This window comes from Streptomyces sp. NBC_00448, assembly GCF_036014115.1.
Lineage (GTDB): Bacteria > Actinomycetota > Actinomycetes > Streptomycetales > Streptomycetaceae > Actinacidiphila.
In genome coordinates this window covers 3386311-3501653 of sequence record NZ_CP107913.1, presented here as the reverse complement: position 1 = coordinate 3501653, position 115343 = coordinate 3386311, and the positions used below count along the sequence as shown (strand labels likewise).

Below are 115343 nucleotides of genomic sequence, written 5' to 3'. Positions count from 1 at the left end.
CGCCTCGGCGTCGTCCTCGCCGACCAGCGTCCCGTCCGCGTCCACGGGTACCTGCCCCGAGACGACGACGGTCGTGCCGGTGAAGGCGACCGCGTGGCTGTATCCGTTGACGGGCGCGCTGCCCTCGGGCCGTTCGTATCGAGTGATCACGCGATCATCATGCCGCTTCCCGCCCACGCGCGGTGACGGTGCCCAGGTGGCCCGCCGGCCTGCTGACGTGGTGGTCCGGTGACTTGGCGGCCCGGGCAGACGAAAGCGGCCGCTGTTCTGCCGGAGCAGATCAGCGGCCGCCTCGCGTGAGGGTGAGTGACGGGACTCGAACCCGCGACATCCTGGACCACAACCAGGTGCTCTACCATCTGAGCTACACCCACCATGAGCGGCGCTTTTCCCTACCGGGGTGGCGCCGCCTGGAAAAGTGTACAGGGTGGGGAGGGGTGGTCGCGCCCGCTTATCCGGCGGGGTGCGGAGCCGGCGGAAGGACGTGCTTGGCGGCGATCGCGCGGGCGGTGTCCGTGTCCGGGCCGGGGGCGGGCACGAAGACGGCCTCGCGGTAGTAGCGCAGCTCGGCGATGGACTCGCGGATGTCGGCGAGCGCGCGGTGGTTGCCGTTCTTCTCGGGGCTGTTGAAGTACGCCCGCGGGTACCAGCGGCGGGCCAGCTCCTTCACCGAGGAGACGTCCACGATGCGGTAGTGCAGGTGCTGTTCCAGCGCCGGCATGTCCCGGGCGAGGAAGCCGCGGTCGGTGGAGACGGAGTTGCCGCACAGCGGGGCCTTGCGCGGCTCGGCGACGTGCTCGCGGATGTAGTCCAGGACGGCCTTCTCCGCCTCGGCCATGCCGACCCCGTCAGGCAGTTCCTCCAGCAGCCCGGAGGTGGTGTGCATCTGCCGGACGATCTCCGGCATGGTCTCCAACGCCTCGGCGGGCGGGCGGATCACGATGTCCACCCCCTCGCCGAGGACGTTGAGCTCGGAGTCGGTGACGAGCGCGGCCACCTCGATCAGCGCGTCATGCGCCAGCGAGAGGCCGGTCATCTCACAGTCGATCCACACCATCCGGTCGTTCATGTGTCTCACCCTACGGGCGATCACGCGGTCCCGGGAGGGCAGCTCCCAGCCCGCGCCCGGCACGCAGCCGCCCGCGGGCCGGACCGTCGGCCGGATCGGGCCGCCCGGACTGCTCCGGGACCCGTGCGGACGTGGTGTACGCGTCCGGGTCGCCCTTGGCCGGAGCGGCCAGCACCTGCGAGCCACCACCGGGCCCGCCACCAGGACCGGCGCCGGGACTGCCACCGGCCCCGGCCCCGGCCCCTGCTCCGGTCGCGGGGCCGTGCCCGCCGCCGTGCCCGCTCCCGCTCCCATGGGCGTTCCCGTGACCGTGTCCGGCCCCGGCCCCGGCCGCGGACCCGCCGCCCGGACCGCCCCTGCGCGCAGGTGGCACCTCGGGAGGAGCCGCGGCGCGGTCGCTGTCGTCCTGCGGCCTGCGGGCCCGGTACGCGGCGCGGTACGACGCGGGGGACGAGCCGAGCTGCCGCCGGAAGTGCCCGCGCAGCGCCACCGGCGAGCGGAATCCGCACCGCCCGGCCACCTCGTCGACCGAGTAGTCCGATGTCTCCAGCAGCCGCTGCGCCTGGAGCACCCGCTGCGTGATCAGCCACTGCAACGGCGCGCTGCCGGTCAGCGAGCGGAACCGGCGGTCGAAGGTGCGCCGGCTCATGTACGCGCGCGCGGCCAGCGCCTCGACGTCGAACTGCTCGTGAAGATGCTCCAGCGCCCACGCGACGACCTCGGCCAGCGGGTCCGCGCCGATCTCCTCTGGTAAAGACCGGTCCATGTGCCGCTGCCCGGTCTGCCAGTCCGCCCGGCGCGGAGGCACGACCAGCCGGCGGGCGAGCGCGGCGGCCGCGTCCGTGCCGTGGTCGGTGCGCACCACGTGCAGGCACAGGTCGATGCCGGCCGCGGTCCCGGCGGAGGTGAGCACGTCGCCGTCGTCCACGAACAGCTCGCGCGGGTCCACGTGCACCGACGGATAGCGCTTGGCCAGTGTCGGCGCGTACATCCAGTGCGTGGTGGCCGGGCGGCCGTCCAGCAGGCCGGCGGCGGCGAGCACGAAGGCGCCGGTGCACAGGCCGATGATCCGGGCACCCTCCTCGTGCGCGCGGCGGATCGCGTCCAGCGCCTCGGGCGGCGGGGCCTGGGATATCGAGCGCCAGGTCGGCACCACCACGGTGCCGGCCCGGGCGAGCGCCTCAAGGCCGTAGGGCGCGGTCAGTTCGAGCCCGCCGGTGGTGCGCAGCGCACCCTCCTCGCCGGCGCAGACCAGCAGCCGGTAGCGGGGCACGCCCGCGTCCTGCCGGTCGATGCCGAAGACGGACAGGGGTATGGAACTCTCGAAGATCGGACCACCGCTGAAGAGCAGCACCGCGACGACCTCGGGCCGGCGGCGCGCGGAGAGCTTGCGGATGGCGCGAGGCGATGCCGATGGTGCTTGCGACGGAGTGTCCGCCGCCGTACCGGAACTGGACTCCTGGCTCATGGAGCTCAAGCCCCCCTCGTATCGACGCGTCGTCCCCTCGGTCCTGCACGTAATCCCCCGCTGTCCTGCGCAGTCACCCATGATCAAATCTACTGTGTCAGGTGGGGCGTTAGTGACAAGTTCACCATCTGACGCTAAGTCGACAAGGCAACGTGGCGTAAAGCATTCGATCACGAAGCGTTTCACCCAGGCGGCCCGCTGGGAAGTACGCCTCATGTCGCCGGGACCCCGGACCGCACCGTCCGCGTCCTGCCGCATCGTAGAACCGCTGGTGGCACAGGTGTTAGTGCGCACGGCCGCCAACGAATGGGTAACGGCGCCAAGTTGGCCGAAAATCGCTGCTCCGGCGCGGAATGCGCGTACGGCTTTCGCGGGTATTCCCGGGTGAACTTGCACCTGTGTGAACGCCGCCGGCGCGGTGCACGCGGTGCTGGTCGGGCTGGGCGGAAGGTGGTGACGGGAGTTGTCGGGGAGGTGGCCGCAATGCGCCCCCGCGGTGCGCCCGTGCGCCGAACCATGCAGCCGGTTGGCGCGATGGCGTCGCACTCATTGGCGCGGTGCCGTTGCGCTCTTGGCTTCCCTCCGGCATTCTCCTGGGAACTCCGGGTACGGAAGACGTACGGAAGAGCCTGTGAAGGGCACGTCAGCTCTGTGCAGGCGCTTGCGCCGGCCGTACCCTGGAGGGAGTGGGACGGGAAGTGGTGAACTGGCCGAAACCGGCCGCTGCGGCGGCCCGCCCCGCGAGAAACGTCTTGTCCGCTGCTCGGCGCGTCAGCGCCGCCCTCGCCGAGAATCCGCATCATGGCCGCTCATGAGATTCCCGAGCCCGCCGACGGCAGGCCGCTTGCCGACTCCGCGGCGGTCCCCGAGCTGGCCACCGCGCGGCACCACTCCTGCGACCCGGCCTTCCGGCACGGCGTCGTCGTCGGCTTCGACGGGTCCCTCTCCAGCGAGCGGGCCCTGTCGTACGCGATCGGGATGGCCCGCAGAACGCACTCCGCACTGATCATCGTGCATGTCGCCAACCGGCTGCCCGCCACCGTCTGGGCCGGCTGCGAGCCACCCGTCTTCGTCGACGTGCCCGACCACCGCACCGAGGTGCTCGGCCTGGAGCTGGCCTGTGCCGACCACCTCGCCGAGATCTCCTGGGTGCTGGTGGAGCGCGGCGGCGACATCTGCCACGAGCTGGAGGAGGTCGGCAAGGAGTACGAAGCCGACGCGATCGTGGTCGGCGGCACGCACGGCATGGTCGGCCGGATCTTCGGTTCGGTGGCCGGGCGGCTGGCTCGCCGGGCGCAGCGGCCGGTGGTGGTCATTCCGTAGTGGCCCGCCCGGTGCGGGCACGCTCTGTTCGGCCCGTGCGGCCGGCCCGGCCGGGGTGCGGTCCGGGCCCACCGCGGGTGTTCCAGGGGCCGCGACTCACTCCACGGTGACCGACTTCGCCAGGTTGCGCGGCTTGTCGATGTCCCGGCCGAGCGCGAGAGCGGTGTGGTACGCGAAGAGCTGCAGCGGGATGCCCATCAGGATCGGGTCCAGCTCGTCCTCGTTCTTCGGCACGATGATCGTGTGGTCGGCCTTCTCCTGCTCCTGGTGGGCCACGGCCAGGATGCGGCCGCTGCGGGCCTTGATCTCCTCCAGCGCGGCCCGGTTCTTCTCCAGCAGGTCGTCGTCGGGCACGATCGCCACCGTCGGCATCGCCGGCTCCACGAGCGCCAGCGGGCCGTGCTTCAACTCGGAGGCCGGGTACGCCTCGGCGTGGATGTAGCTGACCTCCTTCAGCTTCAGCGACGCTTCCCGGGCCACCGGGTAGCCCCGCACCCGGCCGATGAACAGCATCGACTTCGCGTCCGCGAAGTGCAGCGCCAGCCGCTTGATCTCCGGCTCGGCCTTGAGGATCTCGTCGATCTGGCCGGGCAGCCGCCGCAGCCCCTCGATGATCCGCCGGCCGTCGGCGACCGACAGGTCCCTGATCCGGCCCAGGTGCAGCGCGAGCAGCGCGAAGGCCACCACCGTGTTGGTGAAGCACTTCGTGGACACCACGCACACCTCGGGCCCGGCGTGCACGTAGGTGCCGCCGTCCGCCTCCCGGGCGATCGCCGAACCCACCACGTTGACCACGCCGAGCACCCGCGCGCCCTTGCGCTTCAGCTCCTGCACGGCCGCCAGCACGTCGTACGTCTCGCCGGACTGCGACACCGCCACGTACAGCGTGTCCGGGTCGACCACCGGGTTGCGGTAGCGGAACTCCGAGGCGGGCTCGGCGTCCGCGGGGATACGGGCCAGCTCCTCGATGAGCTGCGCGCCGATCTGGCCCGCGTGGTAGCTGGTGCCGCAGCCGAGGATCTTGATCCGCCGCACCCCGCGCGCCTCGCGCGGGTCCAGGTTGAGGCCGCCCAGGTGCACCGTGGCGAACTTGTCGTCGATCCGCCCGCGCAGCACCCGGTCCACCGCCTCGGCCTGCTCGGCGATCTCCTTGTGCATGTAGGTGTCGTGGCCGCCCATGTCGTACGACTCGGCCTCCCACTCCACGGTGGTCGGCGTGGCGGTGGTCCGGGAGCCCTCGGTGGTGTACGTGCGGAAGTCGTCGGCCTTGAGGGTGGCCATCTCGCCGTCCGCGAGCGTGACGACCTGGCGGGTGTGGGCGACGAGCGCGGCCACGTCGGAGGCGACGAACATCTCCTTCTCGCCGATGCCGAGCACCACCGGGGAGCCGTTGCGGGCCACCACGATCCGGTCCGGGAAGTCGCGGTGCAGCACCGCGAGGCCGTAGGTGCCCTCGACCGCGCGGAGCGCCTCGCTGACGCGCTGCTCCAGCGTGTCGGCCTGCGAGCGGGCGATGAGGTGGACGAGCACCTCGGTGTCGGTCTCCGAGCTGAAGACGGTGCCCTCGGCGGTGAGCCGGGCGCGCAGCTCCGAGGCGTTGTCGATGATGCCGTTGTGCACGATGGCGACGGCGTTGTCCGCGTCCAGGTGCGGGTGCGCGTTGGCGTCGCTGGGCGCGCCGTGGGTGGCCCAGCGGGTGTGCGCGATGCCGGTGGTGCCGGCGAAGCGCTTGGGCACGCGCGCCTCCAGGTCGCGCACCCGGCCCTTGGCCTTGACGGTCCGCAGCTCGCCGGACCTGCCGGTGATCACGATGCCGGCCGAGTCGTAGCCTCGGTACTCCAGCCGCTGCAGGCCCTCCAGCAGCAGTGGTGCCACGTCACGCCTGCCGATGTAGCCGACAATTCCGCACATATGCCGTCCCTCTCGGTCGTACCTGTCGGGGGTGCCCGGTGCGCCCCTGAGCGCCCGGTCGGGTGGGGGTGCCCGGTCAGCCGTAGACGATCCGGCGCAGCTGGCGCTGGGAGAGCGCGGCCGGGGCGACCGCCCGGTGCGGCAGCTCCTCGCCGATCCGCTCGAAGATCTCCGTGTTGACCAGCCCCTTCGCCTGGAGCTCGCGGTGCCTGCGGCGGACGTACTCCTCGGTCGTCTCGTCGAAGTAGGCCAGGACGTCCAGCACCACCCGGGACGCCTCGCCGCGGTGCAGCGACGTGGTGCGGACCAGGTGGTCGATGAGGTCTTCGTAGGACGTCCGGTGTTCGGGCACCCGTTGATACTCATCAGATCATCCCTGCTTTGCAAGAATCCTGCCCGTTTTCGGGCACCCTTGCGCGATTAGTGGGGGCCGAACGGGTGAGCGGCGAGCGGATTGTCCAGGATTCCGACGAACTGGAGTGCCGCCGAGGGATCGGCGAGGTCGACCATGCTGCGGTTGTTCCGGAGCTGGAGCCGGTTCAGGCAGGACCGGACGAAGCTCGGCGCGAACAGGTCGTGGCGGCGGAAGCGCCCGGCCAACTCGGGGTGGGCCCGCTGGTAGTCCGCGACGCACTCGGCGACCGTCCGCCAGAAGGGGTCCTGGTCCAGTACCCGGCCGGTGTGCAGGATCGCGGACAGGAAGCGGAGGAAGCAGTCGAAGACGTCCGTGAACACGCACAGCGCCTGCTCGTCGTCCGGGATGTCGGCGCGGACCCGCCGCACCTCCGGCGGCAGATCCGCCTCCGGGTCCATCACCACGATCTCCTCGGCGATGTCCTTGAAGACCACCCGCTCCACCCGGCCGTCGGCGTCGAGCACGAGGATGACGTTCTCGCCGTGCGGCATGAAGGCCAGGCGGTGGGCGTACAGGCAGTGCACGACCGGCACCAGGTACGCGTCCAGGTAGCCGCGCAGCCAGCGCTCGGGCGGCTCGCCGGAGCGGGCGATCAGCGCGGCGGCGAAGGAGCCGCCGTCGGGATCGACGTGCAGCAGCGAGGCCATCGTCGCCGCCGACCGCCCCGGGCCCAGCCCGGGCACCGGGCTCTCCCGCCACAGCGCGGCCAGCATCTTGCGGTACGGCGAGCCCGGCTCGGTGGCGGCCTCGTACGGCAGCGGGTGGTAGCCGACGGCGGCGCGCTCGCGCAGGATCGAGAAGCGGGCGGCGGTCAGGGTCGGGTCGGCGGCGACCAGGTCGGCGACCCAGTCGTTGATCGCGGGGGTGCCGGCCATGTACGCGGCGGACAGGCCGCGCAGGAACCCCATGTTGAGGACGGATAGCGCGGTCTTCACGTAGTGGCGTTCGGGGTGGTCGGCGTTGAAGAAGGTGCGGACCGACTGCTGGGCGAGGTGCGTGTCGTCGCCCGGGCCGAGGTGGACGAGGTGCCGCTGGGCGACCTCGCCGGCGAAGGTGGTGGCGAGGCGGTGCTCCCACTGCCAGGGGTGGGCGGGGATCAGGAGGTAGTCGGCGGGGTCGAGGTCGAGGTCGCGGAGGGTCCGCGCGAAACGCTCCCGGGTGGAGGCGTCCAGCTCGCCCGCGATCAGGTCGTCGTAGCTGAGGCCGGCGCCCACGCTGAAGTGGGCGCGGTCGCGGTGGGCGGCGAGCCAGGTCAGCCGGACGGGGGTGGCGGCCTCCGGGGTGTACATGGCCAGGTCGTGGGCGCCGAAGCCGATGCGGCCGCTGTTGGCCACGAAGCAGGGGTGCCCTTCGAGCATGGCGGCTTCGACGGTCTGGAAGGGGGCGCGGCTGAGGGCGGCGGCGCTGGGAGTGGCGAGGGTGGCGGGGCTGCCGGGTGCGTCAGGGGTGCCGTCCGCGCCAGGGGTGCCAGGGCCGGCGGTCGTGCCGTCGCCGGTGTGCTTGCCGTACTTGTACGCGAGCGACGCGAGGGTGGAGGTGATCTCCTCCAGGTACAGCGGCAGGACGTCGTCGCCGAGTGCGAGGGAGGTGCGGAACTCCGCGAAGAAGGCGAGCGCGTCCAGCGGCAGGTCCCCGCCGATCGGGTCCGGGGCGGCCGGGCTCTCGGCGCTCTCGCGGGTCCGGGTGAGGGAGGCCGGGTCGAGGTGCCAGTGGTCGAGCGCCAGCCGGTCGGCGCGGAAACGGTACGCCGTGCCGCCGTCGTCGCTGCGGACCACGTACCACCCGCTGCCGCGCTCCTCGTCGCGGGCCGGCGTCAGCAGCTTCTCGTGGGCGAACTCCGCGAGCGCCTTGCGGACCAGGTGGCGGGTCGCGCGCGCCCACAGTTCCGGGTTCAGGTGGGCGGTGGCCGGGTCCAGGGCCGGGTCCAGGCCCGAGCGGACGGTGGTCGTCATCGCACCCGCCCCCCGTCGAGCGCCGCTTCGTACCCCGCGCGGGTGCAGATGCTCAGCAGCGCCTCCTTCTCCGGCTTGCGTATCCGGCGTATCACCTCGAAGCCGACCGTCTTGTTGAGCGCGTGGACCGCGGTGTTGCGGACGTCCGGCTCGACCACGACGCGGCGTACCGAGGGGTCGGCGAACAGTTCGCCCATCACCGCGGCGATGACCGCCCGGGTGAAGCCGTGCACGGGCCGGTCGGCCGGCGCGACCAGGAAGTGCATCCCGACGTCGCCGGGCTCGGCGTCGTACAGCCCGGGCAGTTCCACCCGCGCGGGGTCGTACCGCTCCAGCAGGCAGACGGGTTCGCCGTCGTACGACCCGATGAACGCGTCCTGGTACGGCGCCTGCGCGATGTCCGCGTAGGCGCGCTCGACGTCGTACCGGCTCGCGTCGGCCATCAGCCAGAACGACGCCTTGGGGTGGGTGACCCAGGTGTGCAGCAGGCCGGCGTCGGCGGGCGGGTCGACCGGGCGGAAGGTGAAGCGGGCGGGGGCGGTCATACGGTGAACTCCTGGAAGGCGATGGCCGTTTCCACCCGGTACGGCTCCTCGCCGTCGAGCAGGTGGCGGATGATGCGGGAGTTGCGGTAGGCGGCCATGCCGAGGTCGGGGGCGGCGAAACCGTGGGTGTGCAACTCGGCGTTCTGGACGTAGATGCCGCGGCCGGTGACGTCGATCGCGTAGTCCCGGTTGACGTCGTAACGGCCCTGGTCGTCCCAGCGGATGCGGTCGCGGACCGGGTCGAGGAACTCCGGCACCTGGTAGCGGTAGCCGGTGGCCAGCACCAGGCCCTCGGTGGTGAGGGTGTGCGTGCGGTCCTGCTCGTGCTGGCGCAGCCCGAGGGTGTACGTGCCGGTGGCCGGGTCGTGATCGGCGCTGTCCAGCGAGGTGTTGGTGAGCAGGCGGGTGGGGACCTTGCCGCGGCGGCTCTTGGCGTAGAGCAGGTCGAAGATCGCGTTGATCAGGTCGGAGTCGATGCCCTTGTACAGGCTCTTCTGCGTGCTGTTGAGCGAGTCGCGGACCGGGGCGGGCAGCGCGTGGAAGTAGTCGATGTACTCCGGTGAGGTCATCTCCAGGGTGAGCTTGGTGTATTCGAGCGGGAAGAAGCGGGGGGAGCGGGTCACCCAGGTGAGGTGGTAGCCGAGGGCGTCGATGTCCTGGAGCAGGTCGTGATAGATCTCGGCGGCGCTCTGCCCGCTGCCGACGATGGTGATGCTCCGCTTCTCCTGGAGCCCGGGCTTCGCCGCCAGGTAGCGGGAGTTGTGCAGGAGATCGCCGCCGAGGCTGTCCACCGCGGAGGGCAGGTGGGGCGGGGTGCCGGTGCCCAGCACCAGGCGGGGCGCGTGGTACGTCTCGCCGTTCGCCGTCCGCACCTCGTATTCCGCGTGGCGCTCGTCGTAGACCACCTCGGTCACGGTGCGTTCGAAGCGCACCGAGGACAGGCGGGCGGCGGCCCACCGGCAGTAGTCGTTGAACTCCTCGCGCAGCGGGTGGAAGTTCTCGCGGATGTAGAAGGGGTACAGCCGGCCGGACTGCTTGAGGTAGTTGAGGAAGCTGAACGGCGAGGTGGGGTCGGCGAGGGTCACCAGGTCGGACATGAACGGGGTCTGGAGGCTGCTGCCCTCCAGGAACATGCCGGAGTGCCAGTCGAAGTCGGGCTTGCTCTCCAGGAACACGCCGCGGGGGTGGGGGAGCGGGGCGGTGAGGCAGGCGAGGCCGAGGTTGAAGGGGCCGAGGCCGATGCCGATGAAGTCGAGCGCGTCGCCGGAGCCGGCCGATTCCGCAGCCGTGGCTGCGGCGTTGCGGGGGTCACGAGGCGTGGACAAGCGTCTCTCCCGTGGTCGTGGTGGCGAGGTAGCGGTCGGCGTGCCCGGCGAGCAGGTCGAGGACCGCGGTGATGTCGGCGAGCGTGGTGTTCGGGTTGAGCAGGGTGAACTTCAGGTAGTGGCTGCCGCGGACCTTCGTGGCGGCGACCACGGCCTGGCCGGCGGCGGACACCGCCTGGCGGGCGTGCAGGTTGGCGCGGTCGATGTCGGACGGGGTCGCGATGCCGGACGGCAGCCAGCGGAAGACCAGGGTGGACAGTGCGGGGCGGACGACGACCTCGAAACGGGGGTCGGCGTCCAGCGCCGTCCAGGCCCCGTCGGCCAGATCCAGCACCTCGTCGAAGAGCGCGCCCACCCCGTCGGTGCCCATCACCCGCAGCGTCATCCACAGCTTGAGCGCATCGAAACGGCGGGTGGTCTGGAGCGACTTGTCCACCTGGTTGGGGATGCGCTCGGCCGCCGCTCGGCGCGGGTTGAGGTAGTCGGAGTGGTAGGTGGCGTGCCGCAGCGTGCCCCGGTCGCGCACCAGCACGGCACTCGAACTGACTGGCTGGAAAAAGGACTTGTGATAGTCGACGGTCACGGAATCGGCGGCCTCGATGCCGTCGAGCAGGTGCCGGCGGGTGGTGGAGGCGAGCAGCCCGCAGCCGTAGGCGGCGTCCACATGCAGCCAGACGCCGTGCCGGGCGCAGAGCGCGGCGAGGGCGGGGAGCGGGTCGATGGAGCCGAAGTCGGTGGTGCCGGCGGTGGCCACCACGGCCATCGGGACGAGCCCGTCGCGGGCGCACTGCTCCAACTCCCGTGCGAGCGCCGCGGCTTGCATCCGCCGGTCGCGGTCGCAGGGCAGCGTGATGACCGCGTCCGCGGACAGGCCGAGGAGCTTCGCGGACTTGCGGACGCTGAAGTGGCCGCACTCGGAGGTCAGGATGCGCAGCCGGGCCGGATCGGCGCCGTGGGTGACTGCCTCCTCCCGGGCCAGCAGCAGTGCCTGGAGGTTGGACTGGGTGCCGCCGCTGGTGAACACCCCGTCGGCGGCCGGGCCGAGGCCGATCCGGGCCGCCGTCCAGTCGATCAGCCGGCGCTCGATCAGGGTGGCGCCGGCGCTCTGATCCCAGGTGTCCAGCGAGGAGTTGACCGCGCTGAGCACGGCCTCGGCGGCGATCGCGGGGATCGCCACCGGGCAGTTGAGATGGGCGAGATAGCGGGGATGGTGGAAGTAGACGGCGTCGCGCAGATAGACCGACTCCAGTTCCTCCAGGGCGGCGGCGGTGTCGCCGAGGGGCTGGTCGAGGTCGACGGCGTCGACCCGGGGAGCGAGGGCGTCGGGGCTGATGCCGGTGAACGGCCGGTCGGTCGCGGCCAGCGTGGCCGCCACCCGCTCGACTCCCTCGGCGACGGAGCGCCGGTACTGCTCCGTCGTGGTGTCACTGAGCAGGTGTGAGCGCATGGGTGGACCTCTCACTGGGGGGATGAGTTAGGTTAGCCTAACCTAACTCACCGGCCCCGGTGGGCCCACCCCAGCACTTCTGCCCCTTTCGCCGGCTACCTGTGCCGCGTTATTCGGACAATCCCAACTCCCGTGCGATCAGCATCCGCTGGACCTCGCTGGTGCCCTCGCCGATCTCCAGGATTTTGGCATCCCGCCACATCCGGGCCACCGGATACTCGTTCATGAAGCCGTACCCGCCGTGGATCTGGGTGGCCTCGCGGGCGTTGGTCACCGCGATCTCCGAGCTGTAGAGCTTCGCCAGCGCCGCCTCCTTCTTGAACTTCTCCCCGCTCACCAGCCGCGACGCCGCGTCCCGCCAGGCCAGCCGCGCGGTGTGGGCCCGCATCTCCATGTCCGCGAGCTTGAACTGGATCGCCTGGTTCGCGCCGATCGGCCGCCCGAACGCCTTCCGCTGCCGCGCATAGGCCAGTGACTCGTCCAGGCACCCCTGCGCCAACCCGGTGGCCAGCGCGGAGATCGCGATCCGCCCCTCGTCCAGAATCCGCAGGAACTGGGCGTACCCCCGGCCCTCCGCACCCAGCAGGTTCGCCGCCGGCACCCGGCAGTCCGCGAACGACAACTCCCGGGTGTCCGAGGCATTCCACCCGACCTTGCTGTACTTCTTCGACACCGTGAACCCCGGGGTGCCGGACGGCACGATGATCGAGGAGATCCGCGGCCGGCCGTCCTCCTTGCGACCGGTCACCGCGGTCACCGTGACCAGGCCGGTGATGTCGGTGCCGGAGTTGGTGATGAAGCACTTCGTGCCGTTGATCACCCACTCGCCGCTCGACTCGTCCAGCCGCGCGGTGGTCCTGGTGCCGCCCGCGTCCGAACCGCACTCCGGCTCGGTCAGCCCGAAAGCACCCAGCATCTCGCCCGAGCACAGCCGCGGCAGCCAGGTCCGCTTCTGCTCCTCCGTACCGAACCGGAACACCGGCATCGCGCCCAGCGACACCCCCGCCTCCAGGGTGATCGCCACCGATGAGTCGACCCGTGCCAACTCCTCCAGCACCAGCCCCAGCGCGAAGTAGTCCCCGCCCATCCCGCCGTACTCCTCTGGGAACGGCAGCCCGAACAGGCCCATCCGCCCCATCTCCCGCACGATCTCGTACGGGAACTCCTCCCGCTCGTAGAAGTCGCCGATCTTCGGTGCGATCACATCGCGGGCGAACTCCGCCACGGTCGCCCGCAGCGACTCGTGCTCCTCGGACAGACGGTGGTCGATCGACATGGCTACGGCTCCCGGTGGGTGAGGGCGCGGACGGTACGGGACGGGCTCGGCCGTCCCAACTGCTCCGCCATCCAGACGCTTGTGGCGCTGAGGCGGTCGAGGTCGACCCCGGTCCTGATGCCGAGTCCGTGCAGCATCCAGACGAGGTCTTCGGTGGCGAGGTTTCCGGTGGCGCTCTTGGCGTAGGGGCAGCCGCCCAGGCCGCCGGCCGACGCGTCGACGACGCCGACGCCCCGCTGGAGTGCGGCCAGCGTGTTCGACAGGGCCTGGCCGTAGGTGTCGTGGAAGTGCACCGCGAGGTGTCCGATCGGGACCCCGCCGGCGGTCAACTCGTCCAGCAGCGCCACCACATGGCCCGGCGTCGCCACCCCGATGGTGTCGCCGAGGCTCAACTCGGTGCAGCCCAGTTCGTACAGCCGCCTGGCCACCCCGGCCACCTGCCCGACCGGTACCGGGCCCTCCCAGGGGTCGCCGAAGCACATCGACAGATAGCCGCGCACCCTTACTCCCTCGGCCCGGGCCCGCGCCACCACCGGCTCGAACATCGCCAGCGACTCCGCCACCGTCCGGTTCAGGTTCGCCCGGGCGAAGGACTCGGTGGCGCTGCCGAACACCGCGATCTCCCGCACGCCCAGCTCCAGCGCCCGCTCGAGACCCCGTGCGTTCGGCACCAGCACCGGCAGCCGCAGCTCCGGGTCCCGGGCCAGGTCGGCCAGGAGCGGCATCAGCTCGGCCGCGTCCGCCAACTGCGGCACCCACTTGGGGTGGACGAAGCTGGTCGCCTCGATCGTGGTCAGCCCCGCTTCCGCCAGCCGGTGCACGAACCGCGCCTTCACCTCCGTCGGCACCGTCGACTTCTCGTTCTGCAGGCCGTCACGGGCGCCGACTTCATGGATGCGGACGTACTCCGGCAGTCCCGGCATCGGCACCGCCATCGGCAGGCCCGCGGGCAGCCCCTCCGTGCGGCTGCTCGTGCCGGCTTCGGGGCTGCTGCCGCTGCTTCCGTCAGTCCTGCCGGCACCGCCGGTCCCGGTGCCGCGCACCGCCGATCCGTCTCCGGCCGTCATGACGCCTCCCCGGAGCCGAGGGCCGAGCCGTCCGGGTCGTCGTCCGGCGCCACCACCGCCAGCACCTGGTCCATCGCCACCGTGGTGCCCGCGGTGACGTCGATCTCCGTCACCGTGCCGTCATGCGGCGCGGCGATCACGTGTTCCATCTTCATGGCCTCCACCACCAGCAGACTCTGCCCCGCCACAACCTGCTCGCCCTTGGCGACCTTCACCACCGTGACCGTGCCCGGCATCGGCGCGGTCAGCGCACCACCCCCGGCGCCCGCCGCCGCACCCCGCAGCGCCGCCGCCACCGGGTCGTACGACTGCACTCGCCAACTGTCGCCGTCCCGGCCGAGCCACTCGCCCGCCCGGTCGAAAGCCGACGCCCTGTCCTCCCGATACAGCACCACCCGCGAGCCGGTCACATCGATGCGTGCCCGCACCGGCGGACCGTCGCCGATCCGCACCCGGCCGTCGCGCACTCCCACCCGCACCGGCTCCCGGCCCGGCACCCGCAGATGGTGCACCGTCCAGGCCGGCTCCCCGCCCAGCCGCCAGCCGCTCGGCACCGAGAACGGGTCGACCCACCCGCCGTCCTCCGCCGGCGCTGCCAACTCGCGCTGCCGCAGCAGCGCCGCCGTCTCGTACACCTCGTCCGGCACCCCGTCCGGCAGCAGCCCGGCCGCGTCCCGGTCGATCAGCCCGGTGTCCAACTCGCCCGCCACCACGGCCGGATGCGCGAGCAGCCGCCGCAGGAACCCGGTGTTCGTCTCCAGGCCCAGCACCACCGTGCCGGCCAGCGCCGCCCGCAGCCTGCGCAGCGCAGTCGCCCGGTCCGGGCCGTGCGCGATCACCTTGGCGAGCATCGGGTCATAGGCGGTGCCGACCTCGGTGCCCGCCGCCAGCCCGGAGTCCACCCGCACCCCGGGCCCGGCCGGGTCACGCAACTCCAGCACGGTGCCCGCCGACGGCAGGAAGTCCACCGTGCCGTCGCCCGGCCGGGCCGTCTCCGCGCAGATCCGCGCCTCGATCGCGTGCCCCGTCAGCGTCACGTCCTCCTGGCCGAAGTCCAGCGGTTCCCCGCAGGCCACCCGCAGTTGCCACTCCACCAGGTCCAGCCCGGTCACCAACTCCGTCACCGGGTGCTCCACCTGGAGCCGGGTGTTCATCTCCATGAAGTAGTACGCGGCCGGGTCCGCGCCGGGCACGATGAACTCCACCGTGCCCGCGCCGGTGTACCCGCACGAACGCGCCGCCTGCACCGCCGCCTCGCCCATCGCCGCCCGGGTGGCCGGGTCCAGCAGCACCGACGGCGCCTCCTCGATCACCTTCTGGTGCCGGCGCTGCAACGAGCACTCCCGCTCGCCGAGGTGCACCACATTGCCGTGCGCGTCGGCCAGCACCTGGATCTCGATATGGCGCGGCCGGTCGATCCACCGCTCCACCAGCAGCGTGTCGTCCCCGAACGAACCGCGCGCCTCCCGGCGGGCCGCCGCGATCTCCTCGGGCAGCCGCGCCGCGTCCCGTACCAGCCGCATGCCCTTGCCACCGCCGCCCGCGGACGGCTTGAGCAGTACCGGCATGCCGATCTCCCGTGCCGCCCAGGCCAGTTCGCCGTCGGTCAACCCGCTGCCGCTGCTGCCGGGCACCACCGGCACCCCGGCGGCCTGCACGGTCTGCTTGGCCCGGATCTTGTCGCCCATCAGCTCGATCGCGTCGGCCGGCGGCCCGATGAAGACCAGCCCGGCCTGTGCGCAGGCCCGGGCGAAGCCCGCGTTCTCGGCGAGGAATCCGTATCCGGGGTGGACGGCCTGCGCGCCGGCCGCGCCCGCCGCCCGCACCAGCTCGGACGCCGACAGGTAACTGTCCACCCGCACCGCGGTGTCGGCCTCCCGCACATGCCGGGCGCCGGCGTCCGCCTCGGTGAACACGGCCGCCGACCGCACTCCTGACTCCCGCAGGGTGCGCATCACCCGCACCGCGATCTCTCCCCGGTTGGCCACCAGCACGGTGTCGAACATCGCCGGCCGGCTCAGGGTGGTGTTGCTGCTCATCTCGGCCCTCACATCCGGAAGACGCCGTAGCCCGGCGCGGTCGGATCGGCTTCGGGCAGTGGCGCGTTGGCACAGGCGGTGAGCGCCAGACCCAGTACGGTGCGGGTCTCCAGCGGATCGATCACTCCGTCGTCCCACAGCCGGGCCGTCGCGTAGTAGGCGTTGCCCTGGGTTTCGTACTGCTCGCGGATCGGAGCCTTGAACTCCTCCTCCGCCTGCTCGCTCCACTTCTCGCCGGCTGCCGCCAACTGGTCCCGCTTCACCGTAGCCAGCACCGAGGCGGCCTGCTCGCCGCCCATCACGGAGATCTTGGCGTTGGGCCACATCCACAGGAAGCGGGGGCTGTAGGCCCGGCCGCACATGGAGTAGTTCCCGGCGCCGTAGGAGCCGCCGATCACCACCGTCAGCTTCGGCACCCGCGCGCACGCCACCGCCGTCACCATCTTCGCGCCGTGTTTGGCGATGCCGCCCGCTTCGTACTGCCGGCCCACCATGAAGCCCGAGACGTTCTGGAGGAAGAGCAGCGGGATGCCGCGCTGGTCGCACAGTTCGATGAAGTGCGCGCCCTTGAGGGCGGATTCGGCGAACAGGATGCCGTTGTTCGCCACGATGCCGACCGGATGGCCCTGGAGGTGGGCGAATCCGGTGACCAGCGTGGTGCCGTACTCCGCCTTGAACTCCGCGAAGCGGCTGCCGTCGACCAGTCGTGCGATCACCTCCCGCACGTCGTACGGCGTACGGGAGTCCGCCGGCACTGCTCCGTACAGCCCCGCCGGGTCCACCGCGGGTGGTTCCGCAGGCCGCACCGTCCACGGCGGCGCGCCCCGGGCCGGCAGGGTGGCCACGATGTCGCGGACGATGCTCAACGCGTGCGCGTCGTCCTCGGCGAGATGGTCGGTGACACCGGACGTCCGGGAGTGCACCTCGCCGCCGCCGAGTTCCTCCGCGGTGACCACCTCTCCGGTGGCGGCCTTCACCAGGGGTGGGCCGCCGAGGAAGATCGTGCCCTGATTCCGCACGATGACGGCCTCGTCGCTCATCGCCGGGACGTAGGCACCGCCGGCGGTGCACGAACCCATCACCGCGGCGATCTGCGGGATGCCGCGGGCCGACATGGTGGCCTGGTTGTAGAAGATCCGGCCGAAGTGGTCGCGGTCGGGGAAGACCTCGTCCTGCCGGGGGAGGAAGGCGCCGCCGGAGTCCACCAGGTAGACGCAGGGCAAGCGGTTGTCGAGCGCGACCTCCTGGGCCCGCAGGTGCTTCTTGACCGTCATCGGGTAATAGGTGCCGCCCTTGACGGTGGCGTCGTTGGCCACCACCACGACCTCGCGGCCCGAGACCCGGCCGATGCCGGCGATCACCCCCGCCGCGGGGGCCTGGCCGTCGTACATACCGTCGGCGGCGAGCGGAGCCAGTTCGAGGAAGGGGGAGCCGGGGTCGAGCAGTCCGTCCACGCGGTCCCGCGGCAGCAGTTTTCCCCGGGAGGTGTGCCGTGCGCGCGCCTTCTCCCCGCCGCCGAGCCGCGCGGCGGCAAGCTTGTCACGCAGGGTCGCCGTGAGTGCGGTGTGCGCCTGCGCGTTGGCGCGAAATGCCTCCGATGCCGGATCTGCGGCACTGGACAGGGCGGGTGCTGCCATGGGTCGGCCCCCCGGGTGTTAGCGAGCGTTAACCTGATGACTCCACGTTAACGCTCGCTAACGGGATTGTCTAGACTCGATTTCATGAGTCCGACCAAGGCTGTGGAAAACCGGCGCGAGCAGATCCTCCGAGAGGCCGCGCGGCTCTTCGCCGAGCGCGGGTTCCACGGAGTCGGCGTGGACGAGATAGGGGCCGCGGTCGGCATCAGCGGCCCCGGGCTGTACCGGCACTTCGCCGGGAAGGACGCGATGCTCGCCGAGTTGCTGGTCGGGATCAGCGGGCGCTTGCTGGCCGCGGGCCGGATGCGGGTCGCGGAGACCACGGAGCCCGCCGAGACGCTGGATGCGCTGATCCGCGGCCACATCGACTTCGCCATCGACGACCGGCCGCTCATCACCCTGCACGACCGAGAGCTGGACCGGCTGCGCGAATCCGACCGCAAACTCGTCCGCCAGCTCCAGCGGCAGTATGTGGAGGAATGGGTGGCGGTGGTCCGCCGGGTGTACCCCGGCGCCACCGAACTGGAGGCCCGGGCCGCTGTCCACGCCGTGTTCGGCCTGCTCAACTCCACGCCCCACCTCGGCGCGCAGTCCGGCCTGCCCGACCGCGCCGGGATGGCCGCTCTTCTGCACCGCCTCGCGCTCAGCGCGCTGGACGCCCTCGGCGGCGGTCCTGCCCTGGACAGCGGTGACGACCGGCGGGTAACTTTCTGAGCGCTTGCTTAATTCTCGGATGGGAGGCGCGCTGTGCGTCGTACGGTGTTCAACGAGGACCACGAGGCGTTCCGCGAGACGATACGCGCCTTCATCGAGGCCGAGGTCGTCCCCGTCTACGACGAGTGGCTGGCGGCCGGGCAGGTACCGCGGGAGTTCTACTACAAGCTCGGCGAGCTCGGTGTGTTCGGCATCGAGGTGCCCGAGGAGTTCGGCGGCGCGGGCGAGCGCAGCTTCAAGTTCCAGGCCGTGATCGGCGAGGAGCTGGCCCGCGCCGGCGTCAGCTTCGGCGGCAGCAGCGTGCACGTCGGCCTCTGCCTGCCGTACGTGATGGCGTACGGCGCCCAGGAGCAGAAGAAGCGCTGGCTGCCCGGCTTCGTCAGCGGCGAGACGATGTTCGCCATCGCGATGACCGAGCCCGGCACCGGCTCCGACCTGGCCGGCATGAAGACCACCGCGAAACTCGCCGACGACCGCAGCCACTACGTCCTCAACGGCGCGAAGACCTTCATCACCGGCGGCGTCCACGCCGACCGCGTGATCGTCTGTGCCCGTACCGCCCCGCCCACTCCCGAGGACCGCCGCGCCGGCATCTCGCTCTTCGTCGTCGACACCAAGTCCGACGGCTACGCGGTCGGCCGCAAGCTGGACAAGCTCGGCCTGAAGACCTCCGACACCGCGGAGCTTTCCTTCACCGACGTCCGTGTGCCGGTGGAGGACCTGCTGGGCGAGGAGGGCAAGGGCTTCTCCTACCTCGGTCAGAACCTGCCGCAGGAGCGACTCGCCATCGCGGCCGGCGCCCACGCCCAAGCCGCGGCCGCGATCCGCTTCGCGCAGGCGTACGTCCAGGACCGCACCGTCTTCGGCAAGACCGTCGCGTCCTTCCAGAACACCAAGTTCGAACTCGCCGCCTGCAAGGCCGAGGTCGACGCTGCCGAAGCCGTCGTGGACCGCGCGCTCGAAGCCCACGACCGGCGCGAACTGTCCGCCGCCGACGCCGCCTCGGCCAAGCTCTTCTGCACCGAGGTCGCCGCCCGTGTCATCGACCGCTGCCTCCAGCTGCACGGCGGATACGGTTACATGAACGAGTACCCGATCGCCCGCCTCTACGCGGACAACCGGGTCAACCGGATCTATGGCGGGACCAGTGAGGTCATGAAGTCGATCATCGCCAAGTCGATGGGCCTGTGAACGAGAAACCGACACCCCTGCAGTCCCTGCTCGACCTCCTGGACCTGGAGCGGATCGAGCAGGACATCTTCCGCGGCTTCAGCCGCTCGGCCGTGGTGCCGCGCGTCTTCGGCGGGCAGGTCGCGGCGCAGGCCCTGGTCGCCGCGGGCCGCACCGTGCCCGAGGAGCGCGCCGCACACTCGCTGCACGCGTACTTCCTGCGGCCAGGCGACCCGGGCGCGCCGATCGTCTACCAGGTGGACCGGATTCGCGACGGCCGCTCCTTCACCACCCGGCGGGTCGTCGCGATCCAGCACGGCCAGCCGATCTTCCACCTGTCGGCGTCCTTCCAGATCCATGAGGACGGCCTGGAGCACCAGGAGGCGATGCCGTCGGCGCCCGACCCCGAGACGCTTCCCAGCGCCGACGAACTGCTGCCGGCCCACGCCGACAAGTTCCCCGATCCGACGGTCATCGACCGGCTGCTCGAAGCACGGGCCGCCGTCGACCTGCGCTATGTCGAGGACCCGCCCTTCCTCACCGCGGGCGTGCGCCGCGAACCGCGCTCCCAGGTGTGGTTCCGCACCCGTGGCAAGCTCGCCGACAACCCCTTGCTGCACGTCTGCCTGGCCACCTATGTGTCGGACATGACGCTGCTCGACTCGGTGCTCCTCGCGCACGGGCGCGGCGGCTGGGCGGTCGGCGACGTGGTGGGCGCCAGCCTCGACCACGCCATGTGGTTCCACCGCCCCTTCCGCGCGGACGAGTGGCTGCTGTACGACCAGCAGAGCCCGTCCGCCTCGGGCGGCCGCGGGCTGGGCACCGCGCGCATCTACACCCAGGACGGCGCGCTGGCCGTGTCGGTGATCCAGGAGGGCCTGGTCCGGGTGCCGCGGGACTGAGGTCGGCCCGCCCTGCAGAGGGTCCCGGTCGGCGATAGGGGGCGGGGTCGACGATCGGGGTCGGGGTCGGTGTTCGGGCTCCGACGATCCCTGGTCCCCGGTTCCTAGTCGCGGGTCTTGCGGGTTCTGGTCCTTCTGGTCCGGGGGTCCGGGCGGTGCCGGCCGCCACCACCCGGCCGGGGCGCCGCCGGGCGACGCCGCAGGTCGGCCGCGTCCAGCAGGTAGGAGGCCATCGGCGCGTAGAAATGCGGCTGCACGTTGTCGTCGAGCGGCACGCTCACCAGGACGCTGCCCTCTGACTCGCCGACGAACAGCGCCGGGTCGTTGGAGTCCGCGAAGCCGACCGTGTCGATACCGCGCGCCCCTGCGCAGCCCGCCCAGCCGTGGTCGGCCACCACCAGGTCGGGCAGCCCGCGCCCGTCGCGCTCCAGGGCGTTGAGCACCTCGGTCATCGGTTCCGGCGAGTGGGTGTGCACCAGGCCGCCACCCCGGTGCAGCATGAAGACACCGCCGAGGTAGCGGATCTCGCCGCCGTCCGCGTACAGGTTCTCCGCCGGTCCGACCACCTGGCAGCCGACCGCCCGCAAGGCCCCGGCAAGTACGTTGTGCACCGCGAACAATCCCGCGGGATGCCCGCTGGCCAGCAGGACCGTGGAGCGGTTCTCCGCCGCCTTCTTCAGCACCTCCGCCATACGGTCCAGGCCGTCGATGGTCAGCTCAGGGTCGATGGTGTCCTGCCCGTGCACGTGCTCGGGGTCGGCGACCACCCCGCAGCGCTCCGCCATCAACTCCAGCACCGCCGACTCCTCGGTCCACCGGTCACCGAGGTCCAACCCGAACCAGAAGTAGCGGTTGCCCTCGGCGAGCTCCCGGTAGTGGTCGAGGTTGTTCTCGCGCGTGGTCGCGACGTCTCCGGCTATCCGGGTGCGTATCAGGTGCGAGACGAGGGCCTGGCGGGTGGGGGTGGCAGGCAGCGGGTCCATGGGCATGGAGACATTCTCCCGCCCCCGCGTCCCGGTATGCGACGTGCCCCGGATCGACGCCGAGGCGTAATCACCGTCGCCGATTGGAGGAAACGTACATTTCGGGGGCCGACGGGGGACCGTAGGGTCGGCGGGCACCGGCCGTACCGAGAAGCGCCGTACCGAACCGCCACACCGAGAAGAGGCAGCCACATGAGCAGCGCCCAGCCGCGCGGCCCCGTCGACTCCTCGCGTGTCCCGCGCTACGCGGGCCCCGCGACCTTCGCCCGCCTGCCCCGGCTCGACGAGGTGGGCAGTGCGGACGTCGCGGTCGTCGGCGTGCCCTTCGACACCGGGGTGTCCTACCGCCCCGGCGCGCGGTTCGGCGGCAACGCCATCCGCGAGGCGTCCCGGCTGCTGCGCCCGTACAACCCGGCGCAGGACGCCGCCCCTTTCGCGCTTGCCCAGGTGGCCGACGCGGGCGACATCGCCGCCAACCCGTTCGACATCGGTGAGGCGGTCGAGACCATCCAGACCGCTGCCGACGACCTGCTGGCGACCGGCGCCCGCCTCATGACGCTCGGCGGCGACCACACCGTCGCTCTGCCGCTGCTGCGCGCGGTCGCCCGCCGGCACGGGCCGGTGGCCCTGCTCCACTTCGACGCGCACCTTGACACCTGGGACACGTACTTCGGCGCCGCGTACACCCACGGGACGCCGTTCCGCCGCGCGGTCGAGGAGGGCATCCTCGACACCTCGGCGCTCTCCCACGTCGGAACCCGCGGCCCGTTGTACGGCAGGAAGGACCTCGACGATGACGAGAAGATGGGCTTCGGCATCGTCACCTCCGCCGACGTGATGCGCCGCGGTGTCGACGAGGTCGCCCAGCAGCTGCGGGAGCGGATCGGCGACCGGCCGCTGTACATCTCGGTCGACATCGACGTCCTCGACCCCGCGCACGCCCCCGGCACAGGGACCCCGGAAGCCGGCGGCCTCACCTCACGCGAACTCCTGGAGATCCTGCGCGGCCTGTCCGGCTGCCATCTGGTGTCGGCCGACGTGGTGGAGGTCGCCCCGGCCTACGACCACGCGGAGATCACCTCGGTCGCCGCCTCCCACACCGCCTACGAGCTCACGACGATCATGGCCCGGCAGATCGCGGCGGCCCGCTGAGCCGTTCGAATCACTCGAAATGATTACGACCAAGGTCGCACTCATGTGCGACCTTGGTCGTTGGTTTTGTTGCGGGAGGATGAAACGCGCGGTGCGGCGCGTTGGGAGCGTCGGCAGGACAAGCGGCGGCGGGCCGCGGGACGAACGTGGTGGAGGACGGCGTGGCGAAGGCGAGACCGGGGGCAGCGGCTGAGGACGGCCCCGAGCAGGGCTGGCTCCGGAGGCTGAGCGGCTATGCCTGGCGGTACAAGCGCAGCGTGCTGCTGTCGCTCGGCGCGTCCCTCGCGGGCATGGGCGTCACCGCCCTGGTCCCGCTGGTCCCCAAGCTGATCATCGACGACGTCATCGTCAAGCACGACAGGCCGCTCGCGCCGTGGGCCATCGCCCTGGTGGTCGCCGCCGTCGTCGTCTACGTGCTGACGTACCTGCGGCGGTTCTACGGCGGGCGCCTCGCCCTCGACGTCCAGCACGACCTGCGGGACGAGATGTTCCGGTCGATCATGCGGCTCGACGGCCGCCGCCAGGACGAGCTGAGCACCGGGCAGGTCGTCGGCCGCGCCACCAGCGACCTCCAACTGATCCAGGGGCTGCTGTTCATGCTGCCCGTCATGATCGGCAACCTACTGCTCTTCCTGCTCTCCCTCGTGGTGATGCTCGTCCTCTCCCCGGTGCTGACCCTGGTCGCCCTGGCCGTCGCCCCCGCGCTGTGGTTCATCGCCGACCGCTCCCGCAAGCGGCTCTTCCCCGCCACCTGGTACGCCCAGGGCCAGGCGGCGGCAGTCGCCGGTGTCGTCGACGGGTCGGTCACCGGCGTGCGGGTGGTCAAGGGCTTCGGCCAGGAACAGCAGGAGATGGGCAAGCTGCAGAAGGTCAGCCGCCGCCTCTTCGCGGGCCGGCTGCGCACCGTCCGGCTCAGCGCCCGCTACACGCCGGCACTCCAGGCGGTCCCCTCGCTCGGCCAGATCGGCATGCTCGCGCTCGGCGGCTGGATGGCCACCCGCGGCCAGATCACCCTGGGCACCTTCGTCGCCTTCTCCACCTACCTCGCCCAGCTCACCGGCCCGGTCCGGATGCTCACCATGATGCTGACCGTCGGCCAGCAGGCCCGCGCCGGAGTCGAGCGCGTCCTCGAACTCATTGACACCCGCCCCACCCTCGACGAGGGCACCAAGACCCTCCCGCCGGGCGCCCCCGCCACCGTCGACTTCGACAACGTCTCCTTCGGCTACAGCGCCCAGCGCCCGGTCCTCGACGGCTTCGACCTGAGCATCGAGCCCGGGGAGACGGTCGCCGTCGTCGGTGCCTCCGGCTCCGGCAAGTCGACCGTCTCCCTGCTGCTGCCCCGGATGTACGACGTGACCGGCGGCGCCGTGCGGATCGGCGGTGTGGACGTCCGCGAGCTGACCTTCGAGTCGCTGCGCTCCGCGATCGGGCTGGTGCCCGAGGACAGCTTCCTGTTCTCCGACACCGTGCGGGCCAACATCGCCTACGGCAAGCCCGACGCCACAGATGAGGAGGTCCTTGCGGCCACCCGCGCCTCCCAGGCCCACGGCTTCATCACCGCTCTGCCAGATGGCTACGACACGGTCGTCGGCGAGCAGGGCCTGACCCTCTCCGGCGGCCAGCGGCAGCGCGTCGCCCTGGCCCGCGCGATCCTCACCGACCCGAGGCTGCTGCTCCTGGACGACGCCACGTCCGCGGTGGACGCCCGGGTCGAGGCGGAGATCTTCGACGCCCTGCGCCAGGTGATGCGCGGCCGTACGACGCTGCTGATCGCCCACCGCCGCTCCACCCTGGCCCTCGCCGACCGGATCGCCGTCCTGGACGCGGGGCGCCTGGCCGACCTGGGCACCCACGAGGAACTCCAGGCGCGCAGCCCCCTCTACCGCGCGCTGCTCACCGACCCCGAGGCGCTCGGCGCCGACGTGGTCGACCTCGACCCGGCCGGCGCCGCGGCGTCGCGGACCGTCGAGCGGTGTGGACACGAGATGGCCGCCGACGGCACCTGCGCCGACCCGGAGTGCCTGCTGCTGGCCGAGGAAGAGGCGGTGGCCGAGGCCGAATCGGTGCGGGACGCGGCCGCGGGCATCACTCCGGAGCTGTGGCCCGAGCACCTCCGGGTGGACGAGGACGACGATCCGTCCGGCGGCGGCACATCGGCGCCGGCGGCCGCGCGCAGGACCGCGGCGGGCCCGGGGGGAATGGCCGGCGCGCTCGCGGGGATGCCCGCCACCCCGGAACTCCTCGCCAAGGTCGCCGCCTTGGCGCCCGCCGTCGACACCCCCGACATCGACGAGGAGCGCGCTCGCTCCGCGGACCAGGCATTCGGGCTCGGCAGCATGCTCCGCGGGTTTCGCACCCCGCTGCTGCTCAGCCTGCTGCTCGTCGCGATCGACGCCATCGCCGGACTGCTGCTGCCGGTCCTGATCCGGCACGGCATCGACGCGGGCGTACGCCGACAGGCGCTGGACGCGGTCTGGGTGGCCTCCCTGCTCGGCCTGGCACTGGTCCTGCTGCAGTGGGTGGTGGAGTGGGGCTCGACCCTGCTCACCGGCCGCACCGGCGAACGCGTCCTGTACACCCTGCGCGTGAAGATCTTCGCCCACCTGCACCGGCTCGGACTGGACTTCTACGAGCGGGAGTTGTCCGGCCGCATCATGACCCGGATGACCACGGACGTGGACGCCCTCTCCACGTTCCTGCAGACCGGTCTGGTCACGGCGCTGGTCAGCGTGCTGACCTTCGTCGGCATCCTGGTGGCACTGCTCGCCATCGACGTGCAGCTCGCCCTGCTGGTCTTCGCCACCCTGCCCCTGCTGGTGATCGCCACCTGGGTCTTCCGCCGCAAGTCCGTGCGCGCGTACGAGTCCGCCCGCGAGCGGATCGCCGTCGTCAACGCCGACCTGCAGGAACACGTGGCCGGTCTGCGCGTGGTCCAGGCGTTCCGCGGTGAGCAGCACGGCGCCCGGCGCTTCCTCGGCCGCAGCGACGAATACCGCACGGCCCGGGTCCGCGGCCAGTTCCTGATCTCGGTGTACTTCCCGTTCGTGCAGCTGCTGTCCAGCGTGGCGGCGGCGCTGGTGCTGATCGTCGGCGCCCACCGGGTCAACGCGGGCACCCTGACCGCGGGCGCCCTGGTCGCCTACCTGCTCTACATCGACCTGTTCTTCTCCCCGGTGCAGCAGCTCTCCCAGGTCTTCGACGGCTTCCAGCAGGCCACGGTCTCGCTCGGCCGCATCCGTGAACTGCTGCGCCGGCCCACCACCACACCGCAGGCCCGGGACCCGCGGCCGGTGCACCGCCTGCGCGGCGAGATCACCTTCCAGGACGTCTTCTTCCGCTACGGCGGCGCCGACGCCGAAGGAACCGACGCCCTGGCCGGTATCGACCTGCGGGTGCCCGCCGGCCAGACCGTCGCCTTCGTCGGCGAGACCGGCGCGGGCAAGTCCACGCTGGTCAAACTCGCCGCTCGCTACTACGACCCGACCGGCGGTGCCGTCCTCGTCGATGGCACCGACATCCGCGAGTTCGATCTGACCGGCTATCGGCAGCAGTTGGGCGTCGTCCCCCAGGAGCCGTACCTGTTCGCGGGCACCATCCGCGACGCCATCGCCTACGGGCGGATGGACGCGACCGACGCCGAGGTGGAGGCCGCCGCCCGCGCGGTGGGCGCCGACGGGATGATCGCCTCTCTCGAAGGCGGTTACCTCCACCACGTCGCCGAACGCGGCCGGAACCTGTCCGCGGGCCAGCGCCAGCTCATCGCCCTGGCCCGCGCCGAACTCGTCGACCCCGCCGTCCTGCTGCTCGACGAGGCCACCGCGGCACTTGACCTCGCCACCGAGGCCCTGGTCAACCAGGCCGCCGACCGGTTGTCCGTCCGCCGCACCACCCTCGTGGTCGCGCACCGGCTCAGCACCGCGGCCCGGGCCGACCGGGTCGTGGTGCTCGACCACGGCCGTGTCGTCGAGGACGGTACCCACGAGGAACTCCTCGCCCGCGACGGTCGGTACGCCGGGCTCTGGCGCACTTTCACCGGGGAGGTCCGTTCGGCGGCCTGACCTCCGCCGCCGCGAATCCGTCACCCGGCCCGTCACCCGGCCCGGGTGACGGGCCGGGCTACGCGGCCTCCCGCCAGTGCGCCCGGAGTGTGTCGACGGCGGCCGTGATCGACGGCCGCCGCGCCGCGCCCTTCCGCCACAGCGCGTACAACCGCCGCACCGGCGCGGGCTCCAGCCGCAGCACCCGCACCCCCTCGGGCAGCGGCCCCCGGCCCAGCCGAGGCACCAGCGCGATGCCCAACCCGGCCGCAACCAGTGCGACCTGCGTGCCGTACTCACCGACCTGGTACGCCATGTCCGGTTCGGTACCGGACTCCCGCAGCGTCCGCACCAGCCAGTCGTGGCACACCGAGCCCGGCGGCTGGCAGATCCACCGCTCCCGCGCGATGTCCGTCCGCAGCACCGACCCCCTTGCCGCCAAAGGGTGTTCGGCGGGCACCAGCACATCGCACCGGTCGTCACCGATGACCGCTCGCCCCAGTCCGTCCGGTACGGGCAGCGGCGCGATGTCCCAGTCGTGCGCCACCGCCAGGTCCACCGCGCCCCGCAGCACCAGATCGACCGACAGGTGAGCGTCCACCTCCACCAGCCGCAGATCCAGCACCGGGTGCGCGGCGGCCAACTCGGCCAGCACCGGCGGCAGCAGCCCACAGGCCGCGGTCGGGAACGCCGCCACCGTCAGCCGCCCGCTCGGCCGGCCGCGCTGCTCCTCCAGCGCGACCTCGGCCGACTCCACCACCCGCATCAACTCCTGCGCCGCGGCCACCAGCAGCCGCGCCGCATCAGTCAGCGCCACCCCGCGGCCCTGCCGCTCCAGCAATACCGACCCGGCCTCGCGCTCCAGCTTCGCGATCTGCTGGGACACCGCCGACGGTGTGTACCCCAGCGCCGCGGCCGCAGCACCGATCGAGCCGTGCGTGTGCACCGCGTGCAGCGCCCTCAACCGTCCAAGATCGAGCACGCCCGCGTTCTCCCTTCCCTCTCCTGGCCGACGCCCGTCCGGGCCGGGCCCATCGCCGCCCGGCGCTCCAGCGCGCCCGTACTCCTCGGGCCGCTCAGGCTGACTCCGACAGAAGCCGAACCAGATGCTCTCGCCCGGCCTCCAGCAGATCCGGCAACTCCTCCGCTTGCGGATACCACCTCTTCTCGTACTCCCAGCACAGCCAGCCGTCCCACTCGGCGCGGCTGAGCACCTCGACCGTCTCGGCCAGCGGCAGCGCCCCCTTTCCGAGCGGCAGCGGCGTACGATCCTCCGTCGAGGCGATGTCCTTGACCTGCACATAGCCCAGGTAGGGCGCCAGCGCCGGGTACGTCGAGGACGGCTGCTCCCCGGCGAGCCACGTGTGCATCACGTCCCAGATCGCGCCCACGGCGTGGTGCCCGACGGTGCCCAACACCCTCGCCACGTCGGCGCCGGACCGGTGCGAGTCGTGTGTCTCCAGCAGCACTCGGACCCCTCGGTCGGCCGCCAGCGGCGCCACCGCGGCCAACCGCCGTTCTGCGAGGGCGTCCGCCTCGGCAGCGGCCAGGTCGCCGCCGCCCGGAAAGACCCGGACGAAGGACGCGCCCAGGTCCGCGGCCAGGTCCACCGCGGCCTCTACCTCGGCCAGCACCGGACCGTCCTCGCCGGGTGCCGCCATTTTCGCGTAGGCGGCGACAGTGAGGACAGCGATGTCGGCCGCCGCGAACTGCTCGACCACACGGGCACGTTCACCTGCGGAAATCCCCGGGTGGACCGGTTCCTCCTCGCTCGCGCGCAACTCGACGCCGTGGTAGCCGTGCTCTGCCGCGAGCCGCACGACCTGCTCGATGGGCAACGCGGGAAGTCCGAGGGTGGAGAAGGCGAGTTTCATTCGCCGGACACTAGGCACGGGCCCGCCCGCGGTCAACCGGGGTCAGGTATCCCTGAGCCGCCGTACCGCCTGCGCATCATGCCTGATACGACCTCCTTTCGGCTGTGGCTTCGGCTTCGGAGCGGCTTCCGGATTCGGCTACAGGGACAGACGCCAGTCCTGGCCCATCAGCTCCCGGCCGAAGCTGTGGTGCGGTTTCTGTGCGACCAGTTCGAACCCGGCCCGCTCGTAGATCCTTCGGGCGCCGGCCAGCACGTCATTGGTCCACAGGACGAGTTCGGTGTAGGCGGCCTGGCGGGCGAAGGCGATGCACGTGTCCACCAACCGCCCACCTATCCCGTGGCCGCGGGCTGCCGGATCGACCAGCAGCAGTCGCAGCCGCGCGGTATCGGGCGCGTCGTCCCGCATGCAGAACACGCATCCCGCCCGGTCGCCGTCGAGTTCGGCCACCCACATCGCCTCGCGCTGCGGATCATGGTCCGATGCGTAGTCCGCGACGATGCGCGCGACGAGGGTTTCGTAGTCCTCGTCCCAGCCGTACTCCGTCGCGTACACCGCGGCGTTGCGCTCGATCGCCCACCCAAGATCGCCTGGGCGGGGCCCGCGAAGGGTCACGCGCGGGCCGGTGGTGATCCGGTGGTCGTCGTGCAGGATCTCGCGGACCGTGCTCATCGCATCGGTCAGCCGTGGCCGGTCCTCCGGAGCTATCCGGCCGACCAGGGAGCCCACGGCCTCCTGGGAGCGCTCCTCCAGCAGCGAGGCCGCTTCCTTCCCCCGCGCGGTCAGCTCTATCCGCTGCCTTCTCGCGTCCTGCTCGGAGGGCCTGCGGGTGACGAGCTGCCGCTCCTCGAACTTCGACAGCATCCGGCTGAGATGGCCCGCGTCGAGCGACAACTCCATCCGCAGGTCAGCGGCGTCGGTGCGCCGCGCGTGCGCGAGTTCGTACAGCACGCGAGCCTCGGTGAGCGTGAACGGTGTGTGCAGGTGGCGGCTGTAGTCAAGCGCGCCGATGAGGTTGGTGTAGAAGCGGTTGAACTCGCGGATCTCCTGAACTGCCATGACGACCTCGGCCTTCCTTAATTCCTTTGCCTGAGTCAAAGGTATGTCCGTGCCGAGGCTGTGCGGAAGTCCCTTTTTCCAGCCTGTGGATAACTTTCAGCGAGCGGTGCCCGCCGGCGGCGCGGTGGAGCTGCGGACCATCAGCTCGGTGGTCACGGTGGCCACCGAGCCGGGCGGCGGGGCCGACCGCCCCAGTACCAGCCGGCCGGCCCGCGCGCCGGCCTCATGGAGCGGGATGCGGACCGTGGTCAGCGCCGGCGAGGCGTCCGCAGAGAACGGCAGGTCGTCGAAACCCGCCACCGAAATGTCGCCGGGGACGCTCAGCCCGCGCTCGCGCAGGGCGGCGCACACCCCGAGCGCCGCCGTGTCGTTGGCGGCCACGATCGCGGTCACCGTGGGGTCCTTGCGCAGGAGCTCCAGCGCGCCGTCGTAACCGGAGGAGCGGTCGTATCCGCCGTGTACGACGGGTTGGCCCGGGATCTCGCCGGGGTCTTCCCCGTTCCAGGTCTGCGACGCGAGCCCGTAAGCGGCGAGCGCCGCGCGGTGGCCTTCGAGCCGGTGCCGTGTCGTGCTGCGCTCGACCGGGCCGGCGACGCAGCCGATCCGGCGGTGCCCCAGTGACAGCAGGTGCTCGGTCAGTCGCCGCGCCCCGCCGCGGTTGTCGAAGGCGATGGTCATGATGCCCGGCGCGGTTTCGGGCAGCGGGGGGCGACCGCACAGAACGATCCGGGTGCCGGAAGACGCCAGCCGGGCCAGCCGGGTGGCCACCGCGGCGGTGTGTCGCTCATCCTCGACCGCGCCGCCGGTCAGCACCACGCCGGCGGCGCGCTGGCGCTCGAGCAGGGTGAGATAGGTGAGTTCGGACTCGGGCGATCCACCGGTGTTGCAGACGACCGCGAGCTTGCCGCCGCTCGGAGGGTTGCCGGGACCGGCGGCGATCTCGCGCTGCAGGGCGCTGGCGATCAGGCCGAAGAAGGGGTCTGCCACGTCGTTGACGAGGACGCCGACGAGATCGGAGCTGGCCGCCGCGAGTGCCCTCGCCTGCCCGTTGACGACGTAGTCCAGCTCCGCCACGGCCCGCCGCACCCGTTCCCGGGTGCTGCCGGCCACAGGGTAGTTTCCGTTGAGCACCCGGGAGACGGTCGCCGACGACACTCCCGCGCGCGCCGCGACGTCGGCCAGTGTCACTGCCATATCGGTCCTGACCTCCTTGTGCGGCGGCCGGGATCGTGACCACCCGGACCGGCGTCGTACGGCCGCCGACCACCGCGGCACATGCTCTCACCTCGATGGCGCGCGCGGCAGCGGCACCGTCCTCGAATGGTCCACCATGCCAGCAAGCGCTTACATTCGCATCCGGGAGAGGGTTGTCCATCGCCACCCTTGCAAGCTAGCGTGACGCGGAAGAAAGCGCTTGCTATACGTGAGCACCTCACAGCCGGCCTTCGCGCCCCACCCCCAACCGCTCAGGAGAGGCCCCCATGACACGCAAGACCGTGCGGATCGCCATGAACGGCGTCACCGGACGCATGGGCTATCGGCAGCACCTGGTCCGATCCATCCTCAGTCTGCGCGAGCAGGGCGGCCTCGACCTCGGCGACGGCACCGTTCTGTGGCCTGAGCCGATCCTGGTCGGCCGCCGAGAGCACGCACTGCGCGCGATCGCCGAGCAGCACGGCATCGAGCACTGGACCACCGACCTCGACGCCGTGCTCACCGACCCCTCGGTCGAGATCTACTTCGACGCGCAGGTGACCTCCGCCCGTGAGGAGGCCGTCAAGCAGGCCATCGCGGCGGGCAAACACATCTACTGCGAAAAGCCGACCAGCACCACGCTGGCGGGGGCCCTTGAACTCGCCAGGCTCGCCAACGAGGCCGGCGTCAAGCACGGAGTGGTGCAGGACAAGCTCTTCCTGCCCGGCCTGCGCAAGCTCCGACGCCTGGTCGAGGGCGGCTTCTTCGGCCAGATCCTCTCCGTCCGCGGTGAGTTCGGCTACTGGGTCTTCGAGGGCGACTGGCAGAGCGCACAGCGTCCGTCGTGGAACTACCGCACCGAGGACGGCGGCGGCATCGTGGCGGACATGTTCCCGCACTGGGACTACGTGCTGCACGAGTTGTTCGGCCGGGTGCGCAGTGTGCAGGCGCTCGCCACCACGCACATCCCGCAGCGCTGGGACGAGCAGGGCAAGCCCTACGACGCCACCGCGGACGACGCCGCCTACGGCGTCTTCGAGCTGGAGGGCGGTGCGATCGCGCAGATCAACTCCTCCTGGGCGGTGCGGGTCAACCGGGACGAACTCGTCGAGTTCCAGGTGGACGGCACCCATGGCTCCGCCGTCGCAGGTCTGCGCAACTGCCGCGCCCAGCACCGCTCGGCCACCCCCAAGCCGGTCTGGAACCCCGACCTGCCCGCCACGGAGTCCTTCCGCGACCAGTGGCAGGAAGTGCCCGACAACGCCGACTTCGACAACGGCTTCAAGGCCCAGTGGGAGCTCTTCCTGCGCCACGTGGTGCTTGACGAGCCGTGGCGGTGGGACCTGCTGGCCGGCGCCCGAGGCGTGCAACTCGCCGAACTCGGCCTGAAGTCCTCCGCGGAAGGACGCCGCTTCGAGGTCCCGGAGCTGTCGCTGTGACCATCCTGCTGCCCGACGTGTCGGGTGAACCACGCGCCTACCAGCCCAGGACGGGGTCGGTCGTCCACTCCGCCGGCCTGCCGCTGCGCAGCAGGGTGGTGTACTCGGCGGCCCATGTCGTCGCCGACCCGCTGCGCACCGCCGCCGACGCACCCGCGGCCGTCGACTGGGACGCGACCCTCGCGTTCCGCCGCCACCTGTGGAGCCATGGGCTCGGGGTGGCCGAGGCGATGGATACCGCACAGCGCGGGATGGGCCTGGACTGGCCGGTCGCGGCGGAGCTGATCCGCCGATCGTCCGCCGAGGCGCGTGGGGTGGGCGGCCGGATCGCCTGCGGTGTCGGCACCGACCAACTCGCCGGTCCTGCCGCCTCCGAGGTGACCCTGGCCGAGGTCACGGCTGCCTACGAGGAGCAGCTGGCGGTGGTGGAAGCGGCCGGCTCGCAGGCCATCCTCATGGCCTCGCGCGCCCTGGCCGCCGTCGCCAAGGGGCCGGACGACTACCTGGAGGTCTACGGGCACCTGCTGCGGCAGTCCGTGGAACCGGTGATCCTGCACTGGCTCGGCCCGATGTTCGACCCCGCGCTCGCCGGCTACTGGGGGAGCGACGACCTCGACGCCGCGACCGAGACGTTCCTGGAGGTGATCACCGCCCATCCGGACAAGGTCGACGGCATCAAGATCTCGCTGCTCGACGCGGACCGCGAGGTCGCGCTGCGCCGCCGCCTGCCGGAAGGAGTGCGCTGCTACACCGGCGACGACTTCAACTACCCGGAGCTGATCGAGGGCGACGACGAGGGCTTCAGCCACGCCCTGCTCGGCATCTTCGACCCGCTCGCACCGCTGGCTGCCGCCGCGGTCAGCGCACTGGACACGGGGGACGCGGCCGGGTTCCGCGGGCTGCTGGACCCGACCGTCGGCCTGTCGCGGCACCTCTTCGAGGCGCCCACCCGCTTCTACAAGACCGGTGTGGTCCTGCTCGCCTGGCTGGCGGGGCACCAGGAGCACTTCACCATGGTCGGCGGCCTCCAGTCCGCACGCTCCCTCCCGCACCTCGCGCGGGCGTACGAACTCGCCGACCGGGTCGGGCTGTTCCCCGACCCCGCACTCGCCGAAGCCCGGATGCGCGGGCTGTTGGCCGTATACGGAGTGGACGCATGACCGAGACCCAGGCCGCCGCACAGGGCCTTGAGCGCCTCAGCATCAACCAGGAGACCCTCAAGCAGTGGTCACTGCCCGAACTCGCCGAGGGCTGTGCGGCTCTCGGCATCACGTCGGTCGGGCTGTGGCGCGCTCCGGTCCAGGAGTACGGCGTGCGGGACGCGGCCGCGCTGATGAGCGACCACGGGATCAACGTCACCTCGCTGTGCCGCGGCGGCTTCTTCAGTGCGTCCGACCCGGCACGGCGGGCCGAGGCGCTGGACGACAACCGTGCGGCGATCGACGAGGCAGCCGTGCTCGGCACCGGCACCCTGGTGCTGGTCTCCGGAGGTCTGCCCGAGGGCGATCGCGACATCGCCGCCGCCAGGGAGCGGGTCGCGGACGTGATCGGCGCGCTCGTGCCGTACGCGGCGGAACGTGGTGTGCGGCTGGCGATCGAGCCCTTGCACCCGATGTTCGCCTCGGATCGCTGCGTGGTCTCGACCCTGGGCCAGGCCCTGGACATCGCGGAGCGTTTCGCGCCCGAACACGTCGGCGTCGTGGTGGACACCTACCACCTGTGGTGGGACGACCGTGCGGAGGCGGGGATCGCCCGGGCCGGTGCGGGCGGCCGGATCGCGTGCTTCCAGGTCGCGGACTGGGTGACGCCGCTGCCGGAAGGGGTGTTGCTCGGGCGCGGACAGCTCGGTGACGGCTGTGTCGATCTGCGGGGATTCCGCGCGCGAGTCGACGAGGCCGGGTACCGGGGACAGGTGGAGGTGGAGATCTTCAACCCCGCGTTGTGGGCCAGGAAGGGCACGGAGGTGCTTGCGGAGGTCGCGGAAAGGTACCGGCAGCACGTGCTCTGAGAAGATCTTGGAATTTTGTCGACCGCGGTACAACCCTTCCTCCACCTGGCGTGTCGTACATGGCATCGGGGCTCCTGGAGGGGGTTCAAGGAGCCCGGCTGGTACGCCCGAGGGGGGCTTCGGGAGTACAGGGGGAGGGAAGAGGGGTCCGGCTTCGGCCGGGCCCCTCTCCGCTTGTCCCTGCTTGCCGTCGGTGTTGTCCACAGCCGCACGGGTGACCGACGACGCGGTGTCGGTCACTGCGAGTACCTTCGGAGCAGATCACCGACCGGCCCGAAGGGAGCCCGCAGATGGGTGAGGCGCCGCACTTTTCGGTCCTGGAGGGCGTCCTCGAGCGGATCACGTACGCCAACGAGGACAACGGCTACACGGTCGCGCGCGTCGACACCGGCCGCGGTGCCGGCGATCTCCTCACGGTGGTCGGTGCCCTGCTCGGTGCACAGCCCGGCGAGTCCCTGCGGATGCACGGCCGTTGGGGCTCCCACCCGCAGTACGGCAAGCAGTTCACCGTGGAGAACTACACGACGGTCCTGCCGGCCACGATCCAGGGCATCCGCCGCTACCTCGGCTCGGGGCTGATCAAGGGGATCGGGCCGCGCATCGCCGAGCGCATCGTGGATCACTTCGGTACCGACACCCTGGAGGTCATCGAGACCGAGGCCACCCGCCTGGTCGAGGTGCCGGGACTCGGGCCGAAGCGGACGAAGTTGATCGCCGTCGCGTGGGAGGAACAGAAGGCGATCAAGGAGGTGATGGTGTTCCTCCAGGGCGTGGGGGTGTCCACGTCGATCGCCGTGCGGATCTACAAGAGTTACGGCGACGCCTCGATCTCCGTGGTGAAGAACCAGCCGTATCGTCTTGCCTCCGAGGTGTGGGGCATCGGGTTCCTGACCGCGGACCGGCTCGCCCAGGCGGTGGGCATCCCGCACGACAGCCCTGAGCGGATCAAGGCCGGTCTTCAGTACGCCCTTTCGCAGGCCACCGACGGCGGCAACTGCTTCCTGCCCGAGGAGCGGCTGATAGCCGATGCGGTGAAGCTGCTCCAGGTGGACATCGGCTTGGTGATCGAGTGCCTGGGGGAGTTGGCCGACGAGGAGGGGGTGGTGCGTGAGCGCGTGCCGTCGCCCGACGGCGACGGCGAACCGATCAAAGCGGTGTACCTGGTGCCGTTCCATCGCGCGGAGATAGCGCTCGCCGCCCAGGTGCTGCGGCTGCTGCGCGGCCCGGAGGACCGTATGCCGGCCTTCCAGGACGTGGCCTGGGACAAGGCGCTGGCCTGGCTCGCTGACAAGACCGGCGCGGACCTCGCCCCCGAGCAGCAGGAAGCGGTGCGGCTGGCGCTCACGCAGAAAGTGGCGGTGCTCACCGGCGGTCCGGGCTGCGGCAAGTCGTTCACGGTGCGCTCCGTGGTCGCCCTCGCCACGGCCAAGAAGGCCAAGGTGGTGCTTGCCGCGCCCACCGGCCGGGCTGCCAAGCGGCTCGCCGAGCTGACCGGAGCCGCCGCGTCGACCGTGCACCGCCTGCTGGAACTCAAGCCGGGCGGCGACGCGGCCTACGACCGCGACCGGCCGCTCGACGCGGACCTGGTGGTGGTCGACGAGGCGTCGATGCTGGACCTGCTGTTGGCGAACAAGCTGGTGAAGGCGGTTCCCCCGGGGGCACACCTGCTGTTCGTCGGCGATGTGGACCAGTTGCCGAGCGTGGGTGCGGGGGAGGTGCTGCGGGATCTGCTGACACCGGGCGGGCCGGTCCCTGCGGTGCGGCTCACCCGTATCTTCCGCCAGGCCCAGCAGTCCGGTGTGGTGACGAACGCGCACCGGATCAACTCGGGGGTGCCACCGGTCACCCAGGGGCTGGCCGATTTCTTCCTCTTCGCCGAAGAGGACTCGGAGGAGGCGGCCAGGCTGACAGTGGACGTGGTGGCCCGGCGAATTCCGGCCAGGTTCGGTCTCGACCCGCGCCGCGACGTCCAGGTGCTCACCCCCATGCACCGCGGCCCGGCCGGCGCGGGCGTGCTCAACGGACTGCTCCAGCAGGCCGTCACGCCGGCCCGCCCTGATGTGGCCGAGCGCCGGTTCGGCGGGCGTACCTTCCGGGTCGGTGACAAGGTCACCCAGATCAGAAACAACTACGACAAGGGCGCCAACGGCGTTTTCAACGGCACCGTGGGGGTCGTCACCAGCCTCGACGTGGTCGAGCAGCGACTGACGGTGCGGACCGACGAGGACGAAGAGATCGGCTACGACTTCGACGAGCTGGACGAGTTGACGCATGCCTACGCGGTCACGATCCACCGTTCGCAGGGCAGCGAGTATCCGGCGGTAGTGATCCCCGTCACTACCGGCGCCTGGATGATGCTCCAGCGCAACCTGCTTTACACCGCCGTCACCCGGGCGAAACGCCTGGTCGTGCTGGTGGGCTCCCGTCGTGCGATCGGGCAGGCGGTGCGCACGGTCTCTGCGGGTCGCCGCTTCACCGCTCTCGACCATCGGCTTGATCTGGGCGCAAAATAGGCACTCCGTGCCACTTTTCGGCCCGATGGCCGACCCCGAGTGCACACCCCAGTGCCAAATGGGGGACAGTGGACCTAGTCAGGGCACCTCGAAGAAGAGGCAAAACCGTCGGTGAGGGAATGACGTGAGCGACAACTCTGTAGTACTGCGGTACGGGGACGGCGAATACAGCTACCCCGTTGTGGACAGCACCGTCGGCGACAAGGGCTTCGACATCGGCAAGCTGCGTGCCGACACCGGGCTGGTCACCCTGGACAGCGGCTACGGCAACACCGCGGCGTACAAGTCCGCGATCACCTTCCTCGACGGTGAGCAGGGCATCCTGCGTTACCGCGGGTATCCGATCGAGCAGATCGCCGAACGCGGTTCCTTCCTGGAGACCGCGTACCTGCTGATCAACGGTGAGCTGCCGACTGTGGACCAGCTCTCGGAGTTCCAGGGCCAGATCACCCAGCACACCCTGCTGCACGAGGACGTCAAACGGTTCTATGACGGCTTCCCCAAGGACGCCCACCCGATGGCGATGCTGTCCTCCGTGGTCAGCGCGCTGTCGACGTTCTACCAGGACAGCCACAACCCGTTCGACCCCGAGCAGCGCGACCTGTCCACGATCCGGCTGCTCGCCAAGCTGCCGACCATCGCGGCGTACGCGTACAAGAAGTCCGTCGGCCAGCCGGTGGTCTACCCGCGCAACGACCTGGGCTACGTCGAGAACTTCCTGCGGATGACCTTCTCTGTCCCGGCCGAGGAGTACGAACTCGACCCGGTCGTGGTCAGCGCCCTGGACAAGCTGCTCATCCTCCATGCCGACCACGAGCAGAACTGCTCGACGTCCACGGTCCGGCTGGTCGGCTCCTCGCAGGCCAACCTGTTCGCGTCGATCTCCGCCGGCATCAGCGCGCTGTGGGGACCGCTGCACGGTGGCGCGAACCAGTCGGTGCTGGAGATGCTGGAGCGCATCAAGGCCGAGGGCGGCGACGTCGACTCCTTCATCCGCCGGGTGAAGAACAAGGAAGACGGCGTGAAGCTGATGGGCTTCGGGCACCGCGTCTACAAGAACTTCGACCCCCGGGCGAAGATCATCAAGGCGGCGGCGCACGACGTCCTCTCGGCGCTCGGGAAGTCCGACGAACTGCTGGACATCGCGCTCAAGCTGGAAGAGCACGCGCTCAGCGACGACTACTTCGTGTCGCGCAAGCTCTACCCGAACGTGGACTTCTACACCGGCCTGATCTACCGGGCGATGGGCTTCCCGACCAGCATGTTCACCGTGCTGTTCGCGCTCGGGCGGCTGCCCGGCTGGATCGCCCAGTGGCACGAGATGATCAAGGAGCCCGGCTCCCGCATCGGTCGGCCGCGGCAGATCTACACCGGTGTCGTCACCCGCGACTACATCCCGGTCGAGGCCCGCTGACCTGGGCACACGCACAAAGAGAGCGCCCCGCGACGGATCCCCCCACGGGTCCGGCACGGGGCGCTCCCGTTTCCCGGAGCGGATCCCCCCACGGGTCCGTACCGGGCGTTTTTCGGCGGCTGCGCCAAGCCGGGACGATAGGGCCGGGAGGGCCGCTCAAGCTCCCCGGCGTCGCCCCGGCGACGCAACTCGATCCATCCCCCAAGACGGACCGTACCTCAACCCCCCGCACCGGCTCCGCCGGGGGCCGGTGTTCAAGACATAAGACCCACGAAACACCGTAATGGTTACGTTCCAAGTGGTGTGATCTACGTCTCTTTGGTGAAGGTGTTTTCGCAGGCTACCCCGCGCGCTGCCGGTCCAGCGCGATCCCGTAGCGTGCTGTTTCTCCTCGAGGGGCGGAGCACATGGCAGAGAACGGGACAGCGGTCCGGGACATCGTGGTGACCGGTGGCGGCACGGGCATCGGCCTGGCCATCGCGATCCGGTTCGCGGAGGACGGCCACCGCGTCACGATCGTCGGCCGCCGCCGCGAGGTCCTGCACGCCGCCGCGGACGAGTTGCGTACCGAACGCGGCCTGGATGTCACTCCCGTCGTCTGCGATCTGGCCGATCCCGACGACGTGGAGGCAGTCCTGTCGCGACTGCCCGAGCGGGTCGACGTCCTGATCAACAGTGCGGGCAGCCGTGAACTCGCGGTCGGCGCCGGCCCGCACGGGCTGCTGGCGCGCTGGCGTGGCGACTTCGAGCGGAATGTTCTGACGGCGGTACTGCTCACCGAGTCGTTGCGGGACCGCTTCACCGACGGCGGCCGCGTCGTGACGGTGACTTCGGTCGCCGCACTGCGCGGCGGTGGCTCCTACGGGGCCTCCAAGGCCGCTCTGCACGCCTGGAACCACTCCCTGGCCGCCCAACTCGGTCCGCAGGGCGTCACGTGCAACATCGTGGCTCCTGGGACGGTGGCGGGTACCGAGTTCTTCGGGTCGCGGCTCAACGACGCCGAGCTGACCCGGCGGGCCGGGCGCACCCTGGTCGGCCGGGTCGGGCGGCCTGCGGATGTTGCGGCGGCAGTGCTCTTCCTGGCCTCCCCGGAGGCGGGCTTCGTCACCGGGGAGATCCTCCAGTGCAACGGCGGCGAGTTGCTCGGGCGCTGACCCTGGGTCCTACCGGGCCGGTGCGCCCCGGCCCCCTGGCCCCGCCTCGTACCCGGCGCCCGGGTGTGTTCGGCGGCGGCGTCTGCTCCTCGCACCAACTCGATCCCGCCACCTCACCGAGCGTCTCCACCCACAGGAGTAGGACCGCTGCGCCCCGAGGATGAGATTTCCGGGGAATCGGCGGAGAAGTGCCCCTACACCGCCAAACCCGCTTGCCGTGCCCCCGGAACCGCTGTCAGCGTTGATCCCAGGGGGTGGGAAGAGGGGCGGTGATATGGACGTTGCACTGAACGTGTCGTCATTGGACTTCACCTCAGGTCTCGCCGAGCACCTGCGGGGTGGCAACGTCTTCTGGGCGTACGCGCTGCTGGCCGCGACGACGGCTCCGCCGCTCGTACCCAACGCCGTGTTGCTCGTCACCGGCGGTGTGATGGCGGCTGAGGGCCGCCTGGACATCGCCCTCGTGCTTCTCGTGGTGGCGGGCAGCGCGGTCCTCGGCGACATGCTGCTGCACCGCGCCGGACGCGCGCTCAGCGGCCGGGTACTCCAACGCATGCGCCGCCGGCCCCGCCAGGCGGCCCTCCTCAAATGGGCGGCCCTGCGCATTCAGCGACACGGAGTGCCCTTCGTCATAGGTGTCCGCTTCCTGCCCAGCGGCCGGGTGATAGGCGGCCTGGCGGCGGGCGTCGTACGCTATCCGGCTCGGCGGTACGCGATGGGTGCGGGCGTGGCGGAGGCGGTGTGGGCGTCATATTCGGTGGGGGCCGGATACATCAGCGGTCGGGCCGCCTCGAACTCGTTCTACGCGCTCTCCCTGGGACTCGGCATATCCCTGCTGGTCGCGGGGGTCGGCACGATCGTCCAGTGGGTCTCGCGCGGCCGGGACCGCAGCCGCGGTGAAACCGCCCGGCCCTCGCCCGTCGTCGCGGCGTCCCTCGTGGTCGGCGTGGGTGGCGGTGCGGCCGGCGTCGCGACGGTTGCCGGTGGTTCTGGCGGCACCTTGGCGCCGAACCCGCTCCCGCCCCCGGCACCGGCCGCAGCGGCTTCCCCGGTGCCCGTCCCACCCGAGCGACCACCGCCCCTCTCGGTGCCGACTGAGGGCAGGGAGATTCTGCCCTCCCCCCTGCCGCCCCCGGACAACGACGCGGATGACAGTTCCTGTCCGCTGACCGGGCGCGGCACGTAGCCATGTCCGGGCCGGGGCGCATCGCCCAGCCCTCTTCCCTGCCCACGCGCGGTACGTCCTTGTTGCCGCCGCGGGTCGGGTGTCCCGTAGGGCTCAGCCGGGGTCCCGGCGTCCCCTGTTGCCTGGGCGCCTGGCGCTCCACGACCGAATCGTGTCCGCGTACCAGAAGGGCTTCCCGCCCCGCACCACGTCGGGGTCCGGCAGGTGCCCGTGTTTGCGGTAGGAGCGCACGGTGTCGACCTGCACGCGGATATGGGCTGCGATGTCCGCGTACGACCACAGAGTCCGATCGGTCATGAAGAACCTCCATGCGACAGGGATGTCGATCAGCACCTTCGTCCGGTCAACGACGGGGTGCGACGACCGCATGCGGTTGTTGATCTTCTGTGACACGGAACCCGCGTAACGGTGACAATTCCCAGGTCACGGCAGGTACGACTGAACTGTTGATCGCACCGGAACTGTTATCGGTCACTCGTTCGAGTCAACCGCGGGTGCGGATCGTTTCGGGTCGGCGAGGTTGCGGGAGACTTCGAGTGCGGGACGATCTCGCTTCGTTCGTTTCAGTCCATCTGCTCGGGCTCGCCGGCCACGACTCGCAGCATGTGGGCGGCGGTGGCCGTCATCGCGTCGCGTGCCGGGCGCAGGTAGCGGCGCGGGTCGACCGCCGTGGGGTTGGCTGCGAGATGGTCGCGTACGGCGGTGGTGAAGGCGATGTTGAGTGCCGTGCCGATATTGACCTTCGACATTCCTGCGGCGACCGCCCGCCGCAGTTCGCCGTCGGACACACCGGACGAGCCGTGCAGGACCAGCGGCACGCCCACGGACTCGCGCAGCCGGCCGATGAGTTCGTGGTCGAGGTGGGCAGTGCGCTCGGTCATGGCGTGCGAACTGCCGACCGCGACGGCCAGTGAGTCCACACCAGTGGCGGCGGTGAAGGATGCCGCTTCCGCCGGGTCGGTGCGCACTCCCGGGGCGTGCGCACCGTCCTTGCCGCCGACCTCGCCGAGTTCGGCTTCCACCCACACCCCGTGGGTGTGGGCGAACTCGGTGATGCGGGCGGTGGCGCTGACGTTCTGCTCGTAGGGCAGGACGGACGCGTCGAACATCACCGAGGTCACGCCGGCGGCGACCCCGGCACGGAGAAGCGCCTCGTCCTCCACGTGGTCCAGATGGAGGGAGACGGGCACGGATGCTGCTGCGGCGACGGCAGCCGCGCCGGCGAGCACACCGTCGAGGCGGCCGCTGTGGAACTTCACGGCGTTCTCGCTGATCTGGAGGATGACGGGCAGGCCGGTCTGCTCGGCGGCGGCGGTGATCGCCTCGGCGTGCTCCAGGGTGATCACGTTGAAGGCGGCCACGCCACCACCGGACGCGTGGGCGGCGAGGACGAGTTCGGCGGTGGCGGCGGTCGGCATGCGGGCTTCCTCGGGGTCCGGGTCCCCCTGGGCGGCGCGGGGACCGGTGGGTCGGCACGGAACGTGCCGACGGTTCGGGCGGGTTGATCAGCCGTGGGAGCGGCGGACGGGAGGTGCGGAGCGGGTGCGGACGGAATCGGACGGATCGTCAGCGGTGGAAGGGAGGCGGGTGGTGATGGGACTCACGAGAGGATGACCGAGCGGGTCAGGTTGCGCGGACGGTCAGGGTCGTATCCCTTGGCCTCGGCGATCGCGACGGCGAGGCGCTGGGCGCGGATCAGGTCGGCCAGAGGATCGGCGGCGGGCCGGTGCTCGAGGTGGCCGCCGACGGCGGCGACGTTCGCGGCCAGGCCGTCGGGCAGCGGGCCGAAGGACCAGGCGACGCGGCCGGGGCCGGTGATGCTGATCGGGCCGTGGCGGTACTCCATGGCCGGGTACGCCTCGGTCCAGGCGCCGGCGGCCTCGCGCATCTTCAGCGCGGCCTCCTGGGCCAGGCCGTAGGTCCAACCGGTGCCGAGGAAGGTGATCTGCTCGGCGGCGAGTGCCTCGGGTGCCAGTTCGTCGCTGACGGCGGTGCGGGCGTCGGCGATCGCGGTGGTGAGGTCCTCACCGAGGTGGGCGCGGAGCAGGGCCAGCGCAGTGGTGGCGAAGCGGGTCTGCACCACGGACTGCTCGTCGGCGAAGTCGAGGACGACGATCTCGTCGGCGGCCTGCATCACCGGGGTCTTCGGGTCGGCGGTGATGGCGGTGACCGGAGTGGAGCCGAGCAACTGCTCGCAGGCCCTGAGTACTTCGGTGGTCGTGCCGGAGCGGGTGATCGCGAGCACCCGGTCGTAGTTGCGGCCGAGCGGGAACTCGGAGGCGGCGAAGGCGTCGGTCTCGCCGTGCCCGGTGCTCTCGCGCAGGGTGGCGTAGGACTGGGCCATGAACCAGGAAGTGCCGCAGCCGATGACCGCGACCCGTTCGCCTCGGGCCGGCAGTTTGCCGGACTGCCCCGGGGCGAGGTCGGCCGCGCGCTGCCAGCAGTCGGGCTGGGTGGTGATCTCGGTGGTGGTCAGGGATGGGGCGGCCATGCGGGCTCCTCGGGCAGGGCGGGGCGCGGTGGTGCGCGGGCGGGTGTCGTGCGCGTACTTCGGTCAGTGTAGATGATTGATTCTGCTTGAAGAGAGGGTGTAATGAACAAGAGTGTGCAGTTCGGTGTTGTCATGCCGGCCACGCGGGGATCAAAGGCGGCTCGGCGGGAAGCGGCGGGGGCAGGCCGTGGGCTCCACGGTCGACGGTGGACCGGAGATCGCCGTGCGGCGGCTGGGTGTCCGCCGCGCGGGCGAGGCCGCGTGGCGGCGGTCCGGAACAGGGGAGCCGTCCGACGGATGCCCGGGCGAACGGATGCTGGGGGCGGGGAAGAAGGGCGAACGCGCCTTGTTCCGCGAGTGGTTGGCGGCGGTCGAGCAGCGGTCATCCGATGGCTCGGCCGAAATGAGCTGCTGGGCGCAGCGGCCGCGTGGCATCGCGGAAGGCCGTCGTCGTCGGAGGGAGGACGAGGCGCTGCTGCCGGCCAGGTCGGCGAAGATGCCGGCGGGGTGGCGGGGGCAGTCGGGCGATGGTGCGCGGGCGGGGATGCCGCAGCGCGTCGGCGTGGGTGCCGTGGATCGCCGGTGGGTGGCGCCGGTGGAGGCGAGGGGGACCGGCGGGCCCGGCCGCCCGCGCAACGGCGTTTGTCGAACCGCCGGTGCTGGAAAGTGCGGTGCGGGGGCCGGGCCGGGGCTTGGAAGGGGGTGCGCGTCAGCTTTCGGTGAGCTCGTCCGTGGCGATCCGCCCCGCCTTGGCGCTGCGCAGCAGGAAATCGGCTATCAGCGCCAGTTCATCGTCGTCGTACCCCGCGCACACGTCGTCCATGGCGTGGCTGAGGCCGGAGAGGAGGTATGCGATCTCGGCTTCCTTCTCCTTGATCACTTGGACCAGTATCGCCCGGCGGTCGCTCGGGTTGGGGGTGCGTACCACCCACCCGCCGCGTTCCAGCCGGTCCAGCACGCCGGTGAGCGTGGCCGGATGGAGCCCCGCGCGCCGGGCCAGTGCCGTCGGGCCCGTGGGGCCGTGCCGGCTGATCAGGTCCAGGCACTCCAGGTCGGCGTCCCGGAGGTCCAGGTGCGCGCCTACCTGGTGGTTGAGTAGCGTGAGCTGCACGTTGAGGTCCCGCACGTGCTCCTTGATGCGGTTCGTCAGCCGTCTGCGTCGCCGGGCTGTCGAAGTCGCCCCGGACAGTGTGGAGTCCATACGCAACGATCCCTCGCATCGTTTGCTTGCTCGCCGGGGTGGCCCATGACCGCCCGCGCGATCGCCCCGGCGGCGAGCGCGATGCCGACAGGTGCTCGAAGCCTGCCGGGGGCAGCTCAGGCGCACACCTTCTCACACCGCTCATTCACGCTCGTAGCCCTTTCGGGCAAACCATGCCCGTTCCTGCTCACCTGAGTTCGGGTTCGCGGGAGGGGAGATGCGCTGGTGAAGAGGAGGGGAAGGGGAGGCGATCGCGACGGTCCGCGGTGACGTTCCTCGTCGGCCGGAACTCGTCCATGGCGCCGGCGGTGCCGGGACGGGCCGGGGTGTTGTTTCCGTCGGAGAGTGGGGTGGTCGCCCTTCGTTCTTGGGCGAGTGAGGGTGGTGCGGGTCGGTCAGGCGGCGCGCCGCTGCGGCGGGGAGTCGGCCTTCGGGGCGGCCGTCCGGTCGTATTCGGTCACGGCCCGGTCGGTGCCGCTGCCTCCGGCTTCATCCTCGGCCGCGTCCACGGCCAGCTCGGCTCCGACGACCTCCGCGCGGATCGCCGAACAGGACCGGCTGATCAGTCGTGACACGTGCATCTGGGATATGCCGAGCTGGTCGGCGATCATGCTCTGGGTCATACCGCGGAAGAAGCGCAGATAGAGGATGTGACGCTCGCGTTCAGGCAGGCGGCACAGCTGCGGCTTGACCGCCTCGCGGTCGAGGACGACGTCCAGCGCGGGGTCCGGGGCGCCCAGCGTGTCGGCCAGGGACATGGGCCCGGTTTCCATCGGCTGCCGGCACTGCGCGTCGAGCGACAGCGAGCTGAAGCTCTCCAGCGCCTCCAGGCCGGCGGCGGCTTCCTGTTCGGTGAGGTCGGCGTGCTCGGCGATCTCGGCCGCGGTGGGTTCCCGGCCCGGTCGGCTCTGCGCCAGTTCCTGGTGCGCGGCCCGCACCCGGGCCCGTAGTGCCTGCACCCGGCGCGGTACGTGCACCGACCACATGCAGTCGCGGAAGTGCCGCTTGATCTCGCCGTCTATGGTCGGCACCGCGTAGCTCTCGAAGGCGGTGCCGCGCGCCGGGTCGTACCGGCTCACGGCCTTGACCAGGCCGAGTGCGGCCACCTGCCGCAGGTCGTCCAGTGACTCGCCGCGGTTGCGGTAGCGGCCGGCCAGGCGGTGTGCCATCGGCAGCCAGTCCGTGGCGATCTCCTGGCGCAGTCGTTCCTTGGATGCGCCGTCCGGCAGCCGGGCGAGGCGGCGGAACGCCTCGGCGGTGTCGGGGGCGTCGTCGTGCGGATGCCTGCCGCGCGGGGAAGCGGGTGCGTGCGCGGGTGTGGGCATGGACGCGGGGGTGGAAGCGGAGACGGAAGGGGACATCGATCACCAGCTCCTCGCACTACGACCCCGCGGGGCTACGGTCGGTCACCACCGGGGAGGGGGCCGAATGGGGTGTGCCCGGTCACCGATCCGACAAACCATCGTAAATAGGTCAAATAATCCAATCGTGTACGGATCGGCGTTGTGTTGCTGCGTTGCGCCCCACCCCGAACGGCGCCCCTGCCCGCCCCTGAGCAGGGCGCCTCCCAGAGCGGGCGCCGCATCTGGCGGCCCGGGCGGCTACCGCCCCTGCGCCCCGCAGCCCCGCGGGGCCGCCGAGCGTCGGCTCAGCCGTAGAGCACCGGGTTCAGCGGTGACACCGGCACGTCGCCCACCTCCGTGCCCGGCAGCCACATGGCCAGGTCGGATCGCTGGAAGTCGTTCGTCGGCTCGGCCGCGGTGATGTCGGCGGCCATGTAGATCACGGTCATCACCCGACGGGCGGTCGCGGAGTGGTTCGGGGCGGCCCGGTGGAAGGTCCAGCCGCCGTGGAAGCTGGCGTCGCCGAGGCGGTAAGGAGTCTCCTCCACCGGGAAGTCCTGCGTGGCGAGTGCCTGCCGCAGCGCGCGCTCGGAGTCGTCGCTGATCGGCAGGTCGCGGCCGAACGCGAAGCGGTGACTGCCCGCCGCGAACGACAGCGGACCCATCTCGGCGGGCGTCTCCTGGAGCGGCAGCCACACGGTCACCGTCCGGTCGCTCGACAGCGGCCAGTAGTACTGGTCGGCGTGCCACGGGGTGATGCCGCCGCCGGGCTCCTTGTACAGCGCCTGGTCGTGGTAGAGGCGTACCGACGGAACGCCGAGCAGTGCGGCGGCGATGCCGGCCAGTCGCCGCGAGAAGACCAGCTCGCGTACCTTCGCGCTGTGCTGCCACAAGTTGGTGACCTGGAGGAACGCCCTGCCGTACGTGTCGCGTTCGGCCAGCGGCAGGTGCTGGGTGTTCAACTCCACGACCTTGGCGGTGATTTCCGGTTCATATGCCTCGACGGTGCTGGCAGCAAGCACCCCGGACAGCTTGGCGAAGCCCTCCTCGTGGAACCGGCGGACCGCGGCCGGTTCGATGACGTACGGAGTGCTCAGCTCTTCCTCGGGCGTCGGCGTCATGCGGCAAGGCTCCCGTCCGGCGCCTGGCCGGGCCACGCCTGTGATGGCCGGTTCTGGTACTTTCCTGCCCGCCGGATGTCCCGATGCACGCCGACCAGGGCATGTGAGTAGCATGCGCGCGGTATTCGAGTACGTCGTCCCCACCGCACCGCTGAGTTGGAAGCTCTTCGCGCGCCGCGAAGCCCGCTTCGACTTCCAGTGGCACTTCCACCACGAGTACGAGTTGACGCTGATCGTGCGCGGCAACGGCACCCGCATCGTCGGCGACTGCGTACAGCCTTACGAGCCGGGCGACTTGACGCTGATCGGCCCGCAGATGCCGCATACGTACGTCTCGACGCCCGGGCAGGTGGGGCGGGTCGGACCGGTCGGGCCGGAGGCGGTCGTCGCGCAGTTCCGGCGGGACTTCCTCGGGCCCGACTTCTTCGACCGCCCCGAGTTCGCCGATGTGGCGCGGTTGCTCGAACGGGCTGCCCGCGGGCTCCACTTCCCGTCGCGCTCGGCCGCGCCGGCCGAGCGGGTGGAGCCGGCCGGACCTGGCGGGCGGACCGAACCGTTCGATCCGACCGGTCTCACCGCCCTGCCCAACCTCCCGCCACCCGAACGCACCCTCGCGCTGCTTCGCCTCCTCGTCGACCTGTCCACCCGCGAGCCGGCGATCCCGCTGGCCGGCGCCCGGCACGTGCCCGCCCTCAATCGCGCCTCGGGCGACCGTGTCGATGCGATCGTGGGGCTGCTGCACGCGTGCTACACCCGCCCGATCGGCCTGGACGAGATCGCCGAGGCCGCCCACATGTCACCCACGTCGGTGAGCCGCTTCTTCCGCCGCACCACCGGCACGACCCTCACCGACTACCTCAACCGCCTGCGGATCGAGGTGGCCTGCCATCTGCTGCGCGACACCGACCGGCGGGTCGCCGACATCGCCGCCGACTGCGGCTACGCCAACCTCGCCAACTTCAACCGCAGGTTCCGCCAGTTCAAGGGGCTGCCGCCGCGGGAGTACCGCGCCGGGTTCCGCACGCCGTAGCGCGTCGGACCCGGGGGCGTATCCGGATCACTCCGGAACAGGGGGCCAACGCCCCTGCCGACGATACGACTTCGGCGCAGACTGGTCGCAGCGGTACGGGTCCGCGACGTGAGCCGGGGCGGCGGCAGAGATGGCGTCAGGGGCGGAGCCGGGGCGACGAACTTTGCCAAGCCGAGTCCAGGATTTCGCCTGGGCTGTGGTGATCACCGCGAGGACTCGTGATGTCCTGTACATGTCATATCGGACAACCCCCACGCGAGGTGCGTATGTCCCGCCCGCACATCCGTCCCGCCTGTCTGCTCGCGGCCGCTGTCCTGGTCGCGGGAACGGCCGGCGCCGTCGGCACGGCAGGAACCGCCGGAGCCGCCACGACCGGAGCCGCAACGACCCGGACCGGCGCGAACGGTGCCGCCACGACGACCGCGGCCGCCGGACCGGCCGCCGCCACCCCCTCGGCGGTCACGTACACCCTGGTCACCGAGCCGTCCGCTGGTTACGGCGCCATCTACGACCTGATCGGCTCGGCGACGACCAGCATCGACCTCACGATGTACGAACTGACCGACACCACCGCCGAGCACGACCTCGCAGCGGCCGCGGCCCGCGGGGTGACCGTCCGGGTGATCCTCGACCAGAACCTGGAGAAGTCCAACAACACCGCGGCGTACACCTATCTCAACTCCAACGGTGTGCCGACCCACTGGGCCTCCACCAGCTACGCCGCCACCCACCAGAAGACCCTCACGGTCGACGACGCCACCACCGCCATCATGAGCGGCAACCTGACCAGCCAGTACTACTCCACCAGCCGCGACTTCGCCGTCATCGAGAACAACTCCCTCGATGTCAAGGCGATCGAGAAGGTCTTCGAGGCCGACTACGCGGGCACCGCGATCACCCCCACCGACGGCGACCACCTGGTGTGGAGCCCCACTGACGCCCAGTCGAAGATCCTGGCGATCATCAACGGTGCCACCACCAGCCTGTCGGTGGAGAACGAGGAGATGGGCTACGCCACCGTCGTCACCGCGCTGGAGAACGCCGCCAAGCGCGGCGTGAACGTCGAGGTCACCATGACCAACGATGACAACGAGTACGCCGACGAGTTCGACGCCCTCACCGCGGCCGGCGTCCACGTCCGCACCTATGCCTACACCGCGTCCCTCTACATCCATGCCAAGGCGATCGTCGCCGACTACGGCACCAGCGCCGCCACCGTCGACGTCGGCTCCCAGAACTTCTCCAGCGCCTCCCTCAACAAGAACCGCGAACTCGGCTTCATCACCACGTCCGCACCGATCATCTCCGGTATCAACACGGCACTCGCCTCCGACTACGCCGGCGGCACCGCCTGGTCCTGACCCCGCGGGGACCTACCCGGCCCGCCCTTCCGCCGAGACCGCGGGGCCGCGGCCCCGCGGTCTCGGCGGAAGGGCGGGCCGGCCGGCGCCTGGTTCAGGCCGCTGGTCGGTACGTGGATCAGGCCGTCTGGTCGGCGCGTTGGCGGCCGCGGACGCGGGAGCCGAGACGGTTGGCGGCGAAGGGGCAGATGATCCAGAGCACCCATCCGTAGGTGGTCGCGAAGAAGACCGGGATCGAGAGGGCGAACCCGATGATGACGCCGTGCAGGTCGCGGCCGTCGCCCGGGCCGGAGGGTGCCGGGGCGCCTCCTATGCGCAGGCGCTGCTCGGTCAGGCGGCGGGTCGCCGCGAGCAGCGCGAGACCGGCGATCACCTGCAGGAGTGCGTAGAACCCGAAGCGCAGGGCGTGCGTGGCGACACTGTCGTGATCCTCCGTGGTGAGCATCTTGGTCGCGAGCGGGTTCAGGACGATCATCAGCAGCCAGAGCATGTTGATCGTCCGCAGCGGCGCGTCGACGCGGGCGACGGCGCGGTAGACGCGGTGGTGCTGGCCCCACGACGCCGAGATGACGGCGAAGCTGATCAGGAACGCCAGGTAGTGGCCGTCGTGTTCGCGCACCGACTTCCAGAACTCCGAGACGTCGCGCCCGGCCGGGACGGGGAGTTCCAGCGCGAGCAGGGTGATGGCGATCGCGACGACCGCGTCGGAGAAGAGGATCAGCCGATCCGTGGCGCGCTCGTCCGCGACCTGTTCGTTCTCCATGGGCGAATCTCTCCTGGTGGCTTGAGGAACGAGGGAGCCGCTCGTTCGACTGCCCGTGGGCGCTGCGCGGTCGACCTCACCCGCCGCCGGAGTCGGACGGCGCCGAGCCGCGGGGGAACCGTACCGGTTCCAGGGCGCGGCGGTGCCATCGGATCTACGGGCGATCGGGCGTCAATCGGCCTGTGTACGGGGCGAGTTGTGCGGTGGCCCCTGATCCGAGCGGAGCTGGTGAACGCTCTTTCGCACGGAGCGACTTGGGTCTGCGGGAGAATTCCCCGACGACTCGCCGCAGCCGGGACCGGTCCGGGGCTGTTCCGGTCCGGGATCGGACGGGCGCCGGAGCGGGACCGGACCGCGAACGGACTGGACAGGAGCTGACGCGATGGCCACCGCCGACCTTGACGGAGTCGCCCTCCACTACGAGGTGAGGGGCACGGGACCGCGGCTGCTGTTCCTCAACGGGTCCGGCGGGACGCTCGCCGAGGCGGCGCCCCTGATCACGCCCCTGACCAGCCGCTTCGAGGTGGCCGCCTTCGACCAGCGAGGCATGGGCCGGTCGGCGCCCGCCGCCGGGCCGTACGGCATGGCCGACCTCGGTGCGGAGGCGGCGGCGCTCGCCGACCACCTCGGCTGGCCGGCGTTCCGGCTGCTCGGTTTCAGCTTCGGCGGGATGGTCGCCCAGGAACTTGCCGTCACCCGACCGGGCCGGGTCGAGCGACTGGCGCTGCTGTGCACTTCGTCCGGCGGCCGCGGCGGCTCCTCCTTCCCGCTGCACACGCTGGGCCAACTCTCGCCGGGCGAGCGGGAGACCCGGTACGCGCGCCTCCTCGACACCCGCTTCACCGCCGAATGGCTGGCCGGCCACCCCGGCGACCGCGCTCTGGTCGCCCCGATGCGCGGTCGGCTGACGTCGGACAAGCCGGACCGGATACGGCGCGGCGAGGACTTCCAGTTGCGTGCGCGGGCGGATCACGACGTGTACGACCGGCTCGCGGCGGTCACCTGCCCGACGCTGGTCGCCGCCGGTCGCTACGACGGCATCGCGCCGGTCGCCAACAGCGAGGCCATCGCCCGGGCCGTTCCTGACGCCGAACTGCGGCTTTTCGACGGCGGGCACCTCTTCCCGTTCCAGGACCCCACCGCGCTGCCGGCGATCGTCGACTTCCTCTCCCGGTGACCGTCCGCCGGAGCGGGGGCCTGCCCGCTTCACCGCCGCCGACATCGTGAGCCGGCGGCCGCACAGGCGGCATGATCCGGGAGGTAGCCGGAGCAACCGAGGCAACAGCCGCCTCAGGGGCTGAAACCAGCCATCCGCGGCAACGATTCACAGGAGTCCACACCCCCGCAAAAGCGAAAAAGAAGGATAAGGTGACCGCTGGTAGCCGCCCCTCGGCCCTCCCGTGTGGTGCCCCCGGCAGGACTCGAACCTGCGGCCAAGTGCTTAGAAGGCACCTGCTCTATCCACTGAGCTACGGGGGCCGGACAGTGGCCGCGGCTGTCTCCGCCCCTGGGTGGTTCCGTGACCTCGTACCGGGGTCAAGGATAGGGCGACAGATGCCCGCTGCCGCATGCTTCACCCGCGTGACACGTTGTGGAGGTTCGGTGAAGCGGTCCGATAATCCCAGGTGGCCGCGGAAGCCGCATCGCTTTTGACGGGTCGAAATGCTGCTGTTGTGCACTCGTTATGCCGGTGGCTCATTCCGCCCCCTGGCTCCCGTGCGTCCCATCGGGGTCTCGTAAGACGCGAATAGGGCAAATCGTCTCGAATAGGCTTCGAAATCACGCCAATGTGGGGCATTGTGCCATTGTGGTGATCTTGGACGTACGGCCCGAGCTGCTCGATGCGCTGTCCGCACTGCGTGACGGTGTCGACGCCGCACGCTTCCCCTTCCCACTGCCCGGGGCCGCCCGGGCCCGCCGAGCCCGTCAGGAACTGCTGACCCAGCTCGACGACTACCTCGTCCCCCGGCTCAAGGCACCGGAAGCACCGCTCCTGGCGGTCATCGGCGGCTCCACGGGCGCCGGGAAGTCCACCTTGGTCAACTCGCTGGTCGGCCGCCGCGTCAGCCCCTCAGGAGTGCTGCGGCCCACCACCCGCACCCCGGTGCTGGTCTGCCATCCCGAGGACCGGGCGTGGTTCGCGGACCCGAGGGTGCTGCCGGGGCTGACCCGCATCTGGTCGGTGCGCCAGCGCTCCCGCGCGGACGAGGACGGCCAGGACCGCTCCGACGCCGAGCGCCACGGGTCCGAGCGGGCCGAACTCCGCCTGGAGGCCGACGACTCCCTGCCCCGCGGCCTCGCCCTCCTCGACGCCCCCGACATCGACTCCCTGGTCAGCCACAACCGCGAACTCGCCGCCGAACTCATCTGCGCCGCCGACATCTGGATTCTCGTCACCACCGCCTCCCGCTACGCCGACGCCCTCCCCTGGCACCTGCTGCGCGCCGCCAAGGAGTACGACGTCACCCTCGCCACCGTCCTCGACCGGGTGCCGCACCAGGTCGCAGACGACATCAGCCGCCACTACGCCGCCCTGCTCACCAAGGCCGGACTTGGCGACGTGCCCCGCTTCACCGTCCCCGAACTGCCCGAGTCCGCCGCCGGAGCCGGGCTGCTGCCGCAGACCACCGTCGCCGCGCTGCGCGCCTGGCTGGCGCACTGCGCCGAGGACCCGGCCGCCCGGCAGCACGCCGCCCGCCGCACCGCCGTCGGCACCCTCGACTCGCTGCGCGGCCGACTGCCCGCCCTGGCCGCGGCCTCGGCCGCCCAGCACGCCGCCGCACAGCGGCTGACCCGCGCCGCCGAGGACGCCTACGAACAGGCCGCCGCCCGCGCCGCCGCCGCCGTCGAGGCCGGCAGCCTCTTGGCCGGAGAGGCGCTCGCGTACTGGCAGGGCTATCCGGCCTGCGGCCCCGACGCGCTGCAGCGCGCCCTGGCCGAGGAACTGGCCGCCTTGCTGCGCACCGAGACCGACGCGGCCGACGACCGTGTCGCCGAGGCGTGGCGGCACGAGCCGGCGGGTGCCGCCCTGCTCGACGAACCCACCGCCCGCCCCGACCGCGACCGGGTCGCCGTCGCGGCCCGCATCGACAAGGGCGTACGGCGCTGGAGGCGGGGCCTGACCGACCTCGCCTACGCCGAGGCCCGGGCGTCCCGCTCCGCCGACCGGCCGGCCGCCGACCCGGAGGATGTCGCCACCCTCCTGGCCATGGTGCTGCTCGGCGGCAGGTCCGGCCGGCCCGCGGGCGAACGGCTGGCCGAAACCCTCGGCGCCCAGGCCGCCGTCCGGCTGCGCGACGCCGCCCGTGCCCTGCTCGACGACGCTGTCGCCGGGCTGCTGTCCCGTGAACGCGAACGCCGGCTCGCCCCCGTGGACGGCTACGACGTCACCGCCGGTCAGCAGTCCGCCCTGATCGCCGCTCTGTCCGTACTACAGAAGGAGAGGTGACCCGGTGGCCACCAGCCCCTCCGCCCTGGACGTCCCGAACGCATCCGCCGAGCCGGCGGTGGCCGACCCGCTGACCGTACGGGTCGAGGCGCTCGGCGAGCTGCTCGGCCTGTCCAGGACCCGGATCAGTCCGGATGAGCTGGCCGAGAGCAGCGAACTGCTCGCGCGGGTCGGTGAGCGGCGGCGGCTGTCACTCGACCACACCGTGGTCGCCATGGCCGGGGCGACCGGCAGCGGAAAGTCCACGCTCTTCAACGCGCTGACCGGGCTCGAACTGTCCGCCACGGGTGTGCGCAGGCCCACCACCTCACGACCGGTGGCCTGCGCGTGGCAGCCGGAGCGGGCGGCCGGGCTGCTGGACCGGCTGGGCGTGGCCCCGCAGGACCGCTACGCCCGCTACGGGTTGCGGGACATGTCGGTCCCCGTGCCCGCGGAGACGGGGGCGGAAACGGAGCCGGAGGCACGGCCGCACGTGCGCCCGGAGCGGCAGGAGCACGTGCCGTGCCTGCCCGGTCAGTTCGGCGTGCCGGATGGCGCTTCCCACTGTTCAGTTGGCGACGGCGCCGAGGCCGGCCGGGACCTCGGCGACGTCAAGGAGCAGAGCCTCGACGGGCTGGTGCTGATCGACCTCCCCGACCACGACTCCGCCGCCACCGGCCACCGCGAGCAGGTGGACCGCCTGCTGCGGCTGGTGGACGTCGTCGTCTGGGTGCTGGACCCGGAGAAGTACGCCGACGCGGCACTGCACGAGCGCTATCTGCGGCCGCTGGCGGGGCACGCCGATGTCACCGTGCTGGTGCTGAACCAGGTCGACCGCCTCCCGGGGGACACGGCCGACCTCGTCCTCGACGACCTGCGGCGACTGCTCGACGAGGACGGGCTGGCGGTCGGCGAGCACGGCGAGGCGGGTGCCGTCGTGCTCGCCGCCTCCGCACTCACCGGGCAGGGCGTGCCGGACCTGCGCGCCGTGCTGGCCCAGATCGTCTCCGAACGCGCCGCTGCGGGGCGGCGGCTGGCGGCGGACATGGACCGCATGGCGAGCGGACTCCAGCCGCTCTACGTCGGCGAGGGCGGCGCCGGGCTCACCGATCCGGCGCGCGAGGAGTTCGTCGACCGGCTCGCGGACGCGGTGGGAGCGGCCGGTGCCGGTCAGTCGGCGGAGAAGGAATGGTCGAGTGCCGCGTGGGACGCCTGCGGCACGCCGTGGAGTCGACTGGTCGGAGAACGGGCAGGCTCCGCGGGCTGTTCCCGTTTCGTCCGCAAAATGACCGGTTCACTCGGTCGGCGTACAAAAGGGCCGCGGTGGGCCGAGGTTCGACCGCCCGCACAGCTCGCGAAGGAGCAGGGCGATCTGTCCGGGCTGCGGCCGACGGCCTCCCGGCCGGTGATCGACGAGGCGGTGCGCGGACTTTCCGCCGACGCGGCCCGCGGACTGCCGGTGCCGTGGGCGAGAGCGGTGCGGGACGCGGCGCGGCGCGGCGGGGAAGGACTTCCGGCGGCACTCGACGCCGCGGCGGTCCGGGCCCGGCCGCGTACGCCGGAACGGCCCGGCTGGTGGTCGGTGGCCGCGGCCGTCCAGTGGCTGCTGATGGCTCTCGCGCTGGCCGGAGTGGTCTGCCTGAGCGCGGTCGGATCGGGCTCTCTGGACATGTCGTGGTGGCCGCCGCTCGTCACGGTCGCGGTGGGCGGGGCCGGCGGTCCGCTGGTCTCCGGGACGTGTCGGATCGCCGCGTGGGGACCGGCCAGAAGATACGGACAGGCCGCCGAGCGGCGGATGCGGGACGCGGCGGCGGACTGCGGCCGGGCCCGCGTGCTCGAACCGGTCGCGGCCGAGCTGATGCGCTACCGCGAGGTCCGCGAGCAGTACGCGGTCGTGGCCGGCTCCGCGCCGGCGTCCGCGAGGCTCCTGCCGGCGGGCAGGCCGTCGGATCAGCGGACCGGCGGGGTGCCGGCGCCGACCGGAAACCGCGGGGATCGCTTGTCTCACTCGTCCGAGTGACGAAGTTATCCACATCCGGCAAGTTATCCACAGTTTCCAGATCTTTTTTCCTCGGTCGTCCGATTTCGCGCACGATGGTCTTGTCGCGTTCCGCAGGGGAGCGCGGCGGACGAAAGGAACGCGCGATGAACGAGACCTTGGTGACTGTCGTGGGAAATGTGGCGACCGAGCCCGAGAGCCAGGTGACGGCCACCGGCCTGATCGTCACCCGATTTCGGCTGGCCACCACCACGCGCCGCTGGGACGCCGAGCGCGGAGCGTGGACCGACGGCGCGACGAGCTTCTACACCGTGCGCGCGTGGCGGAACCTCGGGAGCAACGTGAAGGAGTCCGTCTGTCTCGGTGAACCACTGCTCGTGCAGGGCAGGTTGCGGATCAGGCAGGACGAGAAGGACGGCCGGCGCTATCTCGCGGCGGAACTGGAGGCGGTGGCGATCGGACACGATCTGGCCCGCGGCGTGGCCCGGTTCAGCCGTTCCGGCGGGGGTGGCGGGGTGAGCGCAGTCGCACGGGCGGAAGCGCGGGCGCCGGAACCGGAGTTGACGGCGGCCGGGCCCTGAGTGGCTGCCGCGTGAATGTGCCCTGGCATTTCTGGCGTGAATTGCGTCAATGATTTATCGACAATGACGGAAACATGTCCGTGGGCGCGTAACGATTGAGATTCGAATGCCGCTCAGGCTGCTCTCGGCTGTGGTCATGCCATCTGCGGTTCCTAGGATTTCGGCGTTCGTATGCACGGGGGCTCGGCACAGGCGGGGCCAACCCTCATCACGACCAGGCGCCCCGCCCGGAGGGGAAAACTCATGTCCAAGACCTACAGGCGGGGCGCAGCCCGTCTCGCGGCGGCCGGCGTCACTGCCGGCCTGCTCGCGGTCGGCGCCTTCGCCGGAGCGACCACGGCCGGCGCCGACAGCGGCACCGGCTCGGCCGGCGACACCGCGTCGTCCGGTGGCGCGACCGGCACACTCGGCGATCTCGTGCCGGGTATGTACGGTGGCGCGACCGTCACCAGCAAGGACGGCAAGCCCGCGGCGGAGCAAGCCGGGCTGTTCAAGCTGAGCCTCAGCGACGGCACGACCGTCTACACCTACTGCATCGACCTCTACAACGGCGCCGACACCAGCGGCAAAGCCGCTTACCACGAGGTCCCCTGGAGCGCGACGTCCCTGACCCAGCAGGGCCGGGACAAGGACGTGGCCGGGAAGATCACCTGGATACTCCAGCACTCCTTCCCGCAGGTCAACGACCTCGACGCGCTGGCCAAGACGGCGGGATCGGGGTCGCTGACCAAGGAGACCGCCGCGGCCGGCACCCAGGTGGCGATCTGGCGGCTCTCCGACGACCCGAAGGCGGCCGCGGACGATCCGGCGGCGGAGAAGCTGGCGGACTACCTCGACCAGTCCGCGCAGGCCGTAGCGGAGCCGTCGCCGTCGCTGGAGCTCACTCCGTCCTCGGTGTCCGGCAAGTCCGGCGGGCGGATCGGCCCGGTGACCGCGCACACCAGCGCGAGCAACGCCCAGGCGGTGCTGGCCTCCGACGCGCCCGCCGGTGTGAAGCTGGTGGACGGTGACGGCAAGCCGGTCACGTCGGTCTCGGACGGCAGCCAGCTCTACTTCGACGTGCCCGCGGGCACCAAGGCGGGCGGCACGTCGGTGACGGTGTCGGCGACCACGAGCGTGCCGGTCGGCCGCGCCTTCGCGGGCACCAACTCGAAGGACGGCGGGTCGAGCCAGACCATGATCCTGGCGGGCACCAGCCAGACCGAGATCAAGGCCACGGCAGCGGCCACGTGGGCGGACCAGGGCCCGATACCGGCGCTGACCGCGCAGGTGAACTGTGCCAAGTCCGGTGTGGACGTCAGCGCCACCAACAAGGGCGACGAAGCCTTCACCTTCACCCTGGAGGGGAAGACCTACACCATCGCCCCCGGCAAGTCGCAGACGATCACGGTCCCCGTCGCCGAGGACCAGGGCTACAAGATCGACATCGCGCTGCCCGACAAGTCGGTGAAGACCTTCAAGGGCGTGCTGGACTGCAAGGCGGCCACGCCGCCCCCGACCCTGCCGGCCAACCAGCCGAGCCCGGCGTCCGGGACCGGCAACCTCGCCGAGACCGGTAGCAGCAACTCCACCCCGCTGATCGCGGGCATAGCGGTCGCCCTCGTGGTGGTCGGTGGGGGAGCGGTCTTCTTCTTCCGCCGCAGCGCCAAGAAGAACTCCGCCACCTCGTAGGACCGTAGCCGAGGAACGGCAGCCGGACGGGCGGTCCCACCCGTCCGTCCGGCTCCGGGCCACGGTTCCGGCCGCTGCCGTCGTGCGGGGCCGGGACCGCGGCCTCGGCCGGCGCAGGGGCTGAGGGGCTGACCTACCCGTTCGCCCCGGTGGGTGGACGTACGGCAAGATGGGGCGTATCTGCCCTCACGCGGCGGAGCCGCACATTGGCCCTTCTCGATTGCCGGACGGTTTCTCTTGGCTGAGTACATCTACACGATGCGCAAGACGCGTAAGGCGCACGGCGACAAGGTCATCCTCGATGATGTGACGCTGAGCTTCCTGCCGGGCGCGAAGATCGGTGTGGTCGGCCCGAACGGTGCCGGTAAGTCCACCGTGCTGAAGATCATGGCGGGGCTGGAGCAGCCGTCGAACGGGGACGCGTTCCTGTCGCCGGGCTACAGCGTGGGGATGCTGCTCCAGGAGCCGCCGCTGGACGAGTCGAAGACGGTCCTGGAGAACGTGCAGGACGGCGTCGCGGAGACCAAGGCGAAGCTCGACCGGTTCAACGAGATCGCCGAGCAGATGGCGACGGACTACTCCGACGCACTGCTGGACGAGATGGGCAAGCTCCAGGAGCAGCTCGACCACTCCAACGCGTGGGACCTCGACGCACAGCTCGAGCAGGCGATGGACGCGCTGGGCTGCCCGCCCGGTGACTGGCAGGTGACGAATCTCTCCGGTGGCGAGAAGCGCCGGGTGGCGCTGTGCAAGCTGCTGCTGGAAGCGCCCGACCTGCTGCTGCTGGACGAGCCGACCAACCACCTGGACGCGGAGTCCGTGCAGTGGCTGGAGCAGCACCTGGCGAAGTACCCGGGCACCGTGGTGGCCGTGACCCACGACCGGTACTTCCTGGACAACGTCGCGCAGTGGATTCTGGAGCTGGACCGCGGCCGCGCGCTGCCGTACGAGGGCAACTACTCGACGTACCTGGAGAACAAGGCTTCCCGGCTGAAGGTCGAGGGGCAGAAGGACGCCAAGCGGCAGAAGCGCCTGAAGGAGGAGTTGGAGTGGGTCCGCTCCAACGCCAAGGGGCGGCAGGCCAAGTCGAAGGCCCGCCTGGCCAGGTACGAGGAGATGGCCGCCGAGGCGGACAAGATGCGGAAGCTGGACTTCGAGGAGATCCAGATCCCGCCGGGCCCGCGGCTCGGGTCGGTGGTGGTCGAGGTGGACCACCTGCACAAGGCGTTCGGCGACAAGGTGCTGATCGACGACCTGTCGTTCACCCTGCCGCGCAACGGCATCGTGGGTGTCATCGGGCCGAACGGCGCGGGCAAGACCACGCTGTTCAAGATGATCCAGGGCCTGGAGCAGGCGGACACCGGCAGCATCAGGGTCGGCGAGACGGTGAAGATCTCGTATGTCGACCAGGGCCGGTCGAACATCGACCCGAAGAAGACGCTGTGGGAGGTCGTCTCGGACGGCCTGGACTACATCAACGTCGGGCAGGTCGAGATGCCGTCGCGGGCGTATGTGTCGGCGTTCGGCTTCAAGGGCCCGGACCAGCAGAAGCCGGCCGGGGTGCTCTCCGGCGGTGAGCGCAACCGGCTGAACCTCGCGCTGACCCTCAAGCAGGGCGGGAATCTGCTGCTGCTGGACGAGCCGACCAACGACCTCGACGTGGAGACGCTGTCGTCGCTGGAGAACGCGCTGCTGGAGTTCCCGGGTGCGGCGGTGGTCGTCTCCCACGACCGGTGGTTCCTGGACCGGGTGGCGACGCACATCCTGGCGTACGAGGGCGACTCGAAGTGGTTCTGGTTCGAGGGCAACTTCGAGTCGTACGAGAAGAACAAGGTCGAGCGACTGGGGCCGGACGCGGCGCGCCCGCACCGGGCCACGTACAAGAAGCTGACGCGCGGCTGATGGCGCGGCACGTCTTCCGCTGCCCGATGCGCTGGGGCGACATGGACGCGTACGGCCATGTCAACAACGTGCTGTTCCTGCGGTATCTGGAGGAAGCGCGGATCGACCTCATGTTCCGGCTGGCGGATCGGGAGGGCGGCGGGACGTTCGCGGGCGGTTCGGTGGTGGCCAGGCACGAGATCGACTACCTGCGGCCGCTGGTGCACCGGTACGAACCGGTGGCGATCGAGACGTGGGTGGAGAGCATCAACGCCGCGTCGATGACGGTCAGGTACGAGGTGAAGGACGAGGACGCGGTGTACGCGCGGGCGGCGACGGTCGTGGTGCCGTATCTGCTGGCCGAGCAGCGGCCGCGGCGGATCACCGAGGAGGAGCGGGCGTTCCTGGAGCGATTCCGCGACGAAGGGGCCGTGGTCGGGTGAGCGTGCGGCTCGGCTTCGCCGAGGGACCGGGCGGGGCGGCGGTGGTGGAGGCCGACCTCGCCGCGTTCCTCGGGCGGCTGGTGAGGTGGGACAAGGCCGCGGTGGTGCGGCTGCGTTCGGCGGAGGGGGAGGCGGCGCTCGGCGTGTTCGGGCAGCCGCCCTTCGGCGGGGTGCTGGCGGTCAAGAGCCTGGCGCTCGGCGGCGACGGGATAGCGGCGGTGGTGGACGCGACCGTGTCGGCCGGGCAGTTGCTGGAGGCGGTCGGGGAAGCGGTGGGCGGCGGGCTGTTCACGGTGCCGCCGTCCGTCACCGGCCCGGCCTGGGCCGGACTGCTGCCGCCGCGCGAGGGATGGCGTCGGGTCGCGGAGATGCAGGCGACGGTCGTGCGGGAGGTGGCGGCGCGGGCGGTCGCGGAGTTCCGGGACCGTACCGAGGCGCTGGTGCCCGAGCGGCGTGGCCGGGCGGAGCTGGACGCGCTCGCGGAGGAGCTGTGGAGCAGGCCGCTGCCCGGCGGCGGGGCCGGGGTGACGCTGCGGGTGGTGCACGCCGCGCACGCGCTCGGGTTCCTGCCGGCGCGGCGGTCCGGCGAGGCCGCGGACGAGGCGGTCGCGGTGCTCGCGGCGGGCCCGTGGGTGCGGCTGCGCACCGGGTACGGGTCGGTGGCGATGCGCGGGGCGTCGGGGGCGTCCGGACTGACGGTGTCGCCGTTCTGACCGGGGGCCGACGCCGCTGACGGTGTCGCCGGTACCGGCCCCCGAGCCCGCGCCCGGGTCCCGGTTCCCGCGCGGCTACTCCTCCGGGCGGTCCGGCCACACCCCGATGTGGTCCGGCTCCAGTTCCAGCAGCACCCGGGAGCGGATGTCCAGCGCGTCGGTGTAGTCGCGCGGGATCTGGAGCCGTCCGGCGCGGTCGACGGTGGCGTATTCCCGGGCCACCACCGACTCCTGGCCGTGCTCGTCGACTTCGGTACGGCGGACCACCTCGGAGGCGGTGCGGCCGTCGCGGATGGCGACGGTGCGCCGGACGGCGTTGGACACCGCGTGGTCGTGGGTGACCACGACGACGGTGGTGCCCAACTCCTCGTTGGCGGTGCGGAAGGACGCGAAGACCTGCTCGCCGGTGGCCGAGTCCAGCTCGCCGGTCGGCTCGTCGGCGAGGATCACCGAAGGGTTGTTGGCGAGGGCGACCGCGATCGCGGCGCGCTGCTGCTCACCGCCGGACATCTGGCCCGGCTGCCGGTCCCGGCAGTAGCCGACGCCGAGCATGTCGAGGAGTTCGGCGGCGCGGGCGGACCGGCGGCGCTTGGTGCGCAGGCCGGTGCGGCCGGCCAGTTGCATGGGCAGCACGACGTTCTGGGCCGCGGTCAGGTACGGCAGCAGGTTGCGGGCGGTCTGCTGCCAGACGAAGCCGACCATGTGGCGGCGGTAGCTCAGCCGGGCGGCGGCATCCATGGCGAGCAGGTCGTAGCCGCCGACGGAGGCCGCGCCCGCGGTGGGGACGTCGAGGCCGGCGAGGATGTTGAGCAGCGTGGACTTGCCGCTGCCGGACGCGCCCACCAGCGCCATCAGTTCGCCCTTGCCGACCAGCAGGTCCAGGCCCTGGAGGGCCTGCACCTCGACACCGTCCGCGGTGAAGATCCGGACCAGGCGGTCGCAGCTGATCAGCGCGTCATGTCCGTACGCGGGGCCGTCCCGGCGGGCGGCCGCCTGCTGCTCCAGGTCGGCGAGGCTGCGCACCGCCGAGCGCCCATCGGCCGCGTCAGCCGAGCCGGATGAGCTGGATGAGCCCGCCGTCCCTGCCGAGCCAGTCGTATCCGCCGCGCCCACCGGGGCGGTTGAGCCCGCAGCGCCCGCCGCCTCGCCCGCGCCTCCGGACCCGGCCGGACCCGTCCCTGACGCCGACGCCGACGCCGTCCCTGACGCTGACGATCCCGCGTCCCCGGAATCCCTGTGCGTCCCGTTCCCCCGCGCTTCCCCGCTCATACCCGGTCCCCCGCTCTCAGTTCCGTGCTTTCCCGCCGCCGCCCGGCCAGCCACGCCTGCGCCAGCAGCACCGCACAGGCCAGTATCAGCAGCCCTGCCGACGGCAGGGCAAGGGCCCAGGGGTTCGCGCGCAGCCCCAGCCCGAAGTCGACCGCCGTGATGTCGCGCGGTTCCGTACCGAAGGTGAGCGCGCGCAGGTCGATGCCCGGACCGAGCAGCGGGATCACCGCCAGGCCCACCAGCACCCCGCCGACCGCGCCGAGCAGCACTTGCGGCAGCATCTCCAGCAGCACCAGCCGCCGCGCCTGGCTCCGGGTCATGCCCATCGTGCGCAGCCGTGCCAGCAGGGTGGTGCGGCCCGGTGCCGCCTGAAGCAGCGCCAGCAGCAGCGCCAGCGCGCTGTAGCCCGCCCCCGCCGCGACCGCCGCCAGGTACAGCCGGCGGGCGCCGTGCTGGAGCGGGGTGTCCGCGAGCGAGGCCCGCTCCTCGCTGCGCAGCAGCACCGACACCGACGAGACATCGGACGCGGCCACCTTGCGCAGCGCTTTCGCGTCGATGTGCCGGCCGGGTGCCGCCATCGCCAGCAGGGTCGTCGGCGCCGTCTGCTGCGGGTACTGCTCGGCCTCCGGGTGCATGGCCTCGAGCGCGGCCGCCGAGACGATCACGAAGTCGCCGCCGGGTGCGGCCGGGGTGGTCGGCAGGACGGCAGCGGTACGGATGGAGACGGAGCCGAGATCGGTGGCGACCGACACCGTTTTCCGGCCGATCTGCCCGGCCAGCCCGGGCGACAGCACGGCAGGCAGCACCTGCTCGCCCGCCTGGCCCCCGTGCCCGGACAGCGCGTGCGCCGGGAAGGAGGGCAGCCCGACCGAGCTGGTCAGCCTGTCGTACGCAGCGGGGTCCACCAGGACCACCGCGTACGACCCGTTGAACGTCGCATCGGCGGAGTGCTGCTCGACCCGCGCCGTGGTGGTCATACCGACGCCGGGCACCTTCCGTACGCGGCCCGGGAGTTGGGGCGACAACGTGGCGGTGACCGCGTCGATCCGGGCGTCCGCGCCGACCGTCGCCGTGGCCGCCCGGTCCCTGCCGTGGTTGATCCCGGCCAGCACGGAGCCGCCGAAGGACGTCACGGTCAGCGCCACCAGCACCGCCAGCAGCGGCAGTTGACCGGTGGCGGGGGAGCGGCCCGCGCGGGCCAGGCCGAGGTGGGTGACCGCGCCGGTCAGCCGCGCCGCGGGACGGGCCAGCAGCCGCAGCGGCACCGGGTACAGCCGCAGCAGGACGAGCGCGGCGCCGATCGCCACCAGCACGGGCGCGGCGGCGAGGAACGGATCGTTGCCGGGACCGCTGCCCCCGCCGGTGGCGGTGCCGCCCGAACTCCCTCCGCCCCGCTGCCGAAGCGCCACGACCGCGCCCACCACCAGCACCACCACGGTCAGTTCGACCACGAGACGGCGCCGCGACGGCCGGGCAGAGACCACGTCCTCCCGCCCGCCCGGCCCCGGCCGGCGTACCGCGAAGGCGGCCCGCAACGGCAGCGCGAGCACCACGACCGCGGTGACCAGCGCGGCAAGCAGCACCGGCAGCAGCCAGCGGCCGGTCGGCAGCAGCAGGAGCGCGAGCAGCGTGCCGGCCACCCCGCCGGGCACGGCCGCGGCCGCGGTCTCCGCGGCGAGCCGGCCGGTGACGCCGCGCAGCGAGCCGCCGCGGGCGCGCAGCAGCGCGATCTCGACCCGCCGCCGCTCGGCGGCGAGCCCCCCGGCCATCAGCAGCACGGCGAGCGCGGTGGTGCCCACGCCGACCGCGGCGATCAGCATCAACGGGGTGGTGGCGTCGCGTTCCCGGAGGAAGCCGGTGAGCACGGTGCCGAGCGCGTCGCTGACGCTCACCTGCGCGCCGCTCGCGTCCTGCAGCTTGACCGCCAGCGGGCCGCCGCTCAGCGACGACAGCATGTTCTGGAGCGCCGGGACACCGTGCGCGGTCAGCCGGCCGATGTCCAGCGGTTCGTACCAGTAGACGTTGACGCCCGCGCCGAGTTCCGGCAGCGAGTCGGCGGCGTCGCGGTGGGTGAGCAGCGTGAAGTGCCAGTACGCCTTGGGTTCTTCGCCGCGCTCGCCGGGCTGGGAGCCGAGGACCGGCCCGAGCAGGTCGGGGTCCTCGTTCCAGTACGACGAGGTGGGGTCGAGCGGGGCCACGATTCCGGTGATGTGCACGGTCAGCGGTTTCGAGTTCGTCCCGCTCGGGTGGACGGACTGGCCGACCTTCAGATGGAGTTTCCGGGCGGTCAGCACCGTCACGGCGGCGTCGACGGGCGGCGGCCGCTGTCCTTCGGAGACCGCGGGCGGCGGTTGCGGCATCCGGCCGGCCACCAGCCGGGTGTGCGCGCCGAGATCGGCCTGCGCGACGAGGTCGGCGGTCGGGGGGTGCGAGGACGGACGCGGCAGGCCGGGGTCGGGGACCTCGGACGCCTGGCCGGTGCGCGCCCCGTACACCGCGGAGTGCGGGGCGAGCGGGGTGGTGCGCGACAGCAGCGAGTGGACGGCGCTCTGGACGGCGTCGAGGGTGGCCACGTCGAGCGGGTTGGTCCCGTAGAGCCCCTGCTGCGGGTTGTAGCTCTCGCTCAGGGCGATCCCACGGTCCCGGTACTGGCCGGCCCGCACCGCGTGCTGCAGCGCCCGGTCCTCGTAGCGGTCCACGGAACGCGGCAGGCCCGCCGCGAGGAACGCGGTGACCAGGACGAGCCCGAAGGTCGCGAGGGCCGCGCGGCGGGAGGCGCGCAGCCGCGCCCGCACCCAGGCGAGCTGCACGTCGTCGCCGCCGGGCACGCCCGAGCCGTCCGCCGCGCCCGAGCCGCCACCTGATGCCCCGCCCCTGCCCCCGTCCCCGTCCACGCCCCCGCCGTCTCCCGCTTCCGCTCCCGCTTCCGCTCCCGCTTCCGCTTCCGCTCCCGCTTCCGCGCCGCCCTCCGGCTCCCACGCCCCGCTGTCGTCCCGCTCTCGCGCCGCCATCTCAGTCCTCCCCCTGCCGCCGCAGTGCCGTCGCCGGATCGCCACGCCGTGCCGCCGTCGCCAGGACCACCAGCACCGGCACCACCACGACCTCCGCGAGGAGTTCGAGCAGCCGGCCGGCCGGCAGCCGTACGACCAGCGACGGCGTCGGAGTCGTGGCCTGCGGGGTCAGCACGATCAGCGGCGTCACCAGCCGGGTCAGCAGCGCACCGAGCGCGGCGCCGACGATCAGCGACACCAGCACCAGCAACCCCTGCTCGGCCGCGATCAGCCGGGCCAGTTGGCGCCGGGGCGCACCCAGGGCCCGCAGGATCGCGAACTCCGCGGTGCGCTCGCGGACCGCGCCCGCCGAGGAGACCGCGAAGCCGAGCGCGGCCAGTACCACCGCGGCCACCACGGCGGCCGGCAGCGCCGACTGCGGGCCCGCGCCCAGCGGGTCGGCGCGCAGGTCGGCGGCCGTCTCGTCGGCGACCAGGACGGTGTCGACGTCGGCGCGGGCGCGCAGCGCGGCGGCGACCTTCGCGGTCCGGCCCGGCCGCGCGGCCAGCCACCACTCGGTGGGTTCCATGGCCCGCGCGTCGTGGTACTGCAGGTACTGGTTGACCGCCCGCAGGTCGACCACCATGCCGCCGACGTCCTGGTTGCGGCCCGTACCCGATCCGGCGTCCGTCCCCGAGCCCGACCCGGCGCCCGAATCCGCGCCCGATCCGCCGGACCCGTTCCCGGCCTCCGCGCCCTGGCCGTCGCCGAGCCCGGGGATCGCCTTGACCGAGCCCACGATGCGCACCGGCACCGAAATTCCGCCGAGTTGGACGCTGACGCTCTTGCCGACCTTCGCCTGCTGCGACGTGAGGAAGGCGTCGGTGGCGACAGCCGCAGGAGTCGGCGGTGCGGGCGTGTCCGCCCCGGCCTGCACGGTCGCGGTCGGTATCGGGCTGTAGCTGTCCTGGGGCGCCGGCGCGGTGCCGGTGTCGTAGTCCAGCGTCATCGTCGTGCCCCCGCCGACCCGCGGCACTCCGGCGCTCGGCACGTCGGCGCCCGGCAGTTGCTCGAACGAGGGGCCGTCGTTGGACGCCGTCGCCGACCACTGCTGGACGGGTACCGTCAGCGGGCGGACGGTGCCCGTGCCGTCCGCGACCCGCGTGGCCGACATCGTCAGCGTGTAGGTCCGCTCCTTGACCGGGATGTCGAAGGCGATGGCCAGGCCGGTGACCCGCAGCGGACCGGCGGGCGCGCCGCCGGCCGAACCGGACAGCGCGGCGATGTCGAGGACCAGCGGGTGCGGTCTGCCGTCGGACGGCAGGTCGCCGACGGCGGCGGTGTACGGCACGCCCTCGGCGTCCAGGACGGTGACGCTGACGTGCTGGACGGTGTCCGCGGTCGCGGGACCGCCGCCCGGTCCGGGCCGCAGCACGGCGTCGAACGTCACCTTGCGGGCGTCGGCGGGCAGCGGGAAGCCGCCGCCGGCGCGGACGCCCTTGCGCAGCGGCGCCAGCACCGCGGCGGCCGACCGTCCGCCGGTGAGGTCGGAGCGGAACAGCATCGTCTTCCCGGCCCGCGCGGAGTCGATGGCCAGCACGGTCGCCGTACGGTCCTGGTCGAGGTAGAGGCCGGTGTCCGCGGCGGGCGCGGCGGCGGCGAGGCCGGGCTGATGCGCGAAGATCCCCGGCTGCCCGAACGGCGGGGTGGTCATGCCGGTCACCCGCAGGTCGGCGCCGACCGCGTACCGGGCCTGGTCGCGCTGCGAACGGTCCCAGCTCGCGCTCTGCCCGATCGAGAAGACGCCCATCGCGATCGCGAGCACCAGCAGCAGCGCCGCTCCCGCGCCGCGCCGCGGCCGCCGGGCGAGTTGCCAGCCGGCGAGCGCCAGCGGCAGGGTCCGGCCGCGTGCGGCCCGCCGCTCGCCGAGCTTCGCGACCAGCGGCAGCAGCCGCAGCACCAGCACGGTGCCGGCCAGCAGGCACAGCGCGGGCGCGGCGACCAGGATCGGGTCCACCCCGAGCCCGCCGCCCGCGTTGGCGCTCAGCGCGCCGCTGCCCGAGGCACGCCGCTCCAACTGCCAGTAGGCGATCGCGGCGACCACCAGCAGCCCCACGTCGGCGCCCGCCTGCAGCGCGCCGGGCAGGGAGCGGCGCCGGGCGCGCTCGGCCCGCTCGGCGGCGTAGGAGCCGCCGGTGCGCAGCGCGGGCACGATCACCGCGCCGGCGCAGGCCAGCGCGGCGGCCACGGCGACCAGCCAGGCCAGGCCGGTGTCGCCGGAGCCGAGACTGACGCCGGTACGGGCCATGGCGCCGGTGCCGGCCAGCTCCCGTGTGACCGGCCCGGCCAGCAGCGGGGCGACCAGGGCCGCGGGCACCGCGAGCAGCAGCGCCTCCCACCCGGCCAGCCGGGCGACCCGGGCCCGCGATCCGCCGCGGGCGCGCAGCAGCGCGGTCTCCCCGGCCCGTTCCTCGGCGAGCAGCCCCGCCACCAGCAGCAGCGCGAAACCGGCCAGGATCACCAGTTGCAGCGCGCCGATCAGCAGCGTGGAGCGGGTCACCAGCATGCTGCGGCGCAGTGCGTCGAGCAGGTCGGGCAGGTTGCTGGTGCCCTCGGTGACGGCGGTGGTCCGGTCGTCGTGCAGCGCGTCGAGGGTCTGCTGGACGCCCTTCTCCAGCGTGTTCATGTCGTGTGCGGTGGACTGCCGGAAGTCGCCGGTGGCCTGCCAGGCCATCGCGGCGGCCTTGACCCGGCCGGAGTCGAAGCTGCCGGGGTCGGCGAGCATCGGCCCGTACGTGGTGAACGCGACCGTGTGCGCGCCGCGGCCGTCCAGCGGGTCGAGGTGCCAGTACGGGGAGGACGGGTCGCGCGGCTGGAAGATCCCGCTGATCTGGACCTTCAGCGGGGCGCCGCCGAGCCGGTCGGCGAGGGTGAGGACGTCGCCGGGCTCGGTGCCGAGGATCAGCGCGGCCACCTGCGGCACCGCGACCTGCACCCGGGCCGCGCCCCGCCCGGCCGCGGTCGGCCAACTCCCCTTCACCAGCTGGACTTCGGCGCGGTCGAAGGTGGCCAGCAGCGTCAGGTCGGGCTCGCCGTTCGCCGACTGGGCCGAGGAGCGCGGCCGCTTCGGCAGCCCGTAGGGGCCGGAGCGGGTGCTGCCGTGGACGCTGGTGGGCAGCCCGGCGAAGGAGCCGCGCAGGTGCTTGCGCACCGCCGCGTCGAGCGCCTTGGGGTCCGTCCCGTTCAGCTGGGTCTGCACCTCGACCGTCGACTGCGCGGCCGCCTGGTGCTGGAGGGTGCGCCGCAGGGCCGCGTCGCCGATCGCGCCGGTGAAGGCGGTGAACGTCGCGAGCACGCAGGTGGTCAGCAACACCGTGAGCAGGGCGGCGGCGAGAAGTAGTCGGTGTGCGCGGACACGCAGCAGCACGAATCCGGTCACATGTTCCCCCCGTCATGTACTGACGGGATGCTCTCAAACCGCGCAGCGGCGCAGAACCCGGACCGCGGATGTCGCAATCCGATCGTGATGGTCCGCCCAGCGGACGCCCGGCCGGCGAGCCGTGCGGGAAGAAGCGGTCCGCTGCGGTGCGTGGCCCGGCGGCCACGCGGGGTCAGCCCGGGGTGTTCACCATCGACGCGGCGGCGTAGACCAGGTAGTCCCACAGCTGGCGTTCCTGCTCGGCGGGCAGCGCCAACTCGTCGACGGCCACGCGCATATGGCGCAGCCACGCGTCGTGGGCGGCGCGGTCCACCGCGAAGGGGACGTGCCGCATCCGCAGCCGGGGGTGGCCGCGCTCGTCGCTGTAGGTGCGCGGGCCGCCCCAGTACTGCATCAGGAAGAGGGTCAGGCGCTCCTCGGCCGGGCCGAGGTCCTCCTCGGGGTACATCGCGCGCAGCTCGGGGTCGTCGGCGACGCCCTGGTAGAAGCGGTGTACGAGGCGGCGGAAGGTCTCCTCGCCGCCGACGAGTTCGTAGAACGTCTGCTGCTGCAACTCGCCGCGCCGGATCTCATTCACCCTTCCATCGTCGCAGATGCGGCGAGCGGGCCGCCGTGGTGTCCCGGTTCGTCTCCCCGCCGCTCCGGGCGCACGATGGAAGCATGGGCGCGACAGGGCCCGACGGGCGACGCGAGGGGCGATTCGAGCGGCGGTACGCCGTCGCCGCGGGGTCCCTGCGGGCCCGGATGGTCCGCCGGATCGAGTCCGGCGGCGGCCTCACCGACCCCGCCTGGCGGGCGGCCTTCGCGGAGGTCCCGCGCCACCTCTTCGTCCTGGACGACCAGGACACCGGGTACGGCGGGGAACCGGGGCCAGGCGGGGAGTACGACGAGGAGTACGGCGGAGGATACGAGGAGTACGGCGAGGGGTCCGCGTACGGCGAGGGGCCGGTTTACGGCCGCGGTCCGGTGGCCGCGTCGCACCGCCGCGCGATGAGCCGTCTCACGGGTGCCTACGCGGACCGGCCGATCGCCACCCGCGTCGTCGGCGGTGAGCTGGTCTCCTCCAGCAGCCAGCCGTCGCTCATGGCGCTGATGTGCGAGGCGCTGGACGTGCGCGGCGGGGAACGGGTGCTGGAGATCGGCGCGGGCACCGGCTACAACGCGGCGCTGCTGGCCCACCGGCTCGGCCCGGACACGGTCACCACCATCGACCTGGAACCGGAGATCACCGCCGCGGCCCGCGCCCACCTGGAGGCGTACGGCACCGAGGCCGCCCGCTCGGTCGTCGTGGTCACCGGCGACGGCGCCCTCGGGCACCCGCCCCGCGCCCCTTACGACCGGGTCATCGCGACCTGCGAGCTTCCCTTCGTGCCCCCGGCCTGGCTGGAGCAGTGCACGCCCGGCGGCCTCCTGCTGCTGCCGCTGGCCACCGGCCTGGTCGCCCTCACCGTGCACGGCCCGCGCCACGCGGAGGGCCGGTTCCTCTCGACGCCCGCCTACTTCGTGCCTCTGCGCGGCGGATCAGGCGCCCCCGACGGCGCCGCCGAACACGGCCTCGCCGCCGAGGTGTTCGGCCAGAGTGCCTTCGGCGGCATCACCCGCCCCGACCGCACCCGCTACGGCCTCACCGTCGACGGCCCCCGCCAATGGCTCTGGCGCGACAGCCCCGAGGGCCCCCTGACCTGGCCCCTCACCACCACCTGACACCGGCCGCGCCGGCACCCGGAAGCGCCCGCCGCACCGCTCAGGCGCGGTGCAGCGTGATGGTCGTCCACGCCCCGACGTGCACACGGTCCCCCTCGGCGAGCGGCACCGGCAGATACGGCCGGATCGGGTCCTCCGCCAGGTTCACCGTGGTCCCGTTGGTGGAGTCCTGGTCGACCACCGACCAGGAGCCGTCGGGCTGCTGGACCAGCACCGCGTGATGGTGCGAGACCCCGGGGTCCTCCGGCGAACGCGACAGGTCGATGTCGGGCGCCTCACCCGTACTGTGCCGGCGGCGGCCGATCGTGACCTGGTGCCCGGTGAGCGGCAGTTGCACCTCGGGGGAGTAGGCGGGGAAGTACAGCTGCTCGGCGTCCGGCCCGCTGCGCGCCATCATCGCGGTGAAGTACGCCCGGTCGGCGGTGATCACGGCCACCCAGGCCGTACCGGTGCCGGTCGCGACGGACAGCGGCGGCTGCTGCCCGACGGCGGTGGTGGCCGGACCACTTGAACCACCCGAACCGCCCTGCTCGCCCGGCCCGTTCGGCCCGCCCTGCGGACCGATCACCGGGCTGCTGACCGGCCCGCTGACGGGTCCACCGAGGGTTCCACCGGCAGGCCCGCCGAGGGTTCCGCCGACGGGTCCGCTCACCGGCCCGCTGACGGGTCCGCTCACCGGCCCGCTGACGGGTCCGCTGACGGGTCCGCTGACCGGCCCGCTGGCGGGTCCGCCCGACGTCGTCCCGCCGGAACCGGGCACCGACCGCACCGACCCGGACGGCGGGTCGAGCAGGAAGTCCCCCGAACCGGAGGTCACGGTGACCGAGTCGTCCGGCAGCGCCTCCGCCGGCCGGTTGATCTGCGACGGCCGCGACCGCTGCGATTCGTACCGCTGGTACGGCGGGACGCCCGGCGCGGTCGGCTGCGGTGGCACCACGGTCGCCGTGTGGGTGCGGAAGTTGTAGCGGCACTGCTCGCAGAACAGCGCCGAGCCCTCCCGCGGCGTCCCGCAGTTCGGACAGCACTCCTCGCCACCCCCTGCCGGCTCGCCCGTGAATCCGGGCGGCGACGGCGACGAGGGCGGCGGCGAGACCGGCGAGGCCGAGGACGACGACGCGGAGGACGCCGGCCGCGACCCCGCGGCCGGTGCCGGCATCAGCAGGCCGCAGACCTCGCACCAGTCGGTGGCGCTGGTCTGGTGGCCGTTGGCACAGATCGGCATGGCGTCGGCTCCCCCTCCGCCCGGTCGGGCGGCTCCCAAGGTTGTGCGCGAGCACGTAGTACCCGACGGTTACTTTTTCACGCGTACGGTCTTTGTGGACCGCGTCTCCAAGGTCATCTCGTCGGCGTCGGCGACCTTGGGCTTCAACCGCACAGTACCGTTCACCGCGTCCACCACGTCGACCACCTTGGCCAGCAGCTTGGCAGTGTCCTCGTTGCCCGAGGCGCTGGCGAGCTGCACCGCGCGGCCCAGCTTGGCGGTCGCGGAGTCCAGATCCCCGGACTTGCGGGCCTCCAGGCCCTGCTGGATGGCCTGCGCCAACTCGGCCTGCCCGGTGTAGTGCGCCACCTGCGGGCTGATCCGGGTCGAGGCCGCCATGTCGTCGGTCCACAGCGCCCGGACCAGCCCCTGCGCCAGCACCTGCGTGGTGCCGTCGGGCTCCGGCAGCACCAGCGACACCCGGGCCGCGAGCATCTCCTGGCCGACGACGGCCGGCGGCACCTTCACGCAGACGTGGTAGTCGCGTGACTCGTCGCCCCATGACCCGGTCGGGTAGTCGCCCATCCGCGGCCCGGTCCGCGCACGCCGCTCGGTAAGGTCCTCCACGGTCGGCGCGACCTGCTTGACGAAGGCGATCTCGGCGTTCTGCGGGGTCCACAGCCGCAGGCCGACGTCCGCGACCTCCTTGCCCATCGCGTTCTCCATCATCGCCTGGAAGTCGCCGGCCAGACCGGCCGGGTCGGCGACGATGTCCACCGTGCCGAGCAGCGCCGAGGCGATCCCGGTGACCTCCTTGACCTCCCAGTCCGTGCCCACCCCGCGCGCGTCGCAGGTGAAGCGGCCGGAGCAGGCGTCCAGGGCGCTGTGCAGGTCCTCCGGCTTCTCGTGCTCGTTGCGGCCGTCGGTGAGCAGGATGCCGTGCCGTATCGCCACATCGGAGCCGGCCAGCAGCCGGTCGGCGAGCCGCAGCCAGGTGCCGATCGCGGTGCCGCCGCCCGCGGTGAGCTTGCGCAGCGCCTGCTTGGCCTGCGCGCGGGTGCTCGGATCGGCCACCGCCAGGCCGCCGTTGGCCGGGTAGACCTCGCGGGCCTGGTGGGTGCCGGCCACCACCGCGAACGACACCCCGTCGCGCAACGTGTCGATGGCGACCGCGGTCGCGTCCCGCGCGTTGCGCATCTTCGTCGGCGGATACTCCATCGAGCCGGAGCAGTCGACCATGATGACCACGCCGGCCGCCGCCGCGTCGCCCGGCAGCGGGCGGCCGCCCGAGGTGCCGCCGCCGGTCGAGGTCACCGTGACGATCGCGTTGACCTCGCGGCCGCCCTCGGGCAGGTACTCGTTCTGGTACACGTCCACCGAGAACTGCGGCACGTTCGACTTCGAAAGACTTGGCATCGCTTCCTGTGCTCCTTCACGCCATTGCTCGTCCGCCCCCCGCCGTGCGCGTCGCGCCGGCGAGAGCTAGGCGGAGGGGAATCCTGCCCGTGCGACGCTTGCCGGGAACGGCAGCACCGCGACCGTTACGTTGTCGTGGCCGCCGCCGTCGAGGGCCAGGCCGAGCAGCGAACGCGCGCTCGCCAGCGGCCGGGTACGGGCGTCGGCCGGCAGCGCCTCGGCCATCTCCGCGGCCGATTCGGCGTAGTTCCACAGTCCGTCGGTGCACACCACGATCACGCCCGGGCCCTCCGGCTGGAAGGCCGCCACGTGCGGATCGACCTCCACCGCGTCCGCGCCCAGCCAGCCGGTGATCGCGTGCGCCCGCTCGTCGGCGTACGCCTCGGCCTCCGACATCAGCCCGGCCGAGACCATCCGCGCCGCCCACGAGTCGTCCTCGGTGAGGCGTGCGGCGGGCGTGCGGCGGTCGTCCGGAACCCAGTACGCGCGGCTGTCGCCGATCCAGCCGACGGTGAAGACCGGGCCGGTGATGACCGCGCTGACGCAGGTGCACGCCGGGGCGTTGTGGTGCGCGGTGATCGGCTCCGGCGACTCCTCCTCGGCCAGCGCGCCCACCGCGTCGAACGCGGCCATCAGCGCGTCGCGCATCGCGTCGTCGGGGGAGGTGCCGCGTTCCAGGGCGGCGAGCAGCGACTCGCTGCCGGCGGCGGAGGCCGCGGCGGACGCGTCGTCGGGACGGTAGGCGGTGGACACGCCGTCGCACACCACGGCCACGACGGCGGCGCTGCCGTCGGGCAGGGCGGCGGTGCCGAGCATGAACGCGTCCTCGTTGCGGTGGTGCCGCAGGCCGCGGTCGCTCACCGCGGCCACGCCCTCCAACTCCTTCTCCTGGTGGTCGCGTTGGCGGGGCTGCGCGTGCCCGCAGTGCTCGCAGTAGCCGTCGTCGTCCACCCCGCCGAGGCCGCAGGCCACGCACACCGTGCCGGTCGTGGCCGAACGGCCGGTCGAGCCGGTCCCGTTCCTGCTCCCGGTTGCGTTCGCGTTCCCGGTCCCGGTCGCGGCCGGGCCGCCGCCCGCCGTCGGTTCGCCTTCGTCGTCGCCGTTCTCGCCCCCGTCGGAGAGCCGGGCGGTGAAGCCGAGCGGGAGGGTGTCCTCGGAGGAGCCGCTGCGTGGGGGAGCGAGCAGGAAGGCACCGGTGGCGTCGGCGGCGGCGCCGTTCACGGCGGGCGCGGCGGCGTCGAGACCCGGCGCGTCCGGCGCGGGAGCACCCGGCGCCGGAACACCCTGCGCCGACGCGTTCGGCTCCGACGCATCCGGCTCGGGCTCGGGCGGCGGCGCGCTCAGGTCGCGGCCGCAGCCCCCGCAGAACCGGTCGTCGGGGGCCTGGGGTTCGGAGCAGCCCGGGCAGATCGTCGGGCGGGCCGTGGGCGCCGAGGGCGCCGACTCGGGCAGTGGTGGCATCGGTTTACACCCAGGTCCTGGGGCGGAAGCGGTTGGCCCGCTCCACCAGTTCGATCCTCGTACCGCCCTGGCGGGCCAGCCGGGCGAGCACCCGGTAGGACCGCTCAAGGCCGAACCGCAGTCCGCGCTCGTCCAGTTCGGCACCGAGCACCGGCCCGGTCGGCGCGGTGCCCGCGCCGGTCCGGCCGGCCAGCACCCAGTCCAGCGCGCTGCCGTACACCTCCGTGGCGAGCTGCTCGCGACGGTCGTGGTCCAGGCCCTGCCGCTGGAGGTCCTCGACCTGGCGGGCCGCCGCGTGCAGGTCGGGCAGCAGTGGCTCCTGCGGGGCCCGGTCGCGCAGCCGGGCGCGTATCGCGGCGACCCGGGCGGCGGTGTAGTGGATGGAGGACTCGGGCACCGACTCCAGCGCGCGCACCGCGCCGACCCGGTCACCGGACTTCAGCAGCACCCGGGCCAGCCCGAAGGCCGCGCTGACGTAGCTGTGGTCGGTGGTCCACACCAGGCGGTAGTACTCGGCGGCGTTGTCGAGCTGCCCGAGCACCTCCGCGCAGATGCCCAGGGCCAGCTTCGGCGCGGGCTCGCCGGGGAACGCGTCGTAGACCGCGTCGAAGCTGAGCGCCGCCGTCGCGTGGTCGGCGGTGCACAGGCCGACCAGCCCGCGGTGCCAGACCACCCGCCAGTCGGCGCTGTCGTCGCCGGAGCCGTCGAGGCCGCTCAGCACCTCCTGGGCGCCGGCGGTGTCGTCCAGCTCCAGCAGGGCCCGCAGCTCGCGCAGCCGCTTCTCCACGGAGTCGAGCGGCGCCGACCGCAGCGCGGTCACCATCTCGCCGGGGGCGGCGGCCGCGATGCCGGCCAGGAAGCCCGCGTTGGGGTCGGTGGAGTCCACATGCGGTACGGGCAGCGCGAGTACGGCCGCGGCCGCGTCGAGCCGGGAGACGATCGGTCGGCCCGGGCCCCAACCGCCGCCCGCCGGAGCCCCGGTGGGTGCCTGCGGTGCGACGGGCAGACCGGGCGGCGGCGTGGCGCCACCCGTCGCGGGCCCGAACACCCCGGCCGGCGCGGCCTGCGCGACCTGCCCGGGAAGCGCCGCGGGGGGCGCGCCCGGCAGCCCCGGCGCACCCGCGGGAGCGGCCGGCAGCGCCGGGGCGCCCTTGTCCTTTCTGGACCGCCGGTGTCCGTCGGGCGGGCGCACCGCGCCGAGCCGCGAGGTGTCGCCGGTCACCGGCCGCACCAACTGGGTGTCCACCACGCGCAGTTCGGGACCGAACAGGGTGGACAGGGCCGGCCGCGGCGAGCCCGACTCCAGGGCGACGACCTCCCGCAGCACGCCGAGCAGCTGGTCGGACATCTCCTCGGCCGAGGCGAACCGCTTGTGCGGGTCCGGGTCGGTGGCGCGCACCAGCAGCCGGTAGAAGGACTCGTAGCGCCGGAAGACCTCGATCTTGTCCGGGTCGGGCAGGCTGTCCACGAAGATGTTGGTGTAGCCCTGGAAGTCGAAGGTCAGCACCGCCAGGGTGCGGGCGACGGTGTAGAGGTCGGAGGCGACCGACGGGCCGACCTCCGCCACCTCCGGTGCCTGGTAGCCGACCGTGCCGTATATCGCCGACTCGGTGTCGTCCATCCGGCGCACCGCGCCCATGTCGATCAGTTCGAGCCGGTCCTCGGTCTGGATCGCGTTGTCCACCTTGAAGTCGCAGTACAGCAGGTTGCGGCTGTGCAGGTGGCCGAGCGCGTCCAGCGCCTCGATGGCGAACGCGATGGCCTGCGCGACCGGCAGCGGCTCGCGCTTGCCGTCGGGGGCGCGGCGCTCGTTGGCGATCTCCTTGAGCGACTTGCCGCCGACGTACGCCATCACGATGTAGCCGTCGAGGGTGCCGGTGCGCTGGTCGAGGTGCTCGACGAAGTTGTAGATCCGCACGATGTTGGGGTGCTCGATCTCGGCGAGGAAGCGCCGCTCGGAGAGCGCGGCGGCCAGCGCGTCCTCGTCGCCGGTGTCCAGCAGGCCCTTGAGCACCACCCAGCGGTCGGAGACCGCCCGGTCCACCGCGAGGTAGATCCAGCCGAGTCCGCCGTGCGCCAGGCAGCCCATCACGTGGTACTGCCCGTGCACCAGGTCGCCCGGGCGCAGCTTGGGCGTGAAGGAGTACGGGTGCCCGCACTTGGTGCAGTAGCCCTCGGTGCGGCCGGGCCGCCCCTCGCGGCTGCGGCCGACCGGCGCGCCGCAGTCGCCCTTGCTGCAGTAGCGCTTGCGCTCGGGCACCTCGGGGTTCTCCAGCACCGCGGCGGCCGGGTCGGGCTTCGGCACCGTCGGCACGCTGACCAGGCCGGCGCCCAGCTTGCCGCGGGTGGGGCCGCTGCCGGTGCCGCGGGTGGTGCGCACCGACACCGAGCGGCCGGTGGAGCTGCCGGCCAGCGACTGGGAGAGCCGGCCCGACACCGAACGGCGGGACGCCTGGGAGGTGGAGGAGCGGGACGAGCGGGAGGAGCGCGCGGAGGAGCTGCCGGCCGAGGACTGCCCGGAGTCCGTGCCGGAGCGCGCGCCGGGGACGGCCGCGCCGCCGGAGCCCGCGCCGAACCCGCCCACGGCGCCCGCGCCCGGCACCGGTCCCGCGGGTGCGGCCACCACCACGGGCGCCAGACCGCAGGTGCCGCAGTACAGGTCCCCGCCGCCCATGTCCTCCAAGGTCCCGTCGCAGCCGGGTCGCTGGCACTCGCTCACGGTCTCCCCCTCAGCCTTTCCCTGTCCCTGACGCCATTTCCGTACTGCTGCCGATCGTCGCGCGCGGGTCCGTGGCCGCGGCCGAAGCCGCACACGAACCCGGACCCGTATCCGTGCCTCTACGGGTGACGGTCGCCCCGGTCGTGCGCGGGTGCCCGCTCATGCCGGCCCCCGGCGGTCGGTGGGGGTGCGCGGGGTGCTGCCCAGCTCCGTGACCGCCTGCTGGTAGCGGCGTACGGCCCGTTCGGCCGCGCCGAGGTCGCACGGAGCGCTCCACAGCAGCCGCCGCGCCTGGTCGTACCGTTCGATCAGCACCGGGTCCTCGGCCATGCCGAGCCGGGCCACCTTCGCCCGGTACGCGTCGAGCCGGCCGCGCAGCTCGGCGCGGACCGCCAGTGGGGCGGTCACCGCGGTCAACGACTCCCGGGCCCGCAGCAGTTCGTCGTCGGCGTGCCCCTCCAGGCTGTCCAGCAGCGGGGAGAGCCGGTGCCACTGCGCGGTCCTGGCGAACTGCTCGGCCGCGCCGAGCTGTTCGTGCAGCGCGGCGGCCGGGCCGCTGACCGCGGGCACGTCGGAGGCGAGGATCTTCGACAGCACCTCGACCCGGGCGCCGCGGGCCTCGGTGAGGGTGCGGTCGGCCCGGGACATCACGTCGCGCAGCCGCCCGAGCCGGTGTTCGGCGTCGTCGCGCACGTGCAGGACCGCCTCGACCTCGCGGCGGATCTCCTCCAGGCACCGGCCGGCGTCGTCGTAGCGCGAGGTGTCGGGGCGGCCGGGGGCCGGGCGCGGGTTCCAGAAGGCCAGCGGGTCGGAGACCGTACGGGCCCGGAGCCGCGTCAACTCCTCGACCAGCGCTTCCAGTTCGTCACCTGCGGGGTGGCCGCCCGGGCGGACGCCGACCGAGTGCGCCAGCGAGCGGACCCGCTGCGTCTCGGCGGCCAGCAGGTCGATCCTGGCCGGCAGCGCGGACCACACGGCGTCGGCGGCGGCCACCGTCTCCATGGCCTGGTCGTACCAGCTGTTCATCCGCCGGACCAGTTCGTCCAGGCTCATCTGCTCGCTGACGCGGGCCGGTCCGGTCAGCGAGCGCTCGTGGTCCGGCACGGTGCCGCCCAGCACGGTGATCCCGTCGCCGCGCAACAGCTCGGTGAGCCGGGCGAGTTCGGTCTGGGTCGGCCAGCGGCGGCGGGCCCGCAGCTCGCGGGCGGCGGTCAACGCCTCGGTGTACGCCTCGAAGTGCGCCCACAGCGCGGTGACCGCCGTGTCGGTGCGCTGCCACCGCTCCTTGGTGACACCGGTCAACTCGGCGCCTTCGAGCAGCCTGCGCCCGGAGTGGTCCTGGAGGGCGAGCAGGGAGGTCTCGACGGCTTCGTGCTCGGCGCCGAGCCGCTCCAGCGCGAGATCCACGTCCTCCCGGCCCATCACCGGTCCGGATGCTCCCACGACCGCCATCACACCCTCTTCCCGTCTGCCGTGCCTGCCCTGCCCGCTCCGACTGCCGTGATCGTCGCCGTGCCCTTCGTGCCTGCCCCGCCTGCCCTGCCCGTTCTGCTCCGCGTGTCCCGCGCGTCCCGCGCGTGCGCCGTGCCGGCCGAGACCGCCGTACGCGTCGGAACACCCCTTCCCTTATTTGTACTTCGGTTGCGGCGGTCCCGTGACGTCCGGCAGGTCCTTGGCGAGCCAGGTCTGGTACTGGTGCATCCACTCGCTGTTCGCGCCGCCCGCCTCGTAGGCCACCAGCACCTGGTTGACCCGGCGCACCAGGTCCTGGTCGTCCAGGTTCATGGCCACACCGTACGGCTCCTCGGTGACGGGAGTTCCCACCAGGTGCACGGTCGGGTCCTGCGCGGCCTGTCCTGCGGCGAGCGCGTTGTCGGTGAACACCGCGTCGACCAGGCCGAGTTGCAGCAGCACCAGGCAGTCCAGCTGGTTGTCGACCGGCTTGATCTTCGCGCCGTGCGCGCCCTGCTTCAGCTTGGCCTCCCCGGTCGAACTCGACGCGGTGCACACCGTCTTGCCCTTGAGGCTGTCGTTGTACCCGGTGATCGGCGAGTCCTTCGGGACCAGCAGTTGCTGGCCGGCCTCGAAGTAGGCGATGGAGAAGGCCACGTCCTTCAACCGGGAGCAGGTGATGGACATGGTGCGCACCACCATGTCCACCTTGTGCTGCTGTATGTCGAGCACACGCTTGTTCGTCGGCACGGTCAGGTACTGCACCTTCGCCGAACTGCCCAGGATGTTCTGGGCGATGGCCTTCACGATCTCGATGTCGAAGCCCGCGATGGCGCCGGTCTCCGGGTCGCGGAAGCCCCACAGATAGCTGTTCTGGTCCACGCCGACGATCAGCCGCCCGCGCTTCCTGATCCGTTCCACGGCCGCTCCGTCGGTGGAGCCGGACGACGGCGACAGGCTCGCCTCGGGCGTGGTGCAGGTGCCGGAGTCGGTGGCGGCGGCGTCCCGCGCGTGCGCGACCGGCCCGCCGCTCGCGGGCGACGACGTACGCCCTGCCCCCGAGGTGCCGCCGAACGGCCCGACACCCAGCGGGCTCAGCGCCGCCGTGACGGTCAGCGCGCAGGCCACCGCCATCGTCGCGACCCCGCCCCATCCACGTGCTGTACGGCTCACCGCGACCTCCCTCGTCTCCACCCGGCCGGACCGGCCCCACCCTCGGTACGTTCGCACGCCGCTCACCGGTACTCCGACAGGCGCCGCCCGATGCCGATCAGCGCGGCGCCCGCGGCGAGCGCGGCCAGCAGGCCCGCGCCGTACGGCAGCAGCGACAGCGCGCCGCGGCCGTCGGTCGCGGACTGGTGGAACTCCTTCTGCTCCTGCGCGATGGCCTTGCCCAGGCTGGTGTCGACCGCGCTGAAGCTCTCCTGCGTGGTGTTCGCCACCGTGAACTCGCCACCGCTGTTCTTCACGCCGATCACCTCGGCGACCGCGGTGGTGTAGTCGCCGCCGTCGTCGGCCGCGCGCTCGCGGGTGTGCCGCTGCCGCCACCCGCTCGCGTTCTCGATCGCGGAGCGTACCGGTGCGCGGCCCGCCTCCTTGTCGGCGAGCGCCAGCGCCTGGGCCAGCTCGCCGCCGCCCTTTGCGCTCGCGGCGGTGGACTTTCCGGCCAGCGTGGCCATCTCCTTCTCGAACTTCGACTCGTACTCGTCGCCGGAACCGCGCGCCACCAGCGTCAGGTTCTCGTCGCCGCGGGCCTGGAGCACCGCGATCCGGGCGTTGTTGAGCACCTGCATCGACTTCGCGCCGTGCGTGTACGAGTCGGCGAGGTCGGTACGGGCCACGGTGTGCGCCGCGACCAGCCACAGCAGCACCACCGCGGACGCCGCGGTCGCGGTCAGCATGCCCCGGTTGAACACCCGGTTGGTACGGCGGTAGTGGCGGCGCTGCGCCCACACCAGCGCGGCCAGCGCGATCACGCCCAGCGCCCACGACGCGTACGGCAGCGCCTTCGCGTCGGAGTAGTCGGAGCCCAGCCGGGCGTTCTCGGCCTGGTACAGCTTGTCGGCCGCGTCCAGCAGGCCGCCCGGCTTGCGCATCTGCGTGTCGGCGTACCGCAGGTAGGCGCCGCCCAGCGGCAGGCCCTGCCGGTTGTCGGCCTGCGCGGTCGCCACCAGCTCGGTGTACTGCGGGAGGTGGCTGTTCAGCGTGGCGATCTGGGTGCGGGCCTCCTGCGAGCCCGCGCTGTTCGCGGCGGCGTCGGCGATCAGCTTGGCGGCCGTGGTGATGTCCCTCTGGTAGCGGTCGGACACCTCCTTCGGCTCCTCGCCGCCGACCAGGAAGCCGCCCGCGACGGTGGCGTCCGCGTCCGCGAGGGAGCGGTAGATCTCGGCGGCGTTCGCGCTCAACGGGGCGCTGTGGTCGATCACATGGCCCGCGGCGGACTGCCGTTCGGCGACCTGCCACGCGGTGACGGCGCCGAACGCGATGACGAGGACGGCGAGGACCGCGCCGATCAGGCGGAGCCGGCCGGGCTCGGTGGTGGTCGCCGCGCGGAGCCGGGCCGTGGACTCCGCCCAGGCGCGGCGCGGGGCCGCTCCGGGTGCGGCGGCGTGCTCCGGCTGCACCCCGGGGTGCGGCCCACCGGTCAATCCCCCTGCGTACCCCTGGACCTGGCTTCGGCCTTGGCTCTGCACAGGCACGCCACCTGTCGGCGTCTGCGTCACGCGCCCTCCCCACGATGCGGTCAGCTTGCAGCAGCAGTATGGCTGCCGCCGCCTACCTCTGCACACGCCTCCGGCGGCTGCACGGTTCCTTGGGCACTCTTTGCCAAGGGGTGCCCACCCCGCTGGGCCGCAGGCCCAGCCCCCGCAGCGCCTCCCCGGACCTCCCTGCGGTTGCCTGGTTGCTCGCGCAGTTCCCCGCGCCCCTGGATGGTGCACCTCTTTCCGCGGCGACCAGCCACCACCAAGGGGCGCGGGGAACGCGGCGTGCTCAGCCGTTCACCGGCCGGTGGTCCCGGGGCCGACAGCACTCGCGTGCCCGGGGGGCCAGGGGCGCCCTACGGGTAGTGGGTGCGGAGGGTGGATTGGGCGGAGGCGGGGGCGGAGGTGTGGTCGAGGCCGAGGAGGGCCGCCCCGAGCACCGGGGGCGCCGTGACCACGTGCGCGCGGGCTTTGGGCGCGGTCGAGGCGAGCCCCGCGGTGATCCCGCCCATGAGACGGGGATTGCTCGCGGCCATGACACCACCCCCGAGGACGACGTCGGCCTCGTCGTCGAGGAGGTCGAGCCGCCGGAGCGCGACCGTCGCGAGGCAGACGATCTCCTCGGCCTGCCGGTCGACCACGGAGCAGGCGACCGGATCACCGGCGTCGGCGGTGGCGAAGAGCACGGGCGTGAGTTCGTACCGCCGTACGTACGGTATGCGTTCCAGGTGCAGCGCCTCGATCAGCTCGTACATCGTGCGCAGCCCGAAGTGCGCGGGCAGCGAGGTGGCGAGCGCGGTCGGCTCGCCGCGCCCGTCCTCCGCGCGCGCGGCGAAGTACAGCGCCTCCTCCGCCAGTCCGGACCCGCCGCCCCAGTCCCCGGAGATCTTCCCGATCGCGGGGAACCGCGCGGTGCGCCCGTCCGGCAGCAGGCCGACGCAGTTGATGCCGGCGCCGCACACCACGGCGACGCCGCGCGGCTGTTCGACGCCGGCCCGCAGGATCGCGAACGTGTCGTTGGCGACGTACGTGCTGCGCGCCCACCCGCACGCGTGCACCGCCGCCTGCAACTGCTCTTCCTCGACCGGCAGATCGGCGTTGGCCAGGCACGCCGAGGTGTGCTCGGCCAGCGGCCGGCCGCCGCGGTCGCCGGCCGCCGGCAGCCCGGCGGCCGCGGCCGCGCGTTCCACCGCCTCGGTGACGACCGCGACGGCCGGGTCGATCCCGACGATCGGCGGCTGGAAGCCGCCGCCGCGGGCGCTGCCGAGCACCCGTCCGTCGGCGGCGACCAGCGCGACGTCGGTCTTGCTGTTGCCCGCGTCGATGGCGAGGACGCCACCGGGGACGAGCGGCTCCGAAGTCACGCCCACGCGAAGTGCTCCCGGTTGTGCGCGATCAGACGGTCCGTCAGACCTTCGGCGTACTCGTACTGCCCGATCAGCGGGTGGGCCAGCAGGGCGGCGAACACCCGGTCCCGGCCGCCGCGCAGCGCCGCTTCGAGCGCCAGGTCCTCGTACGCGGTCACGTTCGCGACCAGGCCGGCGAAGAGCGGCTCCAGCGGCGGCACCGGCAGCGGCGTGGCGCCGGTGCCGTCGACGAGCGCGGGCACCTCGATGACGGCGTCGTCGGCGAGGAAGGGCAGGGTGCCGTTGTTGTAGGTGTTGACCACCTGCACGTCGCCGCTCCACGACGGCGACCCGGCGCGCAGCAGCGAGGAGGCGAGCGCGACGGCCGCCTCCGAGTAGAACGCGCCGCCCCGCTTGGACAGCAGCTCCGGCTTCTCGTCGAGCGCCGGGTCGCCGTACATCTCCAGCAGCTGCTTCTCCATCGCGGCGACCTCGCTGGCCCGCGACGGCTTGCTGCCCAACTCCCGCACCACCGCGTCGTGCTGGTAGAAGTAGCGCAGGTAGTACGACGGGACGACGCCGAGCCGGTCCACGATCCGGCGCGGCATGTGCAGGTCCTCGGCGATGGCGTCGCCGTGCTCGGCGAGCAGCTTGGGCAGCAGGTTCTCGCCGTCCGGGCCGCCCAGCCGCACCCCGCGCTCCCAGGTGAGGTGGTTGAGCCCCACGTGGTCGAGGTGTACCTGCTCGGGCGCCACGTCCAGCAGCCGCGCGAACTTGCGCTGGAAGCCGATGGCCACGTTGCACAGCCCGACCGCCTTGTGCCCGGCCTGGAGCAGCGCCCGGGTCACGATGCCGACCGGGTTGGTGAAGTCGATGATCCAGGCGTCCGGCGCGGACCTGCGCACCTGCTCGGCGATGTCCAGCACCACCGGCACCGTGCGCATCGCCTTGGCGAGGCCGCCCGCGCCGGTGGTCTCCTGGCCGATGCAGCCGCACTCCAGCGGCCACGTCTCGTCCTGGTTGCGCGCCGCCTGCCCGCCGACCCGCAGCTGGAGCAGCACCGCGTCGGCGCCCTCCACCCCGGCGGCCACGTTGTCGGTGGTGACGATCCGCCCGGGGTGGCCCTGCTTCGCGAAGATCCGCCGGGCCAGCCCGCCGACCAGCTCCAGCCGGTCCGCGGCCGGGTCGATCAGTACCAGTTCCTCCACTGGCAGGGTGTCGCGCAACCGCGCGAACCCGTCGATGAGTTCGGGTGTGTATGTGGACCCGCCGCCCACGACCGCCAGTTTCATCCCTTGACTCCTGTCAGGGTCACGCCTTCGATGAAGGCTTTTTGAGCGAAGAAGAAGACCACGATCACCGGGGCCATCACGAGAACGGTGGCCGCCATGGTCAGATTCCAGTTGGTGTGGTGGGCGCCCTTGAAGGACTCCAATCCGTAACTGAGGGTCCACGCCGCCGGGTTGGAACTGGCGTAGATCTGCGGGCCGAAGTAGTCGTTCCAGCAGTAGAAGAACTGGAAGAGGGCGACCGCGGCGATCGCCGGGCGGATCATCGGGACGATCACGGTGAGCAGGGTGCGCAGTTCGCCGCAGCCGTCGACCTTGGCCGCCTCGGTGTACTCCTTGGGGATGGTCAGCAGGAACTGGCGCAGCAGGAAGATGGTGAAGGCGTCACCGAAGGCCATCGGGATGATCAGCGGCCACAGCGTGCCGTCCATGTGCAGCTGCTTGGTCCAGAACAGGTACATCGGGATGATGATCACCTGGGGCGGCAGCATCATGGTGGAGATCACCAGCACCATGATCAGATTGCGGCCGCGGAAGCGGAACTTCGCCAGCGCGTAGGCGACCGGCAGCGACGACACGACGGTCAGCACGGTGCCGGCCACCGAGTAGACCAGGGTGTTGCGCCACCAGGTCAGGAAGCCCGGAGTGTCCCAGACGGTACGGAAGTTGGACCACTCGAAGGGGTGCGGCCACAGCGACCGGGTGAGCGCCTGGTTGTCGCTCATCAGCGCGGTGAGCACCACGAAGACGAACGGCAGCACGAAGAACGCGGCCGCGGCGATGCCCAGCGAGTGCACGCCGATCCAGTGCAGGGTGCGCCTGCGCCGGGCGGCCTTGAGGGCGCGGGGGTCGGGGGCGTGGCCGGTGCGGGACGGCGCCGATCCGGCGGCGAGGGTGGTGTCGGTCATGTGCGTCATCTCGGGTCAGTCCTCCGCGGCCAGGAAGCCGCTGCGGCGCCGCATCAGCAGGGCCGTGAACGCCATCGCCAGCGCGAACAGCACCAGGGCGACCACGCACGCGGAGCCGTAGTCGAAGCGCTGGAAGCCCAGGTTGTAGACGAGTTGCGGCAGGGTCAGGGTGGACTTGTCGGGGTAGCCCGGCTCGAACTGCTGGCCGGAGTTGCCGATGATGCCGGAGGCGACCTTCCCGGCGACCAGCGGCTGCGTGTAGTACTGCATGGTCTGGATGACGCCGGTGACCACCGCGAACATCACGATCGGCGAGATGTTCGGCAGCGTGACGTACCGGAACCGGGCCCAGGGGCCCGCGCCGTCCAACTCGGCTGCTTCGTACTGCTCCTTGGGGACGTCGAGCAGCGCGGCCATGAAGATGACCATCAGGTCGCCGATGCCCCACAGCGCCAGCGTGGTGAGCGCGGGCTTGGCCCAGTGCGGGTCGGTGAACCAGCCCGGGGTGGGCAGTCCGAGCCCGCCGAGGATGTTGTTCACCGGGCCGGTGCCGGGGTTGAGCAGGAAGACGAACGCCATGGTGGCGGCGACCGGCGGGGCCAGGTACGGCAGGTAGAACGCGGTACGGAACAGGCCCGCGCCGGTCTTGATCTTCGTGATCAGCATGCCGATGCCCAGCCCGAAGATCACCCGGAGGGTGACCATCACGATGACCAGCCACAGCGTGTTGCGCAGCGCCGGCCAGAACAGCGGGTACTGCGTGAAGACGTACGACCAGTTCTTCCCGCCGGTCCACGTCGGCGGGTTGAAGCCGTTGTAGTGCATGAACGAGAAGTAGACGGTGGACAGCAGCGGGTAGGCGAAGAAGACGGCGAACCCGATGATCCACGGGGAGAGGAACGCGAGGTTCCGCAGGGCGGCTTTTCTGCGCTTGGCGCGCAGCAGGGGGTGGACGGCGCTCATCACTTGGCCTGCGCGATGTCCTTGTCGACCTGCGTGTCGACGCCTTCGAGCCCGGACTTGAGGTTCTTGGACTTGCCGGACTCGTAGTCGTAGCCGAAGTCCTGCAACGTCACCTGGTAGGCGCCGCCGTTGACGCTCGGCGGGGTGGTGGTGCTGGCCGGGTTCTGCGCGATGTCGATGAAGGTCTTGAAGCCCGGGTCCTGGTCGAGCTTCGGGGACTTCAGCGCGGCCAGCGTGGAGGGCACGTTGTGGATCGCGTTGGCGAAGGAGACGACCGCGTCGGTGTCGGTGGTCATGAACTTCACCAGCTCCCAGGCGGCGTTCTTCTTGGTGCTGGTGTCGGCGATGCCGACGATGGTGCCGGTGACGTAACCCTTGCCGTAGCTGCTCGCCTGGTTGTCGGGCACCGGGAAGGGTGCCACGCCCAGGTCGTTCATGCCGGCGTCCTTGGCCATGCCCAGCCGCCACTCGCCGTCGATGCCCATCGCCACCTGGCCGGTCTGCAGCGGGTTCTTCGCGCCGAACTCGTCACCGAAGGTGTTGCGGTACTTCTCCAGCTTGGAGAAGCCGCCGAGCGACTTCACCATGTCCTGCTGCCAGTTGAACATCGCGGCGAAGCCGGGGTCCGACGCCATCTGGGCCTTGCCGTTGGCGTCGAAGTAGTGCACGCCCCACTGGGCGGCGAAGTGGCCCGGGGTGGACTCGTAGCCGTGGAAGTCCGGCATGAAGCCGAGCTGGGAGTAGGAGTCGCCCTTGGACTTGGTCAACTTCACGGCGTCGGCCTTGAGTTCCGACATCGTCTTGGGCGGGGCGGAGATGCCGGCGTCGGCGAACTCCTTCTTGTTGTAGTACAGCCCGTACGCGTCGCCCAGCAGCGGCAGCGTGCACTGCACGCCGTTGAACTGGGTGTACTCCTGCATCGTCTTCGGGAACGTGCTCGCCGTGTCGATGTTCGACTTCTTCAGGAACGGCGAGAGGTCGGTGAGCGCGCCGGAGGAGCAGAACTGGCCGACGTTGTCGGTGGTGAAGGAGGAGACCACGTCGGGGGCCTTGCTGCCGCCGGCCCGCAGCGCCTGGTTGATCTTGTCGTCGGTGATGTTGCTCTGCACCTTGACGTGGATGTTCGGGTGCAGCTTCTCGAAGCGGGCGACGTTGTCGTTGATCGCCTTCAACTCGTTGGGCGCGGACCAGCCGTGCCAGAAGTTGATGGTCACGTCCTTGCTGGCGTCGTCGGTGGCGCCGGAAGAGCTCTGGCCGGTACACGCGCTCGCGAGCAGGGATATCGCGGCGGCGGCGGCGACGGCCGCGGCCTTCGTCAGACGGGACACTGCGCTTTACCTCCGGGAGGTAGGGGTGGGGGCGGGGCGGTCGAGGGTGTGCGGTGCCGACGGGACGGCGGGTGGCTGCCGTTCCGCTGTTCTCGGCGGGTGCGATGTGGTGCGGGTGTCGGGCTCTGCGGGTGCGGGTGCGGGCGTACGGGGCTGCGGGTGGCGGTCGGCGGCGGGCGGTTACGGGTCAGCGCGAGGTGTCGAACACCTCGTCGCGGGTGGTGGCGAGCGCGCTCTCCAGGGCGCCGCTGAGTACGGGATGCATCTCGACGGTGCCGAGCACCAACCGGGGCCGGGGCACGGCCAGTTCGGCCAGCTCGGCCTGGATCATGGCGCGCAGCGGCTCGCCGCCGGCCACCGTCACGTTCCCGGCCAGCACGATCAGCTCCGGGTCGAGCACCGCGACGATCGACGCCAGGCCGATGGCGTGGCCGGTGGCGCAGCGGGCGAGCAACTCGGCGTAGGGACCGGTGGGTTCCCCGCCGCTGTCCTCACGCGCCGCCTCCTCGTAGAACGCGGCCGCGCGGCACAGCACCGCGGCCGCGGCGTCCTCCAGGCTGCCCTCGGGGATGTCGAGGCCCAGCTCACGGGCGGTCCGCAGCACCGCGTTGCACCCGGCCAGCTCCTGGAAGCCGCCGTTGTTCGCCTTGACGACGTTGCGGACCAGGGGGGTGCCGGGCACCGGCAGGAAGCCGACCTCGCCGGCGCCGCCGGTCCAGCCGCGGTGCAGCTTGCCGCCTATCACGAACGCGGCGCCGATGCCCTCCTCGTTCCACAGCAGGGCGAAGTCGCCGTGCCCGCGGGCCGCGCCGATGCGCTGCTCGGCGACCGCGGCGAGGTTCACGTCGTTGTCGTACTCCAGCGGCATCGGCAGCGCGGCGGCCAGCTCGTCGAGCAGGCTGGGGGAGTGCCAGCCGGGCAGGTGGCTGGCGTAGCGCAGCCGTCCGGTGCTCGGGTCGAACGCGCCGGGCGTCCCGATCACCAGCCGGTGCAGGTCGGAGCGGTTCAGCCCGGCGGCCTTCACCGCGCCCTCCAGCGCCCGCAGCACGTGCTCCACCGCGCTGCCCGCGCGGTGGCTCGGCGTGGGCAGCCGGAAGTCGCCCACGGTGCGGCCGGTGATGTCGGCGACCGCGGCCCTGATCCGCTCGGTCTTCACGTCCAGGCCGGCTACGTAGGCGGCGGCCGGATTCACCGAGTACAACTGGGCGTTGGGCCCCGGGCGGCCCGCGGTGGTGCCGGTGGCGAGCACCAGCCCGGCCGCCTCCAGCCGCGCGAGCAGTTGCGACGCGGTCGGCTTGGACAGCCCGGTGAGCTTGCCGATCCGGGTCCGGGACAGCGTTCCGTGCTCCAGCAGGAGGTCGAGCGCGGCGCGGTCGTTCATGGCGCGCAGTACGCGCGGCGTTCCTGGGGTGCCAGCCATGCGCGCCATCCTCCCTCAGTTCACTGTTAGGAAACTTTCCTATTGGCGAATGTCAAGGTAGGCCCGCTGTCAGTGGAGCGTCAAGGGGGCTCGGCGCAGCCTCGTCCAACTCGTTACCAAGTGGGGGTGCGGCTTCGTCGTGACGCCGGTTGCGGCCCCGGGCGGCGGGGGTCGGTCGGCCGCCGGTCGCGGCGTCAGCGCGCGCGGGTGGTGGCCAGGCCCAGTGCCTGGCGGACGGCGCGCTCCTGCGGCACGGAGTTCTCGCCCTGGAGGGTGTGCGTCGTGCGCTTGATGCCGGTCGGGGACGCGCTCTCGGAGGCGTCGCGCCACTGCGCGGCGAGCGCGCGGACCCGCTGGAGCAGCGCGTTGGCCGGACCCTGGGCACTGGCCGGCCAGTGGTGCCCGTCGAGCAGTTGTGCCTCGGTCGTGAACGAGTCGGCCACGCCGGCCGCCCACAACTGGTAGGAGCTCAGGTCGTCCTCGCCCTGCGACCGCGGGGTCGTTGCGAGGGCGGACTCGGGCCGGTCGGCGGCGTCGAGGTAGGTGTACTGGTCGGGGCGCAGCGAGGTCTTGTCGTGGCGCAGCACCGTCGTGGTCGGGGAGCCGCCGCGGGGCACCCAGTAGCAGATGATGTCCTGGTCGCCCGCCGCCCACTCCGCCCGCGTCGGCAGCAGCGACCGGGCCAGGTCCACGGTCGGGGAGAGCGTCCAGCTGTCCATGTCGTAGGCGGTGACGAGGTTCTCGCAGTCGCCCTCGGCGACGTCCGTCAGCTTGTCCGCGGCGGGGTAGGGAAGGCGGCCCTGGTAGTAGGTGAACCGGCCGTACACCTCCGCGGTGTGCGGCTGCGTGCAGGGCACGATGTGTACGGGCGCGAGCGGCATCGTGGCGCCGATGAGGGTGAGGGTGCGGTCGGCCGTGAAGCAGTCGCCGAGGGCCAGGTGCCGGGGGTCGGGATCGGCGGTGTGCGGGTTCGGGGCCGGCGTGCTTGCCGTGGGAGCGGCGGTGCGGTGCTGGTGGTGCGGTGCGGCGCCCTGGCACGACGCCAGCGCGAGCGGGACGAGGAGGGCCGCCGCGGCGGCCCTGGACACGCGACGGACGGTCGACCGGTTCATCGCCAGATCCCCCCAGATCCTCGCGCCACCGCGTGGCGGGCCCGACGACCGTACCGCCCGGCCGGCCGCCGTGTCAGGGTGATTCCGCCGGCGGGGCCGGGTTCTTCCGCCCGTGGGGACGCGCCCCTCGCCGGGTGCGGGCCCGCTCAGCGGCGCTGGCGGTCGGAGTAGCTGCGCACCGCGCGGAGGAAGTCCAGCTCGCGGAAGGCGGGCCAGTACGCCTCGCAGAAGTACAGCTCCGCGTAAGCGCTCTGCCACAGCAGGAAGTTGGACATGCGCTGCTCGCCGCTGGTGCGGATGACCAGGTCGGGGTCGGGCTGCCCGGCGGTGTAGAGGTGCCGGGCCACGTCCTCGACGTCGATCTCCTCGGCGAGTTCGCCCAGCGTCCGGCCGGACTCCGCCTGCTCGTAGAGGTGTTCGCGCAGCGCGTCGACCACCTCCTGGCGGCCTCCGTAGCCGATGGCGAGCGTGACGTGCGCCCCGGTGGCGCAGTCGCGGGTCACCTCGACGGCCTCCTTGAGCACCTCGGCCGTACGGTCGGGCAGCGCGTCCAGCGAGCCGGCGATGTGCATCTGCCGGCGGGCGTCCGGGCGGGCGAGGCGCCGGCCCACCAGGTCCTCGATCAGGCCCATCAGGAAGGCCACTTCGGCGCTGTCGCGGCGGGCCAGGTTCTCCGTGGAGCAGACGAAGACGGTCACGTGCCGGATGTCCAGGCGGTCGCACCAGGACAGCACGTCCTCGACGTGCTCGCCGCCGGCCTTGTGCCCCAGGCTCGGGTTGGCGATGCCCATCTGCCGGGCCCAGCGCCGGTTGCCGTCCATGATCAGCCCGATGTGCCGCGGCAGCGGCGCGGACGCGGCGACCCGGCGGCGCAACCGCCGCGTGTAGAGGGCGTAGAGAGGGTCGGCCATGCGCATGCCGCGGTCCTTCCGGAGGAGTGCGGAACCTGTCAGCGGACCCGCCATAATACGAAACGATGACACGCGCCGCGTGTTACGTCCCGCGGGCCGGAATTCGGCACCCGGGTGCGCGGCGCCCCGAGCGCGCCGCCCGCGGTCCCCCGGCCGCCGGCGGCCTGCCGGGCACCCGGCACCCCCGGACGTCCGGCTCGCCGGGAACCGTCCCCAACTCACCCTCCGGTGCACAGGAGTTGACCCCCATGCGGACAAACGACGCCCAGATGCTGGTGCTGAGCGCGCTGGCCGACGGGCCCCTGCACGGGTACGCCGTCAACAGCGCGGTCGAACGGATGACCGGGGCGCGGCTCGGCCGGGGCAGCCTGTCCGGCGCGCTGGCCCGGCTGGCGGCGAAGCGGCTCGTGGAGTACCTGGACAACCGGCCGGGGCAGCGGCAGCGCCCGCTGCGGCTCACCGCCGCCGGGCGGGAGGTGCTCGCCCGCGAGGCGCGGTCGCTGGCCAGGACCGCGGACGCCGTGTTCGAGGCGGCCGTGCCCGACCGGATCGCCTACCAGGACCGGCTGGCCGCCACCGGCGCCGCCCGCGCGTACAAGCGCGCCGCGCTCGACGCCCTCGCGATACGGCCCGGCCACACCGTCCTCGACCTCGGCTGCGGCCCCGGCACGGACCTGCCCGCCCTCGCGGACGAGGCCGGCCCGGGCGGCACCGTGCTCGGCGTCGACCGCGACCCCGACATGGCCGCCCGGGCCCGTACCCGTACCGCCCTCCTTCCCTCCACCCACGTCCAACTGGCCGACCTGCACGCCCTTCCCTTCCCCGACGCGAGCGTCGACCGGGCGCACACCGACCGGGTCCTCCAGCACGTGGCCGACCCCGCCCGCGCGCTCGCCGAGGCCCGCCGCGTCCTGCGCCCGGGCGGACTGCTGGTGATGGCCGAACCCGACTGGGAGACCCTCTCCATCGACCACCCCGACCTCGACCTCACCCGCGCCTACACCCGCCACCTCACCGACCGCGTGGTCCGCAACGGCGCCATCGGCCGCCAACTCCCGCGCCTCGCCGCCGCCGCGGGCTTCACCGTCCCCGCGGTCCTCCCCGTCCCCACCGTCTTCCGCGACCTGCGCACCGCCGACCAGGTCCTCGGCCTCCAGCGCACCACCGAACGCGCCCTCGCCGCCGGCTACTTCACCCCCCGCACCGCCGCCGCCTTCCTCGACCACCTCACCCGCGCCCCCTTCTTCGCCGCGGTCACCCTCCACATCACCACCGCCCAATCCCCACCCATCCCCTGACCCGTCCGAAGCCGCCTCGCCAGGTATTCCGGGAGAGAACGGCGCAGGCCGTCCGGTGGGGCGGACGGCCTGCGGGGGTTGGGGGCGGGGGAGTGGGGTTGCGGAGAGGGTCAGTCCTTGGTGCCGGGGCCGTGGGATTGCTTCGGCATGGTCTGGGTCGCTCCCGGGCGGGGCGGCATCGGCTGGGCCGCGGCCGTGGTCTGGGCGGCGAGGTTGGCCGCCGTGGTGCCGGGCTCGAACTGCGGGTTGCTCGGGGCCGGTTTGCGGTCGTGCAGGCGCAGCGCCCCGGTGAAGTCGCCGAAGGTGCGGCGGCGCCACTTGCTGATCGGGGTGAACGTGACCGGCCCGTTGCCGGACAGGCCGCCGGCCGCGGTGAGGGTTTCGATGAACTGGAGCCCGGAGGTGTGGTCGGAGACCTCGGAGAAGATCCGGCCGCCCACGGTCCAGGGGGACACGATGATGCACGGCACCCGGAAGCCGGCGCCGACCGGCAGCCCGCCGCCCGGGGTGCCCTTCGGCGAGGCCACGGTCACGAACTCTTCGGGGTACTTGTGCGGTTGGGGGACGGGCGGCGGCACGTGGTCGAAGAACCCGTCGTTCTCGTCGTAGTTGAGCACGAACACGGTCGAGTTCCACAGGTCCTCGTTGGCCGCGAGCGCCTCCAGCTTCGACGCGAGGTACTGCGCGCCGGCCGCGGGGAGGTTCGGCGGGTGCTCGTCGGCCGCGCTCGGCATGTACAGCCAGGACACGTCCGCGAGAACGCCGTTGGCGCAGTCCTCCTCGAACCCGAGGTTCGGGTCCGCCGCCGCGGTCGGGCTGGTGGGGTCGCCGACCCGGCCGGGCGTGCCGTCGCCGTACAGCGTGCCGCCGCTCATGACGGAGTTGTACAGGGCGGCCGGCAGGGTGGTCCGGTTCTGGAAGTTGGCGAACCACGAGAACACGTTGAACCCGCTGGTCGCGCCGGAGAAGTACGTCTTGACGCTGTACCCCGCGTCGTACAGGATCTCCGCCGCCGACGGGTGCGTCATCGGGTTCGGCGTCACGGTCTCCAGCACCGGTCCGCCGAACTTGCCCTGCGGGTCGTTGGTGCCGGACATCCACACCAGCCGGTTCGGGTCCGTCGGGCCCAGGATCGAGCAGTGGTAGTTGTCGAGCAGGGTGAACGACTCGGCGAGCGCCCAGTGGAACGGGATGTCCTCGCGGGTGAAGTACCCCATGGTGTAGGAGCCGTTGACCTCGCCGTCCGAGGCGAGGTGGGTGGTCATCCAGCCGTCCATCGCGCCGTGGTTCCACGAGGCGTGCTGGTCGCGCCAGTCGTGCGACAGCGACGGTATCGCGGCCGCGCCGGTGCTGATGGTGGACATGTGGAACGGTTCGAGGTAGCCGTCGGGGTTGGCCGGGTCGGGCTGCTTGAAGACCGGGTCGCCGTTCGGCAGCCTGATGGCCGTCGGGTCGCTGAACCCGCGGGCGCCGGGGAAGGTGCCGAAGTAGTGGTCGAACGACCGGTTCTCCATCATCACGTACACGACGTGCTTGACCTGGGACAGGCTGCCCTTGGCCGGGCTCGCGGCCGCGGCCTTCGCCAGGCTCTCCGGAAGCACGCCGGCCGCACCGGCGGCGCCGGCCAGCGTCGCCGCACTGGTGATGAACCGGCGGCGGGACATGCCCGAGCGGGCGGAACCGGAATGGGCGGAACCGGAGTGGGCCGAACCCGTGCGGGCGGAACCGGAGTGGGCCGAACCCGTGCGGGCGGCACCCGAGCGGGCCGAACCCGCTTGTTCGGAAGCGGTGTTGCTCATCGTCTCTCTTCTTCGTCTCGTGAGGGCCGGGTCAGGACTTCGCGGGGGCCACCGGGCCGGCCGCGGCGCCGGACTGGGCGACACCGAGCACCTGGGCGACGGCGTTGTTGTGCGTGTCGGCGATGTACAGCAGGTGGGTGGACAGGTCCACCGCGACCGCGATCGGGGTGTTGAGCTTCGAGGCGGCCGGCGCCGCGCCGCTGCTCTCCCCGCCCGGCGCGGCCGAGGAGTTCACCACGGTGGTGATGGTCCCGTCCGGGGTGACCTGCCGGATCGCGTTGTTGAAGGTGTCGGCGACGAACAGGTCGCCCGCGCCGTCGACGGTCACGCCCTGCGGGTCGTTGAGCCGTGCCGCGGTGGCCGGGCCGCCGTCGCCGGCGAACCCGCCGAGCCCGTCGCTCGCCTTGGCCGCGGCGTGGTTGCCGGCCACCGTGGTGACGGTCCCGGTCCTCGCGTCCACCCGGCGGATCACGTTGTTGGCCGAGTCCGCGATGTAGAGGTTGCCCTTCGCGTCCAGCGCCAGCCCGTTCGGCTGGTTCAGCTGCGCCCGCGTGGCCGCCTTGCCGTCTCCGGCGTACCCGGCCCTGCCGGTGCCGATCACCCGGACGACCTTCCCCTTCGAGGACACCTCGACCACCCGGTTGTTGTGGGTGTCGGAGACGTACACGTTCCTCGCCGCGTCGACCGCCACCGCCGCGGGGCCGTCGAGTTGGGTCGACAGCGCGCTGGAGGAGGTCCTGCGGCCTGCGGTCCCGGTGCCGGCGAACCGCCGGATCAGCCCGTCCGGGGTGATCTCGCGGACCACGTTGTCGCCGCTGTCCGCGATGAAGACGTCGCCGCTCGCGTCCACCGCGGTGCCGGCCGGCTGGTACAGCGTCGCGTCGGTGGCCTTGCCGCGGTCGCCCTTCTCCCCGTTGTCCTCCAGGGAGCCGGCGATGATCGCGGTGTCGCCGTTGCGCAGCTTGGCCACCACGTTGTCGCCGGTGTTCGAGACGTACACCGAGCCGTCGCCGACGCTGGTCAGCTCCGCCCGGACGTCGGCCTTCGCCTGCGTCCCCTGCGCGGAGTTGCCGCCGACGGACACGCCCGCGGGCCGGTACAGCGAGCCCGGCGTGACGTTGGGGACGACGGCGCCGGTGCCCGGGTCCACGTGGGTGCCCGGAATGTCACCGACCGACGCGTACGGCATCGTCTGGAGGACCGGACCCGACGGCACCGCGCCCGACCCGATGGTCAGGCTCAGGTTGTCGGCCGTGCCGTCGCTGTTGGCGCCGCTGCTGACACCGACCGTGGCCACCGTGACGAGGATCTTCGCGGCGCCGGCCGGGACCGTGCCGTACCACGCCTGGTGGACCAGGCTGGAGACGTTGTTGCGCTGGGCCGCGGTGACCGGGCCGATGATGCCCGCGCCGAGGGTGGCGCCCTTGGCGTCCTCGAACGTGGCCGTGACGGTCGCGTAGTCGCTCTGCGTCGAGTAGCCGCCGAGGTCGCCGGCGAGCTTGAACGGCTGGCTGCCCGTGCCGAGCGAGCCGACGTCGATGGTCTGCGTGCCGGTGGTGGCGATGCCCGGGATCGAGACGGTGCTGGGGTTCGTGCCGCCGTAGAAGACCCGGCTGCCGGTGACGCCGGGGTACGTCGACGCCCGCGACTCCTGCGTGCCGTCGGGTGCGTTGAGCGGGGAGGCGCTGGTCCAGCAGTCGGCGACGGTCTGGTCGTCGCCCAGCGGGGCGCCGAGCGCCGTCGCCGCGGTGTAGTCCTCGGCGCCGGGGTTGGCGATCAGGTTGGCGTTGAGCGCCGGGGTGACCTGGTCGGCAGCCGGGCAGGGCGCCGTGTAGGTCTGGCCGACCGACTTCTGGCCGATGGTCAGGTTCAGGTTGTCGGCCGCGCCGTCGCTGTCGCGGTCGTCGTCGACGGCCGCCGTGATGATCGTGACCAGGACCTTCTGGGTGCCGGCCGGGATCGTGCCGTAGGTGCCGTCCGAGAGCAGCGCGGAGGTGTTGTCGCGCTGGGCCGCGGTGGCCGGGCCGATGGACGCCGTGCCGAGAGTCGCGCCGTCCGTGCCCTCGAACGTGGCGATGACCTGTGCGAAGTCGCCCTGCGACGCGCTGCCGCCCACCTGGCCGGTCAGCTTGTACGGCTGCCCGTCCGCGTGCAGCGAGCCGACGTCGACGAGCTGGGTGCCGCTGGTGACCATGCCCGCGGCCGAGACGCCGTCGGGGTTCGAGCCGCCGTAGAAGACCCGGTCACCGGTGACGCCGGGTGAGGTCGAGGGCGCCGACTCCTGCGTGCCGTCGGGTGCGTCGAGCGGGGAGGCGCTGGTCCAGCAGTCGGCGACGGTCTGGTCGTCGCCGGCCGGCGCGCCGAGCGAGGTGACCGGGGTGTGGTCCTCGGCGCCGGGGTTGGCGATCAGGTTGGCGTTGAGCGCCGGGGTGACCTGGTCGGCGGCCGGGCAGGGTGCGGTGTAGTGCTGGCCCGAATCGCTCGGGGCGATCGTCAGGTTCAGGTTGTCGGCCCGGCCGTCGATGCCGTAGCCGGCGCTGACGCCGGTCGACGCCACGGTGACGAAGATCTTCTTCGTGCCGGCCGGGACCGTGCCGGCCGCCGCTTCCGGAATCAGGCTGGTGATGTTGCCGCGCTGGGCGGCGTTGACCGGGGCCAGGGCCGCGGAGCCGAGGGTGGCGCCGTCGGCGTCCTGGAACGCGGCGGTGACGGTGGCGTAGTCGCTCTGGGTGGTGTAGCCGCCGATCGCGCCGGTCAGCGTGAACGACTTGCCGCCCGCGTCCAGCGGGCTGACGTCGATCATCTGGGTGGCCGTGGTGGTGACGCCCACGATCGAGACCTGCGGGGAGTCGTAGTCGTAGCCGCCGTAGAAGGTGCGGCTGCCGGTCTGGCCGGGAGCCGACGACGAGGTCGACTCCAGGACCGCGCCCGGCGCGTTCATCGGAGAGGACGCCTCCCAGCAGTCGGGGACGTCCTGCGTGTCCCCGGCCGGTGCGCCGAGCGAGGTGACCGCGGTGAAGTCCTCGGCGCCGGGGTTGGCGATCAGATTGCTGTTCAGGGCGGGAGTCACCACGTCCGCGGCCGGGCAGCCGGCGGAGTACCGCTGGCCGGTGGTCGCCGCGGTGGCGGTACTGCCTTCGGCGTCGGCCCCTGCGAGGCCGAGGACGGTCAGCGCCGCGGCGACTGCCGCCACGGTTCTCCAGCCGACCTTGAAGTGAGAGATCATGGCCCTTATTGATGTGCAGGGCAACGGATTCCGCGCGGATCGTTTCGGGCGGGATGATGACGCCTGTGTGAACAGTCGTCAGCCGCCCTACGAATAACGCCCGTTCTGCCGGTTTGGGGTGCGTGTCGGCGGTGCGGTACGGGGGTTGGCGGGGCCGACTCGGCGTGGTGTGGCGCGGCGTGGCTCCGGGTGGTGCGGCGCGTGCGGTTCGGCCGGGTTCGGCCGGGGGCGGCCTGCCGCGACTCTGCCCGGCCTCGGCCGGCTCGGCCCGGTCCGGCGCGGCGCGCGCGGGTCGGCCGTCGCCCCGGCGCCGCCGCTTACCCTGGTGCCCGTGCCCGCCTCCCACCTGCATCGCGTCGCCGTCCTCGTGCTCGAAGGGGCCAAGCCGCTCGACGTCGGGATTCCCGCGCAGGTCTTCTCGACCCGCGCGAGCATGCCGTACGAGGTACGGGTGTGCGGTGCCGCGCCCGGGCTGGTCGCGGGGGGCGACGGGCTGTCGTACCACGTGGCCGACGGCCTGGACGCGCTCGGCTGGGCCGAGATCGTCTTCATCCCCGGCTACCGTTTCCCGGACCGGGAGGACCCGCCGCGGGCCGTCGTCGATGCGCTGATCGCGGCCCACGAGCGGGGCGCGCGGCTCGCCGCGATCTCGACCGGCGCGTTCGCGCTCGCCGCCACCGGCCTGCTCGACGGGAAGCGGGCCACCACGCACTGGCACTACACCCGCGCGCTCGCGGCGAAGCATCCGCGGGTCCGGGTCGACGAGAACGTCCTGTTCGTGGACGAGGGCAGCGTGCTGACGTCGGCCGGCGCCGCCTCGGGGATCGACCTGTGCCTGCACGTGCTGCGCCGCGAGCTGGGGGTGGCCGCGTCGAACCACGCGGCCAGGCGCCTGGTGGCGGCCCCGTACCGCAGCGGCGGCCAGGCGCAGTACGTGCCGCGCAGCGTGCCCGAGCCGCTGGGGGAGCGGTTCGCCGCCACCCGCGAGTGGGCGCTGCGCCGGCTCGGCGAGCCGCTCACCCTCGACGTGCTGGCCCGGCATGCGGCGGTGTCGCCCCGTACGTTCTCGCGCCGCTTCATCGAGGACACCGGGTACACGCCGATGCAGTGGGTGATGCGGGCCCGGGTGGACGTGGCGCGCGAGCTGCTGGAACGGTCCGAGCGGAGCGTCGAGCAGATCGCGGCGGACGTGGGACTGGGCACGGGGGCGAACCTGCGGATGCACTTCCAGCGCACGCTGGGGACGACGCCGAGCGAGTACCGGCGTACGTTCACGCGCGGCGAGTAGCGGGGTCCGGGGCGGGTGCGGGACGCCTGATGGCCGGGTGTGGCCGGGTGCGGCGCGGGCGTGACCTGCTGCGGCGCGGGTGTGACCGGGTGCGGGACGCCTGTGGAGTGCGCGTGGCGCGATCCTTGCGAACCGTGGCGCTCGGGCCTACGCCGTACGACGCCGCCGCGCGCGAACCTGGGTGGCGAACGCGAAGAGACTTCAGGAACTGGGGACACACTCATGACCCGCATCGCCATCAACGGATTCGGCCGCATCGGGCGCAACGTGCTGCGCGCGCTGCTCGAACGGGACACCGACCTGGAGGTCGTGGCCGTCAACGACCTCACCGAGCCGGCCGCCCTCGCCCGCCTGATCGCCTTCGACTCGACCTCCGGCCGGCTCGGCCGCCCGGTGAGCGTCGACGGCGACGTCCTCGTGGTGGACGGCCGCCGCATCAAGGTGCTGGCCGAGCGCGAGCCGGCGCAGCTGCCGTGGGCCGACCTCGGTGTCGACATCGTGCTGGAGTCGACCGGCCGGTTCACCTCCGCGAAGGCCGCGCGCGCCCACCTCGACGCGGGTGCCCGGAAGGTCCTGGTCAGCGCGCCGTCCGACGGTGCCGACGTGACCCTCGCCTTCGGGGTCAACACCGACGCGTACGACCCGGCCCTGCACACCATCGTCTCGAACGCCTCCTGCACCACCAACGCGCTCGCGCCGCTCGCCGCCGTCCTGCACGACCTCGCCGGTATCGAGCACGGCTTCATGACGACGGTGCACGCCTACACGCAGGAGCAGAACCTCCAGGACGGCCCGCACCGCGACCCCCGCCGGGCCCGCGCCGCCGGCGTCAACATCGTGCCCACCACCACCGGCGCCGCCAAGGCGATCGGCCTGGTCCTCCCCGACCTCGACGGCAAGCTCTCGGGCGACTCGATCCGCGTGCCGGTCCCGGTCGGCTCGATCGTCGAGCTCAACACGACCGTCTCCCGCGATGTCACCCGCGAGGACGTCCTGGCGGCCTACCGCACCGCGGCGCAGGGCCCGCTCGCCGGCGTCCTCGAGTACTCCGAGGACGCCCTCGTCTCCTCCGACATCACCGGCAACCCCGCCTCCGCCATCTTCGACTCCGCCCTCACCCGCGTCGACGGCCGCCACATCAAGGTCGTCGCCTGGTACGACAACGAGTGGGGCTTCTCCAACCGCGTGATCGACACCCTCCAACTCCTCACCACCACCTGACCCTTCACCTCCCCCAACTCCCCCTCCCCGTCAGGGCGTCCGCGTGGCCAGCCCGGTGGGGACGGGGGAGGAGGCGGCGTCCTTCTTGGGGTATTCGTCCACCACTTTGAGGACGCTGGCGGTGTTCTTCCCGTAGTCGATGCAGCCGCCATGGACGACGAGCGTGACCACCCATTGGGCGTTCTTCGGTTCGCTGGACGGCCAGAACGTCTGCACGGTGAGGTCACCGTGTGTCGCCGAGTAGTGGAGGGAGTCGGAGGGGGAGAGGTTCCAGCCGATCGTCTTGAGCCGGGCCATGAGCGCGGCGTTGATCTGTGAGTGCGGCTCCTTCGCGGTGAGCCCGAACGCGTAGTAGATGACCTCGTAGCGCAGCCTGCTCTTGCTGCCCGCGCAGTAGTTGAAGCGCCCGGTGGTGTCGTCGTAGTTGCCCGTGGCGCCGTGAACGGCCTGGTAGATCTTCCAGTACTCCCGCGCCACCGGCCGCCGTTGCTTGTCCGCGAGGCTGATGGCGCTCGGTGCACTGCCGCTGCACGCGGTCACCAGGGTCAGCAGCAGCCCGCCGAGCGCGGCGCCTGCCACCCGCTGGTTGCTCACTGCCACTCCCTCGGGTGCTGTTGCTCAGGACTTCAGAGGAGCCAGTCCTGTCGGGACGGGGGGAGAGGCGGCGTCCTTCTGGGGGTATTCGTCCACCACCTTGAGGACGCGGGCGACGTTCTTCCCGTAGTCGACGCAGCCGCTCTGCACATTGACGGTGACCACCCGTTTGCCGGTCTCGGGACTCTCGGGCAATTCGTACGTTCGCACCGTGAGGTCCCCACGCGTCGCCGAGAAACGCTTGCTGCCTGCGGGGGCGAGGTTCCAGCCGACCGTCTTGAGCCGGGCCACGAGGGTGGCGTCGATCTGAGCCTCCGATTCCTTGCCGGACAGGCCGGCCGCGAAATAGACGATCCTGTAGTCCAGTCGGGGCCGTTTGCCCGCGCAGTACTCGAAGGTGCCGTCGGTGACATCCCAGCCGTTCGTCACGTCGTGAACGGCCCGGTAGATCTTCCAGTACTCCTTCGCCACCGGCCGCCGTTGCTTGCCCGCGAGGCTGGCGGTACTCGGACTGCTACCGCAGGCGGCCGTCAAGACCAGCAGCACGCCGATCACGGCAGCTGACATGCGGGACCTGCTCACTGCCCTTCCTCCAGTCCATCGAAGTGGCCACTGTCCTGCTCGGCGAAGTAAGGTTGGGCCTTTTTCGACGTGGCCGGGTCTTGGAGCCAGGCGTTGTAGGCGCGTTGTTGACCCTTGGACGCGTCTGGCACGAGCTTTCCGTTCTCATCGAGGAATGGTTTGCCGTCGCTGTACAGGGCGGCGTACTTCTTCGGGTCGCCGACCGTCGAGTCGTCGGTATAGGCCATCGCGGCGCTGCTCTGCCACCGACCCTGCCACGTTTCTACCTTCGGAATGAACGTCTTCCCACTGTTGCCGGCCGGCACGATGTCATGGGTGAAGAAGTTCGCGGTCTGGGTCAGCACTGCCTTTGTAAGCGGCACCGCTACCGCCGACGGGTCGAACACGATGTTCACCGCGTTGAGTTCGGCGCTGTTGAGCCAAGTGCTGACACTGGTCTGCCACTGCTTGCCGTTGGCGGACTTGTCCGCGCCCATCTGCTGGTAGACCGTCACTGCCTGCTGGTTGAAAAAGCCTTGGAGCAGCGTTGACGCGTGCACAATCTCGGGGTTGTGATGATCGCTGTTGGCAAGCTCGTCGCTCCGTGTATTTGCGAGGGCCATCAGATACGCCGCAGAGTGCGGGTCCCGCATGGACTCGTCGATGAACCCCTTCCACTCGTCCGCCGAGACCGAGACATGGCCGGGGCCGTAGTCGTCGACGGGGGCGGGGTCGGTGACGGAGGGGACCATGTCGTTCCAGTAGAGGTCGATGTCCTGCGCGAAGACCTGCTGTATGGGTCCGTACGTATGCGAGTTCGGATGGTTGCCGAAGTACTTGACCAATGTAGTGGCGTTGGCGGCGGCCATGTTGGGGTCGGAGCCGGCGCTGCCCTGGGTCCCGGAGGCGATGACGGTTGCGAAGGATGCGACCTGGTTGGACGGGATGCCGCCACGGCTGGTCTCGGACGTGGTGATCGACTTGCCGAGCAGATCCGGGTGGTCGTGGAGGAACTCGGTCGAAGCGGCGGGGTCATGCCCCAAGCCCTTCCATACGTTGTCGGCGTACGGGAAGTTGCCGACCGCACGGGACTGGTCGGCCAGATCGAGCAGCACGTTCTTCGGGAAGGGCGCGTCCGGCACGAGCGGGGAAAGCAGCGCGATGTCCTCGTGGCCGGCCGGGTCCTTGAAGGTGGCGCCGCCGCGCATGGCGGTGGCGACGGTGTTGGCCAGCGCCGACCGCGGCTGGTCGGGATCGTCCGGGTTGACGTAGGACGTTTCCTGTTCGAGCTCGAACAGCTTCGTCTCGCCGAGCGCGTTGACCGCCGCCAAGCTGTAGTCCGGGTCGAACTGGTTCTCTTGGAGCTTCGCGTAGTAGTCCTTGGCCGACATCTTGCCGTCCTTGTACTTCTTCGCGTCGGCCTGGGCTGCCTTCTTCGCCGCGGCTTGTGTCGGGTAATTGCCGAGCGACGCGGCGCCGTTGGGCACCATGCCCGATACGCCGAAGTCCTTCTCCTCCTTCGCCTGGTCGGCGGCCAGGCTGTGCCGTCGCGTCAGCATCGGTATCTGGTCCCGTGCCCAGGCGAAGTGGGCGTCCAGTTTGCCGAGTTCGGTGGTCAGGAGTCCGATGCTGTTCGCTTTCGACCGCCAGTCGTTGACGGCCGCCTGCGCGGACCTGCTGCCGTCGACGGTCGCGTGCGACTTGATCGAGCCGATCAACTCCCACAGATGCTGCGGATCTATGCCGCTGAAGTCATCGCCGTCACCCTGCGGTTTTCCCATGCGTCCCCCCCCGGGCCGTATGTGTCACGTGCCGTCACGCGTCGGAGCTGTGTGACGGGTGGGGCCCAGTGTGCCAAGGGCTGACGGAAAGTGTCCACCTGTCTTCGGGAAGTGATCATTGGGGGATCTCCGAGCGAGGGGAACGGGCTTCTCTCCGCCCGGCGGCACCGCTAGTGTCGACTCCTGCTCGATCCGCACGTCGGCCCTGAACCGGACGCCGACCGCGCGTCTTGCTTCCCGATCTCACTACTCGACGTTTCTGCCGGCGATGGAGCCGACGCGGAGGCGGGCGCGGACTTCGATTCCGCCCCGCCCGCGTCACCATGGACGACTCCTGGTGGTGGGAGGGCGGTGCCCGCGAACGGGCGCCGCCCCCCCGGACCGCCCCACCGCGCAGCGGAAGGTTCGCCGTGACACCACGGCACTGGTTCCGTCGTATCGCACCCGAATCCCGACCCACCACAGGGGAGTTGGGGCGTGCCGCGCCCGGACTCCGCCGTACCGCGCGGAGGTCCCGCACCCCCGTGGCGGCTCGGCCGGGAGCGGCTTCCTACCGTTCCGCCCTGCGGACCCCCGGCGCGTCGGCCTTCTTCCTGGCCGCCGCCCCCGCCCGGGTCGGCGTGGCCATGGCCGGCCTCGGCATCGTCTGGCTGATCCACGGCGAGACCGGGTCGTTCGGGGTGGCCGGCCTGGTCACCGGCGCGTACGCCGTGGCGGAGACCCTGGTGGGCCCGCAGACGGCCCGCCTCATGGACCGGCTCGGGCAGCCGCGCGTCCTCGTCCCCCTCCTGTGCGCGCACGCCGTCGCGCTCGCCGCCCTCGTCACGCTGGCCTTGGTGGGGGCGCCCACGGCGTCGCTGATGGCGGCCGGCCTCGCCGCCGGCGCGACCATCCCGCAGGTCGGCGCGCTCTCGGCGGCCCGCTGGTCGGTGCTGCTGCACGGCAGGCCAGAACTCCCCGCGGCCTTCGCGCTCGAAACGATCAGCAGCGATGCCGCGTTCCTCCTCGGCCCCGCCCTCGCGGTGCTGTCGGCGACCCGGCTGCACCCGGCCGCGGGCACGGTACTGGCGGGGGCGCTCGTCGTCGGCGGCGGGCTGGCGTTCGCGGCGCAGCGCCGTACGACCCCGGCACCGGCCGGCCCGCCGGGAGGCCCATCCGCAGGCCCGCCCGCCCCGGCCCGTACACCCACCACGGCGCGCCCGAGGACGCTGTGGACCCGGAACTTCGCCACCCTGCTGGCGGTCAACCTCGCCCTGGGCGTCTTCTTCGGCTCGACGCAGGTCTCGGTGAGCGCCTTCGCCGACGCCCACCACGCGGCCTCCTCGGCCGGGCTCCTGTACGGACTGATGAGCGCGGCAAGCCTGTTGGCCGGGCTCGCCTACGGGCGGCACCGCCCGCACACCCCGCCCGCGGCCCAACTGCCCCTGATCCTCAGCTTTCTGGCCGGTGCGTCGCTGCTGCCGCTGCTGGCCGACACCCCCTTGTGGTTGGGCTGCGCGCTCCTGCTGCCCGGCGTGGGCGTCGCGCCGTGCATCATCGTCTGCTCGACGCTCGTCGAGTCGGTCGTGGACCGGTCGGTCCTGACCCAGTCCTTCACCTGGACGAACTCCGCGTGCGCGGCGGGCATCGCCGTCTCCGCCGCCGCGGTCGGCCGACTCGTCGACGGCCCGGCCGGCGCCCGCGCCGGCTTCAGTGTCCCCCTCCTCGCCCTGACCGCGACAGCAGCCCTGACCTGGTCCGCCCGCCGCACCCTCACCGCCGCCGCTTCAACTTCCGAAGCTGCCAAGGCCGTTACCGCGGTGACCGACCCGACGAAGGCCGCCCCTTGAACACCCCGGTTTCGCAAGGCGTACGCGGAGGGCGGCGCGGTCAGGGAGTTCGGCCGAGGAGAGCGCGGAGGCCGGTGCGTACGGCGTCCCAGTCCGTGCGGGGGGCGTGGGCCAGGGCGCGGGGGAGCCGGCGGGCACGCTCGTGGTGGTCGCGGCGCAACTGCTCGACGTCCAGCCGGACATCGGACGCGGCGCCGAACTCCGCCAGTTCGGCGATGCGTTGGTCCATCGCGGCGAGCAGCGCGCGGTCGAGTTCGGCCACGGCCGCGACGAAGGCACTGGTCGGTACGGTCACCCGGCCGGTCCGCGGGCCGGTGAACTCGATGACGCCCTCGGGGTCGGGTTCATGGCGCCAGGCGACGGTCACGGTGTCGTCGTCGCCGACGACGGTGCGCCAGAGGCGGACGGCCGGGGCGATGCGCAGATAGCCGGTGTAGAGGTAGCCCGCGCCGTGCCAGGTCAACGCGGCGTCGGCTTCGGGGGTTTCCACGGTGTCGAGGTGCGGCCATTCCTGTTCGACCTCAGCCGCGATGCCCACGAGGTCGGGCGGCACCGGCTCCATCGCCCCCGACACGAGCGCGAGCAGGTCCTCCCACAGGCGGACGACGTAGTACTCCACGTACGGGTGCGGTGCGCCGCGGCCGTCGCGCTCGCCCTCGCCGCGCAGTTCCCGAACGGTCCGCTCGGAGTACCGCAGCAGTTCGTGGCCGCCGGCATCGATGCCGTACCACCCGTCGGTCAGCCCGAACCAGTGCAGTTCGCGCCCGGCGCCCCACGGCTCGACCTCTGCCAACGGGGTCAACCCGAACCGGAAACGGATCACGGGGTCTACGGGCCCGGCGGCGTCAACGGGGGCAACGGGGTCAACAGGGCCAACGGGGTTCACCCGTCCAGTATCCCCGCGGGCAACGCCGTCCCCCCCGTGGGCCCGATCCCGTGCGCCCGGCCGCCGTTCAGGCGGCGTCCTCGGGGTACCAGCGCAGCTCGATCGTGTTGCCGTCGGGGTCGAGGACGTAGAGGGACTGGGCGTCTCCTCGCGCGCCGAACCGCGTCCCCGGGCCGTCCACGACGGTGAACACGCCCGATTCCACGACCTCGTGCCAGTCCAGGGGCTCGACGACCAGGCAGAGGTGATCCACGTTGGACTCGCCCCGGGGGTGCGCCACCAGGTCGATGATGGTGGTCGGGCTCACCCGGACCGAAGGGAACGGGGCTTTGCCCGCACGCCATTCGTCCACGCGTACCGGCTCCAGGCCCAGCGGCCCGCAGTAGAACGCGAGGGCACGGTCGGCGTCCTCGACATTGAGCACCAGATGGTCAAAAGCGATGACGCGCATGGGAGTCTCCCTGGTCGGGGTGAGCGGGTTGTGCACGGTCCGGCCGATCCAGCACTCGGCCGATCCCGTACCGGAGCCGGTCCCGAAGCGGACCGATCCACCACCAGGAAAGTACCCGTCCGGCGATCACGGCCGCGATCGGTCGTCGGTCCTGGTCCGGAGGCCCCGGCCTACCGCTGTCGGTCCTGGTCCCGGGGTCCTTGCCCACCGCGGCCGGTCCTAGGCTCCAAGGCCGAAATCCCCCTGGTCCGACTCCCGTTCGTCCGACGGGTCAGCCGGGTCCGTCGCCGGCGGCCGCGAGGAGCGGCACCACCAGATCGCTGATGGGCGTCGGGATGCCGTGGGCCCGGCCGCGTCGCCGTACGACACCGTTGCGGATGTCCCATTCGAGCGGCCGGCCCGCCGCGCGGTCGGCGAGGATGGAGGTGCTCATGTCGGCCGGGTAGGCCCGGAATCCGTCGACGATCTCCTGCGGCACCTCGTCGCCCAGGACCGCGCCCTCGGCCCGGGCGACCGCGAGGCACTCCCGCAGGTAGTCCAGGGACAGCCGGGCGATGTCGTCGCGGGCGAACATGCCGCACCGGCGGCCGGTGAGGACCATCAACCCGGCGGCCGCGTTCTGCAGCAGCTTCCGCCACGCCACGGACGTGAAGTCCTCCGCCGCGTCGACCGAGCACCGGGTGCCGCGCAGCGCGTCGAGCACCACGCGGCCGGCAGGCGTGTCCGGCACGGTCAGGCGGGCCTCGCCGCGCAGCCACACCGAACCGCCGGGCTGCACCTGGGCCGGGAACCACACGACCGAGGGCAGCACGGGGCAGCCGGGGACGTGGGGCGCGACAGCCGCTTCCTGCTCGACGCCGTTCTGCAGGACGCAGACCACGGTGTCCGTGTCGCACAGCGCCGCCAACCACGGTGCCGCCGCGTCGACTTGCGTCGATTTGACGGCGAGGAAGACAAGGTCGACCGCCTCCTCGGTCTGCGCCGGATCGGTCCGCACCGGCCCCGGCACGACGATGAGACCGTCGGCGCCCTGGGGTTCCACGCGCGGTTCCACGCGCGGTTCCGGGCCCGGTCCCACGCGCAGTTCCAGGCGCTCGCGAGCCGTGCGGCCGCAGAGCATCGGGGTGCGGCCGGCCTCATGGAGCGCCGCCGCGACGGTGGTGCCGATCGCCCCCGGACCCACCACTGCGACGGTCGGGGGCAAGGGAGTTGTCCTCTTCGCCGAGGAGTCGATATGAGCCATGGCCGCCAGGTTACTCTGTTACGCATGGACGACGGAACAGGTAATCGTGTTTCGCGACGTGGCGACGACCCGCTCACGCGCTGGCTCGGGATCGTGCAGGCCCGCAGCGGTGATCTCGCCGCGAGCGAGGCGAAGGTGGTGAAGCTCCTGCTCTCCGATCCGCTGTTCGTCGGCACGAGCACCACCGCTCAAGTCGCCGCCCGTGCAGGCGTATCCGCCCCGAGCGTGGTCCGCGCCGCGCGAGCGATCGGGTTCGACGGCTTCACCGAACTCAAGCTGGAGATCGCCCGGGCCCGCGGCACCACCGAGTTCTTCGCGCCCTCCGAAGCGCTCACCGAGAACGCCTCGACAGCCGCGGTGCTCGAGACGTCCATACGAACCGGCCATGACGCGCTGACCGCGCTCGGCGGCGCCCTGGACCTCGCGGCTCTCGACGAAGCGGTCAGCGCGGTGCAAGGAGCGGGCCAGGTGGTCGTCGTCGGCGCGGGTACGTCCGCCCCGGTCGCCGCGGACGCCGTGTTCCGCCTCCGCGCACTCGGCGCGAGGGCTGTCGCCATCCCGGACCACGAGTCGGCGATGATCGCGATGCGGCTCCTCGGTCCCGACGACGTGGTCATCGCCGTCAGTTCGACCGGGCGCACCTCATCGACCCTCAGCGTCGCCGATGCCGCCTCCTCCGCCGGCGCGACGCTGATCGCGATCACCAACCAGTACGACACGCCGCTCGCGGTCCTCGCCGACATCGCCCTCGTCGTCGGCGGCGCGCCGCTGCCGACGCAGATGGCCGCCGCGGGAAGCAGGCTCGCCGACCTTGTGGTCGTCGACGCGCTGGTGGCCGCCCTCGCCATCCGGGACCCGGAGCACAGCCGCCGAGCCGAGCGCGCCGGCATCGACCTCCCCGACATCACCTGATGCCGGGCGGCACGATCGCCATCGTCCTGGTCGCCGCGGTCGCGCACGCGATCTGGAACACGGCGTCGAAGTACAAACGGGGCGACACCGTCCTGTTCGTCTGGGCCTACACCTGCGCGGCGGCACTGGTGTGCGTCCCGCTCGGCGTCGTTCCCGTGATCACCGGTACGCAGCCGGTCAGTTGGCAGCTTGTGGTCGGTTCGACCGTCTCAGCCGTGATGCACGTGGTGTACTCCCTGACCCTGCAGACCGGTTACGACCGCTTCGAACTCGGCGTGGTCTACCCCGTCGCGCGCGGGACCGGGCCTGTCGTGACGATGCTGTCCGCGATCCTGCTCCTCGGCGAACGGCTCAGCGCGATCGCGGCCCTCGGCGCCGTCGTTGTCGTCGTCGGCATAGTCGTCGTCGCCGGCAACCCGTTCCGTGGCGGTGGACGCCAGGCGCTTCACGGCGTGCTCTGGGGCGCCGCGACCGGTGCCACGATCGCCGCCTACACCCTCTGGGACAGCCACTCGGTCACTTCCCTGCACCTGGCCCCGGTGACCTACCTCGCTGGCACGTTCCTGCTCCAGGGCCTGATCCTGGCGCCACGCGCGCTCCGCCGGCGCGACCAGATCCCGACCGCCCTCCGGGTCGACGCGGCGCCGATCGTCACCATCGCGGTCTTCTCCCCGCTCGCCTACGTCCTCGTCCTCACCGCCATGCGGACCGCACCCGTCGCACTCGTCGCGCCCCTGCGCGAGTCCTCCATCGTCATCGGATCTCTCCTCGCCTGGCGGCTCTTCCACGAAGCCCACCTCGCGCGCCGCGTCATAGGCGCCGCGATCGTCCTCGCCGGCATCGCGGCGATCAGCCTCTGAACCGACCGGCCTTTCGGAGCCCTACGATGGGAGAGGTGAACCACCCCGTCGTCGGCCCCGAGCGTCCGCGAGAGCTGCCGGCCAGTCAACCGGCTGAGATCCCGGGTCTCTTCGCTTCCGACGCGAGCCGGTGATGAGTCACGGGGAGCCGGTGTTCCTGTACGACGCGGGGAGCCGGCGGAGACTCCCGCTCCCACCCCCGGCTGAGGGGCCGGTCCTGCTGTCGCGGACGCCCGCCCCACCCTCGCCGACCATAGGTGACACACGTGCCGCCTTGACGGCCGAGACATTGCGCCGCCTGCTGGTCTGGAAAGGGTACGCAACCGGCCGGGGGCTGCCGCCTCGGGGCGATGGCTGCCCTGCGTCCGCAGCCGGGCGCGTGTGCGTCCACATAGGCGCATCGCCGCGCGCCGACGTGCCGGGAACGCTCTGCCACATGGTGGTCGACGTGGTCTGGATCAGCAGGTTCAGCATGTATCTGCCCGCGGACTGGCACCGCGAGCGGCGTCTGCCGACCCTCGACGAGCTCGCGGACCTCGGCGTGTCGATACCCGACGTCGCACTGGGCCTCCTCCTTTCCGGGCACTACCGCCATCCACGGAAGGTCAACCGCACGGATCTGCGCCGCGGCATCGCCTTCTGGGACGCACCGACCGTCCGCCGTCGGTGGGCGCGTCTCACGGAGCGTCTCGAACCACTACCGGAGGTTCGGTCCCATGCCGATGCCGTGGCGCTGCTGTCCCCGGACGGCAGACGCGTTCTCGCAGGGTTCGACGCGGCGATGAGCGGCGACCTGAACACCCCTCGTGCGCTGGCACTGCTGTACCGGGCCCAGCGGGACCGCGAGGGGCTCCCCGACTCCGACCGGGCGGTGCTCGCCGCGACCGCCCGCACGCTGTTTCCGGTGACGATGGCAGCGCCCCGAGGTGACGCCGGCGCGGCGCCGAACGGCCCTGGGGAACAGCGGACTTGACCTTCGACGAGTCGCCGTGGCCAAGGGGCCCAAGACGGGAGGCACGCGCGCGGCAGCTCAGCGCAGGACCAGGTCCGGGTGGGCCGGGTCGGTGTTCCTGACCACCGCGTCAGCCCGTTCGAGGGGGCGCACCTGCACGCGTCAGCCGGCGCGGGTCCGCGTGGCGCGGCCGCGCGTGCGTCTCGTACGGCTCCCGGGAGCAGCGGACCGCGAGGGGCACGCTGCCGTCCATTCCTCGCTCCTCGTCCGTCGTCCTTCTCCCGCTTCCCACCGCCGCTGACCAGGGCCACCGGGGGCGTTGTCACATTCCGGCGGGCTGTCTCGTCAGAGGGGCGTCAACGCAGAACAGTGCGACAGTACGGCAGAGGCAGGGAACACGATGGATGCTCGGTTGAACGTGATGAACAACCCGGTCGGGGTCAAGGCGCTCGGCCACCTCATCAAGGCGGGGAAGGCGGTGGACGGCTCCGCGATGCCGGCCGCGACGCTGGAGCTGGTGAAGATCCGCGCCAGCCAGATCAACGGCTGCGGGGGTTGCCTCGACATGCACACGAAGGACGCCCTCCACGCGGGGGAGAGCTCCGTACGCCTCAACATGGTCGCCGCCTGGCGGGAGGCCACGGTCTTCACCGATGCCGAGCGCGCCGCGCTGGAGCTGGCGGAGCAGGGCACGCGGATCGCGGACGCGGGCGGCGGTGTCACGGACGAGGCGTGGGCGAACGCCGCGAAGCACTACGACGAGGAGCAACTGGTCGCCCTGGTGACGACCATCGCCGTCATCAACGCCTTCAACCGGCTGAACGTCATCGTGCGGCAGCCGGCCGGTGACTACGTGGCCGGCCAGTTCGACTGACGGCGCTCCTACGACGCCGGCGAACGTCGCGCCCGGCCACGGGGTGGGCGCGGCGGCCGGGGCGGCCGGTCAGTCCTTCCCGACGCTGTAGTCGAGCAGGACGACACGGTCGTCGAGCACTGCAGTGCCGAGCAGGCTCAGCCGCATGTCGGGCAGGTCCGCGAAGACCGGGCCCTCGCCGGCGGTGCCGTGGATCGTCGGGAAGAGCATGATGCGCACCCGGTCCACCAGACCGAGCCGGAAGAGGCTCCGGACGAGCGACGGGCTGCCGATGGTCCGCATCGGCAGCCCGTCCGGCAGGGCCTTCAGCCGGGGCACGGACGTTTCGACCGGCTCATCGACGACCGTGGTGTTCGCCCAGGTCAGTGGCGGGTTGAGGGTTTTCGAGAAGACGATCTTGGGCAGCTCGGCCATGCGCGGGAAGGTCGGGTCGTCGTGCTGCGCGACGATCTCGGCCATCTCGCGGTACGTCGTGGCGCCCATGAGCATCACATGGTCCTCGGCGAGCTGCGCGTCGATCCACTCGTACAGGCCCGGGGCGCCGTAGCCCCAGTACGGCGCGGGCTGCGGCCCGCCCCTGCCGTATCCGTCCACGGTGCTGAACATGTCCACTCGCAACTCACGCACGATTCCTCCTGGCTGACGGACTGGCTGACGGACCGGCCGGCGGACCGGCTTACGGACCCGCCGACGGACTCAGGAACCGACCGGCCGGCTCCTGAGCGTCGGTGGTTCACCCGGGTTGACGATCGGGACGGCGCTAACTCATCGGTCGGCGGGCGGCGGGCCACCGACCGCCGCGCGGCGCACCCCGGCGCGAGGGGCCCGGGAGCGGCGAAATCCCTTACGTAGCAAGGGCGTCGGCGAGAGTTCACCCATTCGTAACGCCCTGTGAGGACAACCCGGGCGGAGGTCGCGCGGTCGTCCTTGTCGGGGGAAATCCACACCGGATCGGCGCAACGCCGGAGCCTCGGCTCCCCTCCACACAAGTAGTCGCGCGTGCCCGCGCCGTGCCGCCGGACCACCGGCGGGCGTCGGGGCCGGGGGAGGAAACGGTCGGTATGGATGCAGGCTCGTATCCGGGCGGCGGGGCAGTGGCGCAACGACCACCGGCATCGGTGGACGGCACCGCGGCGCCGGCCCGGCACGAGGGGGCGCGGGAGGGGGCGGAGCACGCGGAACCGGGCGGTTCGGCGCCTGGGTCCGCGGCGGCCGCGGCCACCCCCGCCCAGTGGCACCGCGGGATGACGCTGATCGGCACGATCAGCCTGTTCATCGGGACCCGCGGCACCTGGACCGAGGCGATGGGCAGGCACCCGTCGCTCGCCGCCCTCATCTCGGTCTGCTACGCCGGGATTCTCGTCGCCGGCGTCGCCGCCTGCGCCGTGCGGACCCGCCGCGCGCTGGCGAGAGTCGACGCGGGCGTCCTCGTGATCGCCCTCGTCCTGGTCGTCTGCCGCTACGCGCTCCACCACGCGGGCGCCGACGAGGGGGTGCTGACCGCCCAGGCCGCCCACGCCATCGCGCACGGCCAACCGATCTACGACCAGCCGTGGCCATGGCTGTTCGAGCACAGCGGCATCGCGCTCACCAAGACCATGAGCGGCGGCGCCGACTACACGTACGGCTACCCGCCGCTGACCGCGCTGCTCACCGCGCCCGTGCACCTGGTGGTGCACAGCACCGCCGCGGCCACGATGGTGAGCACCGGTGCCCTGATGGCGGGCGCCGTCGTGCTGTGGCTGATGCTGCCCGCGCCGTGGCGGTCCGCGGCCACCGCCGTGTGCCTCGGCTTCGACCTGCTGCCGCAGTACGCCCGCGAGGGCTACCCGGCCATGCTCGCCTTCGCCCTGCTGGTCCCGGTCGTGGTCCGCTGGCCGGAGACCGGAGCCGGCGGCCGGCTCGGACGTGCCGGGGTGGTGCGCGCCGTCTGCCTCGGCGCGGCCTGCGCCTCCCAGCAACTCGCCTGGTTCCTCACGCCGTTCCTGCTCGTCGCGCTCTACGCGGTGCGGCGCGGCGAACTCGGCAGGCGCGAGGCGCTGGCGCTGACGGCCCGCTACACGGGCACCGCCCTGGTGTCCTGGGGCATCCTGAACGCGTACTTCGCCGCGCAGGACCCGGTGGGCTGGCTGCACGGCATCATGCTGCCGCTGACGCAGAACGCGATCCTGCACGGGCAGGGCGTCGTGGACATCTCGTACTACTTCACCGACGGCAGCAGCCGGCTGAGCTTCTACTCCTACGCCAGCGTGCTGCTCCTGCTCGGCCTGCTCGCCGCGACCTGCCTGTTCGTGCGGCGGCTCGGGCTCGCGGTCACGGTGCTGCCGTGGGCGTCGTTCTACTTCGCCACCCGCTCGCAGGACGGCTACTTCCTGATGCTCACGCCGCTGTGGCTGGCGACCCTCGCGACCGTTCCCGCCTCGGCGCTGGCCCACGCCTGGCAGCCGCGGCTGCCGGAGCGGCTGCGCGGCCGCCGTGCCAAGGCGGCGGTGGTGGCCGGGCTGCTGGTCCCGTCGGTGCTGTGCGTGGCGGTGGCCGTCGCGAGCCCGCCGCCGCTGTCGATGACCATCACCACGCAGCCGGCCCGCGCGCACCACGGGCTCACCTCCGTGACCGTCCGGGTGACCAACAAGGGGTCCACCACCCTGACCCCGCACTTCGCCTCCCGCAGTGGCCAGGGCTCCTCCGGCTGGTGGGCGATCCGATCCGGCGCCCGCACCCTGCCCCCGGACGCCTCCACCACCTACCGCCTCACGCCCCCCGGCGGCTACCGCGGCTTCCCCCCGCACCAGCACCTCTACCTGACGGTCTTCACCGCCGACCCGATGACCATCACCTCGGGCCTCATCCCTTCGAAGGGAGCCCCGCCCCGCTGAGCGCGGGCGGGCGGATCATGAACACGTCGATCGGGTCCTCGGACTCGACGGTGAAGCCGTGGCGCTCGTAGAGGCGGCGCGCGCCGCTGCCCTGGAGGACGATCAGGCGGGTGGTGACGCCCTCCTCGTCGGCACGGGCGAGGAGCGAGCGCAGTACGGCGGTGCCCAGCCCGCGGCCCTGGTGGCGGTGGGCGAGGTAGAAGTGTTCCAGGACGCGGGAGCCGTCGTCGGCGGGACGGAAGGTGACGGACCCGGCGACGTCGGAGCCCACCGTGATGAGCGAGGTGTGCTTCTGCGAGAAGCCGTCCCGCACCCGCTGCCGCGCCCGGTGGTCGTCGTACCGCCCGAGCCGCTCCAGGTCCGCGCGCATGACCGCGACCTTCAGCTCGGCCACCGTCTCGACGTCGGCCGGCGTCGCGGGGCGCAGCGACCAGCCGGCGGCGGAGTCCGCGGGGCGCGGCGTCTGACCGGCGGCGGAATCCGCGGCGGTCCGGTCGGTGGCCGGCCCGGTCACCGTTCCGGCGGCCGTGCCGTCAGCCGTTCCAGCGGCCGTCCCGTTCCCGCCCGCGCTCCTGGCCACGGCATCGGTGCTCATTCGTTCCCTCCCTGGGTGTCGCCCGCCTCCGCGGCGCCTGCCGCGGCCGGAGGGCCGTCCTCCACGCTGCCGGACTGGGCCGGCACCGGGACGGCGGGGCCGCCGGTGATCACGATACCCTCGCGGGCGAACGCGTGTTTGATTCGCCAGCGCAGCTCGCGGGAGACGTTCGCGGCCTGCCCGGGCATCGTGCGGGCCTGGGCCTGTACCACCACGGAGTCCGTGCCGACCGACTCCAGGCCGAGCACCTTCACCGGCTCCCACAGCCGCTCGTCCCACGGGGACTCCTTGGCCATGTCGTCGGCGGTCGCCGCGATCACCGCGCGCGCCCGCTCCAGGTCCTCGCCCGCGCCGACCTGGACATCGACCACGGCGGTGGCCCAGCCCTGGCTGAGGTTCCCGATCCGCTTCACCTCGCCGTTGCGGACGTACCAGATCTCGCCGCCTTCGCCGCGCAGCTTCGTGACCCGCAGGCCCACCTCCACCACCGTGCCGGACGCCACGCCCGCGTCGATGACGTCGCCGACGCCGTACTGGTCCTCCAGGATCATGAAGACCCCGGAGAGGAAGTCCGTCACCAGGTTGCGGGCGCCGAAGCCGATCGCGACCCCGGCCACACCCGCGCTGGCCAGCAGCGGCGCCAGGTTGATCTTCAGCACGGACAGCACGGTCAGCGCCGCGGTGCCCAGGATCAGGAACGACGCCACGCTGCGCAGCACCGACCCGATCGCCTCGCTGCGCTGCCGGCGCCGCTCCGCGTTGACCAGCAGCCCGCCGAGCGCGGTGTTCGCGGCGACCTCGGCACCCCGGTTCATCCGCTCGATCAGGCGGCTGATCGTCTTGCGTACCACCGAACGGAGTACGACCGCGATCGCGACGATCAGCAGGATGCGCAGTCCCGAGCTGAGCCAGTTCGCCCAGTTGTCGTCGACCCAGCTGCTGGCCTGTGCCGCCGAACGGGGGACGTCCGTGAAAGGCAGCGTGTTCTGGGGCTGCGGCGTCGGGCTGGACACGTACGAGACCTCCGTCGGAGTGCGAAGGCTCCAATCTAACGGCGCGAAAAACATGTGAACGATGTCGTTCCGTTGCACGTTGGAAGGGCGGAAGGGCTCTGATCGGGGGATGTATGGAGGGTGAGGCGGCGTTGCCACACCAGGGGAAGTGAGATGGGAGGAGCAGAAGTGTGGTCCAAAACACCTTCGGTCCGTTACCCGGGCATGGTGGCGCGGTGCACCGCATTCCGGAGAGACTGAGGCCAGATCGTCCCGGCGCGAGCCACGCGCCGCCGGCGCCAAAGGAGGCATCCGTGCCGCATGTCCTGGTCCTGAACGCGTCGTACGAGCCGCTCGGCGTCGTACCGCTTCGCCGCGCACTCATCCTCGTGCTCAACAACAAGGCCGTGTGCCTGGAGGAATCCGGCGCCTACCTGCACAGCGAGACCCAGGCGCTGCCCGCGCCGAGTGTCGTGAAACTCACCAAATTCGTCCGCGTCCCCTTCCGGGGCACCGTGCCGCTGACCCGCCGGGCGCTGTTCGCCCGCGACGGGGGCAAGTGCGCGTACTGCGGGGCCGCCGCCACCAGCGTCGACCACGTCATCCCGCGCAGCCGTGGCGGCCAGCACGCCTGGGACAACGTGGTGGCGGCGTGCAGACGCTGCAACCACGTCAAGGCCGATCGCCATGTCGCCGAGCTGGGATGGCGGCTGCGCCATCAACCGGCCCCACCGTCGGGGCTGGCCTGGCGGATCATCGGGACCGGTCATCGGGACCCGAGGTGGCTGCCATACCTGCAACCCTTCGGCGCGGATGACGCCCTGGCCCGGATCGACGGCATATCAGCCTGAGATCCGGGCTCAGCTATTTTCGAAACGATGTCCCCGACCCCGCGCGTACGCGGGATCGGGGACACCGTCGTGCCTCGTCGGCAGGGAGGCTCCGTTCGCTACCGGGTCGTGCCGACCGCGTAGATCTCCAGGTTCTTGTTGACGTAGCTCTGGTCCGGGTCGGAGACGGGCACGTCGATGGCCACCTTCAGGGACTTGGAGTGGGTCTCGTCGGGCGGCGTGATGATCATGGTGGTGTACGTGTAGCCGCTGCTCTTGTCGCTGCTGCCGTTGAGCGCGTAGTAGAGGGAGAAACCGTTCCCCTGGCCGGGGGCCAGCTTGAC

Annotated in this window: 90 protein-coding genes and 2 tRNA genes (2 of these 92 only partly in view); 34 read left to right on the top strand and 58 right to left on the bottom strand. The window is 72.0% G+C overall.

Going from position 1 to position 115343, the window contains the following annotated elements; translation table 11 throughout:
• The 4 genes from OG370_RS14760 to OG370_RS14745 all read right to left on the bottom strand — a co-directional run.
• Window positions 1–150, bottom strand: partial view of a RidA family protein gene (locus OG370_RS14760; protein ID WP_328464369.1) — the beginning only. The gene continues 255 nt to the left of window position 1, outside the view; the window shows 150 of its 405 coding nt (coding positions 1–150); it begins with the start codon at window positions 148–150; its stop codon lies beyond the left edge, outside the window.
• A gap of 151 nt (window positions 151–301) precedes the next feature.
• Window positions 302–374, bottom strand: a tRNA-His gene (locus tag OG370_RS14755).
• Between the two features lie 77 nt (window positions 375–451).
• A complete protein-coding gene (gene orn / locus OG370_RS14750) occupies window positions 452–1069 on the bottom strand; it encodes an oligoribonuclease (protein ID WP_328464367.1) in 618 nt (205 codons plus the stop codon).
• A 10-nt stretch (window positions 1070–1079) separates the two neighbouring features.
• Window positions 1080–2537, bottom strand: a complete 1458-nt coding sequence (locus tag OG370_RS14745) for a GlxA family transcriptional regulator (RefSeq protein WP_328474101.1) — start codon at window positions 2535–2537, stop codon at window positions 1080–1082.
• A gap of 801 nt (window positions 2538–3338) precedes the next feature.
• Here OG370_RS14745 and OG370_RS14740 point away from each other — a divergent pair.
• Window positions 3339–3860 (top strand): universal stress protein, encoded by a 522-nt coding sequence (locus tag OG370_RS14740; RefSeq protein ID WP_328464365.1) that lies wholly within the window; start codon window positions 3339–3341, stop codon window positions 3858–3860.
• Window positions 3861–3956: 96 nt separating this feature from the next.
• On the opposite strand, the gene glmS is transcribed toward OG370_RS14740, so the two are convergent.
• The 10 genes from glmS to OG370_RS14690 all read right to left on the bottom strand — a co-directional run bounded on the left by glmS (window position 3957) and on the right by OG370_RS14690 (window position 17474).
• Window positions 3957–5771 (bottom strand): glutamine--fructose-6-phosphate transaminase (isomerizing), encoded by a 1815-nt coding sequence (gene glmS, locus OG370_RS14735; protein WP_328464363.1) that lies wholly within the window; start codon window positions 5769–5771, stop codon window positions 3957–3959.
• A gap of 76 nt (window positions 5772–5847) precedes the next feature.
• Window positions 5848–6123, bottom strand: coding sequence for a hypothetical protein (locus OG370_RS14730; RefSeq protein ID WP_328464361.1), 276 nt, complete (start codon window positions 6121–6123; stop codon window positions 5848–5850).
• Between the two features lie 68 nt (window positions 6124–6191).
• A complete protein-coding gene (locus OG370_RS14725) occupies window positions 6192–8138 on the bottom strand; it encodes an IucA/IucC family protein (protein WP_328464359.1) in 1947 nt (648 codons plus the stop codon).
• Entirely contained in the window at window positions 8135–8683 is a 549-nt protein-coding gene (locus tag OG370_RS14720) for a GNAT family N-acetyltransferase (RefSeq protein WP_328464357.1), read from the bottom strand. The genes OG370_RS14725 and OG370_RS14720 overlap by 4 nt, the downstream gene beginning before the upstream one ends.
• Window positions 8680–10008 carry a lysine N(6)-hydroxylase/L-ornithine N(5)-oxygenase family protein gene (locus OG370_RS14715; protein ID WP_328464355.1) on the bottom strand — a complete coding sequence of 443 codons (1329 nt, stop codon included), beginning with the start codon at window positions 10006–10008 and terminating at the stop codon, window positions 8680–8682. Before OG370_RS14715 ends, OG370_RS14720 begins: the two co-directional genes overlap by 4 nt.
• On the bottom strand, window positions 9992–11455 hold the full coding sequence (locus tag OG370_RS14710) for a pyridoxal phosphate-dependent decarboxylase family protein (RefSeq protein WP_328464353.1): 1464 nt from the start codon (window positions 11453–11455) through the stop codon (window positions 9992–9994). Before OG370_RS14710 ends, OG370_RS14715 begins: the two co-directional genes overlap by 17 nt.
• Window positions 11456–11564: 109 nt before the next feature.
• Window positions 11565–12731 carry an acyl-CoA dehydrogenase family protein gene (locus OG370_RS14705; protein WP_328464351.1) on the bottom strand — a complete coding sequence of 389 codons (1167 nt, stop codon included), beginning with the start codon at window positions 12729–12731 and terminating at the stop codon, window positions 11565–11567.
• A gap of 2 nt (window positions 12732–12733) precedes the next feature.
• Window positions 12734–13666, bottom strand: coding sequence for a hydroxymethylglutaryl-CoA lyase (locus OG370_RS14700; protein WP_328474099.1), 933 nt, complete (start codon window positions 13664–13666; stop codon window positions 12734–12736).
• A gap of 128 nt (window positions 13667–13794) precedes the next feature.
• The gene (locus OG370_RS14695; protein WP_328474097.1) at window positions 13795–15804 is read right to left on the bottom strand and encodes an acetyl/propionyl/methylcrotonyl-CoA carboxylase subunit alpha; all 2010 of its coding nucleotides are present in this window, start codon (window positions 15802–15804) and stop codon (window positions 13795–13797) included.
• A gap of 41 nt (window positions 15805–15845) precedes the next feature.
• Window positions 15846–17474, bottom strand: a complete 1629-nt coding sequence (locus OG370_RS14690; RefSeq protein ID WP_328464349.1) for a carboxyl transferase domain-containing protein — start codon at window positions 17472–17474, stop codon at window positions 15846–15848.
• Between the two features lie 84 nt (window positions 17475–17558).
• Here OG370_RS14690 and OG370_RS14685 point away from each other — a divergent pair, with 84 nt between their 5' ends.
• Genes OG370_RS14685 through OG370_RS14675 form a run of 3 tightly spaced genes read left to right on the top strand, consistent with a single transcriptional unit; the run spans window position 17559 to window position 20260 of the window.
• Window positions 17559–18188 (top strand): SACE_7040 family transcriptional regulator, encoded by a 630-nt coding sequence (locus tag OG370_RS14685; protein ID WP_328464348.1) that lies wholly within the window; start codon window positions 17559–17561, stop codon window positions 18186–18188.
• Between the two features lie 33 nt (window positions 18189–18221).
• Entirely contained in the window at window positions 18222–19379 is a 1158-nt protein-coding gene (locus tag OG370_RS14680; RefSeq protein WP_328464347.1) for an acyl-CoA dehydrogenase family protein, read from the top strand.
• Window positions 19376–20260 carry an acyl-CoA thioesterase gene (locus OG370_RS14675; protein WP_328464346.1) on the top strand — a complete coding sequence of 295 codons (885 nt, stop codon included), beginning with the start codon at window positions 19376–19378 and terminating at the stop codon, window positions 20258–20260. Before OG370_RS14680 ends, OG370_RS14675 begins: the two co-directional genes overlap by 4 nt.
• 104 nt (window positions 20261–20364) lie before the next feature.
• Here the strand turns inward: OG370_RS14675 and OG370_RS14670 are convergent, their stop codons facing one another.
• Window positions 20365–21249: a phosphatase gene (locus tag OG370_RS14670; protein WP_328464345.1), complete on the bottom strand. Its 885-nt coding sequence runs from the start codon at window positions 21247–21249 to the stop codon at window positions 20365–20367.
• Window positions 21250–21435: 186 nt separating this feature from the next.
• Between OG370_RS14670 and speB the strand changes: the two genes are divergently transcribed.
• Together speB and OG370_RS14660 are read left to right on the top strand one after the other, a co-directional pair.
• Window positions 21436–22395 (top strand): agmatinase, encoded by a 960-nt coding sequence (gene speB / locus OG370_RS14665; protein ID WP_328464344.1) that lies wholly within the window; start codon window positions 21436–21438, stop codon window positions 22393–22395.
• 161 nt (window positions 22396–22556) lie between these two features.
• The gene (locus OG370_RS14660; protein WP_328464343.1) at window positions 22557–26456 is read left to right on the top strand and encodes an ABC transporter ATP-binding protein; all 3900 of its coding nucleotides are present in this window, start codon (window positions 22557–22559) and stop codon (window positions 26454–26456) included.
• Window positions 26457–26514: 58 nt separating this feature from the next.
• Here the strand turns inward: OG370_RS14660 and OG370_RS14655 are convergent, their stop codons facing one another.
• From OG370_RS14655 to OG370_RS14640, 4 genes are all read right to left on the bottom strand, one after another.
• On the bottom strand, window positions 26515–27417 hold the full coding sequence (locus OG370_RS14655) for a LysR family transcriptional regulator (protein WP_328464342.1): 903 nt from the start codon (window positions 27415–27417) through the stop codon (window positions 26515–26517).
• Between the two features lie 94 nt (window positions 27418–27511).
• Window positions 27512–28309 (bottom strand): sugar phosphate isomerase/epimerase family protein, encoded by a 798-nt coding sequence (locus OG370_RS14650; protein ID WP_328464340.1) that lies wholly within the window; start codon window positions 28307–28309, stop codon window positions 27512–27514.
• 138 nt (window positions 28310–28447) lie between these two features.
• The gene (locus tag OG370_RS14645) at window positions 28448–29368 is read right to left on the bottom strand and encodes a bifunctional helix-turn-helix transcriptional regulator/GNAT family N-acetyltransferase (RefSeq protein ID WP_328464338.1); all 921 of its coding nucleotides are present in this window, start codon (window positions 29366–29368) and stop codon (window positions 28448–28450) included.
• Window positions 29369–29464: 96 nt separating this feature from the next.
• On the bottom strand, window positions 29465–30562 hold the full coding sequence (locus OG370_RS14640) for a LacI family DNA-binding transcriptional regulator (RefSeq protein ID WP_328464336.1): 1098 nt from the start codon (window positions 30560–30562) through the stop codon (window positions 29465–29467).
• A 287-nt stretch (window positions 30563–30849) separates the two neighbouring features.
• On the opposite strand from OG370_RS14640, the gene OG370_RS14635 reads away from it, so the two are divergent.
• The 7 genes from OG370_RS14635 to OG370_RS14605 all read left to right on the top strand — a co-directional run bounded on the left by OG370_RS14635 (window position 30850) and on the right by OG370_RS14605 (window position 40276).
• The gene (locus OG370_RS14635; protein WP_328464334.1) at window positions 30850–32001 is read left to right on the top strand and encodes a Gfo/Idh/MocA family protein; all 1152 of its coding nucleotides are present in this window, start codon (window positions 30850–30852) and stop codon (window positions 31999–32001) included.
• Window positions 31998–33161 (top strand): dihydrodipicolinate synthase family protein, encoded by a 1164-nt coding sequence (locus tag OG370_RS14630; RefSeq protein ID WP_328464332.1) that lies wholly within the window; start codon window positions 31998–32000, stop codon window positions 33159–33161. The genes OG370_RS14635 and OG370_RS14630 overlap by 4 nt, the downstream gene beginning before the upstream one ends.
• The gene (locus tag OG370_RS14625) at window positions 33158–34009 is read left to right on the top strand and encodes a sugar phosphate isomerase/epimerase family protein (protein ID WP_328464330.1); all 852 of its coding nucleotides are present in this window, start codon (window positions 33158–33160) and stop codon (window positions 34007–34009) included. The genes OG370_RS14630 and OG370_RS14625 overlap by 4 nt, the downstream gene beginning before the upstream one ends.
• Window positions 34010–34299: 290 nt before the next feature.
• Window positions 34300–36522, top strand: coding sequence for an SF1B family DNA helicase RecD2 (recD2, locus tag OG370_RS14620; RefSeq protein WP_328464328.1), 2223 nt, complete (start codon window positions 34300–34302; stop codon window positions 36520–36522).
• Window positions 36523–36646: 124 nt separating this feature from the next.
• Window positions 36647–37936, top strand: coding sequence for a citrate synthase (locus tag OG370_RS14615; RefSeq protein ID WP_328464326.1), 1290 nt, complete (start codon window positions 36647–36649; stop codon window positions 37934–37936).
• A 407-nt stretch (window positions 37937–38343) separates the two neighbouring features.
• Window positions 38344–39090, top strand: coding sequence for an SDR family NAD(P)-dependent oxidoreductase (locus OG370_RS14610; RefSeq protein ID WP_328464324.1), 747 nt, complete (start codon window positions 38344–38346; stop codon window positions 39088–39090).
• A 274-nt stretch (window positions 39091–39364) separates the two neighbouring features.
• Window positions 39365–40276, top strand: coding sequence for a DedA family protein (locus OG370_RS14605; RefSeq protein ID WP_328464322.1), 912 nt, complete (start codon window positions 39365–39367; stop codon window positions 40274–40276).
• Window positions 40277–40369: 93 nt separating this feature from the next.
• On the opposite strand, the gene OG370_RS14600 is transcribed toward OG370_RS14605, so the two are convergent.
• The 6 genes from OG370_RS14600 to OG370_RS14575 all read right to left on the bottom strand — a co-directional run bounded on the left by OG370_RS14600 (window position 40370) and on the right by OG370_RS14575 (window position 46432).
• Entirely contained in the window at window positions 40370–40573 is a 204-nt protein-coding gene (locus OG370_RS14600; protein WP_328464320.1) for a MarR family transcriptional regulator, read from the bottom strand.
• Window positions 40574–40839: 266 nt separating this feature from the next.
• The gene (locus OG370_RS14595) at window positions 40840–41694 is read right to left on the bottom strand and encodes a class II fructose-bisphosphate aldolase (RefSeq protein ID WP_328464318.1); all 855 of its coding nucleotides are present in this window, start codon (window positions 41692–41694) and stop codon (window positions 40840–40842) included.
• Between the two features lie 182 nt (window positions 41695–41876).
• Window positions 41877–42767 carry an SIS domain-containing protein gene (locus OG370_RS14590; RefSeq protein WP_328464316.1) on the bottom strand — a complete coding sequence of 297 codons (891 nt, stop codon included), beginning with the start codon at window positions 42765–42767 and terminating at the stop codon, window positions 41877–41879.
• 709 nt (window positions 42768–43476) lie between these two features.
• Complete coding sequence (locus OG370_RS14585) at window positions 43477–43968, bottom strand: MarR family transcriptional regulator (protein ID WP_328464314.1); 492 nt, start codon at window positions 43966–43968, stop codon at window positions 43477–43479.
• 395 nt (window positions 43969–44363) lie between these two features.
• Window positions 44364–45293, bottom strand: a complete 930-nt coding sequence (locus OG370_RS14580) for a SigB/SigF/SigG family RNA polymerase sigma factor (RefSeq protein WP_328474095.1) — start codon at window positions 45291–45293, stop codon at window positions 44364–44366.
• Window positions 45294–45616: 323 nt separating this feature from the next.
• Window positions 45617–46432: a phytanoyl-CoA dioxygenase family protein gene (locus tag OG370_RS14575; RefSeq protein WP_328464312.1), complete on the bottom strand. Its 816-nt coding sequence runs from the start codon at window positions 46430–46432 to the stop codon at window positions 45617–45619.
• Window positions 46433–46544: 112 nt separating this feature from the next.
• Between OG370_RS14575 and OG370_RS14570 the strand changes: the two genes are divergently transcribed.
• Both OG370_RS14570 and OG370_RS14565 read left to right on the top strand, forming a co-directional pair.
• A complete protein-coding gene (locus OG370_RS14570; protein WP_328464310.1) occupies window positions 46545–47462 on the top strand; it encodes an AraC family transcriptional regulator in 918 nt (305 codons plus the stop codon).
• Between the two features lie 266 nt (window positions 47463–47728).
• A complete protein-coding gene (locus tag OG370_RS14565; RefSeq protein ID WP_328464308.1) occupies window positions 47729–48823 on the top strand; it encodes a phospholipase D-like domain-containing protein in 1095 nt (364 codons plus the stop codon).
• A gap of 118 nt (window positions 48824–48941) precedes the next feature.
• On the opposite strand, the gene OG370_RS14560 is transcribed toward OG370_RS14565, so the two are convergent.
• A complete protein-coding gene (locus OG370_RS14560; RefSeq protein ID WP_328464306.1) occupies window positions 48942–49586 on the bottom strand; it encodes a TMEM175 family protein in 645 nt (214 codons plus the stop codon).
• 382 nt (window positions 49587–49968) lie between these two features.
• Here OG370_RS14560 and OG370_RS14555 point away from each other — a divergent pair, with 382 nt between their 5' ends.
• Window positions 49969–50763 (top strand): alpha/beta fold hydrolase, encoded by a 795-nt coding sequence (locus OG370_RS14555; RefSeq protein ID WP_328464304.1) that lies wholly within the window; start codon window positions 49969–49971, stop codon window positions 50761–50763.
• Window positions 50764–50989: 226 nt separating this feature from the next.
• Here OG370_RS14555 and OG370_RS14550 read toward each other — a convergent pair.
• Window positions 50990–51065: transfer RNA gene (locus OG370_RS14550), tRNA-Arg, on the bottom strand.
• 328 nt (window positions 51066–51393) lie between these two features.
• Here OG370_RS14550 and OG370_RS14545 point away from each other — a divergent pair.
• The 7 genes from OG370_RS14545 (at window position 51394) to OG370_RS14515 (ending at window position 60301) form a co-directional block, all read left to right on the top strand.
• Complete coding sequence (locus OG370_RS14545; protein ID WP_328464302.1) at window positions 51394–53034, top strand: dynamin family protein; 1641 nt, start codon at window positions 51394–51396, stop codon at window positions 53032–53034.
• A gap of 4 nt (window positions 53035–53038) precedes the next feature.
• Window positions 53039–55033 carry a dynamin family protein gene (locus tag OG370_RS14540; RefSeq protein ID WP_443060670.1) on the top strand — a complete coding sequence of 665 codons (1995 nt, stop codon included), beginning with the start codon at window positions 53039–53041 and terminating at the stop codon, window positions 55031–55033.
• A 125-nt stretch (window positions 55034–55158) separates the two neighbouring features.
• Window positions 55159–55593 (top strand): single-stranded DNA-binding protein, encoded by a 435-nt coding sequence (locus OG370_RS14535; RefSeq protein WP_328464300.1) that lies wholly within the window; start codon window positions 55159–55161, stop codon window positions 55591–55593.
• A 243-nt stretch (window positions 55594–55836) separates the two neighbouring features.
• A complete protein-coding gene (locus tag OG370_RS14530) occupies window positions 55837–57264 on the top strand; it encodes a thioester domain-containing protein (protein WP_328464298.1) in 1428 nt (475 codons plus the stop codon).
• A gap of 237 nt (window positions 57265–57501) precedes the next feature.
• Entirely contained in the window at window positions 57502–59166 is a 1665-nt protein-coding gene (gene ettA / locus OG370_RS14525) for an energy-dependent translational throttle protein EttA (protein WP_328464296.1), read from the top strand.
• Window positions 59166–59588, top strand: a complete 423-nt coding sequence (locus OG370_RS14520) for an acyl-CoA thioesterase (RefSeq protein ID WP_328464294.1) — start codon at window positions 59166–59168, stop codon at window positions 59586–59588. Before ettA ends, OG370_RS14520 begins: the two co-directional genes overlap by 1 nt.
• On the top strand, window positions 59585–60301 hold the full coding sequence (locus OG370_RS14515) for a hypothetical protein (RefSeq protein WP_328464292.1): 717 nt from the start codon (window positions 59585–59587) through the stop codon (window positions 60299–60301). Before OG370_RS14520 ends, OG370_RS14515 begins: the two co-directional genes overlap by 4 nt.
• Window positions 60302–60376: 75 nt before the next feature.
• Here the strand turns inward: OG370_RS14515 and OG370_RS14510 are convergent, their stop codons facing one another.
• The 4 genes from OG370_RS14510 to OG370_RS14495 form a co-directional block, all read right to left on the bottom strand.
• On the bottom strand, window positions 60377–61324 hold the full coding sequence (locus OG370_RS14510; RefSeq protein WP_328464290.1) for an ABC transporter ATP-binding protein: 948 nt from the start codon (window positions 61322–61324) through the stop codon (window positions 60377–60379).
• Between the two features lie 242 nt (window positions 61325–61566).
• Window positions 61567–64581, bottom strand: coding sequence for an ABC transporter permease (locus tag OG370_RS14505; RefSeq protein ID WP_328464288.1), 3015 nt, complete (start codon window positions 64579–64581; stop codon window positions 61567–61569).
• Window position 64582: 1 nt separating this feature from the next.
• On the bottom strand, window positions 64583–67999 hold the full coding sequence (locus tag OG370_RS14500; protein WP_328464286.1) for an ABC transporter permease: 3417 nt from the start codon (window positions 67997–67999) through the stop codon (window positions 64583–64585).
• 172 nt (window positions 68000–68171) lie between these two features.
• Window positions 68172–68576: a globin gene (locus OG370_RS14495; RefSeq protein WP_328464284.1), complete on the bottom strand. Its 405-nt coding sequence runs from the start codon at window positions 68574–68576 to the stop codon at window positions 68172–68174.
• Window positions 68577–68659: 83 nt separating this feature from the next.
• On the opposite strand from OG370_RS14495, the gene OG370_RS14490 reads away from it, so the two are divergent.
• A complete protein-coding gene (locus OG370_RS14490; protein ID WP_443060669.1) occupies window positions 68660–69703 on the top strand; it encodes a methyltransferase domain-containing protein in 1044 nt (347 codons plus the stop codon).
• Window positions 69704–69743: 40 nt separating this feature from the next.
• Here the strand turns inward: OG370_RS14490 and OG370_RS14485 are convergent, their stop codons facing one another.
• From OG370_RS14485 to uppS, 15 genes are all read right to left on the bottom strand, one after another.
• Window positions 69744–70925 carry an FHA domain-containing protein gene (locus tag OG370_RS14485; protein WP_328464283.1) on the bottom strand — a complete coding sequence of 394 codons (1182 nt, stop codon included), beginning with the start codon at window positions 70923–70925 and terminating at the stop codon, window positions 69744–69746.
• A gap of 69 nt (window positions 70926–70994) precedes the next feature.
• Window positions 70995–72320 (bottom strand): VWA domain-containing protein, encoded by a 1326-nt coding sequence (locus tag OG370_RS14480; protein WP_328464281.1) that lies wholly within the window; start codon window positions 72318–72320, stop codon window positions 70995–70997.
• A 66-nt stretch (window positions 72321–72386) separates the two neighbouring features.
• Window positions 72387–73781: a PP2C family protein-serine/threonine phosphatase gene (locus OG370_RS14475; protein WP_328464279.1), complete on the bottom strand. Its 1395-nt coding sequence runs from the start codon at window positions 73779–73781 to the stop codon at window positions 72387–72389.
• A 4-nt stretch (window positions 73782–73785) separates the two neighbouring features.
• Entirely contained in the window at window positions 73786–76455 is a 2670-nt protein-coding gene (locus tag OG370_RS14470) for a serine/threonine-protein kinase (RefSeq protein WP_328474089.1), read from the bottom strand.
• 204 nt (window positions 76456–76659) lie between these two features.
• Window positions 76660–77952 carry a hypothetical protein gene (locus tag OG370_RS14465; protein WP_328464277.1) on the bottom strand — a complete coding sequence of 431 codons (1293 nt, stop codon included), beginning with the start codon at window positions 77950–77952 and terminating at the stop codon, window positions 76660–76662.
• Between the two features lie 174 nt (window positions 77953–78126).
• Window positions 78127–79086 (bottom strand): glutamate ABC transporter substrate-binding protein, encoded by a 960-nt coding sequence (locus OG370_RS14460; protein ID WP_328474087.1) that lies wholly within the window; start codon window positions 79084–79086, stop codon window positions 78127–78129.
• 101 nt (window positions 79087–79187) lie between these two features.
• Window positions 79188–80600, bottom strand: a complete 1413-nt coding sequence (locus OG370_RS14455) for a hypothetical protein (protein ID WP_328464275.1) — start codon at window positions 80598–80600, stop codon at window positions 79188–79190.
• Between the two features lie 410 nt (window positions 80601–81010).
• Window positions 81011–82024: an N-acetylglucosamine kinase gene (locus OG370_RS14450; protein ID WP_328464273.1), complete on the bottom strand. Its 1014-nt coding sequence runs from the start codon at window positions 82022–82024 to the stop codon at window positions 81011–81013.
• On the bottom strand, window positions 82015–83292 hold the full coding sequence (locus OG370_RS14445; protein WP_328464271.1) for a 6-phospho-beta-glucosidase: 1278 nt from the start codon (window positions 83290–83292) through the stop codon (window positions 82015–82017). The genes OG370_RS14450 and OG370_RS14445 overlap by 10 nt, the downstream gene beginning before the upstream one ends.
• Window positions 83289–84197, bottom strand: coding sequence for a carbohydrate ABC transporter permease (locus OG370_RS14440; protein WP_328464269.1), 909 nt, complete (start codon window positions 84195–84197; stop codon window positions 83289–83291). The genes OG370_RS14445 and OG370_RS14440 overlap by 4 nt, the downstream gene beginning before the upstream one ends.
• A gap of 15 nt (window positions 84198–84212) precedes the next feature.
• Window positions 84213–85160, bottom strand: a complete 948-nt coding sequence (locus tag OG370_RS14435) for a carbohydrate ABC transporter permease (protein ID WP_328464267.1) — start codon at window positions 85158–85160, stop codon at window positions 84213–84215.
• Complete coding sequence (locus OG370_RS14430) at window positions 85160–86488, bottom strand: ABC transporter substrate-binding protein (RefSeq protein ID WP_328464265.1); 1329 nt, start codon at window positions 86486–86488, stop codon at window positions 85160–85162. Before OG370_RS14430 ends, OG370_RS14435 begins: the two co-directional genes overlap by 1 nt.
• A gap of 187 nt (window positions 86489–86675) precedes the next feature.
• Window positions 86676–87917, bottom strand: a complete 1242-nt coding sequence (locus tag OG370_RS14425; protein WP_328464263.1) for an ROK family transcriptional regulator — start codon at window positions 87915–87917, stop codon at window positions 86676–86678.
• A 185-nt stretch (window positions 87918–88102) separates the two neighbouring features.
• Entirely contained in the window at window positions 88103–88996 is an 894-nt protein-coding gene (locus OG370_RS14420; protein WP_328464261.1) for a septum formation family protein, read from the bottom strand.
• Window positions 88997–89166: 170 nt separating this feature from the next.
• The gene (gene uppS, locus OG370_RS14415) at window positions 89167–89937 is read right to left on the bottom strand and encodes a polyprenyl diphosphate synthase (RefSeq protein WP_328464259.1); all 771 of its coding nucleotides are present in this window, start codon (window positions 89935–89937) and stop codon (window positions 89167–89169) included.
• Window positions 89938–90179: 242 nt separating this feature from the next.
• On the opposite strand from uppS, the gene OG370_RS14410 reads away from it, so the two are divergent.
• Window positions 90180–91229, top strand: coding sequence for a methyltransferase domain-containing protein (locus OG370_RS14410; protein ID WP_328464257.1), 1050 nt, complete (start codon window positions 90180–90182; stop codon window positions 91227–91229).
• A gap of 110 nt (window positions 91230–91339) precedes the next feature.
• Here the strand turns inward: OG370_RS14410 and OG370_RS14405 are convergent, their stop codons facing one another.
• Both OG370_RS14405 and OG370_RS14400 read right to left on the bottom strand, forming a co-directional pair.
• The gene (locus OG370_RS14405; protein WP_328464255.1) at window positions 91340–93028 is read right to left on the bottom strand and encodes a phospholipase C; all 1689 of its coding nucleotides are present in this window, start codon (window positions 93026–93028) and stop codon (window positions 91340–91342) included.
• Window positions 93029–93059: 31 nt separating this feature from the next.
• Complete coding sequence (locus tag OG370_RS14400; protein WP_328464253.1) at window positions 93060–96254, bottom strand: NHL domain-containing protein; 3195 nt, start codon at window positions 96252–96254, stop codon at window positions 93060–93062.
• 331 nt (window positions 96255–96585) lie between these two features.
• Here OG370_RS14400 and OG370_RS14395 point away from each other — a divergent pair, with 331 nt between their 5' ends.
• Together OG370_RS14395 and gap are read left to right on the top strand one after the other, a co-directional pair.
• A complete protein-coding gene (locus tag OG370_RS14395) occupies window positions 96586–97542 on the top strand; it encodes a GlxA family transcriptional regulator (protein ID WP_328464251.1) in 957 nt (318 codons plus the stop codon).
• 222 nt (window positions 97543–97764) lie between these two features.
• On the top strand, window positions 97765–98763 hold the full coding sequence (gene gap, locus OG370_RS14390) for a type I glyceraldehyde-3-phosphate dehydrogenase (RefSeq protein WP_328464249.1): 999 nt from the start codon (window positions 97765–97767) through the stop codon (window positions 98761–98763).
• Between the two features lie 30 nt (window positions 98764–98793).
• Here gap and OG370_RS14385 read toward each other — a convergent pair whose 3' ends face one another.
• Genes OG370_RS14385 through OG370_RS14375 form a run of 3 tightly spaced genes read right to left on the bottom strand, consistent with a single transcriptional unit; the run spans window position 98794 to window position 101699 of the window.
• Complete coding sequence (locus tag OG370_RS14385; protein WP_328464247.1) at window positions 98794–99357, bottom strand: hypothetical protein; 564 nt, start codon at window positions 99355–99357, stop codon at window positions 98794–98796.
• 24 nt (window positions 99358–99381) lie between these two features.
• On the bottom strand, window positions 99382–99924 hold the full coding sequence (locus tag OG370_RS14380; protein ID WP_328464245.1) for a hypothetical protein: 543 nt from the start codon (window positions 99922–99924) through the stop codon (window positions 99382–99384).
• Between the two features lie 11 nt (window positions 99925–99935).
• A complete protein-coding gene (locus tag OG370_RS14375) occupies window positions 99936–101699 on the bottom strand; it encodes a hypothetical protein (RefSeq protein ID WP_328464243.1) in 1764 nt (587 codons plus the stop codon).
• Window positions 101700–102223: 524 nt separating this feature from the next.
• Between OG370_RS14375 and OG370_RS14370 the strand changes: the two genes are divergently transcribed.
• Complete coding sequence (locus OG370_RS14370; RefSeq protein WP_328464241.1) at window positions 102224–103528, top strand: MFS transporter; 1305 nt, start codon at window positions 102224–102226, stop codon at window positions 103526–103528.
• 40 nt (window positions 103529–103568) lie between these two features.
• Here OG370_RS14370 and OG370_RS14365 read toward each other — a convergent pair whose 3' ends face one another.
• The 3 genes from OG370_RS14365 to OG370_RS14355 form a co-directional block, all read right to left on the bottom strand.
• The gene (locus OG370_RS14365; RefSeq protein WP_328464239.1) at window positions 103569–104351 is read right to left on the bottom strand and encodes a DUF5984 family protein; all 783 of its coding nucleotides are present in this window, start codon (window positions 104349–104351) and stop codon (window positions 103569–103571) included.
• Window positions 104352–104481: 130 nt separating this feature from the next.
• Complete coding sequence (locus tag OG370_RS14360) at window positions 104482–104865, bottom strand: VOC family protein (protein ID WP_328464237.1); 384 nt, start codon at window positions 104863–104865, stop codon at window positions 104482–104484.
• 271 nt (window positions 104866–105136) lie between these two features.
• On the bottom strand, window positions 105137–106108 hold the full coding sequence (locus OG370_RS14355) for an oxidoreductase (RefSeq protein ID WP_328464235.1): 972 nt from the start codon (window positions 106106–106108) through the stop codon (window positions 105137–105139).
• 24 nt (window positions 106109–106132) lie between these two features.
• Between OG370_RS14355 and OG370_RS14350 the strand changes: the two genes are divergently transcribed.
• From OG370_RS14350 to OG370_RS14335, 4 genes are all read left to right on the top strand, one after another.
• Window positions 106133–107020, top strand: coding sequence for a MurR/RpiR family transcriptional regulator (locus OG370_RS14350; RefSeq protein WP_328464233.1), 888 nt, complete (start codon window positions 106133–106135; stop codon window positions 107018–107020).
• Entirely contained in the window at window positions 107020–107880 is an 861-nt protein-coding gene (locus tag OG370_RS14345) for a DMT family transporter (protein ID WP_328464231.1), read from the top strand. The genes OG370_RS14350 and OG370_RS14345 overlap by 1 nt, the downstream gene beginning before the upstream one ends.
• A gap of 274 nt (window positions 107881–108154) precedes the next feature.
• Window positions 108155–108853, top strand: coding sequence for a DALR domain-containing protein (locus OG370_RS14340; RefSeq protein WP_328464229.1), 699 nt, complete (start codon window positions 108155–108157; stop codon window positions 108851–108853).
• Window positions 108854–109232: 379 nt separating this feature from the next.
• Window positions 109233–109706, top strand: coding sequence for a carboxymuconolactone decarboxylase family protein (locus OG370_RS14335; RefSeq protein ID WP_328464227.1), 474 nt, complete (start codon window positions 109233–109235; stop codon window positions 109704–109706).
• Window positions 109707–109775: 69 nt separating this feature from the next.
• Here OG370_RS14335 and OG370_RS14330 read toward each other — a convergent pair whose 3' ends face one another.
• Window positions 109776–110333: a dihydrofolate reductase family protein gene (locus OG370_RS14330; protein WP_328464225.1), complete on the bottom strand. Its 558-nt coding sequence runs from the start codon at window positions 110331–110333 to the stop codon at window positions 109776–109778.
• Between the two features lie 434 nt (window positions 110334–110767).
• Here OG370_RS14330 and OG370_RS14325 point away from each other — a divergent pair, with 434 nt between their 5' ends.
• Window positions 110768–112582 (top strand): hypothetical protein, encoded by a 1815-nt coding sequence (locus OG370_RS14325; RefSeq protein ID WP_328464223.1) that lies wholly within the window; start codon window positions 110768–110770, stop codon window positions 112580–112582.
• Here OG370_RS14325 and OG370_RS14320 read toward each other — a convergent pair.
• Both OG370_RS14320 and OG370_RS14315 read right to left on the bottom strand, forming a co-directional pair.
• The gene (locus OG370_RS14320; RefSeq protein ID WP_328464221.1) at window positions 112551–113177 is read right to left on the bottom strand and encodes a GNAT family N-acetyltransferase; all 627 of its coding nucleotides are present in this window, start codon (window positions 113175–113177) and stop codon (window positions 112551–112553) included. The two genes, OG370_RS14325 and OG370_RS14320, sit on opposite strands and share 32 nt — an antisense overlap.
• Window positions 113174–114244, bottom strand: coding sequence for a mechanosensitive ion channel family protein (locus tag OG370_RS14315; RefSeq protein WP_443060866.1), 1071 nt, complete (start codon window positions 114242–114244; stop codon window positions 113174–113176). The genes OG370_RS14320 and OG370_RS14315 overlap by 4 nt, the downstream gene beginning before the upstream one ends.
• A 239-nt stretch (window positions 114245–114483) precedes the next feature.
• On the opposite strand from OG370_RS14315, the gene OG370_RS14310 reads away from it, so the two are divergent.
• On the top strand, window positions 114484–115020 hold the full coding sequence (locus tag OG370_RS14310) for an HNH endonuclease (protein WP_103889250.1): 537 nt from the start codon (window positions 114484–114486) through the stop codon (window positions 115018–115020).
• A gap of 98 nt (window positions 115021–115118) precedes the next feature.
• On the opposite strand, the gene OG370_RS14305 is transcribed toward OG370_RS14310, so the two are convergent.
• Window positions 115119–115343, bottom strand: partial view of a DUF4232 domain-containing protein gene (locus tag OG370_RS14305; protein ID WP_328464213.1) — the 3' end only. 519 nt of this gene lie beyond the right edge of the window; only the last 225 of its 744 coding nucleotides appear in the window; its start codon lies off the right edge, out of view; it ends in the stop codon at window positions 115119–115121.

Excerpts from the sequence above, each read along its gene's own strand:
- OG370_RS14640 (WP_328464336.1), bottom strand. The coding sequence starts at position 30,562 with ATGGCAGTGACACTGGCCGACGTCGCGGCGCGCGCGGGAGTGTCGTCG.
- OG370_RS14685 (WP_328464348.1), top strand. The coding sequence starts at position 17,559 with ATGAGTCCGACCAAGGCTGTGGAAAACCGGCGCGAGCAGATCCTCCGA.
- OG370_RS14585 (WP_328464314.1), bottom strand. The coding sequence starts at position 43,968 with ATGGACTCCACACTGTCCGGGGCGACTTCGACAGCCCGGCGACGCAGA.
- OG370_RS14445 (WP_328464271.1), bottom strand. The coding sequence starts at position 83,292 with ATGAAACTGGCGGTCGTGGGCGGCGGGTCCACATACACACCCGAACTC.
- recD2 (WP_328464328.1), top strand. The coding sequence starts at position 34,300 with ATGGGTGAGGCGCCGCACTTTTCGGTCCTGGAGGGCGTCCTCGAGCGG.
- OG370_RS14580 (WP_328474095.1), bottom strand. The coding sequence starts at position 45,293 with ATGCCCACACCCGCGCACGCACCCGCTTCCCCGCGCGGCAGGCATCCG.
- OG370_RS14595 (WP_328464318.1), bottom strand. The coding sequence starts at position 41,694 with ATGCCGACCGCCGCCACCGCCGAACTCGTCCTCGCCGCCCACGCGTCC.
- OG370_RS14535 (WP_328464300.1), top strand. The coding sequence starts at position 55,159 with ATGAACGAGACCTTGGTGACTGTCGTGGGAAATGTGGCGACCGAGCCC.
- OG370_RS14360 (WP_328464237.1), bottom strand. The coding sequence starts at position 104,865 with ATGCGCGTCATCGCTTTTGACCATCTGGTGCTCAATGTCGAGGACGCC.
- OG370_RS14475 (WP_328464279.1), bottom strand. The coding sequence starts at position 73,781 with ATGCCACCACTGCCCGAGTCGGCGCCCTCGGCGCCCACGGCCCGCCCG.
- OG370_RS14645 (WP_328464338.1), bottom strand. The coding sequence starts at position 29,368 with ATGGCAGTTCAGGAGATCCGCGAGTTCAACCGCTTCTACACCAACCTC.
- OG370_RS14355 (WP_328464235.1), bottom strand. The coding sequence starts at position 106,108 with ATGGCTCATATCGACTCCTCGGCGAAGAGGACAACTCCCTTGCCCCCG.
- OG370_RS14465 (WP_328464277.1), bottom strand. The coding sequence starts at position 77,952 with ATGGCGGTCGTGGGAGCATCCGGACCGGTGATGGGCCGGGAGGACGTG.
- OG370_RS14530 (WP_328464298.1), top strand. The coding sequence starts at position 55,837 with ATGTCCAAGACCTACAGGCGGGGCGCAGCCCGTCTCGCGGCGGCCGGC.
- OG370_RS14695 (WP_328474097.1), bottom strand. The coding sequence starts at position 15,804 with ATGTTCGACACCGTGCTGGTGGCCAACCGGGGAGAGATCGCGGTGCGG.
- speB (WP_328464344.1), top strand. The coding sequence starts at position 21,436 with ATGAGCAGCGCCCAGCCGCGCGGCCCCGTCGACTCCTCGCGTGTCCCG.
- OG370_RS14435 (WP_328464267.1), bottom strand. The coding sequence starts at position 85,160 with ATGAGCGCCGTCCACCCCCTGCTGCGCGCCAAGCGCAGAAAAGCCGCC.
- OG370_RS14600 (WP_328464320.1), bottom strand. The coding sequence starts at position 40,573 with ATGACCGATCGGACTCTGTGGTCGTACGCGGACATCGCAGCCCATATC.
- OG370_RS14725 (WP_328464359.1), bottom strand. The coding sequence starts at position 8,138 with ATGACGACCACCGTCCGCTCGGGCCTGGACCCGGCCCTGGACCCGGCC.
- glmS (WP_328464363.1), bottom strand. The coding sequence starts at position 5,771 with ATGTGCGGAATTGTCGGCTACATCGGCAGGCGTGACGTGGCACCACTG.
- OG370_RS14375 (WP_328464243.1), bottom strand. The coding sequence starts at position 101,699 with ATGGGAAAACCGCAGGGTGACGGCGATGACTTCAGCGGCATAGATCCG.
- OG370_RS14700 (WP_328474099.1), bottom strand. The coding sequence starts at position 13,666 with ATGGCGGTGCCGATGCCGGGACTGCCGGAGTACGTCCGCATCCATGAA.
- OG370_RS14690 (WP_328464349.1), bottom strand. The coding sequence starts at position 17,474 with ATGGCAGCACCCGCCCTGTCCAGTGCCGCAGATCCGGCATCGGAGGCA.
- OG370_RS14380 (WP_328464245.1), bottom strand. The coding sequence starts at position 99,924 with ATGTCAGCTGCCGTGATCGGCGTGCTGCTGGTCTTGACGGCCGCCTGC.
- OG370_RS14635 (WP_328464334.1), top strand. The coding sequence starts at position 30,850 with ATGACACGCAAGACCGTGCGGATCGCCATGAACGGCGTCACCGGACGC.
- OG370_RS14670 (WP_328464345.1), bottom strand. The coding sequence starts at position 21,249 with ATGCCCATGGACCCGCTGCCTGCCACCCCCACCCGCCAGGCCCTCGTC.
- OG370_RS14705 (WP_328464351.1), bottom strand. The coding sequence starts at position 12,731 with ATGTCGATCGACCACCGTCTGTCCGAGGAGCACGAGTCGCTGCGGGCG.
- uppS (WP_328464259.1), bottom strand. The coding sequence starts at position 89,937 with ATGCGCATGGCCGACCCTCTCTACGCCCTCTACACGCGGCGGTTGCGC.
- OG370_RS14400 (WP_328464253.1), bottom strand. The coding sequence starts at position 96,254 with ATGATCTCTCACTTCAAGGTCGGCTGGAGAACCGTGGCGGCAGTCGCC.
- OG370_RS14470 (WP_328474089.1), bottom strand. The coding sequence starts at position 76,455 with ATGGGCGGCGGGGACCTGTACTGCGGCACCTGCGGTCTGGCGCCCGTG.
- OG370_RS14590 (WP_328464316.1), bottom strand. The coding sequence starts at position 42,767 with ATGGCCGCCCCATCCCTGACCACCACCGAGATCACCACCCAGCCCGAC.
- OG370_RS14505 (WP_328464288.1), bottom strand. The coding sequence starts at position 64,581 with ATGGCGGCGCGAGAGCGGGACGACAGCGGGGCGTGGGAGCCGGAGGGC.
- gap (WP_328464249.1), top strand. The coding sequence starts at position 97,765 with ATGACCCGCATCGCCATCAACGGATTCGGCCGCATCGGGCGCAACGTG.
- OG370_RS14320 (WP_328464221.1), bottom strand. The coding sequence starts at position 113,177 with ATGAGCACCGATGCCGTGGCCAGGAGCGCGGGCGGGAACGGGACGGCC.
- OG370_RS14480 (WP_328464281.1), bottom strand. The coding sequence starts at position 72,320 with ATGCCAAGTCTTTCGAAGTCGAACGTGCCGCAGTTCTCGGTGGACGTG.
- OG370_RS14460 (WP_328474087.1), bottom strand. The coding sequence starts at position 79,086 with ATGGCGGTGGCCTGCGCGCTGACCGTCACGGCGGCGCTGAGCCCGCTG.
- OG370_RS14710 (WP_328464353.1), bottom strand. The coding sequence starts at position 11,455 with ATGCGCTCACACCTGCTCAGTGACACCACGACGGAGCAGTACCGGCGC.
- OG370_RS14565 (WP_328464308.1), top strand. The coding sequence starts at position 47,729 with ATGTCCCGCCCGCACATCCGTCCCGCCTGTCTGCTCGCGGCCGCTGTC.
- OG370_RS14490 (WP_443060669.1), top strand. The coding sequence starts at position 68,660 with ATGGGCGCGACAGGGCCCGACGGGCGACGCGAGGGGCGATTCGAGCGG.
- OG370_RS14570 (WP_328464310.1), top strand. The coding sequence starts at position 46,545 with ATGCGCGCGGTATTCGAGTACGTCGTCCCCACCGCACCGCTGAGTTGG.
- OG370_RS14410 (WP_328464257.1), top strand. The coding sequence starts at position 90,180 with ATGCGGACAAACGACGCCCAGATGCTGGTGCTGAGCGCGCTGGCCGAC.
- OG370_RS14345 (WP_328464231.1), top strand. The coding sequence starts at position 107,020 with ATGCCGGGCGGCACGATCGCCATCGTCCTGGTCGCCGCGGTCGCGCAC.
- OG370_RS14720 (WP_328464357.1), bottom strand. The coding sequence starts at position 8,683 with ATGACCGCCCCCGCCCGCTTCACCTTCCGCCCGGTCGACCCGCCCGCC.
- OG370_RS14605 (WP_328464322.1), top strand. The coding sequence starts at position 39,365 with ATGGACGTTGCACTGAACGTGTCGTCATTGGACTTCACCTCAGGTCTC.
- OG370_RS14625 (WP_328464330.1), top strand. The coding sequence starts at position 33,158 with ATGACCGAGACCCAGGCCGCCGCACAGGGCCTTGAGCGCCTCAGCATC.
- OG370_RS14740 (WP_328464365.1), top strand. The coding sequence starts at position 3,339 with ATGGCCGCTCATGAGATTCCCGAGCCCGCCGACGGCAGGCCGCTTGCC.
- OG370_RS14350 (WP_328464233.1), top strand. The coding sequence starts at position 106,133 with ATGGACGACGGAACAGGTAATCGTGTTTCGCGACGTGGCGACGACCCG.
- OG370_RS14315 (WP_443060866.1), bottom strand. The coding sequence starts at position 114,244 with ATGTTTTTCGCGCCGTTAGATTGGAGCCTTCGCACTCCGACGGAGGTC.
- OG370_RS14610 (WP_328464324.1), top strand. The coding sequence starts at position 38,344 with ATGGCAGAGAACGGGACAGCGGTCCGGGACATCGTGGTGACCGGTGGC.
- OG370_RS14575 (WP_328464312.1), bottom strand. The coding sequence starts at position 46,432 with ATGACGCCGACGCCCGAGGAAGAGCTGAGCACTCCGTACGTCATCGAA.
- OG370_RS14425 (WP_328464263.1), bottom strand. The coding sequence starts at position 87,917 with ATGGCGCGCATGGCTGGCACCCCAGGAACGCCGCGCGTACTGCGCGCC.
- OG370_RS14335 (WP_328464227.1), top strand. The coding sequence starts at position 109,233 with ATGGATGCTCGGTTGAACGTGATGAACAACCCGGTCGGGGTCAAGGCG.
- OG370_RS14560 (WP_328464306.1), bottom strand. The coding sequence starts at position 49,586 with ATGGAGAACGAACAGGTCGCGGACGAGCGCGCCACGGATCGGCTGATC.
- orn (WP_328464367.1), bottom strand. The coding sequence starts at position 1,069 with ATGAACGACCGGATGGTGTGGATCGACTGTGAGATGACCGGCCTCTCG.
- OG370_RS14325 (WP_328464223.1), top strand. The coding sequence starts at position 110,768 with ATGGATGCAGGCTCGTATCCGGGCGGCGGGGCAGTGGCGCAACGACCA.
- OG370_RS14650 (WP_328464340.1), bottom strand. The coding sequence starts at position 28,309 with ATGAAACTCGCCTTCTCCACCCTCGGACTTCCCGCGTTGCCCATCGAG.
- OG370_RS14555 (WP_328464304.1), top strand. The coding sequence starts at position 49,969 with ATGGCCACCGCCGACCTTGACGGAGTCGCCCTCCACTACGAGGTGAGG.
- OG370_RS14405 (WP_328464255.1), bottom strand. The coding sequence starts at position 93,028 with ATGAGCAACACCGCTTCCGAACAAGCGGGTTCGGCCCGCTCGGGTGCC.
- OG370_RS14745 (WP_328474101.1), bottom strand. The coding sequence starts at position 2,537 with ATGAGCCAGGAGTCCAGTTCCGGTACGGCGGCGGACACTCCGTCGCAA.
- OG370_RS14520 (WP_328464294.1), top strand. The coding sequence starts at position 59,166 with ATGGCGCGGCACGTCTTCCGCTGCCCGATGCGCTGGGGCGACATGGAC.
- OG370_RS14440 (WP_328464269.1), bottom strand. The coding sequence starts at position 84,197 with ATGACCGACACCACCCTCGCCGCCGGATCGGCGCCGTCCCGCACCGGC.
- OG370_RS14485 (WP_328464283.1), bottom strand. The coding sequence starts at position 70,925 with ATGCCGATCTGTGCCAACGGCCACCAGACCAGCGCCACCGACTGGTGC.